Annotated in this window: 103 protein-coding genes, 2 tRNA genes and 1 pseudogene (1 of these 106 running past the window's edge); 57 read left to right on the plus strand and 49 right to left on the minus strand. The window is 62.2% G+C overall.

Annotated features, from left to right (window positions below):
• The 3 genes from glnA to ntrC form a co-directional block, all read left to right on the plus strand.
• Positions 1-1,030, plus strand: partial view of a type I glutamate--ammonia ligase gene (glnA, locus tag NCR40_RS04650; RefSeq protein ID WP_244827585.1) — the 3' portion only. Its footprint begins 386 nt before the window's first position; 1,030 of the gene's 1,416 nt are visible here — the last part of the coding sequence; the start codon falls outside the window, past its left edge; its stop codon occupies positions 1,028-1,030.
• Between the two features lie 206 nt (positions 1,031-1,236).
• Positions 1,237-2,379, plus strand: coding sequence for a nitrogen regulation protein NR(II) (gene glnL / locus NCR40_RS04655; protein ID WP_244827586.1), 1,143 nt, complete (start codon positions 1,237-1,239; stop codon positions 2,377-2,379).
• Positions 2,380-2,512: 133 nt separating this feature from the next.
• A complete protein-coding gene (gene ntrC, locus NCR40_RS04660; protein WP_250492139.1) occupies positions 2,513-3,991 on the plus strand; it encodes a nitrogen regulation protein NR(I) in 1,479 nt (492 codons plus the stop codon).
• A 16-nt stretch (positions 3,992-4,007) separates the two neighbouring features.
• Here ntrC and xth read toward each other — a convergent pair whose 3' ends face one another.
• The gene (gene xth / locus NCR40_RS04665) at positions 4,008-4,784 is read right to left on the minus strand and encodes an exodeoxyribonuclease III (RefSeq protein ID WP_244827588.1); all 777 of its coding nucleotides are present in this window, start codon (positions 4,782-4,784) and stop codon (positions 4,008-4,010) included.
• Between the two features lie 369 nt (positions 4,785-5,153).
• Between xth and NCR40_RS04670 the strand changes: the two genes are divergently transcribed.
• The 7 genes from NCR40_RS04670 (at position 5,154) to NCR40_RS04700 (ending at position 14,974) form a co-directional block, all read left to right on the plus strand.
• Positions 5,154-5,249: a potassium-transporting ATPase subunit F gene (locus NCR40_RS04670; protein ID WP_244827589.1), complete on the plus strand. Its 96-nt coding sequence runs from the start codon at positions 5,154-5,156 to the stop codon at positions 5,247-5,249.
• On the plus strand, positions 5,246-7,027 hold the full coding sequence (gene kdpA / locus NCR40_RS04675; protein ID WP_250508846.1) for a potassium-transporting ATPase subunit KdpA: 1,782 nt from the start codon (positions 5,246-5,248) through the stop codon (positions 7,025-7,027). The genes NCR40_RS04670 and kdpA overlap by 4 nt, the downstream gene beginning before the upstream one ends.
• A 14-nt stretch (positions 7,028-7,041) precedes the next feature.
• Positions 7,042-9,174 carry a potassium-transporting ATPase subunit KdpB gene (kdpB, locus tag NCR40_RS04680; RefSeq protein WP_284507704.1) on the plus strand — a complete coding sequence of 711 codons (2,133 nt, stop codon included), beginning with the start codon at positions 7,042-7,044 and terminating at the stop codon, positions 9,172-9,174.
• 11 nt (positions 9,175-9,185) lie between these two features.
• Positions 9,186-9,743 carry a potassium-transporting ATPase subunit KdpC gene (gene kdpC, locus NCR40_RS04685; RefSeq protein WP_250508847.1) on the plus strand — a complete coding sequence of 186 codons (558 nt, stop codon included), beginning with the start codon at positions 9,186-9,188 and terminating at the stop codon, positions 9,741-9,743.
• 32 nt (positions 9,744-9,775) lie between these two features.
• Entirely contained in the window at positions 9,776-12,517 is a 2,742-nt protein-coding gene (locus NCR40_RS04690; RefSeq protein WP_250508848.1) for a DUF4118 domain-containing protein, read from the plus strand.
• 280 nt (positions 12,518-12,797) lie between these two features.
• The gene (locus NCR40_RS04695) at positions 12,798-13,388 is read left to right on the plus strand and encodes a GNAT family N-acetyltransferase (protein WP_250508849.1); all 591 of its coding nucleotides are present in this window, start codon (positions 12,798-12,800) and stop codon (positions 13,386-13,388) included.
• 311 nt (positions 13,389-13,699) lie between these two features.
• Complete coding sequence (locus NCR40_RS04700; RefSeq protein ID WP_244827594.1) at positions 13,700-14,974, plus strand: amidohydrolase family protein; 1,275 nt, start codon at positions 13,700-13,702, stop codon at positions 14,972-14,974.
• A gap of 51 nt (positions 14,975-15,025) precedes the next feature.
• Here the strand turns inward: NCR40_RS04700 and NCR40_RS04705 are convergent, their stop codons facing one another.
• The 7 genes from NCR40_RS04705 to fixL form a co-directional block, all read right to left on the minus strand.
• Positions 15,026-17,131: a M3 family metallopeptidase gene (locus NCR40_RS04705; RefSeq protein ID WP_250508850.1), complete on the minus strand. Its 2,106-nt coding sequence runs from the start codon at positions 17,129-17,131 to the stop codon at positions 15,026-15,028.
• A 174-nt stretch (positions 17,132-17,305) separates the two neighbouring features.
• Positions 17,306-18,160, minus strand: coding sequence for a bifunctional methylenetetrahydrofolate dehydrogenase/methenyltetrahydrofolate cyclohydrolase FolD (folD, locus tag NCR40_RS04710; protein WP_250508851.1), 855 nt, complete (start codon positions 18,158-18,160; stop codon positions 17,306-17,308).
• A 218-nt stretch (positions 18,161-18,378) separates the two neighbouring features.
• Complete coding sequence (locus tag NCR40_RS04715; RefSeq protein ID WP_502800968.1) at positions 18,379-19,284, minus strand: DUF2950 domain-containing protein; 906 nt, start codon at positions 19,282-19,284, stop codon at positions 18,379-18,381.
• 42 nt (positions 19,285-19,326) lie between these two features.
• On the minus strand, positions 19,327-20,589 hold the full coding sequence (locus NCR40_RS04720) for a DUF3300 domain-containing protein (protein WP_250508995.1): 1,263 nt from the start codon (positions 20,587-20,589) through the stop codon (positions 19,327-19,329).
• 74 nt (positions 20,590-20,663) lie between these two features.
• Entirely contained in the window at positions 20,664-20,945 is a 282-nt protein-coding gene (locus tag NCR40_RS04725) for a hypothetical protein (protein ID WP_250508852.1), read from the minus strand.
• Positions 20,946-21,153: 208 nt separating this feature from the next.
• On the minus strand, positions 21,154-21,795 hold the full coding sequence (gene fixJ / locus NCR40_RS04730; protein WP_244827597.1) for an oxygen response regulator transcription factor FixJ: 642 nt from the start codon (positions 21,793-21,795) through the stop codon (positions 21,154-21,156).
• Positions 21,792-24,344 carry an oxygen sensor histidine kinase FixL gene (gene fixL / locus NCR40_RS04735; RefSeq protein WP_244827598.1) on the minus strand — a complete coding sequence of 851 codons (2,553 nt, stop codon included), beginning with the start codon at positions 24,342-24,344 and terminating at the stop codon, positions 21,792-21,794. Before fixL ends, fixJ begins: the two co-directional genes overlap by 4 nt.
• A 281-nt stretch (positions 24,345-24,625) precedes the next feature.
• Between fixL and aceE the strand changes: the two genes are divergently transcribed.
• The 4 genes and pseudogenes from aceE to lpdA all read left to right on the plus strand — a co-directional run bounded on the left by aceE (position 24,626) and on the right by lpdA (position 31,328).
• Positions 24,626-27,322, plus strand: coding sequence for a pyruvate dehydrogenase (acetyl-transferring), homodimeric type (gene aceE, locus NCR40_RS04740; protein WP_244827599.1), 2,697 nt, complete (start codon positions 24,626-24,628; stop codon positions 27,320-27,322).
• 79 nt (positions 27,323-27,401) lie between these two features.
• Positions 27,402-29,069: a dihydrolipoyllysine-residue acetyltransferase gene (aceF, locus tag NCR40_RS04745; protein WP_244827600.1), complete on the plus strand. Its 1,668-nt coding sequence runs from the start codon at positions 27,402-27,404 to the stop codon at positions 29,067-29,069.
• A 174-nt stretch (positions 29,070-29,243) separates the two neighbouring features.
• A pseudogene (locus NCR40_RS31445) lies at positions 29,244-29,582 on the plus strand (biotin/lipoyl-containing protein); the annotation flags it as partial.
• Positions 29,583-29,585: 3 nt separating this feature from the next.
• Positions 29,586-31,328, plus strand: a complete 1,743-nt coding sequence (gene lpdA / locus NCR40_RS04750) for a dihydrolipoyl dehydrogenase (protein WP_350029291.1) — start codon at positions 29,586-29,588, stop codon at positions 31,326-31,328.
• A gap of 186 nt (positions 31,329-31,514) precedes the next feature.
• Here the strand turns inward: lpdA and NCR40_RS04755 are convergent, their stop codons facing one another.
• Entirely contained in the window at positions 31,515-32,090 is a 576-nt protein-coding gene (locus NCR40_RS04755; protein WP_244827602.1) for a phasin family protein, read from the minus strand.
• Between the two features lie 782 nt (positions 32,091-32,872).
• On the opposite strand from NCR40_RS04755, the gene pbpG reads away from it, so the two are divergent.
• Positions 32,873-34,069: a D-alanyl-D-alanine endopeptidase gene (gene pbpG / locus NCR40_RS04760; protein WP_244827603.1), complete on the plus strand. Its 1,197-nt coding sequence runs from the start codon at positions 32,873-32,875 to the stop codon at positions 34,067-34,069.
• Between the two features lie 84 nt (positions 34,070-34,153).
• Here the strand turns inward: pbpG and NCR40_RS04765 are convergent, their stop codons facing one another.
• Positions 34,154-34,948: an IclR family transcriptional regulator gene (locus NCR40_RS04765; RefSeq protein WP_244827604.1), complete on the minus strand. Its 795-nt coding sequence runs from the start codon at positions 34,946-34,948 to the stop codon at positions 34,154-34,156.
• Positions 34,949-35,104: 156 nt separating this feature from the next.
• On the opposite strand from NCR40_RS04765, the gene NCR40_RS04770 reads away from it, so the two are divergent.
• Together NCR40_RS04770 and NCR40_RS04775 are read left to right on the plus strand one after the other, a co-directional pair.
• Complete coding sequence (locus NCR40_RS04770; protein ID WP_250508854.1) at positions 35,105-35,845, plus strand: (Fe-S)-binding protein; 741 nt, start codon at positions 35,105-35,107, stop codon at positions 35,843-35,845.
• Positions 35,846-35,859: 14 nt separating this feature from the next.
• Entirely contained in the window at positions 35,860-37,272 is a 1,413-nt protein-coding gene (locus NCR40_RS04775) for a lactate utilization protein B (protein ID WP_250508855.1), read from the plus strand.
• Between the two features lie 81 nt (positions 37,273-37,353).
• Here the strand turns inward: NCR40_RS04775 and NCR40_RS04780 are convergent, their stop codons facing one another.
• On the minus strand, positions 37,354-37,977 hold the full coding sequence (locus NCR40_RS04780; protein WP_244827607.1) for a hypothetical protein: 624 nt from the start codon (positions 37,975-37,977) through the stop codon (positions 37,354-37,356).
• 263 nt (positions 37,978-38,240) lie between these two features.
• Between NCR40_RS04780 and NCR40_RS04785 the strand changes: the two genes are divergently transcribed.
• Entirely contained in the window at positions 38,241-38,459 is a 219-nt protein-coding gene (locus NCR40_RS04785) for a hypothetical protein (protein ID WP_250508856.1), read from the plus strand.
• A 93-nt stretch (positions 38,460-38,552) separates the two neighbouring features.
• On the opposite strand, the gene NCR40_RS04790 is transcribed toward NCR40_RS04785, so the two are convergent.
• Positions 38,553-39,752, minus strand: coding sequence for an amino acid aminotransferase (locus NCR40_RS04790; protein WP_244827609.1), 1,200 nt, complete (start codon positions 39,750-39,752; stop codon positions 38,553-38,555).
• A gap of 425 nt (positions 39,753-40,177) precedes the next feature.
• Between NCR40_RS04790 and uvrB the strand changes: the two genes are divergently transcribed.
• The 6 genes from uvrB to NCR40_RS04820 all read left to right on the plus strand — a co-directional run bounded on the left by uvrB (position 40,178) and on the right by NCR40_RS04820 (position 46,355).
• Entirely contained in the window at positions 40,178-42,274 is a 2,097-nt protein-coding gene (gene uvrB / locus NCR40_RS04795) for an excinuclease ABC subunit UvrB (protein ID WP_244827610.1), read from the plus strand.
• A gap of 365 nt (positions 42,275-42,639) precedes the next feature.
• On the plus strand, positions 42,640-43,185 hold the full coding sequence (locus NCR40_RS04800; RefSeq protein WP_370652099.1) for an iron transporter: 546 nt from the start codon (positions 42,640-42,642) through the stop codon (positions 43,183-43,185).
• 81 nt (positions 43,186-43,266) lie between these two features.
• Positions 43,267-43,602, plus strand: a complete 336-nt coding sequence (locus NCR40_RS04805) for a cupredoxin domain-containing protein (protein ID WP_244827612.1) — start codon at positions 43,267-43,269, stop codon at positions 43,600-43,602.
• Positions 43,603-43,669: 67 nt separating this feature from the next.
• A complete protein-coding gene (locus NCR40_RS04810; protein WP_244827613.1) occupies positions 43,670-44,521 on the plus strand; it encodes an FTR1 family iron permease in 852 nt (283 codons plus the stop codon).
• Positions 44,518-45,921, plus strand: a complete 1,404-nt coding sequence (locus NCR40_RS04815; protein ID WP_250508857.1) for a 4Fe-4S binding protein — start codon at positions 44,518-44,520, stop codon at positions 45,919-45,921. The genes NCR40_RS04810 and NCR40_RS04815 overlap by 4 nt, the downstream gene beginning before the upstream one ends.
• Before the next feature lie 20 nt (positions 45,922-45,941).
• Entirely contained in the window at positions 45,942-46,355 is a 414-nt protein-coding gene (locus NCR40_RS04820) for a GlcG/HbpS family heme-binding protein (RefSeq protein ID WP_244827615.1), read from the plus strand.
• Between the two features lie 304 nt (positions 46,356-46,659).
• Here the strand turns inward: NCR40_RS04820 and hemP are convergent, their stop codons facing one another.
• From hemP to NCR40_RS04840, 4 genes are all read right to left on the minus strand, one after another.
• The gene (gene hemP / locus NCR40_RS04825) at positions 46,660-46,920 is read right to left on the minus strand and encodes a hemin uptake protein HemP (protein ID WP_244827616.1); all 261 of its coding nucleotides are present in this window, start codon (positions 46,918-46,920) and stop codon (positions 46,660-46,662) included.
• Positions 46,921-47,044: 124 nt separating this feature from the next.
• On the minus strand, positions 47,045-47,533 hold the full coding sequence (locus NCR40_RS04830) for an SRPBCC family protein (protein WP_244827617.1): 489 nt from the start codon (positions 47,531-47,533) through the stop codon (positions 47,045-47,047).
• Between the two features lie 53 nt (positions 47,534-47,586).
• On the minus strand, positions 47,587-47,985 hold the full coding sequence (locus NCR40_RS04835; RefSeq protein ID WP_250508858.1) for an OsmC family protein: 399 nt from the start codon (positions 47,983-47,985) through the stop codon (positions 47,587-47,589).
• Positions 47,986-48,137: 152 nt separating this feature from the next.
• Complete coding sequence (locus tag NCR40_RS04840) at positions 48,138-49,004, minus strand: pirin family protein (protein WP_250508859.1); 867 nt, start codon at positions 49,002-49,004, stop codon at positions 48,138-48,140.
• 148 nt (positions 49,005-49,152) lie between these two features.
• On the opposite strand from NCR40_RS04840, the gene NCR40_RS04845 reads away from it, so the two are divergent.
• On the plus strand, positions 49,153-50,115 hold the full coding sequence (locus NCR40_RS04845) for a LysR family transcriptional regulator (RefSeq protein WP_250464354.1): 963 nt from the start codon (positions 49,153-49,155) through the stop codon (positions 50,113-50,115).
• Between the two features lie 343 nt (positions 50,116-50,458).
• On the opposite strand, the gene NCR40_RS04850 is transcribed toward NCR40_RS04845, so the two are convergent.
• The 9 genes from NCR40_RS04850 to NCR40_RS04890 all read right to left on the minus strand — a co-directional run bounded on the left by NCR40_RS04850 (position 50,459) and on the right by NCR40_RS04890 (position 57,903).
• Positions 50,459-50,884: an ExbD/TolR family protein gene (locus tag NCR40_RS04850; protein WP_244827621.1), complete on the minus strand. Its 426-nt coding sequence runs from the start codon at positions 50,882-50,884 to the stop codon at positions 50,459-50,461.
• Between the two features lie 13 nt (positions 50,885-50,897).
• Entirely contained in the window at positions 50,898-51,644 is a 747-nt protein-coding gene (locus tag NCR40_RS04855; protein WP_244827622.1) for a MotA/TolQ/ExbB proton channel family protein, read from the minus strand.
• A gap of 29 nt (positions 51,645-51,673) precedes the next feature.
• A complete protein-coding gene (locus NCR40_RS04860; RefSeq protein ID WP_250508860.1) occupies positions 51,674-52,411 on the minus strand; it encodes an energy transducer TonB in 738 nt (245 codons plus the stop codon).
• 293 nt (positions 52,412-52,704) lie between these two features.
• Positions 52,705-52,947, minus strand: a complete 243-nt coding sequence (locus tag NCR40_RS04865) for a (2Fe-2S)-binding protein (protein ID WP_244827624.1) — start codon at positions 52,945-52,947, stop codon at positions 52,705-52,707.
• 167 nt (positions 52,948-53,114) lie between these two features.
• Positions 53,115-53,999 (minus strand): glutamate racemase, encoded by an 885-nt coding sequence (gene murI, locus NCR40_RS04870; protein WP_250508861.1) that lies wholly within the window; start codon positions 53,997-53,999, stop codon positions 53,115-53,117.
• 13 nt (positions 54,000-54,012) lie between these two features.
• Positions 54,013-54,489 (minus strand): bacterioferritin, encoded by a 477-nt coding sequence (bfr, locus tag NCR40_RS04875; RefSeq protein ID WP_244827626.1) that lies wholly within the window; start codon positions 54,487-54,489, stop codon positions 54,013-54,015.
• 195 nt (positions 54,490-54,684) lie between these two features.
• Complete coding sequence (locus NCR40_RS04880; RefSeq protein ID WP_244827627.1) at positions 54,685-56,208, minus strand: fumarate hydratase; 1,524 nt, start codon at positions 56,206-56,208, stop codon at positions 54,685-54,687.
• 54 nt (positions 56,209-56,262) lie between these two features.
• Positions 56,263-56,799 (minus strand): TIGR00645 family protein, encoded by a 537-nt coding sequence (locus NCR40_RS04885; protein ID WP_404989359.1) that lies wholly within the window; start codon positions 56,797-56,799, stop codon positions 56,263-56,265.
• Between the two features lie 204 nt (positions 56,800-57,003).
• Complete coding sequence (locus NCR40_RS04890; protein ID WP_250508862.1) at positions 57,004-57,903, minus strand: DMT family transporter; 900 nt, start codon at positions 57,901-57,903, stop codon at positions 57,004-57,006.
• A gap of 303 nt (positions 57,904-58,206) precedes the next feature.
• Here NCR40_RS04890 and acs point away from each other — a divergent pair, with 303 nt between their 5' ends.
• From acs to NCR40_RS04915, 5 genes are all read left to right on the plus strand, one after another.
• Positions 58,207-60,189 carry an acetate--CoA ligase gene (gene acs, locus NCR40_RS04895; protein ID WP_250508863.1) on the plus strand — a complete coding sequence of 661 codons (1,983 nt, stop codon included), beginning with the start codon at positions 58,207-58,209 and terminating at the stop codon, positions 60,187-60,189.
• A gap of 261 nt (positions 60,190-60,450) precedes the next feature.
• Positions 60,451-60,810, plus strand: a complete 360-nt coding sequence (locus tag NCR40_RS04900) for a DUF4212 domain-containing protein (RefSeq protein ID WP_409014931.1) — start codon at positions 60,451-60,453, stop codon at positions 60,808-60,810.
• Positions 60,807-62,831 carry a sodium:solute symporter family protein gene (locus NCR40_RS04905; RefSeq protein WP_250508864.1) on the plus strand — a complete coding sequence of 675 codons (2,025 nt, stop codon included), beginning with the start codon at positions 60,807-60,809 and terminating at the stop codon, positions 62,829-62,831. Before NCR40_RS04900 ends, NCR40_RS04905 begins: the two co-directional genes overlap by 4 nt.
• A 43-nt stretch (positions 62,832-62,874) precedes the next feature.
• Positions 62,875-62,964: transfer RNA gene (locus NCR40_RS04910), tRNA-Ser, on the plus strand.
• A gap of 325 nt (positions 62,965-63,289) precedes the next feature.
• Positions 63,290-63,685, plus strand: coding sequence for a DUF3597 domain-containing protein (locus NCR40_RS04915; protein WP_250508865.1), 396 nt, complete (start codon positions 63,290-63,292; stop codon positions 63,683-63,685).
• Positions 63,686-63,984: 299 nt separating this feature from the next.
• Here NCR40_RS04915 and NCR40_RS04920 read toward each other — a convergent pair whose 3' ends face one another.
• The 3 genes from NCR40_RS04920 to NCR40_RS04930 all read right to left on the minus strand — a co-directional run bounded on the left by NCR40_RS04920 (position 63,985) and on the right by NCR40_RS04930 (position 65,368).
• Complete coding sequence (locus NCR40_RS04920) at positions 63,985-64,362, minus strand: hypothetical protein (RefSeq protein ID WP_250508866.1); 378 nt, start codon at positions 64,360-64,362, stop codon at positions 63,985-63,987.
• Positions 64,363-64,464: 102 nt separating this feature from the next.
• Entirely contained in the window at positions 64,465-64,833 is a 369-nt protein-coding gene (locus NCR40_RS04925; RefSeq protein WP_250508867.1) for a hypothetical protein, read from the minus strand.
• 247 nt (positions 64,834-65,080) lie between these two features.
• The gene (locus tag NCR40_RS04930) at positions 65,081-65,368 is read right to left on the minus strand and encodes a hypothetical protein (protein ID WP_250508868.1); all 288 of its coding nucleotides are present in this window, start codon (positions 65,366-65,368) and stop codon (positions 65,081-65,083) included.
• A 306-nt stretch (positions 65,369-65,674) separates the two neighbouring features.
• Here NCR40_RS04930 and NCR40_RS04935 point away from each other — a divergent pair, with 306 nt between their 5' ends.
• Together NCR40_RS04935 and NCR40_RS04940 are read left to right on the plus strand one after the other, a co-directional pair.
• On the plus strand, positions 65,675-66,172 hold the full coding sequence (locus tag NCR40_RS04935) for a hypothetical protein (RefSeq protein ID WP_250508869.1): 498 nt from the start codon (positions 65,675-65,677) through the stop codon (positions 66,170-66,172).
• A 310-nt stretch (positions 66,173-66,482) separates the two neighbouring features.
• Positions 66,483-67,232, plus strand: coding sequence for a DUF2968 domain-containing protein (locus NCR40_RS04940; RefSeq protein ID WP_250508870.1), 750 nt, complete (start codon positions 66,483-66,485; stop codon positions 67,230-67,232).
• Between the two features lie 65 nt (positions 67,233-67,297).
• On the opposite strand, the gene NCR40_RS04945 is transcribed toward NCR40_RS04940, so the two are convergent.
• Positions 67,298-67,522 carry a hypothetical protein gene (locus tag NCR40_RS04945; RefSeq protein WP_244827645.1) on the minus strand — a complete coding sequence of 75 codons (225 nt, stop codon included), beginning with the start codon at positions 67,520-67,522 and terminating at the stop codon, positions 67,298-67,300.
• A 142-nt stretch (positions 67,523-67,664) separates the two neighbouring features.
• Between NCR40_RS04945 and NCR40_RS04950 the strand changes: the two genes are divergently transcribed.
• The gene (locus tag NCR40_RS04950) at positions 67,665-67,907 is read left to right on the plus strand and encodes a hypothetical protein (protein WP_250508871.1); all 243 of its coding nucleotides are present in this window, start codon (positions 67,665-67,667) and stop codon (positions 67,905-67,907) included.
• A 26-nt stretch (positions 67,908-67,933) separates the two neighbouring features.
• Here NCR40_RS04950 and NCR40_RS04955 read toward each other — a convergent pair whose 3' ends face one another.
• Positions 67,934-68,443, minus strand: coding sequence for a PRC-barrel domain-containing protein (locus NCR40_RS04955; protein WP_250508872.1), 510 nt, complete (start codon positions 68,441-68,443; stop codon positions 67,934-67,936).
• Between the two features lie 173 nt (positions 68,444-68,616).
• On the opposite strand from NCR40_RS04955, the gene NCR40_RS04960 reads away from it, so the two are divergent.
• Positions 68,617-69,351, plus strand: coding sequence for a ribonuclease HI family protein (locus NCR40_RS04960; RefSeq protein WP_250508873.1), 735 nt, complete (start codon positions 68,617-68,619; stop codon positions 69,349-69,351).
• Here the strand turns inward: NCR40_RS04960 and NCR40_RS04965 are convergent.
• Complete coding sequence (locus NCR40_RS04965; protein ID WP_250508874.1) at positions 69,291-70,046, minus strand: SDR family oxidoreductase; 756 nt, start codon at positions 70,044-70,046, stop codon at positions 69,291-69,293. The two genes, NCR40_RS04960 and NCR40_RS04965, sit on opposite strands and share 61 nt — an antisense overlap.
• A gap of 224 nt (positions 70,047-70,270) precedes the next feature.
• On the opposite strand from NCR40_RS04965, the gene NCR40_RS04970 reads away from it, so the two are divergent.
• The 4 genes from NCR40_RS04970 (at position 70,271) to NCR40_RS04985 (ending at position 73,506) form a co-directional block, all read left to right on the plus strand.
• Positions 70,271-71,440: a porin gene (locus NCR40_RS04970; RefSeq protein ID WP_250508875.1), complete on the plus strand. Its 1,170-nt coding sequence runs from the start codon at positions 70,271-70,273 to the stop codon at positions 71,438-71,440.
• A gap of 55 nt (positions 71,441-71,495) precedes the next feature.
• A complete protein-coding gene (locus tag NCR40_RS04975; RefSeq protein WP_250508876.1) occupies positions 71,496-71,729 on the plus strand; it encodes a hypothetical protein in 234 nt (77 codons plus the stop codon).
• 115 nt (positions 71,730-71,844) lie between these two features.
• Positions 71,845-73,374 carry a peptide MFS transporter gene (locus NCR40_RS04980; protein WP_250464379.1) on the plus strand — a complete coding sequence of 510 codons (1,530 nt, stop codon included), beginning with the start codon at positions 71,845-71,847 and terminating at the stop codon, positions 73,372-73,374.
• Between the two features lie 55 nt (positions 73,375-73,429).
• Positions 73,430-73,506: transfer RNA gene (locus tag NCR40_RS04985), tRNA-Met, on the plus strand.
• A 382-nt stretch (positions 73,507-73,888) separates the two neighbouring features.
• Here NCR40_RS04985 and rpsU read toward each other — a convergent pair.
• The 4 genes from rpsU to NCR40_RS05005 form a co-directional block, all read right to left on the minus strand.
• The gene (gene rpsU / locus NCR40_RS04990; protein ID WP_006999077.1) at positions 73,889-74,101 is read right to left on the minus strand and encodes a 30S ribosomal protein S21; all 213 of its coding nucleotides are present in this window, start codon (positions 74,099-74,101) and stop codon (positions 73,889-73,891) included.
• Positions 74,102-74,274: 173 nt separating this feature from the next.
• Positions 74,275-74,583: a 2Fe-2S iron-sulfur cluster-binding protein gene (locus NCR40_RS04995; protein ID WP_250464686.1), complete on the minus strand. Its 309-nt coding sequence runs from the start codon at positions 74,581-74,583 to the stop codon at positions 74,275-74,277.
• An 11-nt stretch (positions 74,584-74,594) separates the two neighbouring features.
• Complete coding sequence (locus NCR40_RS05000) at positions 74,595-75,188, minus strand: IMPACT family protein (RefSeq protein WP_250508877.1); 594 nt, start codon at positions 75,186-75,188, stop codon at positions 74,595-74,597.
• A gap of 7 nt (positions 75,189-75,195) precedes the next feature.
• Positions 75,196-75,744, minus strand: coding sequence for a GNAT family N-acetyltransferase (locus tag NCR40_RS05005; RefSeq protein ID WP_250464381.1), 549 nt, complete (start codon positions 75,742-75,744; stop codon positions 75,196-75,198).
• 285 nt (positions 75,745-76,029) lie between these two features.
• On the opposite strand from NCR40_RS05005, the gene NCR40_RS05010 reads away from it, so the two are divergent.
• The 6 genes from NCR40_RS05010 to NCR40_RS05035 all read left to right on the plus strand — a co-directional run bounded on the left by NCR40_RS05010 (position 76,030) and on the right by NCR40_RS05035 (position 81,647).
• The gene (locus NCR40_RS05010; protein ID WP_244827661.1) at positions 76,030-77,613 is read left to right on the plus strand and encodes an EAL domain-containing protein; all 1,584 of its coding nucleotides are present in this window, start codon (positions 76,030-76,032) and stop codon (positions 77,611-77,613) included.
• A 60-nt stretch (positions 77,614-77,673) separates the two neighbouring features.
• Complete coding sequence (locus tag NCR40_RS05015) at positions 77,674-78,072, plus strand: hypothetical protein (protein WP_250508878.1); 399 nt, start codon at positions 77,674-77,676, stop codon at positions 78,070-78,072.
• A gap of 244 nt (positions 78,073-78,316) precedes the next feature.
• Positions 78,317-79,006 carry an ABC transporter permease gene (locus NCR40_RS05020; protein ID WP_244827663.1) on the plus strand — a complete coding sequence of 230 codons (690 nt, stop codon included), beginning with the start codon at positions 78,317-78,319 and terminating at the stop codon, positions 79,004-79,006.
• Positions 79,007-79,021: 15 nt separating this feature from the next.
• On the plus strand, positions 79,022-79,735 hold the full coding sequence (locus NCR40_RS05025; RefSeq protein ID WP_244827664.1) for an ABC transporter permease: 714 nt from the start codon (positions 79,022-79,024) through the stop codon (positions 79,733-79,735).
• A gap of 21 nt (positions 79,736-79,756) precedes the next feature.
• The gene (locus NCR40_RS05030; protein WP_370652102.1) at positions 79,757-80,584 is read left to right on the plus strand and encodes an ABC transporter ATP-binding protein; all 828 of its coding nucleotides are present in this window, start codon (positions 79,757-79,759) and stop codon (positions 80,582-80,584) included.
• Positions 80,585-80,663: 79 nt separating this feature from the next.
• Positions 80,664-81,647 carry a GlxA family transcriptional regulator gene (locus NCR40_RS05035; RefSeq protein ID WP_250508996.1) on the plus strand — a complete coding sequence of 328 codons (984 nt, stop codon included), beginning with the start codon at positions 80,664-80,666 and terminating at the stop codon, positions 81,645-81,647.
• A gap of 99 nt (positions 81,648-81,746) precedes the next feature.
• On the opposite strand, the gene NCR40_RS05040 is transcribed toward NCR40_RS05035, so the two are convergent.
• The gene (locus NCR40_RS05040; RefSeq protein ID WP_250508879.1) at positions 81,747-83,387 is read right to left on the minus strand and encodes a cytotoxic necrotizing factor Rho-activating domain-containing protein; all 1,641 of its coding nucleotides are present in this window, start codon (positions 83,385-83,387) and stop codon (positions 81,747-81,749) included.
• A 596-nt stretch (positions 83,388-83,983) separates the two neighbouring features.
• Between NCR40_RS05040 and NCR40_RS05045 the strand changes: the two genes are divergently transcribed.
• The 7 genes from NCR40_RS05045 to NCR40_RS05075 all read left to right on the plus strand — a co-directional run bounded on the left by NCR40_RS05045 (position 83,984) and on the right by NCR40_RS05075 (position 92,429).
• Positions 83,984-85,213, plus strand: coding sequence for an aspartate aminotransferase family protein (locus tag NCR40_RS05045; protein ID WP_250508880.1), 1,230 nt, complete (start codon positions 83,984-83,986; stop codon positions 85,211-85,213).
• A gap of 12 nt (positions 85,214-85,225) precedes the next feature.
• Entirely contained in the window at positions 85,226-86,278 is a 1,053-nt protein-coding gene (aruF, locus tag NCR40_RS05050) for an arginine/ornithine succinyltransferase subunit alpha (RefSeq protein WP_250464691.1), read from the plus strand.
• Positions 86,275-87,309, plus strand: a complete 1,035-nt coding sequence (astA, locus tag NCR40_RS05055) for an arginine N-succinyltransferase (RefSeq protein ID WP_250508881.1) — start codon at positions 86,275-86,277, stop codon at positions 87,307-87,309. Before aruF ends, astA begins: the two co-directional genes overlap by 4 nt.
• A gap of 11 nt (positions 87,310-87,320) precedes the next feature.
• Positions 87,321-88,793 carry a succinylglutamate-semialdehyde dehydrogenase gene (astD, locus tag NCR40_RS05060; RefSeq protein WP_250508882.1) on the plus strand — a complete coding sequence of 491 codons (1,473 nt, stop codon included), beginning with the start codon at positions 87,321-87,323 and terminating at the stop codon, positions 88,791-88,793.
• Positions 88,794-88,813: 20 nt separating this feature from the next.
• Positions 88,814-90,154 (plus strand): N-succinylarginine dihydrolase, encoded by a 1,341-nt coding sequence (gene astB / locus NCR40_RS05065; RefSeq protein WP_250508883.1) that lies wholly within the window; start codon positions 88,814-88,816, stop codon positions 90,152-90,154.
• Positions 90,138-91,157 (plus strand): succinylglutamate desuccinylase, encoded by a 1,020-nt coding sequence (gene astE, locus NCR40_RS05070; RefSeq protein ID WP_250508884.1) that lies wholly within the window; start codon positions 90,138-90,140, stop codon positions 91,155-91,157. Before astB ends, astE begins: the two co-directional genes overlap by 17 nt.
• A 459-nt stretch (positions 91,158-91,616) precedes the next feature.
• Positions 91,617-92,429 (plus strand): ABC transporter substrate-binding protein, encoded by an 813-nt coding sequence (locus NCR40_RS05075; protein WP_250508997.1) that lies wholly within the window; start codon positions 91,617-91,619, stop codon positions 92,427-92,429.
• A gap of 58 nt (positions 92,430-92,487) precedes the next feature.
• Here NCR40_RS05075 and NCR40_RS05080 read toward each other — a convergent pair whose 3' ends face one another.
• The 4 genes from NCR40_RS05080 to NCR40_RS05095 are packed head-to-tail and all read right to left on the minus strand — an operon-like array spanning position 92,488 to position 97,279.
• Positions 92,488-93,348, minus strand: coding sequence for an efflux RND transporter periplasmic adaptor subunit (locus NCR40_RS05080; RefSeq protein ID WP_250508885.1), 861 nt, complete (start codon positions 93,346-93,348; stop codon positions 92,488-92,490).
• A 46-nt stretch (positions 93,349-93,394) separates the two neighbouring features.
• Complete coding sequence (locus tag NCR40_RS05085; protein WP_250464390.1) at positions 93,395-93,595, minus strand: DUF1656 domain-containing protein; 201 nt, start codon at positions 93,593-93,595, stop codon at positions 93,395-93,397.
• Positions 93,585-95,738: an FUSC family protein gene (locus NCR40_RS05090; RefSeq protein ID WP_250508886.1), complete on the minus strand. Its 2,154-nt coding sequence runs from the start codon at positions 95,736-95,738 to the stop codon at positions 93,585-93,587. Before NCR40_RS05090 ends, NCR40_RS05085 begins: the two co-directional genes overlap by 11 nt.
• A gap of 11 nt (positions 95,739-95,749) precedes the next feature.
• Positions 95,750-97,279 (minus strand): efflux transporter outer membrane subunit, encoded by a 1,530-nt coding sequence (locus NCR40_RS05095; RefSeq protein ID WP_250508887.1) that lies wholly within the window; start codon positions 97,277-97,279, stop codon positions 95,750-95,752.
• 166 nt (positions 97,280-97,445) lie between these two features.
• Here NCR40_RS05095 and NCR40_RS05100 point away from each other — a divergent pair, with 166 nt between their 5' ends.
• Positions 97,446-98,384: a LysR family transcriptional regulator gene (locus NCR40_RS05100; RefSeq protein WP_250508888.1), complete on the plus strand. Its 939-nt coding sequence runs from the start codon at positions 97,446-97,448 to the stop codon at positions 98,382-98,384.
• 150 nt (positions 98,385-98,534) lie between these two features.
• Positions 98,535-98,699 carry a hypothetical protein gene (locus tag NCR40_RS05105; protein WP_244827677.1) on the plus strand — a complete coding sequence of 55 codons (165 nt, stop codon included), beginning with the start codon at positions 98,535-98,537 and terminating at the stop codon, positions 98,697-98,699.
• A 2-nt stretch (positions 98,700-98,701) separates the two neighbouring features.
• Here NCR40_RS05105 and NCR40_RS05110 read toward each other — a convergent pair whose 3' ends face one another.
• From NCR40_RS05110 to wrbA, 5 genes are all read right to left on the minus strand, one after another.
• On the minus strand, positions 98,702-99,427 hold the full coding sequence (locus NCR40_RS05110; RefSeq protein ID WP_250508889.1) for an SOS response-associated peptidase: 726 nt from the start codon (positions 99,425-99,427) through the stop codon (positions 98,702-98,704).
• Positions 99,428-99,457: 30 nt separating this feature from the next.
• The gene (locus NCR40_RS05115) at positions 99,458-100,261 is read right to left on the minus strand and encodes a metallophosphoesterase (protein WP_250492212.1); all 804 of its coding nucleotides are present in this window, start codon (positions 100,259-100,261) and stop codon (positions 99,458-99,460) included.
• Positions 100,258-101,718, minus strand: coding sequence for an FAD-binding oxidoreductase (locus NCR40_RS05120; protein ID WP_250508890.1), 1,461 nt, complete (start codon positions 101,716-101,718; stop codon positions 100,258-100,260). The genes NCR40_RS05115 and NCR40_RS05120 overlap by 4 nt, the downstream gene beginning before the upstream one ends.
• 147 nt (positions 101,719-101,865) lie before the next feature.
• Positions 101,866-102,222, minus strand: coding sequence for a DUF2069 domain-containing protein (locus tag NCR40_RS05125; RefSeq protein WP_244827681.1), 357 nt, complete (start codon positions 102,220-102,222; stop codon positions 101,866-101,868).
• A gap of 57 nt (positions 102,223-102,279) precedes the next feature.
• Complete coding sequence (gene wrbA / locus NCR40_RS05130) at positions 102,280-102,894, minus strand: NAD(P)H:quinone oxidoreductase (protein WP_250492215.1); 615 nt, start codon at positions 102,892-102,894, stop codon at positions 102,280-102,282.
• A gap of 95 nt (positions 102,895-102,989) precedes the next feature.
• On the opposite strand from wrbA, the gene NCR40_RS05135 reads away from it, so the two are divergent.
• Positions 102,990-104,297, plus strand: coding sequence for a YihY family inner membrane protein (locus NCR40_RS05135; protein WP_370652103.1), 1,308 nt, complete (start codon positions 102,990-102,992; stop codon positions 104,295-104,297).
• Between the two features lie 9 nt (positions 104,298-104,306).
• On the opposite strand, the gene NCR40_RS05140 is transcribed toward NCR40_RS05135, so the two are convergent.
• The 3 genes from NCR40_RS05140 to NCR40_RS05150 form a co-directional block, all read right to left on the minus strand.
• Positions 104,307-104,627, minus strand: coding sequence for an Mpo1-like protein (locus NCR40_RS05140; RefSeq protein WP_244827684.1), 321 nt, complete (start codon positions 104,625-104,627; stop codon positions 104,307-104,309).
• 322 nt (positions 104,628-104,949) lie between these two features.
• Positions 104,950-105,780 carry an alpha/beta fold hydrolase gene (locus NCR40_RS05145; RefSeq protein WP_250508891.1) on the minus strand — a complete coding sequence of 277 codons (831 nt, stop codon included), beginning with the start codon at positions 105,778-105,780 and terminating at the stop codon, positions 104,950-104,952.
• Positions 105,777-107,129, minus strand: coding sequence for an O-acetylhomoserine aminocarboxypropyltransferase (locus NCR40_RS05150; RefSeq protein ID WP_250508892.1), 1,353 nt, complete (start codon positions 107,127-107,129; stop codon positions 105,777-105,779). The genes NCR40_RS05145 and NCR40_RS05150 overlap by 4 nt, the downstream gene beginning before the upstream one ends.
• Before the next feature lie 239 nt (positions 107,130-107,368).
• On the opposite strand from NCR40_RS05150, the gene NCR40_RS05155 reads away from it, so the two are divergent.
• From NCR40_RS05155 to aroC, 3 genes are all read left to right on the plus strand, one after another.
• Complete coding sequence (locus NCR40_RS05155) at positions 107,369-107,821, plus strand: CBS domain-containing protein (RefSeq protein ID WP_244827687.1); 453 nt, start codon at positions 107,369-107,371, stop codon at positions 107,819-107,821.
• A 196-nt stretch (positions 107,822-108,017) separates the two neighbouring features.
• Positions 108,018-109,961 carry an MFS transporter gene (locus NCR40_RS05160; RefSeq protein WP_250508893.1) on the plus strand — a complete coding sequence of 648 codons (1,944 nt, stop codon included), beginning with the start codon at positions 108,018-108,020 and terminating at the stop codon, positions 109,959-109,961.
• Between the two features lie 52 nt (positions 109,962-110,013).
• A complete protein-coding gene (gene aroC / locus NCR40_RS05165) occupies positions 110,014-111,120 on the plus strand; it encodes a chorismate synthase (RefSeq protein ID WP_250464408.1) in 1,107 nt (368 codons plus the stop codon).
• A 125-nt stretch (positions 111,121-111,245) separates the two neighbouring features.
• Here aroC and NCR40_RS05170 read toward each other — a convergent pair whose 3' ends face one another.
• Positions 111,246-112,919, minus strand: a complete 1,674-nt coding sequence (locus tag NCR40_RS05170) for an electron transfer flavoprotein-ubiquinone oxidoreductase (RefSeq protein ID WP_250492220.1) — start codon at positions 112,917-112,919, stop codon at positions 111,246-111,248.
• Positions 112,920-113,113: the final 194 nt, after the last annotated feature.

Below are 113,113 nucleotides of genomic sequence, written 5' to 3' on the forward strand. Positions count from 1 at the left end.
CGGTCCGGAGCCGGAATTCTTCATTTTCGACTCGGTGCAATGGAACACGGATCAGTCGGGCACGTTCGTCAAGATCGGCTCGGAAGAAGCGCCGTGGTCGTCGGCGAAGGAATTCGAAGGCGGCAACACCGGCCACCGTCCGGGCACGAAGGGCGGCTATTTCCCGGTCGCGCCGGTCGACACGTTCCAGGACATGCGTTCTGAAATGTGCCTGTTGCTCGAACAGATCGGCATTCCGGTCGAAGTTCACCACCACGAAGTGGCGGGCCAGGGCCAAAACGAAATCGGCACCAAGTTCTCGACGCTGGTTCAGCGCGCGGACTGGCTGCAGCAGATGAAGTACATCATCCACAACGTGGCGCATACGTACGGCAAGACGGCGACGTTCATGCCGAAGCCTATCGTCGGCGACAACGGTTCGGGCATGCACGTTCACCAGTCGATCTGGAAGGACGGTCAGAACCTGTTCGCGGGCAATGGCTACGCGGGGCTGTCGGAATTCGCGCTGTTCTACATCGGCGGCATCATCAAGCATGCACGCGCGCTGAACGCGATCACGAACCCGGGTACGAACTCGTACAAGCGTCTCGTGCCGCACTTCGAAGCGCCTGTGAAGCTGGCCTACTCGGCTCGCAACCGTTCGGCATCCATCCGCATTCCGCACGTGAGCAACCCGAAGGGCCGCCGTATCGAAACGCGCTTCCCGGATCCGCTCGCGAATCCGTACCTGTGCTTCTCCGCGCTGATGATGGCGGGTCTCGACGGCGTGCAGAACAAGATTCATCCGGGCGAAGCCGCGGACAAGAATCTGTACGACCTGCCGCCGGAAGAAGATGCAAAGATCCCGACCGTGTGTGCCGGCCTCGATCAGGCGCTCGACGCACTCGACGCGGATCGCGAGTTCCTGACGCGCGGCGGCGTGTTCACGGATTCGATGCTCGACGCGTACATCGAACTGAAGACGAACGAGCTGCAACGTTATCGTCAGTCGGTGCATCCGGTCGAGTTCGAGATGTACTACTCGCTGTAAGCGCCGCCAACGCATGACGTCGATGCGCTTCGTAGACGGCTGGTCGATGAAGCGCGCGGCGCATGCCCTAGGCGAACACGAAAAAGGGACGGCGCGCCGTCCCTTTTTTAATCGCCGCGTGGCTGACGCGTGTCACATGCAGTCACAAAGAAAGAAGAAGATCGAGTTTCACGAGCGACCTCATTGGCCACCCTTTTTAAAGCTCGATGGTGCTTAAGAATCTGATCAAGGCCCGCAAAGGGCACGCCGACGCACTCTCCGACGACACCCAACTCGCGGGAACCGGTCTTCTGCCGGGACTCGAAGCGTTGCCGACCGTCGTGCTCGTGCTCGACAAACGCACGCAGCGCATCGCGTACGCGAACCCGTCGGCGGAGTCGATGCTGGAGATGTCGCGCAAGCAACTCACGCAGACGCACTGGCCCAATCTCTTCGCCAACTCCGAGGAACTGGCGACGACCATCGCATCCATCGCGGAAAACCGCTTCAACGCGACGCGGCTCGATGCCATGCTCGAACGCCCCGGGCGCGAGGCGTTTCATGTGCATGCGATCGTCGCGTATCTGGAAGTCGCCACCGATTACGTGCTGCTCGAACTCTTCGAGAACGAACGGCATTTGCGCACCGACCGCGAAGAGCGCATTCACGATCTCACGGCGGTAAACAAGCAGCTCATCCGCAACCTCGCGCACGAGATCAAAAACCCGCTCGGCGGCATTCGCGGGGCCGCGCAGCTGCTCGAGTTCGAACTCGGCGCGCGCGAACGCGACGAGTTGCGCGAATACACGCAGGTCATCATCAAGGAATCGGATCGGCTGCAGACGCTCGTCGATCGCTTGCTGGAACCGCACCGGCATCCGCATATCGTCGGCGATGTGAACATCCACGAAGTCTGCGAGCGCGTGCGCGCGGTGATCCTCGCGGAGTTTCCGCGCGGCCTCACCATCGAACGCGATTACGACGTGAGCGTGCCCGACCTGCGCGGCGACAAGGAACAGCTGATTCAAGCGCTCCTCAACATCGTGCGCAACGCGGCCGAAGCGTTGAGAGAGCGCATCTCGCAAGGCGACGCCAAGATCGAACTGCGTACGCGCATTGCGCGCAAGGTGACCATTGGCAAAAAGCTGCACAAACTGGCATTGGACTTGCATATCACTGACAACGGTCCCGGCATTCCTAGTGAGATTCGCGACCGGATTTTCTTTCCGCTCGTGTCGGGCCGGGAAGATGGCAGCGGTCTGGGTCTTACGCTCGCGCAGTCGTTCGTGCATCAGCACGACGGGCTGATCGAAGTGGAGAGCAAGCCCGGTTGCACCGAGTTCGCCATGCTGTTGCCATTCGGAAACTGAGGATCATCGACCTGAATCCAAACGACGCACATTCCTGGCCGCCAATTTACGACGCGATTGCGCTCCAAGCCTTGAAGCCTGACCGTTTCGACGGGCTCACACCGAACCACACGAAGACTTCTCGCCGAACGATATGAAGCCGATCTGGATAGTAGACGACGACCAATCAATCCGATGGGTGCTTGAGAAAGCACTCGCACGTGAGAACTTCACGACGCGCAGTTTCTCCGGCGTGCGCGATGCGCTCGCCGCGCTCGAGCACGACAGCCCGCAAGTGCTCGTCTCCGACATCCGCATGCCAGGCGGCTCGGGCCTCGAATTGCTGCAAACGGTGCGTGACCGCTTGCCGGGCTTGCCAGTCATCATCATGACGGCGTTCTCGGATCTGGATAGCGCGGTGGCCGCATTCCAGGGCGGCGCGTTCGAATATCTCGCGAAGCCTTTCGATGTCGACAAGGCCGTCGAGCTGATCCGCCGCGCCGTCGACGAGTCCATGCGCGGCGAGTCCGCCTTCGACGAGCGCGTGACGGAAACGCCCGAGATGCTCGGCCAGGCGCCGGCCATGCAGGACATGTTTCGCGCCATCGGCCGCTTGTCGCATTCGGCGGCGACCGTGCTCATCACGGGCGAATCAGGCACCGGAAAGGAGCTTGTCGCGCGCGCCTTGCACCGACATAGCCCGCGCGCGAACGGACCGTTCATCGCGCTGAATACGGCGGCGATTCCGAAGGATCTGTTGGAATCCGAACTATTCGGTCACGAGCGCGGCGCGTTCACCGGCGCGCAGGCCATGCGGCAAGGGCGTTTCGAGCAAGCGGAAAACGGCACGCTGTTCCTCGATGAAATCGGCGACATGCCGTTCGATTTGCAGACCCGCTTGCTGCGCGTGCTCTCCGATGGACAGTTTTATCGCGTGGGCGGACACAATCCGCTCAAGGCGAACGTGCGCGTGATCGCGGCGACGCATCAGAATCTCGAATCGCGCGTGCGGCAGGGTTTGTTTCGCGAGGACTTGTATCACCGGCTCAACGTGATTCGCCTGCGCTTGCCCGCGTTGCGTGAACGCAGCGAAGACATTCCCTTGCTCACGCGGCATTTTCTGCAGAAGAGCGCGCGTGATTTGGGCGTCGAGCCCAAGCGCGTTTCGGATGAAGCGATTGCTTATCTGGCGTCGCTGCCGTTTCCGGGCAACGTGCGCCAGTTGGAGAACTTGTGCAACTGGCTGACGGTGATGGCGCCCGCGCAAGTCATCGAGCAGAAGGACTTGCCACCCGACCTCACGCCGCGACAGGACTATGCGTCGGCGGAGAGCATTGCGGTGTTGCCCGATGGCGCGATGACGGCGGGGCCCGCAGTCACCAACGGCGTCGCGGCGCCGTTGGCCGGAACGCCGGCTGGCGTTTGGGAGAACGGCTTGCGCACGGAAGTCGCGCGCCTTTTGCGTGAGAATTCGGCCGATGTCATGGACGAACTCGCGCGCCGTTTCGAGGCTGCCGTGATTCGCGAAGCACTCGACTTCACGCGCGGCCGGAAAGTAGAAGCGGCCGAGCGTCTGGGCATTGGCCGCAATACCATCACGCGCAAGATTCAGGAACTGCATCTGGACGCGTGATTTGGAGCAGATGGGGTCAGCCGAGCGTCGCGATCACCGGCGCGTGGTCGGATGGCTGGTCCCATTTGCGCGGCGCTTTATCGACTTCGCATGAAGTGCATAGCGCCGAGAGTTCCGCCGACAACAAGATATGGTCGATACGCAGACCCATATTGCGGCGGAACGCCATCATTCGATAATCCCACCACGTGTAGAGCTTTTCGGGCTGCTCGAACTTGCGGAAGGCATCGGTCAGGCCGAGTTCGACGAGTTGCACGAAGTGCGCGCGCTCCTCGGGCGATACGAGATTCTGTCCTTCCCACGCTTTCGGGTCGTGCACGTCGCGGTCGTCTGGCGCGATGTTGTAGTCGCCGAGTAACGCGAGCTTCGGATGATGCGCCATCTCACCGCGCAGCCATTCACGCAGCGCGTCGAGCCAGCGCATCTTGTAGGCGAACTTCTCGGTGCCGGGCGCCTGGCCGTTCGGAAAATACGCCGACACAATGCGCACGCCTTCCACCGTCGCCGCGATCACGCGCTGCTGCAAATCCTCGAAACCGGGGATATTGCGAATGACGTTCACCTCGTCCACTTCCATGCCGTCGCGCACCAGGATGCCGACGCCGTTATAGGTCTTCTGTCCCGCGAACCAGCTTTTGAAACCGACAGCCGCGAGTTCGGCGCGCGGAAACTTTTCGTCGGGGAGCTTGAGTTCCTGAAGACACAGGACGTCGACGTTGGAGGAAGCCAGCCAGTCGATGACGTGCTGCTGGCGGACTTTGAGCGAGTTGACGTTCCAGGTGGCGATTTTCATGGGGACGACGATTATCTTTGGTTCTGGTGAGGTCGAGTGCGCCGGACTTCGTGCGCAAGGCGATTCAAGTGCGGATAGCCATCCCGAATGATACCGCCATGTCATGGCGGATCGGCTTCGGTAGCCTGGCGCGTGCTTCGCGAAGCTGCGGTCGAAGCGCCTCTTTACACCATTTTTACACCGCCCCCTCCAACCTTATCCAACCCTTTACGCGTCCTCCCCTAATCTCCACCCTATCCGAAAACCGATAGGGGAGAACGTCTCAATGGACCTGCTTTACCTCGCCGGCATAGCCCTGTTCTGGGCCCTGTGCGTGGCCCTCACGCGTGGCTGCGCGCTACTGCGCAACCGCGTTCAGGGAGGCCGCGCATGAACGCCTGGATGATGTGGCTCGCCGCCGCCTCGACGCTGCTGCTCTTCGCGTACCTCGTTTATGCGCTTCTCGACGCGGAGAACCTAGAATGAACGCCAATTCGCTGATGCAGACAGCACTCTTCATCGTCGTGCTGATCGCGCTCGCCATCCCGCTCGGCCGATACATCGCGAACGTGCTCGATGGCTCGTCGTTGATCGTGAGAAAGACACGACCCGTCGAACGATTCATCTACCGCATGGCCGGCGTCGACCCCGAAGCGGAAATGTCGTGGAAGCACTACGCACTCGCCGTGCTGCTCTTTAACGCGCTCGGCACGCTCGCGCTGTACGGCTTGTTGCGCGTGCAGCATCTGCTGCCCGCCAACCCGCAAGGCTTCGGCGCGATGACGCCCGACGCCGCCTTCAACACCGCCGTGAGCTTCGTGACCAACACGAACTGGCAGGACTACGGCGGTGAAAGCACGCTCGGCTATCTCGCGCAAATGCTCGGCCTGACCGTGCAGAACTTCCTTTCGGCGGCGACGGGCATCGCCGTCGTCATCGCGCTGATTCGCGGTTTCAAGCGGCATTCGGTGCAGACCATCGGCAACTTCTGGGTCGATCTCACGCGCACAACGTTGTACGTGCTCGCGCCGCTTGCTGTCGTCGTGTCGGTGTTGCTCGTGAGTCAGGGCGTGATCCAAAACTTCAAGGCGTATCGGGACGTCTCGACGCTGCAAGTCACGACGTATCAGACGCAGTCGACGGACGCGCAAGGCAAGGCCGTCACGCAAACGCTCGAGAACGACAAGCAAACGCTGCCGATGGGCCCCGTCGCGTCGCAGGAAGCCATCAAGATGCTCGGCACCAACGGTGGCGGCTTCTTCAACGCGAACTCCGCGCATCCGTACGAGAACCCGACGCCGTTTGCAAACTTCGTGCAGATGCTCGCCATGCTCGTCATTCCGGCGGCGTTATGCGTCGTCTTCGGGCGCATGGTCGGCGACAAGCGGCAAGGCTATGCGGTGCTCGCGGCCATGACCATCGCGTTCGCCGCCGCCTGCTGGAGCGAGATCGCGGCGGAACAGTCGGGCAATCCGGTCTATGCGTCGCTGCATGTCGATACGACCGCGTCCGCGCTGCAATCGGGCGGCAACATGGAAGGCAAGGAAACGCGCTTCGGCATTGCGCAATCGGGCATTTTCACGGTGGCGACGACCGCGGCCTCATGCGGCGCCGTCAACAACATGCACGATTCGCTGACGCCGCTCGGCGGGCTCGTGCCGATGCTGCTCATCCAGCTTGGCGAAGTGATCTTCGGCGGCGTCGGGTCGGGGCTCTACGGCATGCTCGTGTTCGCGTTGCTCGCGGTGTTCGTCGCGGGGCTGATGATCGGCCGCACGCCCGAATACGCAGGCAAGAAGATCGAATCGTTCGAGATGAAGATGGTGTCGATCACCATTTTGCTCACGCCGTTCATCGTGCTCGCGGGCACCTCGATCGCCGTGCTGAGCGTGGCGGGAACGGCAGGTATCGCCAATCCCGGCGCGCACGGCTTCTCCGAAGTGCTCTATGCCTTCAGTTCCGCCGCCAACAACAACGGCAGCGCGTTCGGGGGGCTTTCGGTGAACACGCCGTTCTATAACGTCCTGCTCGGCATCGCGATGTGGTTCGGCCGCTTCGGTTCGATCATTCCGGTGCTCGCCATCGCGGGATCGCTCGCGGCCAAGAAGCGCCTCGCGGTGACGGCGGGCACGCTGCCCACCCACGGACCGCTCTTCGTCGTGTTGCTGCTCGGCACGCTGGTGCTGGTCGGCGCGCTCACGTACGTCCCCGCGCTTGCGCTCGGGCCGGTCGTCGAGCATCTCGGCATGATCGCCGGCCACTGAATCTCGAGGAAAGCATGAATCAAATGAATCAAGCGCCGCTGCATCGTCCGGACAATACCGGGCAGACGCGCACGGCGGCCCGTTCGATGTTCGATCCCGCGCTCGTGAAGCCCGCGATCGTCGATTCGTTCGTCAAGCTCGCGCCGCGCACGCAGTTGCGAAACCCCGTGATGTTCTGCGTGTACGTCGGCAGCATTCTCACGACCGTGCTCTGGATCGCCGCGCTCGCGGGCCAGGCCGAAGCGCCCGCGGGCTTCATCCTCGCGATCGCGTTATGGCTGTGGTTCACGGTGCTCTTCGCCAACTTCGCGGAAGCGCTCGCGGAAGGGCGCTCGAAGGCGCAGGCGGCGTCGTTGCGCAACGCCAAGCACAACGTGGTCGCCAAAAAGCTCAACGAGCCGCATCCGAAGTCGCCGATCCGCATCGTCGCATCGACGGATCTGCGGCGCGGCGATGTCGTGCTCGTCGAAGCGGGCGACGCGATTCCCGCCGATGGCGAAGTGATCGAAGGCGTGGCATCGGTCGATGAATCCGCGATCACGGGTGAATCCGCGCCCGTGATCCGCGAGTCGGGCGGCGACTTCTCGTCGGTGACGGGCGGCACGCGCGTGCTGTCGGACTGGATCGTCGTGCGAGTGAGCGTGAATCCGGGCGAGGCGTTTCTCGACCGCATGATCGCCATGGTCGAAGGCGCGAAGCGTCAGAAGACACCGAACGAAATCGCGCTCACCATCTTGCTCGTCGCGCTCACGCTCGTCTTGCTGTTCGCCACCGCGAGCCTCTTGCCGTTCTCCATGTTCGCCGTCGATGCCGCGAAGGCGGGCCACGTAGTGAGCATCACCGCGCTCGTGGCCTTGCTCGTCTGCCTGATCCCGACGACCATCGGCGGCCTGCTGTCCGCCATCGGCGTGGCGGGGATGAGCCGCATGATGCAGGCGAACGTCATCGCGACCTCGGGCCGCGCGGTCGAAGCCGCCGGCGATGTCGACGTGCTCCTGCTCGACAAGACCGGCACGATCACGCTCGGCAACCGGCAGGCGTCGTCGTTCGCGCCCGCGCCGCGGGTCGATGAACGCGAACTCGCCGATGCCGCGCAACTCGCCTCGCTCGCCGACGAAACGCCGGAAGGACGCAGCATCGTGGTGCTGGCCAAGCAACGCTTCAACATCCGCGAACGCGACATGGCCAGCTTGCACGCGACGTTTCTGGCGTTCTCCGCGCAGACGCGCATGAGCGGGGTGGATCTTCCCGACCGCGAGATTCGCAAGGGCGCGGCGCTCGCGGTGAAGAAGTACATCGAGGAACACGGCGGGCGTTTTCCGCAGGAAGTGCAGAGCGCCGTGGATGAAATCGCGCGACGCGGCAGCACGCCGCTCGTCGTCGCGGAACGCATGCTCGAAGGCGGCGCGCGCGCGCTCGGCGTGATCGAGTTGAAGGACATCGTGAAGGGCGGTATTCGCGAGCGCTTTGCCGAACTGCGCAAGATGGGCATCAAGACCGTGATGGTGACGGGCGACAACCGCCTGACCGCCGCCGCGATTGCCGCCGAAGCGGGCGTCGACGATTATCTCGCCGAAGCCACGCCGGAGACGAAGCTCGCGACCATCCGCGCGCATCAGGCCGAAGGGCGGCTCGTGGCGATGACCGGCGACGGCACCAACGACGCGCCCGCGCTCGCCCAGGCCGATGTCGCCGTCGCGATGAACACCGGCACGCAGGCCGCGAAGGAAGCGGGCAACATGGTCGATCTCGATTCGAATCCGACCAAGCTGATCGAGATCGTCGAGATCGGCAAGCAGATGCTGATGACGCGCGGTTCGCTCACCACGTTTTCCATCGCCAACGACGTGGCCAAGTATTTCGCGATCATCCCGGCCGCGTTCGCGACGACGTATCCGCAATTGCGCGTGCTCGACGTAATGCATCTCGCGTCGCCGTCGTCGGCGATTCTCTCGGCGGTGATCTTCAACGCGCTGATCATCGTGTTTTTGATTCCGCTCGCGTTGAAGGGCGTGAAGTATCGCGCGCTCGGCGCAGCTTCGCTCTTGCGGCGTAATTTGCTGATCTACGGGCTGGGCGGCATCGTGTTGCCGTTTCCGGTCATCAAGCTGATCGACATGACCATCAGCGCACTCGGCTGGCAATAATGGAGATGAACATGAAGAACCTCTTGCGTCCCGCGATCGTGCTGCTGCTCGCGCTGACTGTCGTGACCGGCTTGCTTTATCCGGCCATCGTGACGGCGCTCGGACAGGCGGCGTTCTCGCATCGGGCGAACGGCAGCATCATCGAGCAAGATGGGAAGGCGGTCGGTTCGGAACTGATCGGCCAGCAATTCGATGCCCCGCGTTACTTCTGGGGCCGTCTCTCGGCGACCACGCCGAACCCGTATAACGCGAGCGCTTCGAGCGGCTCGAACCTCGGTCCGACGAACCCCGCGCTCGCCGATGAGATCAAGTCGCGGATCACCGCGCTCGACGATCCGGCGTCCGCGCCTGTCGACCTCGTGACGTCGTCGGGCAGCGGGCTCGATCCCGAGATCAGTCCGGCAGCGGCGGCGTATCAGGTCGAACGCGTGGCGAAGGCGCGCGGCCTGCCGCGCGCACGGGTCGAAACGCTCGTCGCGCAGTCAACGTCCGGTAGACAGTTCGGTCTCTTCGGAGAGCCGCGAGTGAATGTGCTTAAATTGAATCTCGCGCTCGACGATGTTCGATGATCGATCACGCTTGAAGCAATCCGCCGCCCACGATGACCCGTCCCACTCCCGATGAACTCCTCGACAAACTGCAACGTGAGGAAGCGCAGCGTCGGCGCGGCCGGCTGAAGATTTTTTTCGGAGCATCGGCGGGTGTGGGCAAGACGTTCGCCATGTTGCAGGCCGCGCGGCGTTTGCGCGAAGAGGGCGTCGACGTGGTCGCGGGCGTCGTCGAAACGCATGGGCGGAAAGAGACGCTTGCGCTGCTCGAAGGAGTCGACGTTCTGCCGCCTGCGCGCATCGAGTATCGCGGGCGGCTTCTCGCCGAATTCGATCTCGACGCCGCGCTCGCCCGCAAGCCGCAACTGATCCTCGTCGACGAACTCGCGCACGCGAACGTGCAAGGTTCGCGGCATCTGAAGCGCTGGCAGGACGTGCAGGAACTGCTCGATGCGGGCATCGACGTATACACCACGGTCAATGTCCAGCACCTCGAAAGTCTCAACGATATCGTCGGGCGTATCACCGGCATTCGCGTATGGGAGACGGTGCCCGACCGCGTGTTCGATCGCGCCGACGAAGTCACGCTCGTCGACCTGCCGCCCGAAGAGTTGCTCGACCGTCTGCGCGACGGCAAGGTCTATCTGCCGCAACAGGCCGAGCATGCGGTGCGCAACTTCTTTCGCAAGGGCAATCTCATCGCGCTGCGCGAACTGGCGTTGCGGCGCACCGCCGATCGCGTCGATGCGCAGATGCGCGAGTATCGTGCCGATCAATCCATCGAGCGTATCTGGCGCGCGCGCGAACGGCTGATCGCGTGCATCGGTCCGGGCCCGGAAAGCGCGGCGCTGGTGCGTGCGGCGGCGCGGCTCGCGAGCGCGCTGAAGGCGGACTGGCTCGCGGTGTACGTGGAGACGCCGCGCCTGCAACGCCTTCCCGATGACAAGCGTCAACGCACCTTCGACGCCCTCAAGCTCGCCGCCGAACTCGGCGCGGAAACCGTCACGCTGGATGGCGCCGATGCGGCGGCCACGCTCATCGCTTATGCGCGCATGCGCAACGTGTCGAAGCTCGTGGCGGGTGCGTCCTTGCCCGGCGGATGGCGGCGCCTCTTCGATACGCCGATGACCGAGCGCATCGTGCGGCAGGCGGCGGATATCGACGTGACGCTCGTGTCCACCGGTCTACGCGACGAACCGCGCACGAACTACGCAATGTCGTTCACCGCGCATTCGCCGCCGCATGCGTACCTTCTTGCGCTCGTCATCGGTGCGGCCATTACGGTCGTCGCGAACTTCCTGGAAGCGCGCCATTTCGCGATCACTAATCTCGTGATGCTGTATCTGCTGGGCGTGATCTTCGCGGCGGTACGGCTCGGACGCGGGCCGGGCGTCATGCTCTCGTTTCTCTCCGTCGCCGCGTTCGATTACTTCTTCGTGCCGCCGACGCTGTCGTTCTCCGTAACGGACACGCAGTATCTGCTGACCTTCATCGTGATGCTGCTGACTTCGCTCACCATCAGCCATCTCACGTCGAGTTTGCGGCGCGAGGCGCGCATTGCATCGCAACGGGAACGGCGCACGAGCGCCATGTACGCGATGACCAAGGAGCTTGCGGCCGCCTTGATGACCGAGCAGATCATCGAGATCGGCACGCGCCATGTCGCGGAGATTTTCCAGGCGAAGGTCGCGATTCTGCTGCCCGATGCCGCCGAACAAGTGCGCCAGAAAGTGGGCGAGCCGAATCCCGACACGGCGCTGGATGCCGCGCGTCTGGATATCGATATCGCGCAATGGGTCTACGATCAGCAAAAGCCCGCGGGACATGGCGCGGAAACGCTGCCAGCCGCTGCGGCGCTCTACTTGCCGCTCAAGGCGCCGATGCGCACGCGCGGCGTGCTCGCGCTCGTCACGGGACGCGAGGCCGAATTCGCCGTGCCGGAGCAGCGGCGCATGATCGAAACCTTCGCGGCGCAAATCGCGCTGGCGCTGGAGCGCGTGCATTACGTGGAGATCGCGCAGGACGCGCTCGTCAACATGGAATCGGAGCGCATGCGCAATGCCTTGCTGGCCGCGATATCGCACGATCTGCGGACGCCGCTGACATCGATCGTCGGCTTTGCGTCGTTGCTGGAGGGCGGGGCGTCGGAAGCGTCGTCGCGCGAACTGATCCATGCGATCCACGAGGAAGCGTTGCGCATGAGCGGGCTCGTGACGAATCTGCTCGACATGGCGCGTTTGCAGGCGGGCGCGGTGCGGCTGAACCGTCAATGGTCGATGCTCGAGGAGACCGTCGGCGCGGCGCTCAACGTCATGCGCCGGACGCTCGCCGGCCGTCCGGTGCAGGTGCGCGTTCCCGCCGATCTGCCGCTTCTCATGCTCGATGCCGTGCTGATGGAGCGGCTCCTCGCGAACCTTCTGGAGAACGCGGCGAAGTACACGCCTGCGGGTTCCGCCATACGCATAAGCGCGGCGGCCGAGCAGGATGGCGATGGCCGCGTCGTGCGCGTGTGTATCGACGACGACGGTCCGGGCGTGCCTGCCGGTAGCGAAGGGCGCTTGTTCGAGAAGTTCACGCGTGGGGAGAAGGAGTCGGCGAAACCGGGCATCGGGCTTGGCCTTGCGATCTGCCGGGCGATTGTCGAGGCGCATGGCGGGCGCATCGGCGCGGAGAATCGTGCCGATGGCGGCGCGCGGTTCTGGTTCACGTTGCCGGTGGAGGAGGCGATGCCTAGGGACATGCCGCAGGACGAGGAGGCTGAAGCGCCGCAACGGGATGGCGATATGGCGGGTTGAGCGGCGTGATGGCTCGAGCCGGAATCTCGCGAGTCGGGCGCGCGGTCTTTTCGATTAACGATTACCTTGCGGCTCCGTAGACGAACCGGACGCGTTCTCACGATATCGGACGCGCAGACGACGAGCGGTGCTGCCCGGCTCAATAGGGTCGTCGCCATTCACGAATGCCAAGAATCAGCGGGCACATTTTGGCTTCCTGTAGGCCTTGGCCGTCTGGCGGCGTGCCGAAGCCCGCGCCTCCATGCGATCATGCCATTCGCCGCCACGCTCACAAAACGCCATGACCGATCCTCAACCGACGCTCGAAGGACCGCGCGTCCAGCTTCGCCCGCCGCAACGCGATGACGCCCAAGCCTTGCTCGATGCCGCCGCCGACGGCGAGCTCTGGAATCTCGCGGTCACCGTCGTGCCGAACGCCGACACCATCGCCCGCTATATCGATGCCGCGCTCGCCGGTCGCGATGCCGGCACCGTCATGCCATTCGTGATCGTGCGCCGCGATACGGGCAAGGTTGCCGGCAGCACGCGCTTCTGGAAAATCGATCGCGCGAACCGCAAGCAGGAGATCGGTCATACGTGGCTCGCGGCATCGGCGCAACGCACGGGCATCAACACCGAAGCCAAGCTGCTCCTGCTCACGCACGCGTTTGAAACCATGCAGTGCGTGCGCGTGCAGTTCACCACCGACGAACTCAATGCGAAGTCGCGCGCGGCGATACTCGGCATCGGCGCGAAACAGGAAGGAATCGTGCGGCACGAGCGCATCATGCCCGATGGCCGCAAGCGCAACTCGGTGCGCTTTTCGATCATCGACGACGAATGGCCCGGCGTCAAAGCGACGTTGCTTGCCAAGCTCGAACGTCAGGCGTAGCGGGTCTTCCTCCGCGCGTGCATGAAGGCGACGAAGCGGCGCGTGAGCGCATCGTCGCGTGCGCTTTGCCATGCGAGGCGATGCGCCTTTTCGCTAGTACGCCGCTCTGCCGCGCGAGACCAGCACGCGCTTGTAACGCGCGTCATCCGGCAAGGTCGGCACGTTGTCTTAACGTGGCATCTGTCCTCCAAATGCCGCAACATCGCAACGCACAGCCCACTAGCGCGCTTTGCGCGTCATCCAAACAAGCCCGCACGGCTTTTCTGTCCCGCTACAATCGGACGAACAGCCTTACAGCGGAGGGTTCTTACATGGATCTCATCATTCGCCGCGCGGCGCTCGTGCGCGGTCGCGAATTGGTCGACATCGGCATGGAAGCGGGGCGCATCGTCGCCATCGAGCCGCATTTGAGCGCCACCGCGCGCGAGGAAATCGACGCCGACGGTTCGCTCGTCACCGCGCCTTTCGTCGATGCCCACTTTCACATGGACGCGACGCTCTCTTACGGCTTGCCGCGCGTGAACGCGTCCGGCACCCTGCTGGAAGGCATCGCGCTGTGGGGCGAACTCAAGCCCGAACTCACGCAGGAAGCGCTCGTCGAACGCGCGATGCAATATTGCGACTGGGCGGTCGGGCGCGGCTTGCTCGCCATTCGCACGCACGTCGATGTCTGCGATCCGCGTCTGCTCGCGGTCGAAGCCTTGCTCGAAGTCAAGCGGCGTGTGAAGCCGTATCTCGATTTGCAACTCGTCGCGTTTCCGCAAGACGGCGTGCTGCGCAGCGCCGGCGCGTTCGAAAATCTCAAGCGCTCGATTGCGCTCGGCGTCGATGTGGTCGGCGGCATTCCTCACTTCGAACGCACCATGGCCGACGGTGCGGCGTCCGTGAAACTGCTGTGCGAATACGCGGCGGAGCAGGGTTTGCGCGTCGACATGCACTGCGACGAATCGGACGATCCCATGTCGCGTCACATCGAAACGCTCGCCGCCGAAACGCACCGGCTCGGTCTGCAAGGCCGCGTGACCGGCTCGCATCTTACGTCCATGCATTCGATGGACAACTACTACGTGAGCAAGCTCATCCCGCTGATTCGCGAGTCGGGCGTCGCGGCGATTGCCAATCCGCTCATCAACATCACGTTGCAAGGCAGATCGGATACGTATCCGAAGCGGCGCGGCATGACGCGCGTGCCCGAGCTGATGGCGGCAGGCGTCGATGTTGCCTTCGGACACGACTGCGTGATGGACCCGTGGTACAGCCTGGGCTCCGGTGACATGCTTGAAGTGGCGCACATGGGATTGCACGTCGCGCAGATGACGAGCCAGGATGGCATGCGCGCCGCGTTCGATGCGGTGACGACGACGCCTGCGCGCATTCTGGGCATCGAAGGTTATGGGCTGGAAGTGGGATGCAACGCGGATTGCGTCGTGCTCGACGCACGCGATCCGATCGAAGCCATTCGCCTGCGCGCGGCGCGCGTGGCCGTGGTGAGACGAGGAAAGGTCGTGAGCCGAAGTCCCGCCGTGCGCGCAACGCTTGCGCTGGAGGGACGGCCGCCAAGCGTCGACTTCAAACTCTGGCGCTAGGCGGACAATAACGCGGATAAAAACGAAGGGGGCCGAAGCCCCCTTTTCGATTTATCCCGCCATGCCGTTATGCCTCAACAGCGCGTCGATGTTCGGCTCGCGTCCGCGAAACGCCTTGAACGAATCCATCGCGGGACGGCTGCCGCCGACTTCGAGAATCTCCCGGCGATACCGCGTTCCCGTCTGCGCATCCAGCACTGAACCGTTCGCGAGCTTCGCGGCTTCCTCGAACGCGGCGTAGGCATCGGCGGAAAGCACTTCGGCCCACTTGTAGCTGTAGTAGCCGGCCGCATAACCGCCCGCGAAGATATGGCTGAACGTGTTCGGCCAGCGCGAAAACGAGGTTTGCGGAATCACGTGGAACTTCTCGTTGATCTCGCGCGCCAGGTCGTTGACGTTCTGCGTGCTGTCCGCCGGATCGTAAGACGTGTGCAGGACGAGATCGAACATGGAGAACACGATCTGCCGCAAGGTGCCGAGACCGCTCTGGAAATTCTTGGCCGCCAGCATCTTGTCGAAGAGTTCGCGCGGCAGCGGTGCGCCCGTTTCGACGTGCGACGACATGTCGGTCAGCACGTCCCACTCCCAACAAAAGTTCTCCATGAACTGCGACGGCAATTCGACCGCATCCCACTCGACGCCGTTAATGCCCGACACGCCCATTTCCTCGATACGCGTCAGCATGTGATGCAGACCGTGGCCGAATTCATGGAACAGCGTGATGACTTCGTCGTGGGTGAAGCACGCAGGCTTGTTGCCGACGGGCGCCGAGAAGTTGCAGGTGAGATAGGCGACCGGCGTCTGCACGCCGCCTTGCGCGCGCTTGTGGCGTGAGCGGGCGTCGTCCATCCATGCGCCGCCGCGCTTGCCTTCGCGCGCGTACAGGTCGAGGTAGAACTGCGCGACGAGCGTGCCGTCCTGGTTTTCCACACGGAAGAAGCGCACGTCCTTGTTCCAAACGGCGGCTTCGTCACGGCGGATCGAGACGTTGAAGAGCGTTTCGGTGACCTTGAACAACCCCTTGAGCACGGCTTCCTGCGGAAAGTACTGCTTCACTTCGTTCTCGGAGAACGAATAGCGCTTCTGACGCAGACGCTCCGCCGCAAACGCGATGTCCCACGGTTGCAGTTCGGGCATGCCGAGTTCGGTGGCGGCGAACGCGCGCAGTTCCATCCAGTCGTTTTCGGCATAGGGACGCGCGCGCTTTGCGAGGTCTTCCAGGAACGCGATCACTTGCGCGGGCGACTCGGCCATCTTCGGTGCAAGCGACACTTCCGCGAAGTTCTGGTAGCCGAGCGTGCGCGCTTCTTCGAGACGCAGCGCCAGGTTCTCCACGATGTTCTGCGTGTTGTCCCATTCGGCCCGGCCCTTGCCGTAGGTCTCGCCGAGTTCCGACGCACGCGTGACATACGCGCGATACATCGCCTCACGCATCGGCCGATGCTCCGAATACTGCAGCACCGGGAAATACGACGGGAAGTGCAGCGTGAACTTCCAGCCTTCCTTGCCTTCGCGCTGGGCGGCTTCGTGTGCCGCTTCGATCACGTCGTCGGGCAGGCCTGCAAGTTCGCTTTGCTGCGTGACGTAATAGGCATATGCGTTGGTCGAATCGAGCACGTGATCCGAAAACGCCTTCGAGAGCGCGGCCTGTTCTTCCTGCAACTGGGCGAAGCGCGGCTTGCGGTCCTCGGAAAGCTCCGCGCCGGACAGACGGAAGTCGCGCAGCGAGTTCTCGAGAATCTTCTTGCGTTCGGGGGAAAGGCTCTCGAAGTCGGGGCCGGCCGCAATCGCCTTGTACTTTTCGTAGAGGGCGAGATTCTGACCGACGCTCGCCGAGAACTCGGTCACGCGCGGCAGATTCGCGGCGTGAGCGGCACGCAGTTCGGGCGTGTCCGCCACCGCGTTCAGATGGCCGACGACACCCCACGCGCGCGACAGCTTTTCCGATTCGAGTTCAACTGCCTCCACGATATCCGTCCAGGTGGCGGGCGTCTCGGGCGCGCTCGCGCGATCGACGGCGCCTTTCGCGGCGGCGAGCAGCACGTCGAGCGCGGGCGTCACATGTTCGGGCTTGATGTCCCCAAAACGCGGCAGGTCGGAAAAATCGAGCAGCGGATTGGCTGCGGCGTTCGTGGTGGCTTGGATGGTATCGCTCATGACTCTCCCTTACTTGCTAATACATGCTGATTCGGGTGCGGGCGCGAGGCGCCCAAACCTTCGTTCGTTTGCTCTATTCGAGCATTATTTAAGGGCGGCGTGGGCAAAATCCAATGGTTTGTTTTTAACGGGCCGATTAATGGATGAAATTCTTTTCGTGCCAGCTCCGGTCGCTTAGTCCAGCGCCCCGCGTTCGGCCGCTTCGACGGTGTTGACAAGCAACATGGTGATGGTCATCGGTCCGACGCCGCCCGGCACCGGCGTGATGAAGCCGGCCACTTCCTTCACGTTCGCAAAATCCACGTCGCCGCAGAGCTTGCCGGCATCGTCGCGATTCATGCCGACGTCGATCACCGTCGCGCCCGGCTTCACCATGTCGGCGGTCAGGATATTGCGGCGGCCCGTGGCGGCCACGACGACATCGGCGTTGCGCGTGAAGCTGGCGATATCGCGCGTCTTGCTGTGGCAGATGGTGACGGTCGCGCCCGCTTCGAGGAGCAGGAGCGCCATGGGCTTGCCGACGATATTCGAGCGGCCGATCACCACCGCGTTCGCGCCCTTCAGGTCGATGCCGTGCGCTTCGAACATCTTCATCACGCCATAGGGCGTGCACGGGCGAAAGAGCGGCTTGCCCGTCAGGAGCGCGCCCGCGTTGGCGACGTGGAAGCCGTCGACGTCCTTTTGCGGCGCGATCGCTTCGATCACCTTATGGCTGTCGATATGCGCGGGCAGCGGCAATTGCACGAGAATGCCGTGGATCGCGGGATCGGCGTTCAGCTTGTCGATGTGCGCGAGCAATTCGTTCTCGGCGAGCGTCGCGGGAAAGCGGTCGAACACCGAATGCAGGCCGTTGTCGTGGCACGCCTTGACCTTGTTGCGCACGTAGACCTCGCTTGCCGGATTGTCGCCCACCAGCACGACCGCGAGGCCAGGCTTGTGGCCGCGAGCGGTGAGGGCGGCGGCGCGCCGGGCGACATCGGCGCGAAGAGTCTTGGAGAGGGCGTTGCCGTCGATGAGTTGGGCAGTCATGGCGAATCGGATTCGGATCGAGGATGGGCGAGAGAGATGTCCGGGCGTCGGACTCGCAGCGCCCGGCGCGATGATGCCGCGTTTGTTCGCGGGCATCGCCGGGTGTCTTCGCACCCTGGGGAAGGGCGAAATTATACCGCCGAGGGCTTCGTGGCGTTCTGGGCGGTGCGCGCCGCCGCTCCGATTCGGCGACGCGCGCATCGTTCAGGCCGGCCTTCTCACTGCGCGACCGGCTGCCACGACGAATCCGGATCGAACGACTTGATCGCCGCCGCCGTGCGCGGCGTCGCTGCGCCCAGATTCTTCTCGTACACCTGCCCGTCCTGATTGACGATGAACGACATCACGCCCGTCTGCCCATACTTTGCCGGCCACGCGATCATGGCGAAACCCCGGCTCAGGTTTCCGTCCTGCAGGTAGTTCATCGCGCCGCCTTTCGCATGCGGCCCCTGCGCCGTGAGAATGCGGTAGTGGTAACCGTAGTAGGCATCGGCCGTGTCGGTCTTGTCGGGCATGGTGGCGGCGAGCGGGCCGAGCGGGCTTTCGGGTTCACCGGGCGCGGCGTCCCAGTAAAGGCCGTCGTGCGTGCCGTGCGTGCTCAGAAAGCGCAGCGCGTAGTGGTTCGTGAGCTTCCGAAAGTCGTTTTGAGCATCGACGAAAGCGAGCGCGACCTGGATCACCGAACGCTCGTTGCGGCCAATGCGCCGCGTCAGCACTTCATCGCGCGCGGCGGGCATGTCGAAGCGCCAGCCCTGGGCCGCCTTCACGAGCGGGATCGGCAGCGTCCAGCCGCTGTCGCCCACTTCCACGTGCGCGCTGCGACGGCCGCCGAGCGGCTTGGCATCTTCGACGATGCGATGCCCCTTGGCCCACGAGCCAAGGTACTGATAGATATCCTGCTCGCCGATGCTGTCGGTCGGCACATACTGCGCGTGGTCCTTGCCGAGCACCTTGGAAAGCGCGATTTCGTCGTTGGAGGCGATGGCATCGGTGAGCGCCTCCGCGGCGGCTTCTGGCGACGGATAAATGGCCTGCGCGTGCGCGAGCATGGGCATCGACAACGACATGAAAGCGAGTGCGGCGCAGAAGGCGCGTGAAAGTGCGAGTGCTTGGTTAAACGTCATCTCAGGCTCCTGTAGCGGATGGGGACATGGGGCGCGACACGATCAACGGCGATGAAAACCTCCGCCACCGCCAAGTCCGCCACCGCCGTGAAAACCTCCGCCGCCGAAGCCGCCTTCGCGCTGCACGCCGCCGCCGCCCGCACCAAGGCCTGGGCGCTGCACGCCGCCGCCGTTGCCGCCCACGCGATTCTGCTGACTCGCGAACGACTGCCTGCTCGCTTGCCCGCGCTGAGCGTCCTGCCGGGCCGTATTGCCGTCGCCCGCGCCGCGCAGCGCGTTATCGCGATTCACGCTCTGCGCACGCTGCCGCACGCCGTTGTTGTCGAGCGCGTTCTGACCGCCGCCTTGCCGAATGTTCTGCACGCGCTGACTCGCATTCTGGTTGAGGTTCTGGCCGGTGCGCTGCTGCAGCGTCTGTGCGGCCTGCGCGCGGGCGTCGTTACGGCCGCGATACTGATCGCGGTTGGCCGCGCCGAGATTCTGATTGTTGAAGTTGTTTTGCCGGTTCGCGACGTTGTTCCGGTTGAACTGCGGGTCGTTGCGGTTCCAGTTCACGTTATTGCTGTTCGCGTTCAGGCGATTGTTCACGTTGATGTTGTTGTACCGATTGACGTTCACGTTCACATTGCCGTGGTTCCAGTCGCAATTGCCCCACAACGAATTCGCAACCGCGATGCCCGCGCCGAACGCGAGCCCCGTCGCGAATCCGGTGGCGATCGCATAGCCGGGCGGCGGCGGCACATACACCGGCGGATACGCGGGATACGGCCACGCGCCGTATACGACCGTCGGGTTGTAGGTCGGCACATAGACCACTTGCGGATTGGCAGGCTGAATCTGAATAGTCTGCTGCTCGACCACGATCTTCTGCTGCTCCGTGCTCTTGAGATTGCCCGCTGTCTGCGCGGCGCGGCGCAAGCGCTGCACGGAGTCCATCACGTCGCTCGGCTGCGCAATGAACGCGTTGCCAAGTTGCGTCATCCAGTCGGGCTTGGATGCCATCGTCGCGAGCGCCTGCGGGAAAGCAACGAGCGATTGCACGCTCGGGTCCCACGGCTCGGACTGCACGGCCTTGACGGCATCGTCGCCCTTGATGTTCGAGTTGGTCTTCGACCATTGCGCGGCCTCGGTGACCTCTTGCGGGTACGTCGACGCCATCAGCACTTGCGCGAGCAGCGCATCGGGATAAAGCGCGACGGGCGCGGTGAGCGCGTCGAGTTGCTGATTGCCGAGCTTGGGTGCCGTACTGGCCGCGCCTTGAGTCTGCGCAAGCACGGACGAGCAATGCAGCGCGGCGAGCGGCATGGCGGCAAGCGCCGCGCACAGCGTGAGCATGCGGACTTGCCGCGCGGGCCGGGTCAAACGGGTGCGATGAGCGGTCAATTTAAGTTCCTCCGTTGCACGGTATTCGATGCTTCGGGCGCGACCTTGGCGCCCGGCAGGCACGCACACGCCGCCGCATGACGCGACATGCGCGCGAGAGATGAGCGTGAACCAGCGGGATGGATTGGCTGTACGAAAAGTAAGAGCGAAGCCGATGAAAGGCAATGGCGCGAAGCAAGCACCGAGGCAATCACGCTGCTTTTGGCAGCACTCAATTCAAACGTTTGCCCGCGTGCCGAAGCACCGTTTGAAAAGGCGACGAATGCGTTGTCGTGCATGACCTCGTTCCCGTAAGGAGGGTGCGGTCAAGTTACGGGCCGCCCTTGTAATGTGTCAACGTGATCCACGAAATATCACGTTTTGCATGCGCGGACAACGAAGGAATGCCGAGAGAAGGGCGCGTGAATTGGAAGCGCAAATACGCATACGGCCAGCATCGAATGCCGGCCGTATGGTTGAAGGTTGCCTTTAGGCAATGAACTACGGTTATTGCTGCTGCGGCTTGTTTGAAAGCGCGAGACGCAGAAGGTCGGCAACGGTATTCACGGAAAGCTTCTCCATGATGTTCGCGCGATGCGCTTCCACCGTCTTGATGCTGATGCCGAGATCGTCGGCGATCTGCTTGTTCAGCCGCCCGGCGATGATCCGCTCCAGCACCTGATGCTCGCGCGCCGTGAGCTTGCCAAGCCGCTCGGCGGCCGCGCGTTGCTGCTGTACGCTGCTGCTTTCGTTGCGCGCTTTTTCGAGCATGCGCTCGACGAGCTTGCGCAGCTCGGCTTCGTCGAAAGGTTTCTCGATGAAATCCATCGCGCCTTTCTTCATCGTCGAGACGGCCATCGGCACATCGCCGTGACCGGTCACGAAGATGATCGGCAGAAGCGAATTCTCGGCAATCAGCTTTTCCTGCAACTCGAGGCCGGTCATGCCGGCCATGCGCACATCGAGAATCAGGCACGAAATGGCGCCCGAATGCGCGATCGGCAGATAGACGTCGAGGAACGATTCCGCGCTCGAAAAACACTGCACGCGATACCCGTTCGCCTCGAGCAGCCAGCGCAACGAATCACGCACGGCTTCGTCATCGTCCACGACAAAGACGGTTTCCTGAGTGGTGACTGGACTGCTCATAGTTCTCCCGTAACTGTTTGTTGTCTCGTATGTTCGCTTTGCGACCCGGCGTTGCCGCCCGAGTCCGTGCCCGACCCATCCACTTCGCCGATCGGCAGGCTGCAATGGAAAGTCGCGCCGGTCACGTGTCCGTCCGATTCGACATTGTTCACGACCCAAAGGCGGCCGCGATGCGATTCGATGATCGAACGGCAAATGTTCAGCCCCATGCCCATGCCATCGGACTTGGTGCTGTAAAACGGTTCGAAGAGACGCTCGGCGGTGGCTTCATCCACACCCGGGCCCTGATCGACCACGCTGATGCACACCACGCCGCCGTCGAGCCGCTGCACGATCACGCGGATTACGGGATCGACGGCATTCGGTTTTGCATCATGCATTGCTTCGGCTGCGTTTTTCAACAGATTCACGAGCACTTGTTCGATCAGCACGGGATCGACGTAGATCACGGGCATGCGCGAGCGGATTTCCGTGACGATGCGAATCTTGCGTTTACGCGCCTCGATTTCGGCGAGACCGACTGCATCCGCGACGATATCGGCCACGCGCGTCGCCTGCCGCTTCGGCTCGCTGCGCTTCACGAACTCGCGAATGCGCTTGATGATCATGCCTGCTCGCACCGCCTGCTGCGCGGTTTTTTCGAGCGCGGGCAAGAGCGATTCCTGTGTCATGCGCCCGGATTTCACCAAGGCGACGCAGCCCGAACAATAGTTGTTGATGGCCGCGAGCGGCTGATTCAGCTCATGCGCGAGCGACGACGCCATTTCACCCATCGTCATCAAACGGCTCGTGAACTGCAGCTTCTCTTCCTGCTGATGCGCGAGTTCCTGCGCCTGCTTGCGCTGCGTGATGTCGGTCGCGATCTGCATCTGCGCGAGATGGCCGTCCACCCACTGAATGTACTGGCGGCGCACTTCGAACCACTTCTGGATGCCTTCCACATAGACTTCCTGCGCGTCGGCCGAGCTTTCGGTCAGCGCGGTGGCGGGCAGTCCGGCGTAGGTATCGACCATGTCGATGGTGTCCGACGAACTCAGCTCCGACGAACCCGAAGCGCCATCGAAACCGGCGCCCGCAAGCTGCAAGTGCCCGTCCGGACGAATGCCGAAGAGATGCCGGTAATAGCGGTTCGCGAACAGCAGTTCGGCTTCGTCGGCGGCGAGAACGGAGACGGCGGCATCGAGACTTTCGAGCACCGTGGTGAAGCGTTCGTGGGCGGCGGCGAGCTCTTCGCGCGCGCGCTTGGGTTCGGTGATGTCCGTCATCGACGACATCCAGCCGGTCTGGCGGCCCGAACTGTCGATCAACGGCGACACGTAAAGACGCGCGTGGAAGAACGAACCGTCCTTACGGCGCACGCGCAACTCGAAACCGGAAGAGGGCGCCTTGCCGCGCAGCGTCATGTCGAGTTGGCGCTGCATCTCGGGATAGGCATCGCGCGGCCAGTATGGAAACGGCGCGTTCTTGCCGACGAGATCGCTTTCGTCCCAACCCGTCATGCGGCAGAACGCGGGATTCACGTGCGTGATGCGGCCGTGCATGTCGAGCACGCGCATGCCGATCAAGACGGAGTTTTCCATCGCGCGGCGGAAGAACGCTTCGGCGTAAAGCGCCTGTTGCGCCTCGAAGCGCTGACGCGTGTGCTTCCAGAGACTCCACAAGCTCCAGAGCACGAAGCACGACAGGCCGGCGACGAGCCACACCAGCGTGTTGTTCGTGAAGTTCGTGAGCTGCGGATACGAATACACGCGCACCGACAACCCCTGGCCGGGCGGATCGAGCGGCAGATCGTAGAACATGTCGCGCGGCAGGCGTGGACGGCTCGATGTCGTCGCGAGTTCGCGATTGTTCAGATCGGTGATGGAGATCTTGTACTTCGCCGACAGCTCGCTCGGAATGTCGTGCTTCAGAATGCCTTCGATGGAAAACACCGCCGCGATGGACCCGAGGAATTCGCGGTCGCGAAACACCGGCGTTTGCAAGGTGATGTAGCCGTTGCCGAGGTCGTCGTAGAGTAAGGGCGAATAAACCTGGCGACGCGTCGTGCGCGCTTCCTCGAAGGCGGCCTGCACCGCTTCGTCCATCTGCGTGTCGTTGGGTTTGGCGAGCCGAGACCCGAGTACCGGCAGCGGCGTATTAGGCCAGCGCGGTTTGTGCTGGCTCGTGTACCAGTTCATGTAGAGGATCTCGGGATGCCCCTGCATGATGTCGGTGGAAGACGTCTGGAATGTCTGAGGGTCGCCATGACCGCTTGCGATGTCTCGCGATAACGCCTGGATCTGCTCTTGCGCACCCGTCATCGAAAGACGAATCTGTTGCTGGGCCCAGGCGACGTTCCGATATAGCGTGTCTTCCTGCTGCTGCTGCTCGCGGCGGTTGAGACTCCAGAGAATCAGGCTCATGACGACCAGAAAAACGAGGATCGAGATGAGCGGCGTGAGTAAATAGGAGTTCGACCACCACGGTCCGTGGTGCCAGCGGGTGGGCGACGAGTCGGTCGGCTTGCGCGCGACCCGCGCCGAGCGTGCGAGAAGCCGATCGGTCAACATGGAAGCGATTGTAACGCAGCGTCTGATTGTTAATTAGCGTAAAAAGGTGCTAGAGACGGCTCAATTGCGGGAAAAGGAGGAGAAAAGTCTGATTAAAAAAGCCTTATCGGACGGTGCATTGCAGCAATTTTCCGCATTATGAGATCATCTCTCATGATTCGAAAAATTCCTTGCTACAAAGTCTGGACCCTATTTAGAATTGCCGGCACGCGGCCAGTGCCCGGTTTTCGGCGGGCGACTGTCGGCGGTTCTTAGAGCGATCCTCACATCAGGAGACGAGCATGTCCGCTGTACCCGACGAAGTTCTCAAATATGTCGCCAATGCCAAAGACGACGATCCTCAGGAAACCGCCGAGTGGCTCGACGCACTCGACGGCGTCATTTCGGCAGTCGGTCCTGATCGCGCGCACTACCTGATCGAAAAGCAGATCGAATTCGCCCGCGTGCATGGCGAGCATCTGCCGTTTTCGGCGAATACGCCCTATATCAATACGATTCCCGTCGCCGGCCAGGCCAAGATCCCGGGCGACCAGGACATCGAGCACCGCATTCGTTCGTACACGCGCTGGAACGCCATCGCCATGGTGTTGCGCGCGGGCAAGGACACCAATGTCGGCGGTCACATCGCTTCGTTTGCTTCGGCGGCGACGCTCTACGACGTCGGCTTCAATCACTTCTGGCACGCACCGTCGAAGGAACATGGCGGCGATCTCGTGTTCGTGCAGGGTCACTCGTCGCCGGGCGTCTACTCGCGCGCGTTCCTGCTCGGCCGTCTGACCGAGGCGCAGCTCAACAACTTCCGTCAGGAAGTGGGCGGCGAGGGAATCTCCTCGTATCCGCATCCGTGGCTGATGCCGGACTTCTGGCAATTCCCGACGGTGTCCATGGGCCTCGGCCCGATCATGGCCATCTATCAGGCGCGTTTCATGAAGTACATGGAAGCGCGCGGTATCGTGAAGACGCAGGGCCGCAAAGTCTGGGCGTTCCTCGGCGACGGCGAAACGGACGAGCCGGAATCGCTCGGCGCAATCGGCATGGCCGGGCGCGAGCGTCTGGACAACCTCGTGTTCGTCATCAACTGCAACTTGCAGCGTCTGGACGGTCCGGTGCGCGGCAACGGCAAGATCATCCAGGAACTCGAAAGCGAATTCCGTGGCGCGGGCTGGAACGTCGTCAAGGTGATCTGGGGCAGCCGCTGGGACGCGCTCTTCGCACGCGACAAGACCGGCGCGCTCATGCGCCGCATGATGGAAGTGGTCGACGGCGAGTACCAGACCTACAAGTCGGAATCGGGCGCGTTCGTGCGCGAGCACTTCTTCAACACGCCGGAACTGAAGGCGCTGGTGGCCGACTGGTCCGATGAAGACATTTGGAACCTGAACCGCGGCGGCCACGATCCGCACAAGATCTACGCGGCTTACGATCAGGCGCAGAAGTCGAAGGGCTCGCCTACCGTGATCCTCGCCAAGACCATCAAGGGTTATGGCATGGGCGAACACGGCCAGGCCATGAACATCACGCACCAGCAGAAGAAGCTGCCGATCGACACGCTGAAGAAGTTCCGCGACCAGTTCCGTCTGCCGTTGACCGACGAACAGATTGCCGACGTGCCGTATCTCACCTTCGAGGAAGGCTCGAAGGAACTGGAATACATGCGCGCCCGCCGTCAGGAACTGGGTGGCTATCTGCCGTCGCGCCGCGAGAAGGCGGAGTCGCTGCCGGTGCCGGAACTGTCGGCATTCGAGCCGCTGCTCAAGGGCACGGGCGAAGGCCGCGAAATCTCCACGACGATGGCGTTCGTGCGGGTGCTCAACATCCTCTTGAAGGACAAGGCCATCGGCAAGCGTATCGTGCCGATCGTGCCGGACGAGTCGCGTACTTTCGGCATGGAAGGCCTCTTCCGCCAGATCGGCATCTGGAATCAGGACGGCCAGAAGTACATTCCCGAAGACTCCGACCAGCTGATGTTCTACAAGGAATCGGAAACCGGGCAGATTCTGCAGGAAGGCATCAACGAAGCCGGTGGCATGTGTGACTGGATCGCGGCCGCAACGTCGTATTCGACGCACGGCGAGATCATGATCCCGTTCTACATCTTCTACTCGATGTTCGGCTTCCAGCGCATCGGCGACCTGGCCTGGGCGGCGGGCGACATGCGTTCGCGCGGCTTCCTGCTGGGCGGCACCGCAGGGCGCACGACGCTCAACGGCGAAGGCCTGCAGCACGAAGACGGCCACTCGCTGCTGTGGGCAGCATCGATCCCGAACTGTGTGAGCTACGACCCGACCTTCGGTTACGAACTCGCGGTCATCATGCAGGACGGCCTGCGCCGCATGGTCGCCGACCAGGAAGATGTGTATTACTACATCACCGTGATGAACGAGAACTACGAGCATCCGGCGATTCCGCAAGGTGAATCGGTTGCCGCGGACATCATCAAGGGCATGTACGCGTTCAGGAAGGCCGAAGGCGCGGCAAAGGGTCCGCGCGTCCAGTTGATGGGCGCGGGCACGATCTTCAACGAAGTGATCGCCGCCGCCGACTTGCTCAAGAACGACTGGGGCGTGGCCGCCGACCTGTGGAGCGTGCCGAGCTTCACGGAACTGGCTCGCGAAGGTCAGGCAATCGACCGCTGGAACCTGCTGCATCCGGCCGACGAAAAGCAAGTGCCGCATGTCACCAAGCTGCTCAAGGGCGCGCAAGGTCCGGTGATCGCGTCGACGGATTACATCCGCGCGCTCGTCGACCAGATTCGCGCCTATGTCCCGAACAAGTTCGTGGTGCTCGGCACCGACGGCTACGGCCGCTCGGACACGCGCGAAGCACTGCGACACTTCTTCGAAGTCGACCGCTACTGGGTCACGCTGGCCGCGCTCAACGCGCTCGCCGACGAAGGCACGATCGAGCGCAAGGTCGTCGCTGAGGCGATCAAGAAGTACAACCTCGACCCGGCTAAACCCAACCCGATGACCGTCTAAAGGCATCGCCCCCGTGCGTTGTGATGCGGCGCGCTCCCGAAGCGGGGGCGCGCCGCATGCAACACAGGAGACACTAATAATGAGTCAAGCGATCGAAGTCAAAGTGCCGGACATCGGCGATTTCAAGGACATTCCCGTGATCGAGGTTCTGGTCAAGGTGGGCGATGTCGTTGAACAGGAACAGTCCCTCGTCACGCTGGAATCCGACAAGGCCACCATGGATGTACCGAGCTCCTCCGCGGGCACGGTCAAGGAAGTAAAGGTCAAAGTGGGCGATAACGTGTCGGAAGGCACGTTGATCGTCGTATTGGAAAGCGGCGCTTCCGCGCCCGCCCAAGCCGACGCGCCCGCCAAGCAGGAAGCGCCGGCCGGCACGACCACGCAGTCGCAACCCGCGCAAGCCGCTCAGGCTTCGAGCGGCGGCGGATCGGTGGAAGTGAAGGTGCCGGATATCGGCGACTTCACGGATATCCCGGTCATCGAAATCGGCGTGAAGGTTGGCGACAAGGTGGAGAAGGAACAGTCGCTCGTCACGCTCGAATCCGACAAGGCGACCATGGATGTGCCTTCGCCTGCCGCTGGCACCGTCAAGGAATTGAAGGTCAAGCTCGGCGATACGGTGTCAGAAGGCACGCTGATTCTGATTCTCGAAGGCGGCGAAAGCAGCCCGGCCGCTTCCGCGCCCAAGCAGGAGGCGCCGAAGCAGGAAGCGCCGAAGCCGGTCGAAGCGCCGCCCGATGCGCCCGCCAAACCCGCGCCCGCGCCCGCCCAGCCGTCCGCGCTCGCGCAGGCGCCCGCTATTCCCGCAGGCGATGGCACACGCACGTCGAGCCACGCGTCGCCTTCGGTGCGCAAGTTCGCGCGCGAACTCGGCGTCGATGTCACGCGTGTGCGCGGTTCCGGTCCGAAAGGCCGCATCACGCAAGGCGACATCACCGCGTTCGTGAAGGGCGTCATGTCGGGTCAGGGCGCAGCGCCCGCCGCGGTTGCCGCACCGGCTGGCGGCGGTGGCGACCTCAACTTGCTGCCGTGGCCGAAGATCGACTTCACGAAGTTCGGTCCTGTCGATCCGAAGCCGCTGTCGCGCATCAAGAAGATCTCGGGTGCGAACCTGCATCGCAACTGGGTGATGATCCCGCACGTCACGAACAACGACGAAGCGGACATCACCGAGCTCGAAGCGCTGCGCGTGAAGCTGAACAAGGAAAACGAGAAGTCGGGCATCAAGATCACGATGCTGGCTTTCGTCATCAAGGCAGTGGTTTCCGCGCTGAAGAAATTCCCGACCTTCAACGCGAGTCTCGATGGCGACAACCTCGTCTTCAAGAAGTATTTCCACGTTGGCTTCGCGGCCGATACACCGAACGGCCTCGTCGTCCCGGTGATCCGCGACGCCGACAAGAAAGGCTTGATGGATATCGCGAAGGAGATGACGGATCTCTCGAAGCTCGCGCGCGAAGGCAAGCTGAAGCCGGACCAGATGCAAGGCGGCTGCTTCTCGATTTCTTCGCTGGGCGGCATCGGTGGCACGAACTTCACACCGATCATCAACGCGCCGGAAGTGGCCATCCTGGGTCTGTCGCGTGGCGCGATGAAGCCGGTGTGGGACGGTAAGCAGTTCGTGCCGCGCCTTACGTTGCCGCTGTCGCTGTCGTATGACCACCGCGTCGTCGACGGTGCGGAGGCGGCGCGCTTCAACGCCTATCTCGCGGGCATTCTGGCGGACTTCCGCCGGGTGATTCTCTAAAAAAGTGGCGCGTGTCTTCCTCGCTCGATTGTGCGGGCAAGACACGTGAGACGCTGGGACCGGCGCGTGCTTCGGTGCGCGCGCCGGCTCCAACCGCTCTTCTTCGCCATCATCTTGCATGGGACCCGGGTCAGGCGCTTCAGGCACCGGCTCTGGTCGACATAGGGGACAAATATGAGTCTCGTCGAACTAAAAGTACCCGACATCGGCGACTTCTCCGATGTCGATGTCATCGAAGTCAATATCAAGCCCGGCGACGCCATCGAAAAGGAACAGGGCGTCATCACGCTCGAAACCGATAAGGCCACCATGGAAGTGCCCGCCGACCAGGCAGGCACGATCAAGGAAGTGAAGGTCAAACAGGGCGACAAAGTCTCGCAAGGCTCGGTCATCGCGATGATCGAAACCGAAGGCGCGAGCGCCGCTGCAGAACCGAAGGCCGAAGCGCCGAAGGAAGCGTCGTCCGCAAAGCCGGCTGCACCCGCGCCCGCGGCGTCGGGCGGCGGCGCACAGGACGTGAAGGTGCCGGATATCGGCGACTTCAAGGACATTCCGGTCATCGAGATCCATGTGAAGCCGGGCGATACGGTCGAGAAGGAGCAATCGCTCGTCACACTCGAGTCCGACAAGGCGACCATGGATGTGCCTTCGCCCGCCGCGGGCACCGTGAAGGAACTGAAGGTCAAGCTGGGCGACAACGTCTCCGAAGGCAGCGTGATTCTGACGCTCGAAGGTCAGGGCGGAGGCGTGAGCGAAGTGCCGACCAAGCCGACGGCCGCGCAACCGCAGCCCGCCGAAATGGCGAGCGCCGCGCCCGCGCCGAAGGCAGGCAGTTATTCGGGCAGCGCGGATGTCGAGTGCGACATGCTCGTGCTCGGCGCAGGCCCCGGCGGCTATTCGGCGGCGTTCCGCGCAGCGGATCTCGGCATGAGCACCGTGCTTGTCGAACGCTATGCGACCCTGGGCGGCGTGTGTCTGAACGTCGGCTGCATTCCGTCGAAGGCGCTGCTGCATACGGCGCTCGTGCTCGACGAAGCCAAGCATCTCGAATCGCACGGCATCACGTTCGGCAAGCCGAGCATCGATCTGGACAAGCTGCGCGGCTTCAAGGAGGGCGTCGTCAAGAAGCTGACCGGCGGTCTCGCGGGCATGGCGAAGGCGCGCAAGGTACAGGTGGTGACGGGCGTCGGTACGTTCGTCGATCCGAACCACATGGAAGTGCAGGGCGACGGCGGCAAGAAGGTCGTCAAGTTCAAGAAGGCGATCATCGCGGCGGGTTCGCAGGCGGTGAAGTTGCCGTTCTTCCCGGACGATCCGCGCGTGGTCGACTCGACCGGCGCGCTCGAACTGCGTCAGATTCCGAAGCGCATGCTGGTGGTGGGCGGCGGAATCATCGGGCTGGAAATGGCGACGGTTTATGCGTCACTCGGCTCCGAAATCGATGTCGTCGAAATGCTCGACGGTCTGATGATGGGCGCCGACCGCGATCTCGTGAAGGTCTGGGAGAAGTACAACGCGAAGCGCTTCGCCAACGTCATGCTGAAGACCAAGACGACCAAGGCGGAAGCCAAGGACGACGGCATTTACGTGACGTTCGAGGGCGACAAGGCGCCGACCGAAGCGCAGCGTTACGACCTCGTGTTGCTGGCCGTGGGCCGCAGTCCGAACGGCGGGAAGATCGGCGCGGACAAGGCGGGCGTCGCGGTGACGGATCGCGGCTTCATCAACGTCGACAAGCAACTGCGTACGAACGTCGAGCATATTTTTGCGATCGGCGATCTCGTTGGCCAGCCGATGCTCGCGCACAAGGCCGTGCACGAAGGCCACGTCGCGGCGGAAGCGGCGCATGGCGAGAAGGCGTACTTCGATGCGCTGCAAATTCCGTCGGTGGCTTATACCGATCCGGAAGTGGCGTGGGCCGGCAAGACCGAAGACCAGTGCAAGGCCGAAGGCATCAAGTACGGCAAGGCGGTGTTCCCGTGGGCCGCTTCGGGCCGCGCGATTGCCAATGGTCGCGACGAGGGCTTCACCAAGCTGATTTTCGATGAAGCGACGCATCGCGTGATCGGCGGCGGGATCGTCGGATTGAACGCGGGCGATCTGATCAGCGAAGTGTGTCTCGCGGTCGAGATGGGCGCGGATGCCACGGACATCGGCAAGACCATCCACCCGCATCCGACCTTGGGCGAATCCATCGGCATGGCGGCGGAGTTGTACGAAGGCGTCTGTACGGACTTGCCGCCGCAGCGCAAGAAGTAAGCGGCCGCAAAAGGGTGTCGAGCGAAGCGCGCTTCTTCACGGAAGCGCGCTTTTGCTTTTGAACTGCCCGCTCGAATGCGTGAAGCGAAAGCCGTTTTTCCGAACCAACAGACCACAAAAAACCCGGCGCGAGGCCGGGTTTTTCGTGATTCTTGCTTCGTCAACCGGGCGAACCCGGCTTCGGACTTACGCAACCGTCTTCTTGGCGGTGCGCGTAGCTTGTTCGGTCGCTTGCGTAGCGGCCTTCGTGGCGGCCGTGGCGGCTGCGTTGAAGTTGCTTTCAGCGATTTCGACAGCTTGCTTCGTTGCCTTGTGAACCGTTTCGTACGTCGTGTTGGCGGCGGTGATGGCCGACTTCATGACTGCGACTGCGGTTTCCGAACCAGCCGGTGCGTTTTTCGCGACGTTGTCGACGAGCGATTGCACCTTGCGGTTTTGCTCTTCGTACTGAGCTTCAGCAACGCGAGCGAATTCAGCCTGCGTGGACGACGCGATTTCATACAGATGACGGCCGTACGACAGAACCTTCTCGGCGACCGGCTGCGTGAGGCTTGCTTGCAGCGAGAGGAGTTCTTGTGCGTCCTTGACCGACAGCGCGCGCTGGGTGTTCTCCTGGCTTTCGGCCAGGGTCGACTTCACGACTTGCAGATTCAGTTCGACCAGCTTTTCGATACCTTCGAATGCCTTGTTCGTGAGGCCGAACAGCGTGTCGAAGTTAGCTTTTTGTGCGGCGGCGATTTGCTCGGGGGTCAACAGGGTCATCTCAGGCTCCTGATAGTCGACCCATCAACGCGGGTCGTGGTTTGGTAGATCCGGCGCGCCGTTGCGGCCGGTTACTGCAAAGTGCGATTGGTGCGTCGCAACATGAAGCCATTTTAGAGATATTCCGATAGATGTCAAGCGCTTTTTGTGCATTGCACAATAGGCCGAAAGATCTTGTTAAACAATGGCTTAAGTCAGATCGCAGCCGCATGCGCTGCTGCTCGGTGAAAACCCTATGCACCGCTGCAGGGCGTGGCGTTGCGAGACACTTCCAACCGGATTGGAGCGTTATGAAAGCACGCTAAGACGACAGAATCATGTCCCGTCGATGCGCATGCTGGAGACTCGCATCGACAAGAAAGATGAGATGTTTCTGTAGTAAGTCCTATTTTTAGGATGGCGCCGTACACCAAATTGTTGAAGAGACGTTAACATTTCGACTGTCGGTTGCGTTGTTGTTGTGTTGACGCCGCATCCGTCCACCGCACGCAGCCTTCTTCGAATTTTCGCTTCGCTGTCTTCCAGACCCGAATCCGCGATTCCTGGCTCAAGTTGCAGAAAGTTTTGCCGATAGTGCGCTTGTCGTCCCGCATAAAAGCGCACTGTTGGCAGCACTGCTGCAAAGCGCGATCGTTTTTTCCGATCAAAGCGCGCGTTGTGTAACGATAAGCAATCGTGGCTTACAACTCGGTTTAACGAGTGCCGATAAGTGCTTAATATTGCTTAAATTTCGTAGCTTCACTACACTTGGCGGTACTCTCCAGCCGCCCAACAGAACACTAATGAAAACCGAAATGTTTTCGTCGTTTAAGGTGGTTCATGGCGTAGCGCTGCGCTCCGCGTTGTCGATCGCCATTTCCATCGCCGTAGCGACGTCCTTTGCAGCGGCTCCGGCTGAAGCCCTCGCAAAAACCGCCACCGCAACCAAATCCGTCAAGAAATCCGCGAAGTCCACTGCTTCCGCCGAGAAGGCCGAAAAGCCTGCTCGTGTGGCGAAGACATCGGCGAAATCGGGCCGTGCCGCCCGCGTAGCCAAGGTCGCCGCCGAAGACGACGACGTACCCCGGGCTTCCCGCAAGCGTCGAGTGAATTACCGCATGGACCCGCGCTCGCGCCGCGCCGCAGTGCACTCGGTGGCGTATCAGCCGCGTGCCACCTCGGTCGGTTCGGCGTTCGGTCTGCATGAAACGCCCGACAGCCTGGCGCTGCGTTCGAGCGTGGCCTATGTGGTGGACCAGAACACGTCCGAAACGCTTTTCGACAAGAATTCGCGCGCCGTCGTGCCTATCGCGTCCATCACCAAGTTGATGACGGCAATGGTCACGCTCGACTCGCACTTGCCGCTCACCGACGAAATGACGGTGACCGACGAAGATCGCGATTACGAGAAGTTCACGGGCTCGCGGCTCGCCGTCGGCTCGGAGCTCAATCGCGAGGACATGCTGCATATCGCGCTCATGGCATCGGAAAATCGCGCGGCGGCCGCGTTGTCGCGCTATTACCCGGGTGGCCGGCCGGCTTTCATCGCGGCAATGAACGCGAAAGCGAAGTCGCTCGGCATGACCGACACGCATTTCGAGAACTCCACGGGTCTCACGAGCCTCAACGTTTCGAGCGCACGCGATCTCGTGAAGATGGTGAACGCGGCGTATCAATATCCGCTCATCCGCAAGTTCTCGACGGATCGCAGCTACGAAGTCTTCACCGGCAAGCGCAATCTCGCCTACAACAGCACGAACGCGCTGGTGCGTAATGCGTCGTGGGATATCGGTTTGCAGAAGACCGGCTTCATCAACGAAGCGGGCGAGTGCCTGGTGATGCAGGCAACGGTCAACGGCCGCCCGGTCGTGATCGTGCTGCTCGATTCCTACGGCAAGTATTCGCGTTTCGCGGATGCCGGCCGCCTGCGTTCGTTCCTCGATACGCTCGGCGAACCACGCATCATGAGTGCGGACATGGGTAGCGGTACGAACCCCTAAGCAAGTTTGAATAAGCAGAAAGCCGGATGGGTCTCTCGACCCGTCCGGCTTTTTGTCTTTGAAGCAGCGTGTCTAACGCAAGATTCAGCGCGATGCGGCTGCAACCGGCTCGGGGTGATAACCCAGCGAGCGCGAGATCTCCAGCGCCGTATGACTGAGTTGCTTGAGCCACGCGTCCTGCAGCCGATCGGCCGGCGCCGACAACGACAAGCCCGCGACGAGCCGCCCGGTATCGTCGTAAATGCCCGCCGCGATACAGCGCACGCCCAGTTCGAGTTCTTCGTTATCGCGCGCGCAAGCCTGTTGCCGCACGAACGACAGCTCACGTTCCAGCTTCGACAGATCGGTGATGCTGTTCTGTGTGTGGCCCGAAAGACCCGTGCGCATGGCGTAGGCGCGCACGCGCGTGGTTTCGTCGGCGGCGAGGAAGAGTTTGCCGACCGAAGTCAGATGCAGCGGCGCGCGTCCACCGATCGCGCGCACGACCTGCATGCCGGAGCGTTCGGAATAAGCCCGCTCGATATAGACGATCTCATCGCCCTGACGCACCGAGAGGTTGACCGTCTGTCCCGTTTGCCGATGCAGTTCGCGCATCGGCGGCATTGCGGCCTCGCGCACCGAAAGGCGCGCCTTGACCAGATTGCCTAGTTCGAGCAGACGCATGCCGAGCCGATACGTGCCTGGATCGGAGCGGTCCACCAGCCGGCACAGCACCATGTCGTTCAAGATGCGGTGCGCCGTGGAAGGATGCAGATCGGTGCTTTGGGAGAGTTCCTTCAGGCTGACGGGATCGGTGTGGCCGGCAAGCGCGTCCAACAGACGCATCATGCGTTCGATCACCTGAATGGAGGTTTTGGATTCCGGGTTCGTATCGCTCATCGTGGAAATCGGTTGATGCGTCAAACTACGGATGCGCAATTGTATCTCATAATGTGAAAACGCGGTCGGCGGTTGGGGAGTGCCCGAACCACCGCCGCTTCGCGGATAATCGGCGTGCGTCTTAGAAAATCTCGATAAAACAGGAAACGCTCCACCATGCAAGTCGGACTATTCGTCACGTGCCTCATCGACATGATGCGGCCGGAGATCGGCTTTTCGGTCATCAAGCTGATCGAGCGCGCGGGTTTTACGGTGAGCGTGCCGCCCGCGCAAACCTGCTGCGGCCAGCCCGCGTATAACTCCGGCGATCGCAGACTTGCACGCGATCTCGCCGAAAAGACACTGCGGGAATTCGAACAATTCGACTACGTGGTGGTGCCGTCGGGTTCGTGCGGCGGAATGATCCGCGCGCATTACGGCGATCTCTTCCGCGACGATCCGCAACTCATGAATCGCTTCGCGCGCCTGCAACCGCGCGTCTTCGAACTCACCGATTTTCTCGTGAATGTTGCCAAGGCGCGCATGGAGCCCGGTGTGTTCGAAGGCGCCGTGACCTATCACGATTCCTGCTCGGGCCTGCGTGAACTCGGCGTGAAGGCGCAGCCGCGCGATTTGCTCGCACAAGCGGGCGTGCCCGTGACCGAGATGGCGGGCTGCGAACATTGCTGCGGTTTCGGCGGCACGTTCGCGGTGAAGTACGGCGACATTTCGACGGCCATCGTCGATGAAACATGCGCCAACATCAAGGCGAGCGGCGCGGCTACCGTCGTGCTGGGCGATCTCGGCTGCATGCTGAATATAGAAGGGCGCTTGAGGCGCACCGGCGACACGAGCACGCGTGTGCTGCATATCGCGCAAGTGCTTGCCGGCGACGCATCCGACTCCATCCGCAACTGAGAACGAGCGAGCCCATGCAAGTCCAGACGATGCACTTCAAGGCGCGCGCCGGCAGCAAACTCGCCGATGAGCGTCTGCAGCAGAACCTCACCAAGCTCTCGACCAAATTCGTGAGCGCGCGGGCGAGCGCGGTGCTCGATATCGACTTCGAGGCGACGCGCGCCGCGCTAAAGGAGCGCCGCAATCGCGCGCTCGACAACCTCGACGTATGGCTCGAAACCTTCGAACGCGAGGCGACGCGCCGTGGCGCGACCGTGCTCTACGCGGAATCGACGCAGGATGCCGCGCGGCTCGTCGCGGACATCGCGCGCGCGCATGGCGTGAAAAAGGTCATCAAGACCAAGTCGATGGTCTCGGAAGAGATGCAACTGAATCGCGTGCTCGGCGAAATGGGCGTGCAGTCCATCGAAACCGATCTCGGCGAATACATCCTGCAGATCAACGACAACGAGCCGCCGAGCCACATCATTGCGCCCGTGGTTCATAAGGACAAGGAGCAGATCGCCGATCTCTTCGCGAAGACGCACGGCAAGCCGCGTCTCACGGACATCCCCGACATGACCCGCGAGGCGCGCGAGGTGCTGCGCCCGCATTTCATGTCCGCCGATATGGGCGTGACGGGCGGCAACTTTTTGATCGCGGAAACCGGCTCGGTGGCAGTTGTCACGAACGAAGGCAACGAAGGCATGTGTACCGTGATGCCGCGCGTGCACGTCGCGGTGACGGGCATCGAAAAGATTCTGCCGACGCTCGAAGATCTCGCCACCGCAATGCGTCTGCTACCGCGTTCGGCGACCGGGCAGACCATTTCCAATTACTTCTCACTGCTGACCGGCCCCCGCGCGATGGGCGAGCAGGACGGGCCCGAGCATATGTATTTCGTGCTCGTCGATGGCGGGCGCACCGGGCTTATCGGCGGCGAGTTTCAGGAGATGCTGCGGTGTATTCGCTGTGGCGCGTGCATGAATCACTGCCCGGTGTATCAAAAGATCGGCGGTCATGCGTATGGCTGGGTTTATCCCGGACCGATGGGTTCGGTGTTGACGCCGGCTTATGTGGGCATCGACAAGGCGCTCGATCTGCCGCAAGCCGCAACGCTATGCGGCGAATGCAACAGCGTGTGCCCGGTGGGTATTCCGCTGTCCGACCTGCTGCGCAAACTGCGCGAAAAGCAGACCGAACGCCATCTGCACCCCTGGACCGAACGCGTGGCGCTCGCCGTGTGGGGTTACTTCGCGCTTCGGCCAATTGCTTATGCGCTTTTCACGAAACTCGCGGTGCGCGTGCTTGAAGTCATGGGCGGAAAGAGAAAGACGATATCGCGCATGCCATTCGGCGCCGGATGGACCGAAACACGCGATATGCCCGCACCGGTCGGGCGCACCTTCCGCGAACTGTACAAGGCGAAGGGCACGCATCTCGGGTGAGCGTGTTTCCACGAAAGCGATGTGAAAAGCCGCGCCGGTTCGACCCGGCACGGCTTTCTAGCGCTCTGCGCAATCGACGCGTTATCCGCCGATCGGCCCGAGCGAGCTTCGCTGGTTGCCGCCGTGTCCGCCACCGCCACCGGCGCCACCGCCTTGATCGCCACCGCGATGGTAGCCGCCATTGCCGCCACCGTTTCCGCCAGGATTCGCGGCGGGCGCCTGCGGACGTCCCGGCGGGACGCCGCCGACGGCTCGCGGCAACGGCGCGCCTCCGCCTGCCTGTTGAGGCGGCGGTCCGCCCACTGGACGGCCTCCACCGGCTTGCGGTGGCTGACCACCACCCGGCTGATGTCCGCCGCCCGCTTGTTGCGGTTGATTATTTCCTTGCGGCGGGCGCCCACGCGGATAGTCCCCGCGATTCCAGTTGCCCGATGGCGGACGACGCCAGCCTGGACCGTCATCCCAATAGCGGCCGGGGCCAGGACCGTAGTAAGCGGGGCCAGGACCGGAGTAGTAGCCGCCGCCCACCGCTACGCCGGGCTGAACGACCACCGGCGCGCCGTACGCGTCGTAGCCATAGCCGGGATCGGCGTAGCCTGCGGCGGGATATCCGCCACCGTAGGATGATCCATCGGGATAAACCGCGCAGCCGCCTAGTACCAAAGCCGATGACGCGATCAAAAGTCCAGCAACTGCGGATTTCATGTCGTTGATTAGTTCGTTGCAGTGATAACAATAAGACACCCGGCGTGCTCCGATGTCCCCAAGAACTTTGTAAGGTTTTATGACGATTGGCCCGTTCTTGTTGCAATTTCAAAGCCGTGGGTTGACTACCTTTCGTTGTCCGCCACGCAACGAAGCTTTGCTTTTCAGCGTCTTTTTAAGATGTCGGCGATTCCGTAAAATTCGATAGTCGCTTAGTGGGCATCATTCATGCGCTTGATGCGACGACGAACAGAGGTAATCCCATGAAAAAGACAATATCGACCTATTGGCCCGCCGCGATCCTGTTGCCGCTCGTACTGACGTTCTGCATGCACGCGGGCGAGCCCCGGTTAGCCGTCGAGCGTCACGAGCGTTCGGGCGTGGCAAGCGTGAGCGCGGAATTGGCGCGCGCGATTTCCTACGGCTTAGTCGATGACGACGACGCAAGACCCAACGCGCCGGCACGTCCCGAATCGATATAGACGCCGGCGAAACGCCGCGCACAGGCCACAAAAAATGGCGCCCTTCATGAGAAGGACGCCATTTTCTTTTGCAGCAAACGCGCGTGCAATGCCTTACTTCAGCACGCTTGCCACTGCGTTGGCGACGACATCGATATTGCGCAGATTCAGCGCAGCCACGCAGATGCGCCCCGTGCTGACCGCATAGATGCCGAATTCTTCCCGCAGACGGTCCACTTGCGGCGCGGTCAGGCCCGAGTACGAGAACATGCCGCGCTGACGGTCGACGAAGGAAAAGTCGCGATCCACGCCAGCGCCCTTCAGACGCTCGACGAGGCCATTACGCATGGCGCGGATACGATCGCGCATCTCGCCCAGTTCCTGTTCCCACAGCGCACGCAGTTCCGGCGATGCCAGCACGGCCGCGACCACCGAGCCACCGTGCGTCGGCGGGTTCGAATAGTTGGTGCGAATCACGCGCTTCAATTGCGACAGCACGCGCGACGACTCTTCCTTGCTCGACGTGATGATGGACAGCGCGCCAACGCGCTCGCCATACAGCGAGAACGACTTCGAGAACGACGACGACACGAACACGTTCAGATCCGACGCGGCGAAGAGGCGCACGGCGGCGGCATCGGCTTCGATGTTTTCGCCGAAGCCTTGATACGCGATGTCGAGGAACGGCACGAGGTTGCGCGCCTTCACGACTTCGACGATCTGCGCCCACTGCGCGTCCGTCAGATCCACGCCGGTCGGGTTATGGCAGCACGCGTGCAGCACGACGATGGTGCCGGCCGCGTAGCCGTTCAGCGCGTCGAGCATGGCCGCGAAGTTCACGCCATGCGTCGCCGCTTCGTAATACGGATAGTTGACGACCTCGAAGCCCGCACCTTCGAAGAGCGCGCGATGGTTTTCCCAGCTCGGGTCGCTGATCGCGACTTTCGCGCCCGGATTCACGCGCTTCAGAAAGTCCGCCCCAATCTTGAGCGCGCCCGTGCCGCCCAGCGCCTGCGCCGTGACGATACGGCCCGAAGCGATCAGCGGCGAGTCGCGGCCGACGAGCAGCGTCTGGACGGCCGAGTCGTACGCGGCGATGCCGTCGATAGGCAGATAGCCGCGCGGCAGCGCTGCATCGACGCGTGCTTTTTCAGCTTCGCGAACGGCGCGCAGAAGCGGAATCTTGCCTTCTTCGTTGGTGTAGACACCAACGCCCAGATTGACCTTGGTCGGGCGCGGGTCGGCGTTGAAGGCTTCGTTGAGGCCCAGAATCGGGTCGCGGGGAGCGAGTTCGACGGCAGAGAAAAGAGACATGATCTATCGGCAGTGGAAGGAAGACGTGCGGCGGGAAGAACGATGCTTGGGCGCTCGAAAAAGCGGCGCGTGACGTCGTTGGCGGCGCGGTCGTGCGGGGCGCCCCCTCGAAGCCCAGTCGCATATTGTATCGAATCCGGCGCTGCATTTCGGATCGAGCCTTATTCTATGTACGCGCTTTTTTCTCGCGAGCATGAATAAGCGCATGGGCTTCGGCCGGTTGAAAGCCTTGTCCGGCATGCGCGCAAGCCTCGATTGGACGGCATCGACGGAACAGCGGCGCCGCCTCGCGCGCCATTGCTTGACTTCCACCCAACGGTCCCAACCTGCTCGATTCCGCCTCCGTGAGGCCGCCCGCGCCACTTTCGCCGCAGCCGCTAGAATAGGTGTTTGCTCCGGCGCCGACTAAGAAGATTCCCCTCTCCATGTCCGATACCCTTATCGAAACGCCCGACGCACTGGACGAATCGAAGTTCGCCACGTTCGAAGGCTCGCCGTTTCAGCTCTATCAGCCGTATCCGCCCGCGGGCGATCAGCCCGAGGCCATCAAGACGCTCGTCGAGGGCGTGGACGACGGTCTCTCGTTCCAGACGCTGCTCGGCGTGACCGGCTCGGGCAAGACCTTCACGATGGCCAACGTCATCGCGCGTCTGGGCCGGCCCGCCATCGTTTTCGCGCCCAACAAGACGCTCGCCGCGCAGCTCTACGCCGAATTCCGCGAGTTTTTCCCGCGCAACGCGGTCGAGTACTTCGTCTCGTACTACGACTATTACCAGCCGGAAGCGTATGTGCCGCAGCGCGATCTCTTCATCGAGAAGGATTCGTCGATCAACGAGCATATCGAGCAGATGCGGCTCTCGGCGACCAAGAGCCTGCTCGAACGCCGCGACGTAGTGATCGTGGCGACGGTGTCGGCCATTTACGGTATCGGCAATCCGTCCGAGTATCACAAGATGATCCTCACGCTGCGCGTAGGCGACAAGCTCGGCCAGCGCGATGTCATCGCGCGGCTGATCGCCATGCAATACACGCGCAACGAGGCGGATTTTCAGCGCGGCTCGTTCCGTGTGCGAGGCGACACCATCGACATCTTTCCGGCGGAACACGCGGAAATGGCGGTGCGAGTCGAATTGTTCGACGACGAAATCGAGTCGATGCAGCTTTTCGATCCGCTCACCGGCCGCGTGCGCAACAAGATTCCGCGCTTCACGGTGTATCCGTCGTCGCATTACGTGACGCCGCGCGACACCGTCATGCGCGCGATCGAAACCATCAAGCTGGAACTGCGCGAGCGGCTGGAGTTTTTCCATAGCCAGGGCAAGCTCGTCGAGGCGCAGCGGCTCGAACAGCGCACGCGCTTCGACCTGGAAATGCTGCAGGAACTGGGTTTTTGCAAGGGCATCGAGAATTACTCGCGGCATTTCTCGGGCTCGGCGCCCGGCGAACCGCCGCCGACGCTCGTCGACTACCTGCCGCCCGACGCCATCATGTTGCTCGACGAGTCGCACGTGCTGATCGGCCAGTTGAACGGCATGTATAACGGCGACCGCGCGCGCAAGGAAAATCTCGTCGATTACGGTTTCCGCATGCCGTCCGCGCTCGACAACCGGCCGCTCAAGTTCAACGAATTCGAGCGCAAGATGCGCCAGGCCGTGTTCGTCTCGGCGACGCCCGCCGACTACGAACAGAAGAAAGCGGGGCAAGTGGCCGAGCAACTCGTGCGGCCGACGGGTCTCGTCGATCCCGAAATCGAGGTGCGGCCCGCGCGCTCGCAGGTCGACGACGTGCTCTCCGAGATCAACGCGCGCGTCGCGGTGCACGAACGCGTGCTTGTTACCGTGCTCACCAAGCGCATGGCCGAACAACTGACCGAATTTCTCGCCGATCACGGCGTGAAAGTGCGCTATTTGCACAGCGATATCGACACGGTCGAGCGCGTGGAAATCATCCGCGATCTGCGGCTCGGCACGTTCGATGTGCTCGTCGGCATCAACTTGTTGCGCGAGGGTCTGGATATTCCTGAAGTGTCGCTCGTCGCCATTCTCGACGCGGACAAGGAAGGCTTCCTGCGCGCCGAGCGCTCGCTGATCCAGACAATCGGACGGGCGGCGCGCAACGTGAACGGCAAGGCGATCCTCTACGGCGACAACATGACGGACTCGATGAAGCGCGCCATCGACGAAACCGAGCGGCGCCGCGCCAAGCAGGTGGCGCATAACCTCGAGCGGGGCATCACGCCGCGCGGAGTGGAAAAGCGCATCAAGGACATCATCGATGGCGTCTACAACGCCGACGACGCGCGCGCCGAACTGAAGGAAGCCCAGACGCGCGCGAAGTTCGAGGACATGACCGAGAAGCAGCTCGCAAAGGAAATCAAGCGGCTGGAAAAGCAAATGATGGATCACGCCAAGAATCTCGAATTCGAAAAGGCGGCGCAGACCCGCGACCAATTGGCGCTGTTACGTCAACGCGTGTTCGGCGCGAACGTGGGCGATCACATCACCGGCATCGGCGGAAAGTAAGGCGAAAGAAAGCAAGTTTTCATCGTTCTGTCTCAAGCGACGCGGCGAGCCGGAAGGCGCACCGCGTTTTTTTATCGGCCGTGAATGGACCGCGAGTTGGCTGCAAGCCCGCCGGAGCCTTGCCGCAGCAGGCTTTTGTAAGCCCGCGCTAATTTGTCCCGAGTGGTGAAGGGTGCTAAACTGACGAACATTGAGAATGGTTCGTATTAACGTTTTCCAGATTCTGGAAGCGGTTTTTTGCTTCGCGCTAACGAACCGGCACCACAGTCATTTTTTTGCGCCGGCGCGCCTTTTTAGAGCGCCGGAGTTCGGTGGAAAGGGCGCGCCAATGTCACGCGCGCCATCGATAACAACAGGAGTGTTTGATGGGTTCAACGTTGATGCGCGGCCTCGTTGCCGCCGCAGGCCTCACGGCGATGATGGCGGCTTCCGCTGCTGAGTATCCGATCGGCAAGCAGCACATCGAAGGCGGCATGGAAACGGGCGCCGTCTATCTGCAGCCAATCACGATGGCGCCGGAAGGCATCATGCGCAAGGCATCGGATTCGGACATCCACCTCGAAGCGGATATTCACGCGGTCAAGAACAACCCGACCGGTTTCGCCGAAGGCGACTGGATGCCCTATCTGAACGTGACGTATGAACTCACGAAAACCGGCTCGACGCAGTCGGTCAAGGGCGACCTGATGGCGATGGTCGCAAGCGACGGCCCGCACTACGGCGACAACGTCAAGCTCTTCGGTCCGGGCAAATATCACCTCAAGCTGCATATCTCGCCGCCTTCCGAAACCGGCCACATGGCGTTTGGCCGTCACGTCGACAAGGAAACCGGCGTGGGTCCGTGGTTCAAGCCGTTCACGATCGAATACGACTTCCCGTTCGCGGGCATCGGCAAGAAGGGCGGGTACTAAGCTCGCGCACGGCGTTCGCGCGTTCCGGCAGGGGTTTGCAGTTTGCTGCGCCGCCGGACGCGTACCAATCAGGAAGTCCGCATGAAATTGAAAAGCCAGCTGATGGCGATGTTGCTCTCGGTCGCAGCGGGTCTTGGCGCGGCGCACGCTGCCGATCTGCCGACCTTCAAGCTCGAAATGAACGACGGCAAGCTGAACCCGGCGCGCATCGAAGTACCGGCGGGGCAGCGCATCAAGATCGAAGTGCATAACGTCGGCAAGGGCGCGGCCGAGTTCGAAAGCGTGCAGTTGCGCAAGGAGAAGGTGCTCGCGCCGGGTGCCGATTCGTTCGTGGTGATCGCGCCGCTCGATCCGGGCGAATACAAGTTCTTCGACGACTTTCATCAGACCGCGCAAGGCGTGATCGTCGCCAAGTAAATGTCGGTGCCGCGCGCGTGTTTCGGTGCGTCCGCGCGGGCAAGTGACGCAACGCAAAGGGGTTCAAATGGGGCAGGTACTTTTCATCGTCTGGCGTGAGAGCGTCGAAGCTTTGCTGGTCGTCGGCATTCTGTACGCATGGCTGAAGAACGGCGACCAGCAGGCGCGTCGCGGCCTGCCTTATCTGTGGTTCGGCGTGGCCGCGGGGCTGGTTGCCGCCATCGCGCTGGGCGCCGCGCTCATCGGCTTCACGGAAGTGCTGTCCGGCAACGCGCAGGATTACTTCCAGACCGGCATGGTGCTGATCGCCTGCGTGCTCATTGTGCAGATGGTCCTGTGGATGAAGCGTCACGGCCGCACGCTCAAGCGCGACATGGAAAGCTCGCTGCAAAAGAGCACGCAGGACGGACAGTTCTGGGGCATCGCGGTGCTGGTTGCGCTGGCTATCGCGCGTGAAGGCAGCGAGACGGCCGTGTTTCTGTATGGCGTAGGCTTCGGGCAATCGGGACACGTCGATGCTTCGCAATATCTCGCGATCATCCTCGGCTTCGCGCTCGCGCTCCTGACGTTCTACGTGCTGCAACTCGGCGGCAAGATCTTCTCGTGGCGCTCGTTCTTTCGCGTGACCGAAATCATGCTGCTGTTTCTCGCCGCCGGCCTCTTCGAGACGGGCGTCGACAAACTGATCGACATGGAAGTGCTGCCGGTCATCGTCAATCAGGTGTGGAACTCGTCCGCGCTGCTCGACGACTCGAGCACCTTCGGTTCGCTCGTTGCCACCCTCACGGGTTATCGCGCGCATCCGGCGGGCATGAACCTGGTTGCCTACGCGGTCTACTGGATCGTGATCTATCTTCTCCTGCGCCGTTCCAATCATCAGATGGCGCAAAAACAAAAGGCGGCGAGCCGTCCAGCATGAGCTCTGTTCTGCAACGACCCGGCCGGCTGCAACAGGCCGGTCAATGGATGCAACGGCACGGCAACGCGATCCGCGGAATTCAGTGGGTCGTGGTTGCCGTGTACGCGTTTCTGATTCTCGTGCCGGCTGTCATGCCGCTGCCCGATGGCTCGGCGCATTTGTGGAATAACCTCACGCTTGCCGCGCAGTTCGTGTTCTGGGGCATCTGGTGGCCGTTCGTGCTGCTGTCGATGGTCATGCTCGGCCGAGTGTGGTGCGGTGTGCTGTGTCCGGAAGGCGCGCTCACCGAGTTCGCGAGCAAGTTCGGCCGCGGCTGGGCGATTCCGCGCTGGATGCGTTGGGGCGGCTGGCCGTTCGTCGCATTCGGACTCACGACCATCTACGGACAGATGGTGAGCGTCTATCAATATCCGAAAGCCGTGCTGCTCGTGCTCGGCGGCTCGACCGTGGGCGCGATGATCGTCGGCGTGCTGTATGGCCGCGAAAAGCGCGTGTGGTGCAAGTACCTCTGCCCGGTAAACGGCGTGTTCTCGCTGCTCGCACGGCTTGCGCCGTTTCACTACAAAGTCAGCGAAGACGCGTGGCGCCGTTCGTACAAGGAAGGCGAGCACGGGCATCGGGTGATTCCGATCAACTGCGCGCCGCTCGTGCCCCTGCGCAAGATGGAAGGCGCCGCCGACTGCCATATGTGCGGCCGATGCAGCGGCCATCGCGATGCCATCGCGCTCACGTGGCGCTCGCCGTCGGAGGAAGTGGTCGAGCTCGGCAACAAGGCGGCGAATCCGTGGGACACGGCGCTGATTCTGTACGGCTTGCTCGGCATCGCGATCGGTGCGTTCCACTGGACCGTGAGCACATGGTTCGTCGATCTCAAGCAGATCTTCGCGAGCTGGCTGATCGATCACAACATCCTCTGGCCGCTCGATACCAACGCGCCGTGGTTCCTCTTCACGCATTATCCCGAGCAGAACGACGTGTTCTCCTGGCTCGACGGCACGATGGTGATCGGCTATATCGTCGCGACGGGTCTCGTCTATGGCACGGCGCTGCTCGCGCTGCTGGCGCTCGGCACGCGCATGCTCGGCAAGATGAACGCGGCGCGGCTGCATCACCTGACGCTCTCGCTGATTCCGCTCGCCGGATGCGGCGTGTTTCTTGGCTTGTCGGCGACCACGGTCTCGCTCCTGCGCGCGGAGCATCTGCCGCTGTGGTGGGTGACGGACCTGCGCCTCGGGCTGCTTGGCGTCGCCAACTTGTGGAGTGCCTGGCTCGCGTGGCGCGTCTCGGCTCGTTATTCCTCGACGCTTGTTCCGCGCGCACTCACGATGGTATGGTTTGTCGCGGCGCTCGCCGTCGCGGATAGCGCCTGGTATTTGATGTTCTGGGGCTTCAGCCGATAACGCCATTAGGTGAGAATCAAGTGAGAACCAAACCCGTACTGACCGACGAAGACGTCCTGCTGATGGCCGCCGCCGCCGAGGCGCACGCAAAGGCGCACAACTGGAACGTGACCATCGCCATCGTCGATGACGGCGGGCATCTGCTGCATCTGCATCGGCTCGAAGGGACGGGCGCGAGCACGGTCGAGATGGCGACTGGCAAGGCGCGCACCGCCGTGCTCGGCCGGCGCGAAACGAAGGTGTACGAAGACACGATCAAGCAGGGCCGCACTGCGTTTCTGAGCGCGCCCATGACGGCCATGCTCGAAGGCGGCGTGCCGATCTTCGTCGGAACGGATATCGTCGGCGCGGTGGGTGTGTCGGGCGTGAAATCGGATCAGGATGCATCGATCGCGCGGGCGGGCATTGCGGCGCTTGGCATCGAAAACGTCTGAAGCGAGAACGTCCGAAGCACGCGTTCGAATTTTTGCCATAGCCCGCGCACAATAAAAACGGCACGCCTTCGCATTGAAGGCGTGCCGTTCGATCGAACAAAATGCATGGCCTCGTTCGGGCACATGACATCGGTGGGAACCAAAAAAAGCGGCTTCGCTTGCTATCGACGACTGGCTGGTGTTTGCACGAAGGGGTCTAAATTCTCGCGTGCAAGTCGTCCTCGCTGGCTAAGGCCAAACACCTCTTTGGCGAGGTGGTCCCCACAATACACGGTACTGCTGTTCTGCCTTACCTCTTTGCCGCTTACTTCGTCAGGATCAGCTTGCCCAGACGCGTCGCGCGCAATTGATAGGTCTCCCCGTTATGCACGATCGCGATATGACTGCGCCCCTGCAGTAACGTATCGCTGCGCAACGAACGATCGCCGGTTGCATCGGCTGAATCCGTCGATGTCGTCGATGCCCGCACCGACGTCACGGCAGCCGTCTTCGGGCGCGTGATGGCTGCATCGCGAACTGCCGGACGGCGAAGCCTGAGCGTGGTGGATCGCAGCGTGTCGGTCATGTCGTTTGAGTGCGTTCGTTGATTCGATGGGTCTATAGTAAATGATAACTATTCCTATTTGCAACTAGAGTTTCCTATGGGTGCGCGGCCGTCATAGCCGCGCTTCATGTAGGACTTGAACTTTCTAGTGTAGCGGCGTTTCGTCGTGGCGCCCGTGCGCATATTGGCGAATCAGCCGCACCGTGTCGATATCCGATTCCCGATAAGCCGACTTGACGATCTCTTTGGTCTGGCGCTCGTCAGGCGTTGCGTCGTCGTTCTCGGGCAGGGTGGTGCTGTACGTGAATCGCAGAAACAGTTGCAACTCGTCGGGCTGCTCGATCGCCATGGTCAACGAGCCGCCGACATGTTCGGCAGTCGGCAGGATGTCGTAACGCACGCTGCTGTCCGGTGTGAGGGTAACGCGGTCCCGCACCACGGCCTGACCGTAGTGCAGCTCGCGCTCCATGACGTCGCCCTCGCGCGAGAGGATGTCGCAGCTATCGAGGCCGAGCACGAAAAGTTGCGGCTGCTCGGCGCGCAGCACGAGTCCTTCCCACAGTTGTTCGCGCGTGAGCGACTCGACGAGCGGATTGGTCGGATCGTTGATCTGGATGAGATGTTCGAAATTCAAAACGACGTTTCCCTGGATAGTTCGATGTACCCGTGCGGGCTGTTTTCAGGAAGTCAGGAAGCGAGCCCCGAGTCGATGCGCACCGCTCCGGACAGAACCTTGTGCATCGGACACGCATTGGCGATTTGCAAGAGGCGTTCCCGCTGTTCGGCATCGAGCGCGCCCGTGAGCGCGATCTGCCTGTCGATGATCGTGCCGTCTGCCGTGCTCTTCATCGACAATTCGACGTGCACCGCTTCGAGCGGCCAACCCTTGCGCTTCGCGTACATGCGAAGCGTGATCGAGGTGCACGCACCCAGGCTCGATAGCAGCAGCGACGCGGGCTCCGGACCGGTGTCCGCGCCGCCGAGGCTCGCGGGCTCATCGGCGACCCAGCCATGCGTGCCGTCGCGCAGCTGCACCTGATAGTCGGCAGCGCTGATGCTGGCGGTCACGGAAGGTCCGGAAGACATGCGTCGCTCCTATGAATGGCGATGTACGGCAAGAATAGCGGCGCGAATAAGAGCGGCGCGGCACGAACGGTCATTGTGACGCAATGCGCCCGTTCGTGCCGCGCCGTTTCATCGTGCCGATACGGTTCAGCGATGAATACCGCTCGGTGTGCCTAGTGCGTGATCGCGCCCATGCGGCCTGTCTGATAGTCGGTCACGGCCTGGCGAATTTCATCTTCCGTGTTCATGACGAACGGACCGTAGCGCACCACAGGTTCCTTGAGCGGCACGCCGCCGATGAGCAACACTTCGACGGGTTCATCGCCGGCGGCGAGGATGATCGTGTCGCCATCGTCCTTGAACGAGATCATCTGCTGTTTGCGTACCGGTTGACCCTGCGGCCCATAGAGACCGACGCCCGACAACGGATACGCGAACACGCGAAAATCCCGCGGCACGTGATGCTCGACTCTTGCGCCAGGTTGCAGCGAAAAGTGCTGATAAAGAATCGGCGTACGTGTTTCGATGGCGGCCTTCACGCCGAGCGCTTCGCCCGCGATGACCTTCACGCGCACCTTGCCGTCGTCGCTCGTCGCGACGGGAATCTGCGCCGACGCGATCTCTTGATAATGCGGCGTCGTCATCTTGTCGCGCTTCGGCAAATTCACCCACAGTTGCAGGCCGTGCACGCGGCCGCCGCGTCGCGTGAATTCCTCGCCAGGCATTTCGCTATGAATAACGCCCGCGCCGGCGGTCATCCACTGCACGTCGCCCGGACGTAATGTGCCGGAATGGCCGGCCGAATCCTTGTGACCGAACTCGCCTTCGAGCATGTAGGTGACCGTTTCGAAGCCCCGATGCGGATGATCCGGCGCGCCCTTGGCTTCGCCCGGAGCGTAATCGGTCGGGCCCATTTCATCGAGGAGAAGGAACGGGTCGAAGTCCATCAGAAGACGCGTCGGAAACGGGCGATGCACAACGAATCCGCCGCCTTCAACCGTGCGCGTTGCGGGAATGATGCTGGAAATGGTACGGCTCATGATCGGAATGCCTCGCGTCACCAAAAGAGAAATAGCGATATTTGTAGAACGTGGGGATATTATATGTGCCGGATTTAGCGATAAAAGACCTCGTGGCGCAATGGATTGTCCCGCCACGGATAACGAACTCGAACGAACCGAACGTCCCATGAAAGTCGATTCGCACGATCTGAACGATCTGATGTACTTCTCGCACGTCGTCGAACACGGCGGTTTTTCGGCGGCCGAGCGCGTGCTGGGCATCTCCAAGTCGCGCTTGTCGCGGCGCGTGTCGGAGCTGGAGGCGTCGCTAGGCGTGCGCCTTTTGCAGCGCTCCACGCGCAAGCTTGCGCTGACCGAGGCGGGGCAGCTTTTCTATCAACACTGTCAGGCAATGCTCGTGGAGGCGCAGGCCGCCGTCAACGTGGTGCAAAGCCTGCGTGACTCACCGCGTGGCACGGTGCGCGTGAGCGTCCCGGTGACCATCGCGCAGACGTTTCTGTCGGCGGTGATGCCCGACTTCATGCATCGATTCCCTGAAGTGCGGGTCGTGCTGCGCGTGACCAATCGTGTGGTGGATCTGTTCGAAGACGCGATCGATGTCGCCTTGCGCGTGCGCTCCGAGCCGCCCGTGAGTTCGAACGTGGTCGCGCGCCCGCTGTGGCGCACCGAGCAGATGCTGGTCGCCGCGCCTTCGCTTCTCAAATCGAACGCGCCACCGATGACCGCCGCCGAACTCGCGCAATACGACACGCTCGATGTGCCATCGGCGGATGGCCGCCATGTGTATCGACTGATCGCGCCCGATGGCACGCGTCACGAGTTCGAGCACGAGCCGCGTCTCGTCACCGCCGATCTCTCGATGATCCGCGAAGCCGTCATGCGCGGCGTCGGCATCGCGGCGCTGCCCGAGATGATGTACGGCGCGCCGCTCAGAACCGGCCAGCTTTCGCCCGTGATGCCCGGCTGGACGTTTCCGTCGCCGCAACTCTATGCGGTTTTCCTGACGCGGCAGGGCATGGTCCCGGCCGTACGGGCGTTCGTCGATTTTCTGGTGGAGTCGATCGAAGGCGGCAAACGCTTCCCCGGAGAATGTCCTGTCAACGAACAGCCGGAACGCGAAACGGTTTGATCGCAATCGGCGCGCGGCATCATTTATGTCATTGAAGCGCGCGCTTGCGATGGACAGATTCAATCGCCGAAACCTTGTTTGCGGGAATGGCCGGCGTTATATTGAAATTCCTTTCGCTAAGGAGCTTCTTATGCGGAAACTGACGGCTACTCTGATAGTTAGCCTGATAGGGCTGATCGCGCTGTCCGTGTCAACGACGGCTGCCGCATGTGGCGATTCTTCCGGCTCGGGCTATTCGAGTCCCAAGTAATTGCCTTGCCCGAATGCGCCGAGTGCGCAATAAAAAAGGCCTTCATCCGACGATGAAGGCCTTTTACTTTTTGCGGCTGTGTTGCGCGCTGCTTTAATTGCCGCCGGCTTTCGGTTCGGTCACGAAACCGATCTTCGTGAGTCCGCCCGCCTGGGCCGCGGACATGAGATCGGCCACGCGTTCGTACGCCACCTTGCGATCCGCGCGCAGATGAATCTCCGGCTGCGGGTTTTGCTGCGAAGCCTGCGCAATGCGCGCCTTGAGCGTCGCGTCGTCGATCTTCTGCTCGTCCCAGACGATCGTGCCATCGGCTTGAATCGCGACATCCACATGCGACGGCTTTTCGTCTTGCGGCTGGCTGCTTGCGTGCGGCAGGTCGATCTTCACAGCGTGATGCATCGCGGGGATGGTCACGAGGAAAATGATGAGGAGCACCAGCATGACGTCGACGAGCGGCGTCATGTTGATCTCGCTCATCATGCCGTCGTCTTCATCGCCGGCGAAAGGGCTCATGGCCATCTTGAACCTCCGCTTACGATGCGCGCGTCGCGAGACGCAGGCTTTCGGACGTGGCGTCCTTGGTGCGCTTGGACGACGACAGCTTCGAGCCGGTCACGAAGAAGGCGTGCAAGCCGTGCGCGAAGCGGTTCAACTTCGTCACGACGCTCTTGTTCGCGCGCGTGAGGGCGTTGTAGCCGAGCACGGCAGGGATCGCGACGAAGAGACCGAAGGCCGTCATGATGAGCGACTCGCCCACCGGACCCGCCACTTGGTCGATCGACGTCTGGCCCGTCGCGCCAATTGTCAGGAGCGCGTGATAAATGCCCCAGACAGTACCGAACAGCCCGACGAACGGCGCCGTACTGCCGATCGATGCCAGCACGGCGAGCCCTGCCTGCATGCGGCCGACGCTTTCATCCATGACGTCTTTCAGGCATCGCGTGATCCACTCCGACACATCCATGCGGTCGTGCAGATGCGGCTGCGTCTGATGATGATGCTCGGACGCTTCCTGACCGGCCAGCGCCAGCGCGAGGTACGGGTTGTCAGCCGGATTCGACGACTGGCTGCTGATTTTCTTGATGCCGTCGTTGAAGTCGTCGGAATGCCAGAAGGCCTGATCGGCGTTCTTCGTGAGGCGCTTGAGACGCAGCACGTTCCATCCCTTGACGACGATCACGGTCCACGAAAGCACCGACATGATGACGAGCGCCAGCGCGATACCGCGTGTGACGAAGTCGCCTTGCGCCCAGACGTGCGCAATCCCGTAGTTGTTCATTTCCAGTTCCTGTTTCTATAAAAAGCCGGTCAGTCGTTCAGACTGAATACGAATGGCACCGTGGCGGTTGCCCGAATGGCTTCGCCATTCTCTTTGTAAGGACTGCACGCGCTGCTGCGCACGGCGTCGAGCGCCGCGTCGTCGAGGCGCTGCGAGCCGCTGCTCTTTTGCAGCGTCACATTCTCGATTTTGCCCGTAATACCGACCGTCAGCTTGACGAGCGAGGTGCCGGTTTCGCCGCGACGCCGTGACATCGCCGGATAATCCGGCTGCGCGATGTTGCAGCTCAGACGCGCGACGTTCTTTGGCGCGGCCAGGTCCATCGTCGGTTTTCCGATCGCGGGCGCGGCCGGCGCGACGGGCGCTGGCGCGGGCGGTGTCGGGGCCGGCGGTGTGGGATCGGGTGCGGGCGCGGCGATTTGCGAGGGCGTTTCGCGCACCGGCATCGGCGTGGGCTTCGGCTCGACCTTGGGTTTGACCTTCGGTTTGGGCTGCGGCTTTGGAACCGGTTTCGGCGGCTCGGGAGTCGGTGGCGACTGCACGGCGACAGGCTGCGGCGCGGGCGCCGGCGTTTCGCTGATCAATTGCGCGGTGATCGTCTTCGCTTCGACGGGGCGCGGCAGCGGCTCGCGATGCATGGTGAGCGCCACGCCGAAGAGCGCGGCGTGAATCGCCAGCACGGCGACGCACGCGGCCACCACGCGCGGGTTCAAATTGCTCGGCGTCGTCGTGTCGAATACAGCGGGAGAGGTTGTCGGGGACTGCATTCTTATTCGCTGCTTGCGGTGTTGCCAGTAGCGCGGCCATCGAAGTTACGTACGTTCGCTGGTTCGGCGCGGAAGAAACCAAACGACATCATTTTCTGAAAATAATGAGGGATATGAATAGAGTAGCCACGAAACCAATCAGCAATTCCATCTTTCCCTCCTTAAGGGCAAAGAGTTGCGTGGCTGGCGTAGGTGATCGGAACCTGGCTTGCGATAAGCGATCAAGAAACCAAGCGGCGCGCTTCGCCGACAGCGGGGCGCCGAGCGCTATCTCGGTCGCGCCCCGCGCAACTTCAGGCAGCCTGGCGTTCGTAGAACGTGAGCGGCGCGACTTGCGCATGTTCGCGCTGTTCCATTCCACAGCGCGACGCGCAGACACCGCTCGTCGCCATGACGTCGCGCACGCTTGCTTCGCACTTCCCGCAGCATAGCGCGACCCCAAGCTCGAACTGGAGCTCGTCGAAGGATTCCATTCCATCGGCGATGGCGGAGCGGATCTTACGGTCGGAAACTGCTTTGCAGACACAGACGATCATGGTCGTTCGCGATAGCTTGCGTTAATGCGAATTATTATCATTCAGTAAGACGCTCTTGGCAAGCCGGGTTCTGTGTTTTTTGTAACACAGCGCGTGTGTTAGCCGATTTATTGCTTAGGAGCGTTTGCTGGTGGGGCTCCGACGGCTGTGACGCCCCGGAAAAACCCTTAGACGATGTCGGGTTCGGCAAGGCGCGTGCGTCGCGAAGGGATCAGCACGTGTTCGACGCTGGCGTCGAGATGCAGAAGCGATGCCGCAAGCTGACGCTGGGATTCGCCGTCGGCGGTCGAGCAGAAGCGCGGCATGGATTCCACCGCAGCCGATGAGTTTTTCAGCGCGTTCGTTTCCAGCAGACGATCGAGCTGGCGCGCGATGGCGATGCTGGTATCGACGAGTTGCAGCCGTTCGCCGGCGATCTCGCGAATGGCGCGGTCGAGAAACGGATAGTGCGTGCAGCCGAGCACCAGAGTATCCGCGCCGGCTTCGAGCATGGGCGCGAGATAGCCTTCGAGCAGCGCCATGAGTTCCGGCGACGACGTATCGCAGCGTTCGACGGCCTGCACGAGACCGTGTCCCGGCTGGCAGATGAAGCGGCAATCGCCCGCGTAACGTTCGAGCAGCAACTGGAAGCGCGCGCTGCGCAAGGTCACCGCGGTTGCCAACACGCCGACGACGCGCGTCTTGGAAACAGCGGCGGCGGGCTTCACGCCCGGTTCGACGCCCACGAGCGGAATGGAAAGCCGCTCGCGCACGAGCGCGATGGATTGCGCGGTTGCCGTATTGCATGCGACCACGAGCGCTTTGGCGCCTTGCGCGACGAGCCATTCGCCGATAGCCATGGTGCGGTCGACGATGAAATCGTCATCGCGCTCGCCGTAGGGCGCGTACAGCGAGTCCGCGACATAGACGAGCCGCTCGTGCGGAAGCAACGCCCGCACCGCACGCAGCACCGACAAGCCGCCGAGACCGGAATCGAAAATGCCGACCGGCGCGCTCGCGTTTATCGGAGCACGCGCGTTCGGCATGATTGTGGGTACGACAACTACTGACATTGCGGACAGATCTTTACTCGCCTTCGCCCATCATAGTCTGCTGGTAGTTCTGGATGCCAACCTTGTCGATCAGATCCAGTTGCGTTTCCAGCCAGTCGATGTGTTCCTCGGTGTCGTTCAGGATCTTGTCGAAGATATCGCGCGAGACGAAATCGCGCACCGATTCGCAATAGGCAATCGCCTCCTTGCACGTGGACTGCGAAATCTGTTCGAGCTTCAGGTCGCACTCGAGGATTTCCTTGGTCTCTTCGCCGATAAGTAGCTTGTGCAGGTCTTGCAGGTTCGGCAGACCGTCGAGCATGAACACGCGCTGGATGAGCCAGTCGGCGTGTTTCATTTCGCCAATCGATTCGTCGTACTCATGCTTGCCGAGCTTTTCCAGGCCCCAGTGCTTGTACATCCGCGCGTGCAGGAAGTATTGATTGATCGCGGTCAGTTCATTCTTCAACTGCGCGTTCAGATATTCGATGACTTTAGCGTCGCCTTTCATGATTGTTCCTTTTCATAGCGTGGGGCATCCCGCAAAGATAAACGTTCTTAACGGCTCTGCCAAGGATGAGTGAATCTTTTTTAATTGCGATAAAACTGAGAATGGAAATCCTTCTCGATACCGCTTCTCCAAAACAAAAGAGCCGGACGCGCGGTCCGGCTCTTCATTGGCCGCGATCCGTGCGGCCTCGATCGATCAGACCGTCGCGACGGGAATCTTGCCGATCTTCGCCTGCCATTCGGCGGGACCCGTCTTGTGTACCGACGTGCCTTGCGAATCGACGGCGACCGTCACCGGCATGTCCCGCACGTCGAATTCGTAGATGGCTTCCATGCCGAGGTCTTCGAACGCCAGCACCTTCGCTTCGCGGATGGCTTTGGAGACGAGATATGCCGCGCCGCCCACGGCCATCAGATACGCCGCGTTGTGCTTCTTGATGGCCTCGATGGCGACAGGCCCGCGTTCGGCCTTGCCGATCATCGAGATGAGGCCGGTTTGCGCGAGCATCATCTCCGTGAACTTGTCCATGCGCGTGGCCGTGGTCGGGCCGGCGGGACCGACGGCTTCGTCGCGCACCGGGTCGACCGGGCCGACGTAATAGATCACGCGGTTGGTGAAATCGACCGGCAGCTTTTCGCCCTTGGCGAGCATGTCGGCAATGCGCTTGTGCGCCGCGTCGCGGCCCGTGAGCATCTTGCCCGACAAGAGCAACGTCTGGCCCGGTTTCCAGGAAGCCACTTCTTCCGGCGTCAGTGTGTTCAGATCGACGCGCTTGCTGGTTTCCGTATTCGGCGCCCAGGTCACGTCCGGCCACGCGTCGAGCGGCGGCGCTTCGAGCTTCGCCGCGCCCGAGCCGTCGAGCGTGAAGTGAGCGTGACGCGTGGCCGCGCAGTTCGGAATGATCGCGATGGGCTTGGACGCCGCGTGCGTCGGCGCCGCCATGATCTTCACGTCGAGCACGGTGGCAAGCCCGCCCAAACCTTGCGCGCCGATACCAAGCGCATTCACCTTCTCGTGCAGTTCCACGCGCAGTTCTTCGATCCAGTCCCGCGGTCCGCGCGCGATGACGTCCTGAATGTCGATGGGGTCCATGAGCGATTCCTTGGCCATCAGCATCGCCTTTTCCGCCGTGCCGCCGATGCCGATACCGAGCATGCCTGGCGGACACCAGCCCGCGCCCATCGTCGGCACGGTCTTGATGATCCAGTCGACGATGGAATCCGACGGGTTCAGCATCGCGAACTTAGACTTGTTTTCCGAGCCGCCGCCCTTGGCCGCGACCTGCACGTCGACCTTGTCGCCCGGCACGATCTCGTAGTGGATCACGGCGGGCGTGTTGTCCTTCGTGTTTTTGCGCGCGCCTTCGGGCGGGCTCACGATGGACGCGCGCAGCACGTTGTCCGGGTTCAGGTAACCGCGGCGCACGCCTTCGTTGATCATGTCGGTGACGCTCATCGTCGCGCCGTCCCAACGCACGTCCATGCCAACCTTGACGAACACGGTCACGATGCCCGTGTCCTGGCAAATCGGACGCTTGCCTTCCGCGCACATGCGGCTATTGGTCAGGATCTGCGCGATGGCGTCCTTCGCGGCCGGGCTTTCCTCCAGCTCGTAGGCGCGGCCGAGCGCCTGAATGTAGTCGAGCGGATGGTAATAGCTGATGTATTGCAGCGAGTCGGCAATACTCTGGATCAGGTCTTCCTGCTTGATGACGGTCATGGCTTGGGCTTTTCGGGGACGAATATATTTGTGCGTTCTGATGACGCCTGAGGCTCAGTCGAGCGCGCTTCGGGGCGCGACTTCGCTGTGAAAATGTGCGGGATGCGTATGCGTGGTCAGCTTGTCGACGTACGCCATGATGAGCGCCGAGAACAGGAAGGCCATGTGGATGATCACCTGCCACAGCACCGTATGAAACGTATGCTGGTCCGGGTTGATGAAGGTTTTGAGAAGATGGATCGACGAGATGCTGATGAGCGCCATCGAGAGCTTGACCTTCAGCACGCCCGCGTTGACGTGGTCGAGCCATTCGGGCTCGTCGGGATGGCCTTCCACGCCCAGACGCGACACGAAGGTTTCGTAGCCGCCGACGATCACCATGATCAGCAGGTTCGAGATCATCACCACGTCGATGAGGCCGAGCACGACCAGCATGATGTTGGTTTCATCGAGCGTCATTGCGTGCGTGACGAGATGCCAGACTTCCTTCAGAAACAGCACGACGTACACGCCTTGCGCGACGATCAAGCCCAGATACAGCGGCACCTGCAGCCAGCGGCTCATGAAGATGATTTTCGGCAGCGCCTTCATCGAGCCGGGTTGGACGCGCGAGTCGGGTGTGTGCTTGGAAGCGGGCATGGGCGGCTTGTCGGTCGGCTGTCGGACGAGGAAAGGGAAGAAGCAACGAACAGGAAACGCGCGCGGGTCGTGGACCCGCGCTCAGGAAGCCCGCCATTGTAGCAAGTTGTATGTGACGATCCGCCCGGCTTTCAAAATGCGCGCGTGTCGGCGCGACTACTCGGCAACCGATACCGCCGCGCGCGTCTTCATGCTCGCGAGCCCGATGCCCGCGACCACGCAGGCGAGTGCGATGCCATGCGCGAAACTCGGCCGCTCCCCGAGAAACGCGATGCCATAGATCGCGGCGGCAATCGGCAGCACGGCGCAGAACACACCGGCGAGACTGCCGTCGACATGGCGGATGCCTTTCATCCACAGCCAGAACGAGAAGATGCTCGCCGAGAGTCCATACCAGAGTACGAGCGCCCAGGTGAGCGGTTCGACGCCGCGCCAGTCGAACGCAACAAACGAAGCCGCGCCGAACGGCAGCATCAGCACGAAGCCTATGCCATGCGTATAAGCGCAGATGTCGATGGCCGGCAGCGTTTGCGTCAGACGCCGCGACAGGATCACATAGAGCGACTCGCAGCACACCGCGCCGAGCACCATCAGATTGCCCGTGAGCGAGCCCGCGCTGCCGTCGGCGTAGGCATCGCCACTTTGCGCGACGTTGATGACGAGCACGCCCGCAATCGCAAGCGCGATCGATGCGAACGCGCGTCCGCTCGGCTTTTCCTTGAGAAAGAGCCACGAGAAGAGCGCGACGACAGCCGGAATCGTGCTCGTGATGACGCCCGCCGCGACCGCGCTCGTGCGTGCGACGCCATTCAACATCAGAAGCGTGAAGCCGAATGTGCCGAAGAATGCCTGCAGAAAGAGGTTGATCCATTCGCCGCGCGCCACCTGTCTCATCTTGGCGAGCCGGAAGAGCGGCCAAAGGACCAAGAGGGCGATCACGAAGCGCAGAAGCGCGAAGAGCGGAACGGGAACGGACGTGACGATGGACTTGCCGATACCGACGTTGCTTCCGACGAGCAGCATGGCTGCGATGAGTAAAAGGGCGTAGCGATTCAAGCTGGAATCCGCACTGCGAGTTCAGTTACGATTGTGGGGACGCATTGTAATTGAAGCCGCCGCGACTCCGCGTATACCCCGTGCCTCTTGACCGGCGCGCGTAAGAAGCGGGTAAGTTGAACGGCATATCTTGGAGTACACGCGGGATGGCAGCGCTTTGCAAGCGACGCCGTTCCTGGAAAGGAGACAAGGTTCGGCCGGGAACGAAGCACGCTTTCCGGCTTTCGAACTTCATAACATGCGGCACGCGATAGCAAGGAAGCGCGCCGCCGGCTTTTGGAATCACCATCAGAGAGGTTGTCGATGTCTGCGATCGAATCGGTTCTTCAGGAAAAACGCGTGTTCCCGCCATCTGCGAAAGCATCGGCGGGCGCGGCCATCTCCGGCATGGAGGCTTACAAGGCGCTCGTCGCCGAAGCCGAACGCGATTACGAAGGTTTCTGGGCGCGGCTCGCGCGCGAAACGCTGTCATGGCACAAGCCCTTTACCCGCGTGCTCGACGAATCCAAGGCGCCGTTCTACAAGTGGTTCGAAGACGGCGAGTTGAACGCTTCGTATAACTGTCTCGATCGCCATGTCGAAGCGGGCCGCGGCGGCGACAACGCCATCATCTTCGAAGCCGACGACGGCACGGTCACCAACGTCACGTATCAGGACTTGCTCGACCGCGTATGCCGTCTGGCCAATGCACTCAAAAAGCGCGGCGTGAAGAAGGGCGATCGCGTGGTGATCTATCTGCCGATGTCGGTGGAAGGCGTGGTCGCCATGCAGGCTTGCGTGCGGATCGGCGCGACGCATTCGGTCGTGTTCGGCGGCTTCTCGTCGAAGTCGCTCAACGAACGTCTCGTCGATGTCGGCGCGGTCGCGCTCATCACCGCCGACGAGCAGATGCGCGGCGGCAAGGCGTTGCCGCTCAAGAGCATCGCCGATGAAGCGCTCGCGGCCGGCGGCTGCGAGGCGGTGAAGAACGTCATCGTGTATCGCCGCACGGGCGGCAAGGTGCAATGGACCGAAGGACGCGACTCCTGGCTGCACGACGTAGTCGAGAATGAATCGGCGACGTGCGAGCCGGAATGGGTGAGCGCGGAGCATCCGCTCTTCATTCTGTACACGTCGGGTTCCACGGGCAAGCCGAAGGGCGTGCAGCACAGCACGGCGGGCGTGTTGCTGTGGGCCGCGCAGACCATGAAGTGGACCTTCGACATGAAGCCGGGCGATGTCTTCTGGTGTACGGCGGACATCGGCTGGATCACGGGACATAGTTACATTGCGTACGGGCCGCTCGCCATTGGAGCGACGCAAGTCATGTTCGAAGGCGTGCCCACGTATCCGCACGCCGGCCGTTTCTGGGAGATGATCGCGCGCCACAAGGTCACGATCTTCTACACGGCGCCGACGGCGATCCGCTCGCTCATCAAGGTCTCGGAAGCGGATCAGAAGGTCCATCCGAAGAGTTTCGATTTGTCGAGCCTGCGCATTCTCGGCACCGTCGGCGAGCCGATCAATCCCGAAGCGTGGATGTGGTATCACGAGAACGTGGGCGGCGGGCAGTGTCCTATCGTCGACACCTGGTGGCAGACCGAAACCGGCGGCCACATGATCACGCCGCTGCCGGGCGCGACGCCGCTCGTGCCGGGGTCGTGCACGTTGCCGTTGCCGGGCATCATGGCCGCTATCGTCGATGAAACCGGCCAGGACGTGCCAAACGGACAAGGCGGCATTCTGGTGGTCAAGCGTCCGTGGCCGTCCATGCTGCGCAACGTCTGGGGCGACCCGGACCGCTACAAGTCGAGCTACTTTCCCGAGGAACTCGGCGGCAAGCTGTATCTCGCGGGCGATGGCGCCGTGCGCGACAAGGACACCGGTTATTTCACGATCATGGGCCGTATCGACGACGTGCTGAACGTCTCCGGTCATAGGCTCGGGACGATGGAGATCGAATCGGCGCTGGTTGCGAACCCGATGGTCGCGGAGGCGGCAGTCGTCGGCCGTCCGGACGACACGACCGGTGAAGCTGTCGTGGCGTTCGTCGTGCTCAAGCGCGATCGTCCTGAGGGCGATGAAGCGAAGCAGATTGCGAACGAGCTTCGCAATTGGGTTGGCAAGGAGATCGGACCGATCGCCAAGCCGAAGGACATTCGCTTCGGTGAGAATTTGCCGAAGACGCGTTCGGGCAAGATCATGCGGCGTCTGCTGCGTTCGCTCGCGAAGGGCGAGAAGATCACGCAGGATGTTTCGACGCTCGAGAATCCGGCGATTCTGGATCAGCTCGGCGAGGCGCGTTGAGGGACGGTTTGCGATGTGTCGCGCACGTCAAGGCGCGCGCCGCATCGCGTTTAGCCGCATGCCGTGATTGCGGTTTAGCTCGATCGACGAGGGCAGGTACGTGAGCCTCTCCGTCTCCGTGCCATGCCATTCGGTCGTCCCAGCAGCGGACTCGTCCAGCCAGGGCAAACGCAGTTAGATTCGAACTCGATCCGCGTCCGCCCATCTCATCCCGCTGTAGTCCCCGATTGCCGATACCATGCGGTTTTGGTAAATAACCGCATGGTCATGCCGCCGCCCGCCGATTCCGCGCCACCCACGCTTCCCGCTCCGCCGCTCGTGCCGGCGGCAATGGCGCGCGCGCATCGGGCGTATTGGCGCTTCAATATCGCGTTGATCGGCGTGCTGCTCACGATCGGTTTCGTCGTCTCGTTCGGCGTGCCGCTTTTCGCGCAGCGTCTGGCGCACGTGCGCGTCGCGGGCTTTCCGCTGCCGTTCTACTTCGGGGCGCAAGGCGCGATACTCGTCTATGTCGCGTTGATCCTCGTCTATATCGTGCTGATGCAGATTGCCGATGCGCGTCTGTTGCGCGCGGCCGCGTTATCGGCGAGACAAGACGCAATGGACGCGGCCGCGCGATGAAGCTCACGAACCGGCTGATCCTCGCCTACGCGCTCTATACGCTCGGTTTTTTGCTCTTTATCTTTCTGATGGAGCGCATCGAGCGCACGACCGGGCCGGGCATGTGGATAGGCTACGTGTTCCTGTTCGTGCCGATCGCGGTGTATGCGGTCATCGGACTGCTTTCGCGCACGTCCGATCTCGTCGAATACTATGTCGCGGGCCGGCGCGTGCCGTCGGCGTTCAATGGCATGGCGACCGCGGCGGACTGGCTGTCGGCGGCGTCGTTCATCGGACTCGCGGGATCGATCTATGCAAGCGGCTACGACGGCCTCGCCTACGTGATGGGCTGGACCGGCGGCTACTGCCTCGTCGCGTTCCTGCTCGCGCCGTACGTGCGCAAACTCGCGCGCTACACCATTCCCGACTTCCTCGGCACGCGCTTTTCCAGCAACCTCGTGCGCGCGCTCGCGGCCATCGCGGCGATACTCTGCTCGTTCGTCTATCTCGTCGCGCAGATTCAGGGCATCGGGTTGATCGCGTCGCGCTTTATCGGCATCGAGTTTTCCATCGGCATCTTCTGCGGGCTCGCGGGCATTCTCGTGTGCTCCTTTCTCGGCGGCATGCGCGCGGTGACGTGGACGCAGGTCGCGCAGTACATCATTCTGATCAGCGCGATGCTGATTCCCGTGTCGATGATCGCGCATCGCGAAGGCCTCGGCTGGCTGCCGCAACTCAACTATGGCCGCGTGATGGAGCGAGTCGAAGCCCTCGAGCGCGAAGTCGCGGCGTCACCCGACGAAGCGCGCGTGCGGATGGATTATCAGCGTCAGGCGGCGCGAATGCAGCAGCGTATCGACGCGCTGCCGAAGTCGTTCTTCGACGAACACGGCCGTCTCGTCAACGAAGTCGCGGACCTGCGCCGGCATAACGGGCCGCTGCGCGAAATCAACGAGCGCGAGCGCGAACTGGCTTCGTTCCCCCGCGATCCCGCAGATGCGAAAGTCAAGTGGGCGCGCGAACGCGATGCCCTGACCGAGCGCGTCGCGGCTCCGGTTTCGATGGTCGAAGCCTTCGCGCCGGACTCCGCGAGCGATGAGACGCCGCGCTCGCATCAACTCAATTTCTTGTCGCTGCTGCTGTGCCTGTCGATTGGCACGGCCAGTCTGCCGCACATCCTCACGCGCTATAACACGACCACATCGGTGGCATCGGCGCGGCGCTCGGTTGGCTGGACCTTGTTCTTCGTGGCGCTGTTTTATCTGACCGTGCCGGTGCTCGCGGTGCTCATCAAGCACGAGATTCTGACGGGCATTGTCGGCCACCGGTTCGCGGACCTGCCGCAGTGGGTCACGCAATGGCGGCGCGTGGAGCCGTATCTCATCCATATCAGCGATGTGAATGGCGATGGCATCGTGCGTTGGGCGGGAATCCAGATGCAGCCCGACATGGTCGTGCTTGCCGCGCCGGAAATTGCGGGCTTGCCGTACGTTATATCGGGATTGATCGCGGCGGGCGCGCTGGCGGCCGCGCTCTCGACGGCGGATGGCTTGCTGCTGACCATCGCGAATGCGCTTTCGCACGATGTCTATTACTGCATGGTCGATAAGAACGCGACCAGTCAGCGGCGCGTCACCATTTCCAAGATCTTGTTGCTGGGCGTGGCGTTGCTGGCATCGTGGGTGGCGTCGCTCAATACGGGAAATATTCTCTTTTTGGTGGGAGCCGCGTTTTCGCTGGCGGCGTCAAGTTTGTTTCCAGCGCTGGTGCTCGGTGTGTTCTGGAAGCGCACCACGCAGCGCGGCGTGGTCGCCGGGATGATTGCCGGGCTTGTCGTGTGCGTGTATTACATCGTGTCGACGTATCCGTTCTTCGTGCAACTGACCGGCTTCGCTGGGCATCGCTGGTTTGGCATCGAGCCGATCAGTTCTGGCGTCTTCGGTGTGCCGGCCGGTTTTGCGGTGGCGATCGTCGTGAGTCTTCTCGACCGGAAGCCTGATGCTTACACGCGCGCGCTCGTCGATTACATTCGACATCCGTAGGGGGTGGCGGGGCGGCGGGAAGTTGGTATAATCGCGGTCTTCTGGAGAGATGGATGAGCGGTTTAAGTCGCACGCCTGGAAAGCGTGTATAGGGTAAAACCTATCGGGGGTTCGAATCCCCCTCTCTCCGCCAGAATTTCAAGCCCTTAATTGTTTAAGGGCTTTTTTCTTTTCCAGCCGTAATTTTCGCCTTGCTCTTAGGCGATTCTCATCACGACAACGTCCGCGTTCCAGACGTTTCCCCAAGCGATGCACTTCACGCAACACAAGCGATCGCCATTTCTCACGCGCGATCCAACCGAATACTCATCCGCGGGGAAAAGCCGCACTCCTAAGCGTACGTCCTTGAAAAATTTAGTCAAATTCGCATCACTCGATGCTGGAAAGACTAACCATCGACGGTACTCCGCGCTAAGGTTCACGCGCTGCAACTCCCTATCAACTCAAGGAATTGAAACATGAGCATCTTCGGTGACATCGTCAACAAGATTTTCCACAAGGCAAAGCCCGCCGAGCAAGCGCCCGCAGTTGAAGCGCAACCGGTCCCGGCTGATGTCGCACAAGCCGACGTGGCGCCGGCTCCTGCCGCACTGTCCGACATCGACGTGGCCGCCGTCATGGACAGCTTGGCGCGCGAAAGCGGCCAGACGCTCAACTGGCGCGTATCGATCGTCGATCTGATGAAACTTCTGCAAGTAGACAGCAGCCTCGACCATCGCAAGCAGTTGGCCGCCGAGCTGAAGTACAGCGGCGACACCAACGACTCGGCGACGATGAACATCTGGTTGCACAAGCAACTGATGCAGGCATTGGCTGCCAATGGTGGCAAGCTGCCGTCGGATATGCTCGCTTAAACGCAAGCAAAAGACAGTCAGCAGAACAAGCCCGCTATTGGAGTCATTTCCGATAGCGGGCTTCTTTTTGGACAGACACGGGGAAAAGGAGGCGCCGTAAGAACGATGGCTACGACGGCAAGGCCAGGCCTCTAATAATGCTCGATTGAATCGCGCACATGGCAGGGCGGGGCCAACCGTGTATCCATCTCTTACGACATCCAAAAGAATAGTCGATCCTGCTCTGGTTTCGATATCGGATTAATCGTGTTTCTACAAACGTTGCACCGCCAAATTGCGGAAAAAACGTACGCTCCGTGCTACCGTTGCCGCGGCGCAGTCGCGAAAGCCTCGATCGGATCGCGCGAAGCGGCTGCTTTTTCCTCGCGTTTCCTGGCCGATGACTCCGGTCGCGCGAACGCGGCGATAGGATCGGACTGGTTTGCGGTATCGACGTGTTGTGACGTATCCGCCACTTTTCGTTTTGGTGACACCGTCTTCGCCGCATGTTGCGGCGTGCTTTGTCGCGCGCCCGCCGTACTGCTAACCCATTCTTCGCTGTAGGTCGCGAAGGCCGACGATGCACAGGTCAACGCCAGGAATCCGAATGAAACAATAAGAGCGCTAAGTGTTCGCATGATTTCGTGATTGTTTTCCAATTGGCGGATGCACCATGACGCTGCCTGGTACGTGGACATGGGCGCGTAACGGTTGAAATCGTTGCAGTGAGAAGCCCCGCGCGTGCGGGGCTGTGAGTCGCTCGACTCGATACCGCGTGCTTTTGCTCGCGGTTAAGTCGCTTAGTGAGCGATCATTGCTTGCGCAGCCTGCTCTGCGTCGAAATGCAATGCGGCGTTTGCCGCCTGTTCCTGCGCCATGAATTCACGCGCCGTCTGGACGCCCTTTTCAAAGGACGCGCGAGCCGTGTGCTCTTCGAGCGCGGCGATCAACGGCATCTGTTCTTCTGCGACGGAGTGGAGCAGGCTCAGGATGTCGCGACGCATGGTTTCCGGATACGAGCAAAAGTGTTCGAAGCCGCCCGGCGCTGCGACGATATTGACGAGCGATGACAGCAGGCGCGCACGATTGGCGCAATGCTCGCCGATAGCCATGGAGTGGGAAGTGGTGACGCGGCCGTTGGAGTCGACGGAAACTTGCAGGTCCTTCATTATTGTGAGCCTCTTTATGGTCTGTAGGAGGTATGCATTTAAGCGACTCACGCTGCAAAAAACCTTCGGACAATTCTTAATCGTTGTGATGGAGACGATAATTAACGTTTGGTAGGTCCGATGGCGACCACGCCAGACCGTTCGCGAGTGTCGCGCCCAAGCCGCCAACAGTTAAAGACGCGTTGTCCGGAAACGCGCGTGTAACCGCGCCGCACGAATGCGCGGCGCGGTTCTATGTCACGCACAATTACTGCTTCATCGTCCCAGTAGAATTCGCGCCCTTTGCGGGCGCTTGCGTCGCGTCGGGCGCCATGCCCTTCTCGCGCTGTTGCATGAGCGTGCCGCTTCCCGCTGTGCCCGACGGCACGCCGCCCTGAGCCGAGTCGTTCATGTTCTTGCCCGGCGAGACGCCAGGTTGCACCTGCTGCATTTGGGAAGGACGCTGATTCAACTGATCGCGCGACATCTCCTGCGCCAGCGTGGCGGTGCTGACTAAGGCGATGAGAGCGCCGGCAACCAATGCGGTGAATTTCATGTTTGTCTCCTTGAAGTCCAGCGCGAGAAGTGCGCCGTGTGCCGACTTTGTAAGCATCGCGCGTGCCGCGTCGAAACGGCGGCTTTCTTGTCTTAAATCATTCGCAAAGACTAGGATTTATGGACGGGCAAAAGCCGCTGTTGTTTCGTTACAATTCGGGGTCCAGAAGATCTGGAACGGATCGAAATCCGTTTCAATCAACAGAATGTTACGGAGTTTTCCATGTCGATTTCCCTGAACGAATTAATGGCATGGAGCGCACGCATGCCCGATCCATCGAGCGAAGAAGCGCGAATGCTTCAGACCATGATTGCGCGCCGCGATAGCGAATTGCGCTTGCGCATTGCCGATCTCATCTCGAAAATAAGTGAGCGTGAGAATTGGCGCTTGCATGTGTGCGCCGCGACTGCGCGACGTGTCGAGCAAACGCCTGCCGATGGTCTGGAAGCGGTTTATCAGTTTTTCGTCGGCCGAAATGAAGGCACCATCCGTGCCGATATACCAGCGCCCGAGCCGCTTCCGGAACCGCCGGTGAATACGCCGGTTGCCGTCGAAAACGTCAGTCGTCTGTCCGCGTCCACGCACGCTGCACCACCTTCGCTGGTACATGGCGTTGCGCCTATCGAACATTTGTATCGCCACATGTCCACGCTTGAAGCCAGCGTCGCCAAGACGCCCGGCATTACATGTGGCGTACAGGGCATTCGAATCATGCGCATGGTTGCTTTAATGTCCAAGGCACGGTCCGCGCAATTAGCTAAGTTGCGCATGAGTGGAACTCAGGCAATCTACCGCCATATGTGATTAGCGTAGCCGGAAGAGTCACGGCGTTTCACGGAATTGCATTCACGGAAACGTCGCGAGTCAATCTTACGAGATACATGAGAAGCGTCGGCCTTTTCAAGGCGTCGATTGAATCTACCGACGCCTCGGCTATACTAAGTTTTCCGCAGTTCAATCGTATTGAAGATTAAAGCGTCACTGAGCGATACATATTAGTGGCGTTTCAATCTTCAAGCTCGCAATTCATCGCGAAGCAATTTCAAGTCGCGAACTTCGAATACGGATCGCGTGACGTCTGGCGATCGGAGCGAGGGGCAGCCGGGGAGTCAATGTGAAGAGTCTGCTCAGCAGAAGAGGCACCTTACTCGATAATGCGCCATCGTTTCTCTTACGGCCAAAAGCGCCTGATTCCTTTCGAATGCACGCTCCTCAGCCGCATGACGATGACGATGACACTGGTGCCGAGCCGCCTACCGTCGCCACACCCGCCGCGCAAGCAACGCGCGTCACGCCTCTTCGGCCGATAGGCGCATCGGCGCAGCAAGTCAATTCGCAAGCGTTGCAGGCTGCTCAAATAGCTGAAGTCGAATGGCTGATTCAGCAATCATCGTTATCGACGTTTCGCGCTTTTCAAAGTTTTGCGTTTTCGACCACTCTCCTGTTTTACCCGCGTGACCTGACGTACTATTCGGTACTTTTCCACGACGACGCTGTGTGGCGAGTCCTGAAAGCAGAAGATGCCGATGCCGCTGAAGCCGCGTTCCGTCACTTCGTCGAGCAAGCCATGCGACTCGCCGAAGCCGAAATGCGGCGCGCATACCTGGAAGCACAGAACGAACAGTACACACGGTTGATTGCAGAATCCGAAGCGCAAGTCGAGCGTGTGCGGGTCGATCTGCAGCGTGGCAATAGTCAGGATCAGCAAGTCGCAGCCAGGCAGCAGGAAATACGTCGCGAGCTTACCCAACTAGAAGGCCGGCGAGTCTCGGCACAGGTGCAGCTCAGCAAACTTCAACGTCAGCTTCATCAACTCGAAACGACCTGCAACGAAGTTGTCCCGCACCTTCCGTCGCGTCGTTGAGTTGTTCCATAGTGGGGCAAAAAAAGAGTGCTGGCGGCAATAAGCTAAAATGGCGGTTTTGGCGGCTAGCTAATTTTTTCGGCATACTCGCCGCCGTATCGCGAAATGTAGGTGCTCAGCCCGCGTCCAGTGCTAGCTAGCCGTTTCATTTTCTCGACTGTCGTACGCCCCGGCGTGCAATAGTCGTATAAATAGGTCCCGCCGTTGACGAAGCGTATTTTTATGCCGTCGTGCAGGATTTCGAAAGCCGCAATGCCCGATTTGCCCGAAAGATTTGCATAAGGCTGCATGAGTAGTTTCCCGCATGCTGGATCTGGCGCGGCCGTGCGGCCGTGTAATGCGAGTCCGACAGCGCGCGTGATCCTAAAGTATTGCCGGCGTCAGCCGTTATCGATTTCATGCAACCGCCGCGGCCGGGGCCGACAGAGTGTCATGGATAAAGATCAGATACCGTTTCTGGATTCGAGCGATCCACACTTCGAACACGCTCGTGCGTTGAGCCTGTCGGTCGGAGCCATCCGGCGTGCACAAGGCAAATGCAATCCCAACGACTTCCCCGTGGGCTCGCTCGAATGGCATTTCGCCATCGAAGACTTCGCCGGCGATGTCCTGAAGGCGCTGATGGGCGAGACCGAAGGCGTCGACGTCCACGTCGGCGAGCGCCGCCGCGACTAGGAGGCTCGCCGAAATCCGTCCGCCCGTCAGAGCTTGACGCCGCCCGCCTCGGGCGCGTCAACGCCGGATGGCGGGATCGCGCCCGTCGGACTCACATCGTCCGGCCGCGTCTCTTTGGTCCAATAAGGCTCTCGTCCGTAGTGCTGATGCACCGTGGTCGCCCAGACGCGGTCGGCCATGGAAGGCCACGCATCCTTGTCGAAGCCGGGCGAGCTGCGCACTTCCTCGGCAGTCGCGGTTAGCCGAAAGCAGCGATTGTCGGTATCCAGCGTCAGCGCGCTCCACGGAATGGCCAGCAGTTTGTTGCCAATGCCAAGAAAGCCCCCGCTCGACAGCACCGCATACGCAACACGTCCGCTGCTCACATCCAGCATGATTTCCTTCAGCGAGCCGACGTCGTGACCGTCGCTCGACAACACCGAATTTCCATCGAGCGTACTCGCGGCCATCACGTCCGGGCCAGGTCCGGCGGCGGTCGCGGCGCCTTTGCCTATGATCGTCGCGCCGCCTGAGGCGGGTTCCATCGGTTGGTTCATGATTCGCTCCTTACGCGTGAAAAACGTTGCGCGGTGTCGGTTTTCAAAGGTGCATGAGCCGCTCTTTTTCTTCAACTAAGAAGCAACGTTCGTTCCCATCGATGCCTGTTTGAATGCGCACTAATGGCGTCTGCTAAGCTCGGGCTTCTTTTTCCCCGATGCCTCCTTAGTCCATGATCGATGTCGAGGAACTGCTTGCGGTTGCCTATAAGAAGGAACGTGAACGGAGCCGCCGGCTGTCCAAAGGCGCTTCGTTGTCCGAGCACGAAGCGCTCATCAGGACGATGACGAAAGTCGCCGGTTCGCAAAGCCTCGCCGATTTGATCGCGACCCGACGTGCAACGCAGCGGAAGTTTGCCGATGCCGTACGAACGCGCGAGGCCGAGCGTGCGAGCCGCGCGAACCGAAAACCCGTGGTCACCGATGCGCCCGCCTGGCGCGGCTGGTTCGACGGCTCCGCGCTGCCGAATCCGGGGCGCGTCGGCATTGGCGCGGTATTGCAGAGCCCGCAAGGCGAGGTCGTCGAAATCAGCGCGGAAGCGGGACGCGGCGACAGCAGCGTTGCCGAATATCGCGCGCTCATTGCGCTATTGGAAGCCGCCTTGCGCGAAGGCGCGACGGAGATCGCGATTCACGGCGACAGCCGCGTCGTGATCGACGATATGCACGCCAGCGAAGGCGCGGGCATTCGCTCCCTGACTCATTTTGCGCGCGAGGCGCGGGCGCTCATCGCCCGGATCGGCGCGGTCCGCCTCACGTGGATTCCGCGCGAACGGAATGCGAGCGCGGACGTGCTGTCGCGTCGGGCGCTCGACGGAGCGTCGATTCAAATGGACACGCACGACGCTCAGCCGAGCTCGCGCACGTCCGCTATGGCCGCGCTTCCGAACGCATCGCTCAACAAGTAGGCGATCAGCTTCTCGGACGATTGCCGCGGCGTCGCGAGCTGACCGTCGCGCTTGAGGGCATCGAAACGTTCCCGCAGCGGAAAGCGTTCGAGTCCGGTCGATCGGATTTCAGCCTGCATGTCCGTATCGACGACACCCGGCGCGACGCTGCAAATGCGCAGCGTGCGATCCCCGGCTTGCTCCGAATCCAGTGCGACCGCGCGCGCGTGATGATCGAGCGCGGCCTTGGTCGCGCAGTACACGCTCCAACCGGGATAGGCGTTGCGCGCCGCGCCGCTCGAAATATGCGCAATGCGTTTGTCCGTAACGCGCGCAGCCTGTGCGGCGAAGGCTGCGGCGAACATCAGCGGAGCGGCAACGTTGACGCTGACCGCGCGCGCGATGGTCGCGGCGTTCTGATCCGCGAGCGCGCCGATCGGTGCCAGCATGCCCGCATTGTTGACGAGGAGCGCCTGGTCCGCGTCGCCGATGAACGTGCGCAATGCGTCGCCTTCCAGCCAGCGGCCGAGGGCATCCAAGTCGGTCAAATCCAGTTCCACCTCTTCGAGCTTGCCGGAATAGCGCGCGGCGAGCGCGGCGTTTGTGTTGCGCGAGAGGGCGAGAAGTCGAATGTCTCGCGCGAGCAGCGTTTCGGCGAGCGCCGCGCCAAGGCCGCGCGTGTGGCCCGTCACGATTGCGATGGTGTTTTTCGACATGGGGCGTATTCCGGTTGTCCGTGAGCGCCTCGATTCTAGCGGCAAGCTACACGGGTCGCTGACTATGCTGAAGAGGGCGAAATCCGCAACCTCAATAAAGCAGAAAAAAACGCGTTCGTTGGTTCAAGGTCACAGAGGGCTTTGCTGACGCTTTTCGACCTGACAACCTCGATTGCAGAATCGACAATCGCTCTCAGAACCAAAACGAACTATCGGAGCTCTTTATGCCAATCCGTCCGCGAAACTGCCGCGATACTTCTTCGGCCGTCGATGCTGGCCTCACGCCATCGAGCGCGCTGTTCGGCGTCCAGGCGGCGGTGGCAACCATCATCGCAGTCGTCGGGACGCCGTCGGCGGCCTGGGCGCAAAGTTCGGTGCAGCTCTATGGCGAAATCGACACCGGCGTCGCTTATGTCAGCAACGTGGGCGGGAAGTCGCAGTATCGGCTGACGAGCGGCACGATCGATGGCAGCTATTGGGGGCTGCAAGGCTCGGAGGACCTCGGCGGCGGCGCGCGCGCCATCTTCCGGCTGGAGCGCGGGTTCTCGTCGGTATCGGGAGAGGGCTTGAACGATCATCCGATGTACGTCGGACTCGGCACCGACACGCTCGGCACGGTGACGTTCGGGCATCAATACGATTCCATCCACGATTACCTCGCGCCATTCACGTTGACAGGTGGCACTGGCGGCACCGCGTTCGCCCATTTGCTCGATAACGACAACGCCAACAATTCGTACCTTGCCGCGAATTCCGTGAAGTACACGAGCGCTTCCTATGGCGGCCTGAGCTTCGGCGGGTTGTACGCGTTCTCTAATGCCGCCGGCCAGTTTGCGGAGAATCGCGCGTACAGCATCGGCGCGAACTATTCGCTCGGGTCGTTCAGCGCGGGCGCTGCCTATCTGCATAACAACGGACGCGGCGACACCACGAGCGGCGCGTACGACGCATTGGCGCTTCCCGGCGCGGCCAGCACGGTCTACTCGGCGAACGTTCAGCAGCAGAATACTTTCGGCGTGGGCGCAAGCTATGAACTCGGTGCGGTCACGCTGGGCGGCGCCTTTTCACGCACCGTCAATTCTGGCGTGACCGATGCCGACACCGGCAACGTCATGCCATCGCTCGGGCTGAACAACTACGAGATCAACGGCATTTACAAGCTCACGCAGTCCATCGCGATAGCGGGCATGTATGTTTATGCCAGCGGCGGCGGCGCGCACTGGCATGAGGGCGCGCTGCAGGTGGATTATCTGCTGTCGAAACGCACCGATGTTTATCTCGAATCGATTTACCAGAGAGCATCGTCGCAGGCGCCAGCGGTGGTTTATGGCAATGATCCGTCGAGCGGCCGAAATCAGTTGATGTTCACGACGGGAATACGTCATCGTTTTTGAATGTGGTGCTGCACATTTTCACGTAATTCGAACGATTATTACGCTCGTAATTGCGATGCTGTTTATCGCATCGCAAAGTCTCGTTGCCCAAAGATTCATGGCGATATGCGCAATTCAAATTGCAGCGGTTGTCGTGCAGCGCGAGATTGGCAAGAGAATTCCGTGCGATCCGCCGTTGGTCTGCCATGCAATACCGGCGCGTCGGATTTTTGTCGACATCCGCTGCGGCGACTCGCGCAATAGCCTGTTTCTCAATTTCCCCAAGATCCACATCGCGGATTTGCGATAATCACCCATTTTCCCGCTCGAACTCGCCTTACAGTTATTTGACTTTTTCCTGATCACCCTTTGAAGCGACGTTTCTCGCGCCGCTGATTCGCCCATCGTTGTTCAAGGATTTATCGATGATTACTCGCCCGCCCGGCACGTCTGAGACGCGCTCGTTCACCACGGTTTTTTTGATCGAGATGTGGGAGCGTTTTGGTTATTACGGCATGGCTGCGTTGCTCGTACTGTTCATGATTGACAAGATCGGTTTCGCCGACGAGCACGCCAATCTCACATGGGGCGCATTTACCGCGCTGGTTTTCTCCGCGCCGTCCATAGGCGGCTGGATTGGCGATAAAGTGCTCGGCGCGCGGCGCACGATGACGCTTGGCGCAATCGTGCTTGCACTCGGTTATTTCATGCTGGCACTGCCATACGACGCGCTCGGGTTCATGTATGCGTCGCTTGGCGTGATCGTCGTCGGTAATGGGCTTTTCAAGTCGAATGCGGCGAATCTCGTGCGACGTATTTACGAAGGCGATATCGCACGTATCGACAGTGCGTTCACCATTTACTACATGGCGGTGAATATCGGCTCGACCTTTTCGATGCTCGCCACGCCGTGGATCAAAGATCACTGGGGCTGGCACGCGGCCTTTGCGGTGTGCTGCGGCGGCATGCTGCTCGGACTTCTGAATTTTGCGCTGATGCGACGCACGCTCGCGCATATCGGCTCGGCGCCCGACGAAGCGCCTTTGAACTGGAGGCGTTTGTTCGCGGTCATCGGCGGCGGCGTGATGTTGGCGCTGGCAACGGTGTTCATCCTGCAGCACAAGGCCGTGGCCGTGACGTGCGTGTATGGCGCGGGCGTCGCGATTCTCGCGATCTTCGGCTACATGCTGAGCGTGTGCGATCGTAGCGAGCGCGCGGGACTCGTCGCCGCGCTGATCCTCGTGTTTCAGGTCATCCTGTTCTTCGTGTTCTATCAGCAGATGTCGACGTCGCTCACGCTGTTCGCCCTGCGCAATGTCGATCCTTCGTTCTCCATTGCAGGCCGGCATCTCTTCAGTTGGAGCGCGGCGCAGTTTCAGGCGCTCAATCCGATCTGGATCATGCTGCTGAGTCCTATGCTCGCGCTGGCCTATACACGCCTCGGGCGTAGCGGCCGCGACATTTCCGTTGCGGCGAAGTACGCCCTTGGCTTTGTCGTCGTGGCGATTGGCTTTTTCGTCTTCGGATTGAGCGGGCGCTACGCGGTGGAAGGGCGCGTGTCGTCGTGGTTCATGGTGGCGGGGTACGGACTCTACTCGCTCGGCGAGTTGCTGGTGTCGGGCCTTGGTCTCGCGATGATCGCGCGTTACGTGCCGGCACGCATGAGCGGCTTCATGATGGGCGCGTATTTCGTGGCGACGGGCGTGTCGCAGTATCTTGGCAGCTTGGTCGCCAATCTGGCGCGCATGCCGAACGGCAGTCTCGATGCGGTGCAGTCGTTGCCGCTTTATACGCATCTATTCTTCGGACTGGGATGGCTTGCGACGGCCGGCGCGGCCATCGCATTCATCTTGCTGCCGTTGCTCAATAAGCTTTCGCGGGAGCACCATCGAGCGTTGCATTCTGGCGAAGAAACGCACGCAAGCGAAACACTTCTGCGTGTTTCATCGACTTGATGAAAACTCCGTTTGACGTAGCGAGCAAATTGCGCCTATAATTCAATTCTTCAGACGCGGGGTGGAGCAGTCTGGCAGCTCGTCGGGCTCATAACCCGAAGGTCGTAGGTTCAAATCCTACCCCCGCAACCAAGTTTCAAAGCAAAGAGCCCGGTAAAAGCCGGGCTCTTTGCTTTTGTGCGTTTGTTTGGCTTTTGCGCGCCGATATCCTGGTTGCAAGTAAAAACCAAAACACAAGGCCGCGTCGAAAAATTCATCCCCGACAAGCACGAAAAGCCTGCATGAGCATTCACTCATGCAGGCTTTGTGCATTCTTGCCAGCCGTTGTCCGAAGGACGCACGTCGAGTGCGCGTACTACCCGCGAACTTTCGCACCGATGACCAGACGGCCACTCAAGAGCGAAACCGCGACTAATCAGACTAAGGCTATGACCGGCTATCGGGCCGCTGTACCAGACAACTCAAACGACTCCGAACAGCTTTGATGCAGGCGAGGGCTCAAGACCCACGTCGATCAATAGAATTTCTTCGGCAATTGCGCGCGACGGATCTGCTTGCGCAGGCGAGCGACAGCAGCAGCTTTCTTGCGCTTGCGCTCGGTGGTCGGCTTTTCATACGCCATGCGCGACTTGAGTTCTTGAATCAGGCCCGTGCGCTCGACGGTACGGCGAAAACGGCGCATGGCGACGTCGAAAGGCTCATTCTCTTTCAGCAGTACTTTTGTCATTGAATTCTCGGTTGATCTGGCCCTGCCAGAATTTAGGGCAAAGCGCAATTGTACACTTTTTGAGAGCCGGCCTGCATCCTCTTTCCACTCGGACATGCTTGGCGGTGACTCGGGATGTTCATCGTAGGTCGTTGAATCGAGACGACAATCCCGGAATACCCGGGTTCGCGGAGTCAGAATCCGCGCGAGCGTGAAGGGCGCGGCGAAGGCACCATCTCACGCGCTTCGGGCTGCTCGATCACCACATCTGACGTCGCAAGCGCCACGCACGGCAGAACCCAGCGTTCGGCTTTTTCTTCCGCCGTCAGCCCCGGCCACTCTATTCGATACCGCACGTCGCCTTCGATCAGGCGGCACATGCACGCGCGGCACGTGCCGTTACGGCAGGAACTCGGCAGCGCCACGCGTGCCTTTTGCGCGGCTTCGAGCAGCGAGACGTTTTCATCGACCGGGACGACGAACCCGGCCGGCTCGACGCGCATTACGAACGCGCTCAAGTGCGCACCTCGACATTCGCGCGGCCATGGGTGAGGTCGCGCAATTCGGCGGCAGCGGGTTCGCGTGCAACAGCCGCCATCTTGACGACGAGCCGCACGCGCATGCCGTAGGCGCTTTCCACGAGTTCGGCGGCGTTCTGTTCGATCCAGCGTCGCACGCGCGCTTCATCGGCGTAATCGATGTCGATCTCGACGACTCCTTGCTCGATGCGCTCCACACGCTCGGCCAGTTGCATGGCGCTGGCGATGGCATCGGTGTAGGCGCGCACGAGCCCGCCCGCGCCGAGCTTGATGCCGCCGTAGTAGCGCACGACGGCGGCGAGCACGCCATCGACTTCGTGATGGCGCAGCACTTCGAGAATCGGGCGGCCTGCCGTGCCGGATGGCTCGCCGTCGTCGGACATGCCCGACTGGCCGCCCGCCAAGAGCGCCCAGCAGACATGCGTCGCCGATGGGTGCTCGGCGCGCAGCCGTTCGAGTTCGCGCATGGCCGCGTCGCGGTCGGCGACGGGAATCGCGAGCGCGATAAAGCGGCTTTTGCGGATATCGATTTCAGCGCTGACGGGGGAGGCGAGTGTGTAGGTCGGCAAGGCGTGCTCAACTCTTCCCGTCGATGACCGGCGCCGACGCATCGAGCGCACGTTGCATCAGCACGGAGTCGACCCATCGGCCATGCTTGAAGCCGACATCGCGCAGCACGCCCACATGTCCGAAGCCGAGCCGCGTATGCAGCGCAATCGACGCCGCGTTGCCGCTGTTGCCAATGACCGCGACCATCTGACGCCAGGGCCCGGCCTCGCATCGGTCGATCAGCGCGCTGAGAAGCGTGTAGCCGAGACCGCGGCCATGAAAGCCCTCGGCGATATAGATGGAGTCTTCGATCGTATGCCGATACGCCGAGCGCGCCCGATACGCCGACGCATAGGCATATCCGGCCACTTCGCCATCGATCTCGGCGACTAGATAAGGCAAGCCTGCAGCCACGATGGCCGCCTGACGCGAACGCATTTCATCGGGCGATGGCGGGACTTCCTCGAAGGTGGCGAGCGCATGGTCGACGTAATGCGCATAGATGCGCGCGATGGCGTCGAAATCGCCGGATGCGGCGTCGCGAATGATCGGCGCGGTGGCGCTCTGTGCGTTCATCGTCGTTTCTGGAGCAAAAGTGATAGGCGGATTCTCGCACGACCGGCCGAGGCAAAAAAAGGGCCTGCGGGCCGTGCGCCAACCCACCAAGCCGGCGACTTATAGGTTAAAGAAAGCGTTGAACCGGGCGGGCGCTGCCCCCTACACTTAGTCGTCTGTCCGGGACGGCGGACGGCGCCGCCCTGCGCGCGCCCCGCCGAGTCGAGCATCCGAACGAAAAACGCGCTCAAAGCGCGTGCGGCGTAAGACCAGTATCACCCAACGCGCCGCGGACCATAACATGCAATGAACAAATTCCAACGTGGGGCGCTGGCGGCGCTTCTGATCGTCATCGTGGTGACTGCGGCGCTCGCACCGGCGGGCATCGGCTTTTTATTGGCGGAGCGCAGCCGCCGGCAGGAGCGGGTCGAATTGCTGAACACCGCCGCCGCCGCCGCGCTGTTTCGGGCGGAAGACGTGACGCGCCGCCTGTCGGGCGCGCTCGGCGAAATCGGCAAGGTGAGCGCCACGCCATGCTCGACGATCTATCTCCACGAACTCAGGCGCATCGCGCTGACACATACCCAAGTGCGCGATGCGGGCGCCTACGATCACGACGGCCGCTGGCAATGCTCGTCGCTTCTGGGCGCGGTGTCGGCGGGCACGCTCGAAGGGCTCACGCTGCCGGCTCCAGACTGGCGTTCGCGCGACGGCGTGAGCGCCTGGTATGCGCTCTCGCGTTTGCCGGGCGGCAAGGAGTCGCTCGTCATGGGCCGCGACGGTTTCTACGTCGCCGCCGATCCTTCGCTCTATCTCGATGGTCGCGACAACGCGAGCGCGCCCGCGAGTCTCGCGGTCATCAACACCGAAGCGAGCCGCGTGATCGCGCGCACGCCCGCCACCGATACCGCCGCCATCCTCGCCGTTTATCGCACACCATCGCCCGGGCCTGACTGCGCGTCGTGGGTCGTGCGCCGGTCCGTGTCGCTGCCGCTCGCGGTGGTCGTGAGCGCGCCGCATCAGACCTTCAGGCAGCGTGTCTCCACCTTGCCGTGGGGATGGCTGCTCGGCGGCATGGGCGCGGGTCTCGCGTGCGCGGCCTGGGCCGCATGGTTCATCGTGAGAAGGCTCTCGCCGCGCGGTCAGTTGAGCGACGCGGTGCGGCGGCATCAGTTCATCGTCGCGTATCAGCCTATCGTCGATCTCACCACGCGGCGTTGCGTCGGCGCGGAAGCACTCGTGCGCTGGAAGCATCATGACCGGATCGTGCGGCCGGATCACTTCATTCCGCTCGCGGAGCATGGCGGGCTGATCCAGGCCATCACCGATCAGGTGCTCGACACCGTGCTCTTCGAACTCGGCGAGTTTCTCAAACGCTATCGCGATTACTACGTGTCCGTGAATCTGTCCGTGCCGGATCTCACGACGCACCGTTTTCTCGACGTGCTGCGCCCGGCGGTGGCGCGGGTCGGCGTGCGGCCGCAGCAGATTCGCATCGAAGCGACCGAGCGCAGTTTCCTCGATGCCGCCGCCGCGAAGGAAGTCATCAGCGCGTTCCGCGATGCGGGGCACGCGGTCTATCTCGACGACTTCGGCACCGGCTATTCGAGCCTGTCGCATTTGCAGAACTTTCGCGTGGATGGCCTGAAGATCGACAAATCGTTCGTCGATACCATCGGTCAGGACGCGGCATCGAGCAGCGTGGCCTCGCATATCGTCGACATGGCCGAGACGCTCGACGTGCAGGTGATCGCCGAGGGCATCGAGCGCGAGGAACAGGCGGCGTATCTGCAAGCGCGGGGCGCGAAGTTCGGTCAAGGCTGGCTCTTCTCGCCGCCGCTCTCGGCTGCCGAGTTCATCCGCTACGCAAGCAGGACGCGCGGCCACTGAGCGGGTTGGAATCGCCGGTATCGTCCTTATCTGGTGGGCTGACCTCAAGGAGCCACGACCATGAACGACCAGACAGCAAGCGCTTTTCTTCGCGATGTCCGTCATCCGCTGCTCACGCTTCATCGCAGCGTGCTCGCGCACATGCGCGCGCGCCACGAGGCCGAGTTCGGCGCGGTGTCGCCCGGCGAGTTCCTGCAGATCGTGATCAACGGTTCGGCTTATAAATGGCTCTCGCCCTTGTCGGCCGTGATCGCCGCCATCGACGACGTCCTCGACGACCGTGAAGCCACGCCCGAGGCGCGCATCGAGCACGCGAAAGCGGTGGCCGCGATGTTCCGCTCCGAAACTCGCGACGCCGCCTTCGCCGAACGTTTCCTGCCGCTGCTGCAGGAAAGCGCCGATATCGCGGTGGCCAACGGCCAGGTCGCGCAACTCGTGCGCGCGCTGCCAGCGGATTGAACGCGACGCGGCCACGATAGGTCATCGTCCGGACGCCGACGCGTGTATCGAAAATGCGACCTGAAAGCGCGATTTTTCAACGTCGTGCGTGCGCGGGTTCCGATCCGCGCTCGCGTACGCAGCGGCGTCTCGACTGCCTCCACACACGGATGCTGCATCGCAATACAAGCCAGCTTGCGCTTTGAGCGATTATTTTTAGCTTGCGAGGATCGCCGCCAATCGAAGAACGAATTGGAGGCGCTCCTTGTCTTTACACGGTTTCGGTCCGCTCCTCTGGGCGGGCGCCAGGGAAACGCTCGCGCTCGCGGTGCTGTCGCTTCTCGTGGCGGTGCTGCTCGGACTTGCGGGCGCGACGGCCAAGTTGTCGCGGCATGGGGCGCTGCGCGCTATCGCCACCGCCTACACGACACTCATCCGCTCCGTTCCCGATCTCGTCCTCATGCTGCTCTTGTTCTACAGCATTCAGATCGCGATCAATCGCGTCACCGATGCCTTCGGCTGGGACCAGTTCGACATGGACCCCTTCACGGCCGGCGTGCTGACGCTCGGGTTCATCTACGGCGCGTACTTCACCGAGACCTTTCGCGGCGCGTTCCTCGCCGTGCCGCGCGGCCAGCTCGAAGCGGGTAGCGCCTACGGCATGAGCGGCATGCGCGTGTTCGGCCGCATTCTTTTTCCGCAGATGATGCGCTTTGCGTTACCGGGCATCGGCAACAACTGGCAGGTGCTGGTGAAGGCGACGGCGCTCGTGTCGATCATCGGGCTCGCGGATGTCGTCAAGGCGGCGCAGGATGCGGGCAAGAGCACCTTCGACATGTTCTTCTTCATCCTCGTCGCGGCGCTCATCTATCTCGCGATCACGAGCGCTTCGAATCTGGTGCTGATGGCGCTGGAACGCCGCTATTCCATTGGCGTGCGGCACGCCGAACTTTGACCACTCACGCTCGCCATGATCCAGATCCTTGCCGAATACTGGCGCCCGTTCCTGTACTCCGACGGCATGCGCGCGTCGGGTCTCGTCGTCACGTTGTGGCTGCTGGCGGCATCGATCGCGACGGGCTTTTGCGCCGCCGTGCCGCTCGCCTGCGCGCGCGTGTCGAAGCGCCGCTGGCTCTCGACGCCCGTGCGTCTCTACACCTACGTGTTTCGCGGCACGCCGCTCTACGTGCAGTTGCTGCTGCTCTACACGGGCATGTACAGCCTCGAATTCGTGCGCTCGCAGTCGCTTCTCGAAGCGTTCTTCAAAAGCGGCTTCAATTGCGCGATCCTCGCCTTCGCGCTCAATACCTGCGCCTACACGACCGAGATCTTCGCGGGCGCGATTCGCGCGATTCCGCACGGCGAAGTGGAAGCGGCGCGCGCCTACGGCATGAGCGGCTTCACGATGTATCGCCGCGTAATCTTGCCATCCGCGCTGCGCCGCGCCTTGCCTTTGTACAGCAACGAGGTGATCCTGATGCTGCATGCCACGACGGTCGCGTTCACCGCCACCGTGCCCGACATCCTGAAGGTCGCGCGAGACGCCAACTCCGCCACGTATCAGTCGTTCGAATCGTTCGGCATTGCGGCGCTGTTGTATCTCGCGATTTCGTTCGCGCTCGTGGCCGCGTTCCGGCGCGCGGAGCGGCGCTGGCTCGGCTATTTGAGACCGGCGAGCCGTTGACGAGCGGTAAAATCCGAAGCCATGCATCACGACAAGCCATCATCCGAGGAGAAAGCGTTGGAGCCTACCGCCAAAGACGTCGCGACCAAGCTCGTCGCCAGTGACATTCACAAGCGCTACGGCGACAACGAAGTGCTGAAGGGCGTGTCGCTCTCGGCGCGCGCGGGCGATGTCATCAGCATCATCGGCGCGAGCGGTTCGGGCAAGAGCACGTTCCTGCGCTGCATCAACTTTCTGGAGAAGCCCAACGCGGGGCAGATCGTCGTCGACGGCGAACCCGTGCGCACGAAGGCGGACAAGGCCGGCAATCTCGATGTCGCCGATCACAAGCAGTTGCAGCGCGTGCGCACCAAACTCGCGATGGTGTTTCAGCACTTCAATTTGTGGTCGCACATGACCGCCATCGAAAACGTGATGGAAGCGCCCATCCACGTACTCGGATTGTCGAAGAAGGAAGCCGAGGACCGCGCGCGTACGTATCTGGAGAAAGTGGGTTTGCCGCCGCGCGTGGAGAAGCAGTATCCGTCGCATTTGTCGGGCGGCATGCAGCAGCGCGTGGCGATTGCGCGCGCGCTTGCCATGCATCCCGATGTCATGCTCTTCGACGAACCTACGTCCGCGCTCGATCCCGAACTCGTCGGCGAAGTGCTGAAGGTCATGCAGAAGCTCGCGGAGGAAGGCCGCACGATGATCGTCGTCACGCACGAGATGGGCTTCGCGCGCAACGTGTCGAATCACGTGATGTTTCTGCATCAGGGACGCACCGAGGAAGAGGGCGCACCCGCCGATGTGCTGAGCGCGCCGAAAAGCGACCGCCTGCGTCAATTCCTGTCCGGCAGTCTCAAGTAAGGTGGGGCTGTCGCCGCCGGGTTCCGCGGTCTCGTCCGGGCCGTTGCAGGTCGTGATCGTGGCGCTGCCGCCGGTATCCATGAGCGGCATCGCGCCGATCATCGACAGTCTTCTGCTCGCCAACGAGATCGACGGGCACAGGCTTTACGAATGGCGTATCTGTTCGTGGGACGGCCGGCCGGTGTCGCTCTCGGGCGGCGCGCACATGCCTGCCGATTGCGCCTTCAACGACGCGGTGCAGTGCGACTGGCTCATCGTGATCTCGGAGCGCTACCAGCAGTTCGCCGACTACCGCCTCTTTCTGGCAAGCCTCGCGCGCGTGGCGCCCCGCACGCCGCTCGTTTCCGGCATCCATCACGGTGTCTGGTGGCTCGCCATGGCGGGACAACTCGCGCAGTATCGCGTCGCGGTGAACTGGGAAACGTATCAGCAATTCACCGAGCAGTTCGAGCGCGCCATCGTCTCGCAGCAGATCTTCGAGATCGACCGGAATCGCGCGACCTGCGCGGGCGGGCAAGCGAGCATCGACTTCATGCTGGCGATGATCGCGCGCGATCACGGCCAGGATCTTGCCGAACGCATCGCCGATTCGCTTGGCGTCGGCGTGTTGCGCGCGGGCACGGAGCGGCAGCGCATTCCGTTCGTGACCGCGCCGGGCGAGCGTCATCCGCGTCTGAACGACGCCTTGCAGCTCATGGAAGCGAATATCGAAGACCCGCTCGCCACCGATGAAATCGCGAACCTCATCGGCATTTCGCGGCGGCAGCTCGAACGGCTGTTCCGCCAATACCTGGGCGCGATGCCATCGAAGTACTACCTCAATCTGCGGCTCACCAAGGCGCGCACGCAATTGCAGCGCACGAGCAAGTCGGTCGTGCAGATCAGTCTCGCATGCGGCTTTTCATCGGCGGCGCATTTTTCGAATGCTTATCGCGACCGTTTCGGCGTGACGCCGCGCGAGGAGCGCCGCAACTGGATCGAGAAGCAGCGCGGCGGCGTGGTCGACGAACCGCGCGGCGGCGCGCTCATCGAACCGCCCGATGACAGCGGCCAGCGCAATTGACGAGGTGCCTCGCGGCGCACGCCATCGACCGACACGGAGCCTGTCCGCCGGTCAATTGACGCATCGAGCGAATCACGAAGTTTTGCACCGCCGCTTTTTTTACAAAGTCGCCGCCGGCAAGGTATAGACGCTCGTTTTTCTCATTTGCATCGTGTACTTGGTCGTCATTCCGTCCGGCCCCGACTTGGGATCGCTCAACGTTCCTTTTTCCGCCAGGACGCGGACCGAGACGGTGCCGTTCATGTCCTTGGAGATGACCGCTTCTCCAGTGCCTACCACGCTCTTCGAGTTGTCGGGTTCGAAGTAGTCGAACATCGACATTCGTTCAGCGGAGTTGCCAGTACTCGGATTCGTCAGGCTTCCCGATTTGCCGTTATAAACGATCACCGAGAATGGATACTTATTGCCGACGTTCATCAGGTCTTGACCGCCGGGCGAGGCAGAAGCAACGACCGGGCTATCTGGGCGCATTGCGTTGTGCGCTCGGACGATTTCAGCGGCGCCGTCCGCAGAGGTCGTCCATCCTGGTCCTGCGCGATTGGTGCCGGCGTGGTATGCATAAAAGTTCCGTCCGTCCGATGCTATCACCACGGAACATCCGGACAGGGTGCCTGCAGTCACGAGGACGGTTCCCCCGCGCGGAATCTTCGAGTACGGCACCGCGATCGCACCGACTCCCTCCCGGCCATTGTCGATACTGATGATCTGATCGGTGTTCTTGAGCGAAACGCCTTTCTTGTCCCAATAAGTGCCGGTGAACATCTTCATTTTGCTGTCGTACGAGGTCGCATCCTTTGTCTCGCCTACGTTCAGCACGTCGCGACGTTGATCGTATCGCGCTTCGGTGGCGTCCATCGGCGCGGCCATGTCGGAGACGTCTCTGTCGTGCCGATAGTATTCGAACCGGACGCGTAACGAATTCATTCGTTGCTGTTCGGCCGCCTGATCGGTGGGTGCACGTAATTTGAGCGGGCCTTTTCCGGCCAATTTCTCGACATCGCGCTGGCCGAGCTGGCGGGCAGGCGGCCGTGTCGTGCTGCCGCCCCCGGCTGTCGAAACGCCGGAGGTACCGGGTTGTTCCGGGCGCATGCGCGGTGGTTTGGTCGGCCCCAACAGGTACCCGATGCGCCCGTCCTGGAGATGTACAGGCCGCTTGACGAACGGCGTCGAAGGTGTTGCAGGCGGCGTCTCGTTTCGTGCGCTTTGCACGGCTCCCAAGTCCGGCCGCACGTTCAACTCGTCGAGCAACTCGTGCGCTAATGCTCTCGTAAGTGGCTTTCCTTCTAAGACTTGATTCAAGCCGCCAGTCAACATACCGGCAACTTTCATGGCCCAGCCAGCAGGCGTCAATGCCATGAACTGGTCCGCCACGCCGGTATACCGTTCTATGGTCGATGCCTCTTCGGGAGTAAGCGCTTCTCCTCTTGCCAGCTTCTTACCGAGATCCTGCGAGCTTTTTACGAAGGACGTGAGGGGATTTTTGAGAGCCTCGGACGTCATTTCGAGAACTTCGGCTTGCGTATAGTCCGTCCGGATAATCGGCCCGCCTACATAGCTGATCTGCACTTCGTCTTGAGTATGGGTGGACGGTGTGTCCAGCATGCTCTTGAGCGCGGGATCGATACGCGCGAGATATTCCGTCGCGACAGCGAACCGCCTTAGAGCGACGATTTCGTCCGCCGTTAGCTCCTGATGAGCCTGCAATTTGCCTTCAATCGCGAGAACGTTATTTCCCAGCATGCCGAATCGATTGGTGATTGTCTGCGCGACCAAGTCGGGGCGAAGCGTGATCCAGCTTCCTCCCTTCGCGGAGACAGAATATCCGTTTGGCGTATAGCGCGTGAATACGTTCTGCCCCTGAAAGGTGGGTGGCGTTGCTGGCGGCGTTTGCGGGCCTCCCGTCGTGCCTGCGCTCCCAGGCGGAGTATTTTCGCTTCCCACGGGGGGCGGCGGGGCCGCCAGCGCTCTCGTACCGGCCGGTATTAGCGATTCCGGCGGCAAGCCGCTCGTATCTCGCGTCAGCTCATCATTCGATACGCCGTACATATACCCAGTTTGCGAATTTACCTGCATACGGACCTCCTCAACGAGTTGTGGTCAATCCTTTTGTTACAGATCGAGCGTACGAGATGAGGTACGGCGGGGGTAATACGCGATCAATGCGCCGGATAAATCGCGCAATCCTGCGATAGGGAAGCATGCTCCAAGGCATTGCGCTGCGGTCTTGCACGCGCCGTTCCGCGAAAAGCCCTCGAAGCATGTCGCGAACGCGCAAGACGGATGGCGCGCGATTGCCTAATATCGGAGGCATTGCAATGGCAGACGAGGAGCACAGCATGAGCGAGATCAAGGTAAGCCGCGATACGTTCGACGAAGTCATGGTGCCGGTGTTTTCGCCGGCGAGTTTCGTGCCGGAAAAAGGCCGCGGCTCTCGCGTGTGGGATACCGAAGGAAAAGACTACATCGACTTCGCGGGCGGCATAGCGGTCACGGCGCTCGGTCATGCGCATCCCGAACTGCTCAAGGTCTTGCACGAGCAGGGCGAGAAGCTCTGGCATATCGGCAACGGCTACACCAACGCGCCGGTGTTGCGCCTCGCGAAACGCCTCACGGACCTCACTTTCGCGGATCGCGCGTTCTTCGCCAACTCGGGCGCCGAAGCCAACGAAGCCGCGCTCAAGCTCGCGCGCCGTTATGCCATCGACACATTCGGTCCGGAGAAGATCGGCATCGTCTCGTTCACGCAATCGTTTCATGGCCGCACTTTCTTCACGGTGAGCGTGGGCGGCCAGCCGAAATACGCGGAAGGCTTCGGGCCGCAGCCGCAAGGCATTCGGCATCTGCCGTATAACGATCTCGCGAAGGCCGTCGAAGCCATCGGTCCGGACACGTGCGCGGTGATCGTCGAGCCGGTGCAAGGCGAAGGCGGCGTGCTGCCCGCCGATCCCGCGTTCCTCGAGGGTCTGCGCCGAGCCTGCGACAAGCACGGCGCACTCCTGATTTTCGATGAAGTGCAGACGGGCGTCGGCCGCACGGGCACGTTCTACGCATACATGCAGTATGGCGTGACGCCCGACATTCTCACGAGCGCGAAGGCGCTGGGCAACGGTTTTCCCATCGGCGTGATGCTGACCACCGAAGCGATCGCAAGCCATTTCTCGGTCGGCGTGCACGGCACGACGTATGGCGGCAATCCGCTTGGCGCATCGATTGCGGAAAAGGTCGTCGAACTGATCAGCGATCCAACGGTGCTCGCAGGCGTGGAAGCGCGCAGCCGCGCGATCAAGGCGCATCTGCAGCGGATTGGCGAGCGCTTTAACATGTTCAGGGAGATTCGCGGTCGCGGTCTTCTGATCGGCGCGGAACTCAACGACGCTTACAAGGACCGCGCGAAGGACGTGCTCAATGCGGCAGCGGCGAATGGCGTGATCATGCTGATCGCCGGCCCCAACGTGCTGCGTTTCGCGCCGTCGCTCATCATGCCGATGGCCGATCTCGACGAAGGCTTCGCGCGTATCGAGCAGGCAATCGGCCAGCTCGTGAACGCGTCCGCCGTCACTCGCTAACAGGACCCGATGATGCTATTCGTTCGTCCCGCAAGACTCTCCGATCTCGACGAGCTCGAACGGATGGCGCGTGCGGCGCAACCCGTGCTGCATTCGCTGCCGCGCGACCGCCGCGCGCTCGAAACGCGCGTTGCGCTCTCGGAAGATTCGTTTCGCGCCGAGGTGGATTTGCCCGGCGAGGAGTTCTATCTCTTCGTGATGCAGGATTCAGCGACGGGCAAGCTGCTCGGGACGTCGAGCATCGTCGCGTCGGCAGGGTACTCGGAGCCGTTCTACGCGTTTCGTAACGACGCGCTGATCCACGCATCGCGCGAACTCAAGGTGAATCGCAAGATTCACGCGCTCACGATGTCGCACGAACTCACGGGCAAGAGCCGTCTCACGGGCTTTTATATCGATCCGTCGCTGCGCACGCCCGAAGGCGAAGCGGCGGCGCATTTGCTGTCGCGTTCGCGCATGTTGTATATCGCCGCGAACCGCAAGCGCTTTTCGAGCGAAGTCTTCTCGCTGATGCTCGGCGTCAGCGACGACACCGGCGCGTCGCCGTTCTGGGAAGCAGTGGGACGCAAGTTCTTCAGCCGCGACTTCGAGCAGGTGGAACTCGAATCGGGTGGACGCAGCCGCACGTTCATTGCCGAAGTCATGCCGAGTTATCCCATCTATGTACCGCTCTTGCCAGGCGAAGCGCAGCGCGTCCTCGGCGAGCCGAACGAAAGCACGCTCCTTGCATACGACATCCATCTGGAAGAGGGCTTCGAGCCCGACCGTTTCGTCGATATCTTCGACGCTGGCCCGGTGTTGACGATAGCCGTGGACAAGAGCGCATCGGCGAGTTCGGGCGAATTGCGCACGGTGCGCGATGGCGCGCTTGCCGGTTCACGCGCCGCGCCGTATCTCGTGGCCGCGGGCGGCGCGCACGAATTTCGCGCGATCGTCGCACCATTGGCGGGCACGCGGTCCGACGGCGCGGCCTTGAGCGCCGACGCGCGCGCGGCGCTCGGCGTGCAGGAGAAAGAGACGGTGCGTGCCGTGCCCTTGCATCAGGCTTCGGGAGAATTGCAATGATCGTCGTGCGCTCTGTGCGGCCGCGAGATGTCGACGCACTCGTCGCGCTTGCCCTCGAAACGGGGCCGGGCCTGACCACCTTCAAGCCGGATCGCGAGGCGCTCGCCGCGCGCGTCGAACGCGCGCGCCGCACGCTTGCGGATGCCGCCGAGGCTTTCGAGGCAGGCTATCTCTTCGTGATGGAAGACACCGCGACGGGCGATATCGCGGGCGTTTGCGGCATCGAAACGGAAGTCGGACTGGAGCAGCCGTTCTACAACTATCGCGTGGCAACGGTCGTGCATGCGAGCAAGGATCTGGGCGTATGGACGCGTATGTCGCTGCTCAACATCTCGCACGACCTCACCGGTTACGCGGAAGTGTGCTCGCTGTTTTTGAGCCCGCGTTATCGCACGGCGGGTGTCGGCGGTTTGCTGTCGCGCTCGCGCTTCATGTTCATCGCGCAATTCACTTCGCGGTTTCCGCAGCGTCTGTGCGCCGAGTTGCGCGGTCATTTCGATGACAACGGCGAGTCGCCATTCTGGAACGCGGTCGGCTCGCATTTTTATCAGATCGATTTCAACGAAGCGGACTATCTCAGCTCGCATGGCAAGAAGTCGTTCGTGGCGGAACTGATGCCGCGTTATCCCGTGTACCTCGACTTGTTGCCCGATGCCGCGCGCGATGCGGTCGGCATCACGCATCGCGATACCGCGCCCGCGCGCAAGATGCTCGAAGCCGAAGGGCTGCGCTACGAGAATCACGTCGATATCTTCGATGCCGGTCCCGTGCTCGAATGTCACGTCGCGGATTTGCGCACGGTGCGTGAAAGCGTGCTGGCCGAAGTGAGGATCGGCGTGCGCGATGCCGCCATCGAAAGCGATGCGCGCAGTCTCGTGTCGAACACGCTGCTCGAAGGGTTTCGCTGCGGCGCGACCGTTGGCGCGGTCGATGACGGCGAGTTCCTGCTGACTCAGGAAGAAGCCGATGCCCTGCGCGTAACCGCAGGCGATGCCGTGCGCGTGCTCACGTCTTATCCGCGCGCCAAGTAAAGAGAAACGACATGACTATCCAGAATCAGTTGTATATAGGCGGCGAGTGGCTCGAAGGCAAGGGTGCGGCGTTCGCCTCGCGCAACCCGGCGACGGACTCGGTCGTCTGGCAAGGCAACAGTGCTTCGGCCGACGATGTCGAGCGCGCGGTTTCATCGGCGCGGCGCGCGTTTGCGTCCTGGTCGGCGGTGAGTTTCGATGAACGCGTCGCCATTGCGCGCCGCTTCGCCGCGTCGTTGAACGAGAACAAGGAAGCGCTCGCCGACGCCATCGGCCGCGAGACCGGCAAGCCGTTGTGGGAAGCGCGCACCGAGGTGGCTGCGATGGCCGCCAAGGTCGATATCTCCGTGCAGGCCTATCACGAGCGCACCGGCGAGAAGCGCGCACCCATGGCCGATGGCGTCGCCGTGTTGCGGCATCGGCCGCATGGCGTCGTCGCCGTGTTCGGGCCGTACAACTTTCCGGGGCATCTGCCCAATGGTCATATCGTGCCGGCGCTCATCGCGGGCAACGCGGTCGTGTTCAAGCCTTCGGAACTCGCGCCGGGCGTGGCTGCAGCGACGGTCGCTTTGTGGAGCGAAGCAGGCTTGCCCGCCGGCGTGTTGAATCTCGTGCAGGGCGAGAAGGACACAGGCGTGGCGCTGGCGAATCATCGGCAAATCGACGGGCTTTTCTTCACCGGCAGTTCGGATACGGGCACGCTGTTGCATCGCCAGTTCGGTGGGCGGCCGGAGATCGTGCTCGCGCTGGAAATGGGCGGCAACAATCCGCTCGTCGTCGCGCATACGGACGACGTGGACGCCGCCGTGCATCACACCATTCAATCGGCGTTCTTGTCGGCGGGACAGCGTTGCACGTGCGCGCGCCGTCTCTTCGTTCCCGACGATGCCTTTGGCGAGCGCTTCATGCAGCGCTTCGCCGAAGTGAGTGCGAACATTCGCGTTGGCGCTTACAACGAAGATCCGCAGCCGTTCATGGGCGCGGTGATCTCGGCGCGCGCGGCGACGCGGCTCCTCAAGGCGCAGGCGCATCTGATCGAAGCGGGCGCGGCGCCCGTGCTCGAGATGAAGCAGCGCGCGGCGCATCTGGGCTTTGTCACGCCGGCTATCCTGGATGTGACCCACGCGGCCGACGTTCCCGACGAAGAGCATTTCGGGCCGCTCGTGCAGGTCACGCGCTACCGGACTTTCGACGAGGCCATCGAACGCGCGAACGATACGGCCTACGGTCTCTCGGCGGGCTTGCTCGCCGACGACGAAGCCGCGTGGACGCACTTTCAGCGCACCATTCGCGCGGGCATCGTCAACTGGAACCGGCCGACCAACGGCGCTTCGTCGGCGGCGCCGTTCGGCGGCATCGGGCGCTCGGGCAATCAGCGGCCGAGCGCGTACTATGCGGCGGATTACTGTTCGTACCCGATGGCATCGGTGGAAAGCGCGCAACTGCAGATGCCCGCGAGCGTGTCGCCGGGACTCACGTTCTAAAGAACCGCGAAGGATCAAGGATGTCTTCATTCGAAGCAAACTTCGACGGGCTGGTCGGCCCGACGCACAACTACGCGGGGCTGTCGTTCGGCAACGTCGCGTCGCGCAGCAACGAGAAGTCGGTGGCGAACCCGAAGGCCGCCGCGAAGCAGGGCTTGCGCAAGATGAAGCGGCTGGCGGATCTCGGCTTTAAGCAAGGCGTCTTGCCGCCGCTCGAACGGCCTTCCGTGCGTCTTCTGCGCGATGTCGGCTTTTCCGGCGACGATGCCACGGTCATCGCGCGCACCGCTCGCGAAGCGCCCGAACTGCTGGCGGCGGCCAGTTCCGCATCGGCGATGTGGACCGCCAACGCCGCGACCGTCAGTCCTTCCGCCGACACCGCCGATGGCCGCGTCCACTTCACGCCCGCGAATCTCGCCGCGAAGCTACATCGCGCGATCGAGCATGGCGAAACGCGCCGTTCGCTCGCCTCGATCTTCGTCGACGAAGCGCGCTTTCGCATTCATCACGCGCTGCCCGGCACGCCCGCGCTCGGCGACGAAGGCGCGGCGAATCACACGCGTTTTGCGCGCGAGTATGGGGAGAAGGGCGTCGAGTTCTTTGTCTACGGACGCAGCGAATATGCGCAGGGACCGCAGCCGCAACGCTATCCCGCGCGGCAGACGCTGGAGGCGAGCCGGGCCGTCGCGCGTCTGCATGAACTCGATGAGTCGGCGACCGTTTTCGCGCAGCAATCGCCCGATGTGATCGATGCCGGCGTGTTCCACAACGATGTCATCGCGGTCGGCAATCGCACGACGCTGTTTTGCCATCAGCGCGCGTTCGTCGATCAACACAGCGTGTACGACGAACTGAGCGCGAAGCTCGCGGCGCGTGGCGCGGTCTTCACGGCGCTCGAAGTGCCGGAGAGCGAAGTGAGCGTCGCGGATGCGGTCTCGTCGTATCTTTTCAACAGTCAGTTGCTGTCGAACGTTCAGGGCAAGCAAGTGCTCGTCGTGCCGCAGGAATGCCGCGAGAACGAGCGCGTGGCCGCGTATCTGGATTCGCTGGGCGAGCGATCCACGCCGATCGACGAAGTGCTCGTCTTCGATCTGCGCGAGAGCATGAAAAACGGCGGCGGCCCGGCGTGTCTGCGCTTGCGCGTCGAGCTGAACGACGTGGAGCACGCGGCCGTCAATCGCGATGTCTGGATGAACGACGCGCTCTTCACCCGCCTCGATGCGTGGATCGACACACATTATCGCGATCGCCTCGCGCCCGCCGATCTCGCCGATCCGCAATTGCTCGATCAGTCGCGCACCGCGCTCGATGAATTGACGGCCATTCTCTCGCTCGGATCGATCTATGACTTCCAGCGCTGATGCCTTGCTGCTGAACGATTTTTTGCGCTTCACGCTGTCGGGCGCGCAGCCGTCGCAAACCTTCGGCGTCGCGCCTTCGGGCGTGCGCTGGACCTGGCAGGACGATGGCGTGCTGCTGCTCGAACCCGCGGCGAACGAGGCATCGCAAAGCGTGATTGCATCGGCGGGCATTCATGGCGATGAAACCGCGCCCATCGAAATGCTGTCGCGGCTCGTTGCCGATATCGCGAGCGGCGCGGCGCCACTTGCCGCGCGCATGCTGGTGATTCTCGGCAACATCGAGGCGATGCGCGCGGGTGAGCGGTATATCGACGACGATCTGAACCGGCTTTTTAGCGGCCGCCATGCGAAGTTCACGCAGAGCCGGGAAGCGCCGCGCGCGGCGTCGCTCGAAGCGAGTGCGTTGGCGTTCTTCGAGGGCGTCACGCATGCGCGATGGCATATCGACATGCACACGGCGATACGCGCCTCGGTATTCGAGCAGTTCGCCTTGCTGCCGCACACCGGCGCACCGCTCGCACGCGCGATGTTCGACTGGCTGCGCGATGCGCGCTTGCAGGCGGTGCTTTTGCATCGCGAGAAGAACAATACGTTTTCATACTTCACGGCGCAGGCTTGCAACGCGCTTGCCTGCACGCTGGAGCTCGGCAAGGTGCGTCCTTTCGGCGCGAACGATCTCACGCGTTTCGCGGCATCGGATGCGGCGTTGCGTCGTCTGATAGGCGGTGAGCGGCCGGACGCGGATGCGCCGTTGCGCGTATTTTCCGTGGTCGCGCAGATCGACAAGCAAAGCGATGCGTTCGTGCTGAACGTAGCTGGCGACGTGCCGAATTTCACGGCGTTTCCAGCGGGCACCGAGCTCGCGCATGATGGGGATTACCGGTATCGCGTATCGCACGATGAAGAGCGGATCGTGTTTCCCAATGCTCGGGTCAAGGCGGGATTGCGCGCGGGGCTGATGGTCGTCGATACGACCGAGGCTACGCTGGCTGCGCTCGATTGAGCGCTGGCGTTTGCGGTGGCGCTTGCACGTTTGTTCGAGCGTCGAGTCGTGCTTGTGGCCGGCACATCAGTCGCGATTATTGGGCGGCACATTGCCGACATTTCTATCGAGGTGGGTGGCACGCCTTCGCGATCTGTCGCGTGTTTGCACTTGTGCGTGGGCTTGCCCGTGCATTTGCGTTTGGGCTCTAGCTTGAACTTGCCGCATGCACTTGACCGCGCACCCGACCGTCCATTTGTACTTGCATGAACGCGACCACCACTTGCAACTTCCCCGTCCACGTTATCTCCACAGTCTGTTGCCGCGACCGCGCTACAATCGCGGCCCTGTGTTTGATGCGGCGCAGCGATCATCGCCGAGACGTTTGAGCATGGCTTTCCGTGCAGCGATGCTTCGGACGCTGGCGGCATGCGGCATCTAACAGAGACGAACGAATCGAACTGGAAGGAGATGGACTTGATTAAACTGCAATGGCTCAATCGCAGGTTTGCCGCGCTCGCGCTCGTGAGCGTTTCCGCGGCGGCAGGCATGGCAACGCTCGACGCGCATGCCGCCGACAGCATGAAGGAACTGCGCTTCGGCGTGGAGGCGTCTTACGCGCCGTTCGAATCCAAGACGCCGTCGGGTGAACTGACGGGCTTCGATATCGACATCGGCAACGCGGTGTGCGCGAAGCTGAAGACGAAATGCGTGTGGGTCGAAAATTCGTTCGACGGCCTGATTCCGGCCTTGCAGGCGCGCAAGTTCGACGCCATCAACTCCGACATGACGATCACGGACAAGCGGCGCGTCGCGATCGACTTCACCGATCCCATTTATACGATTCCCAACCAGCTCGTCGCGAAGAAGGGCAGCACGATCCTGCCGAGCGTCGATGGTCTGAAGGGCAAGCGCGTGGGCGTGCTGCAAGGCTCGATTCAGGAGACATACGCGAAGGCGAAGTGGGCGCCGGCGGGGATAGATGTCGAGTCGTATCAGGCGCAGGATCAGATCTACGCGGATCTCGCGACGGGCCGTCTGGATGCCGCGTTCCAAGATGCCGAGGCGGCATCGAAGGGCTTTTTGAAGCAGCCGCAAGGCGCGGGTTTCGCGTTCGCGGGACCGGCTGTGTCGGATGACAAGCTGCTCGGATCAGGCGTCGGCTTCGGCGTGCGCAAGAACGATAAGGCGCTGAAGGATGCGCTCAATCGCGCGCTGAAGGAGTTGAAGGACGATGGGAGCATCGACCGGTTCGCGGCCAAGTATTTCGATGTGAAAGTGGTTTTGAAGTAAGGCTTGGTCTTGCTTGAGAAAGCCCGTTTCTGGCGAAAGCGGAACGGGCTTTCGTACCTCACATCGCCCCAATCACCACCGTACAAGTCGTCCCCGCCGCGAGCAGCACGCCTTCCGGCACATCATCGATCTTCACGCGCACCGGCACGCGTTGCGCAAGCCGCACCCAGTTGAACGTCGGGTTCACATCCGCGAGCAACTCACGGCTTTGCGGATTGTCGCGATCGTAAATGCCGCGCGAAATGCTCTCGACGTGACCCGTGAGCTCGCCGCCGCTCATCAAACGAATGTGCGCCTTGTCGCCGATCTTCACATGCGGCAGCTTGGTCTCTTCGAAATAGCCATAGACCCAGAACGAATGACTATCGACGATGGCGAGCTTCGCCGTGCCCGCCGTCGCGTAGTCGCCGCGATACACGTTCAGATTCGTCACGTAGCCATCCACCGGGGAAAACACCTTGGTGCGTTCCAGATTGAGCTTCGCGGCATCCAGCGCGGCGTTCGCCTGCTGCAACTGCGCCTCGGCAGTCGATGCCGTCTGCATGGAGTTCTCGCGTGCTTCCTTCGAGACGACCAGCGCGTCCATGTCCGCGCGACGCGCCGCATCGGCACGGCGCATGCGCAACTCGGCCGCGCGCGCCGCGACGTTCGCCTGCGCCTGCTCGACGGCGATCTGGTAATGCGACGGGTCGATCTCCAGCAGCAAGTCGCCTTTCATCACGAACTGATTGTCGTGCAACGGCATCTGCACGACCGCGCCCGACACGTCCGGCGCCACGTTGACCACATCGGCGCGCACCCGTCCATCGCGCGTCCACGGATCGTTCATGTAATGCACCCACAGCATGCGGCCGATGACGAGCGCCGCGGCGAAGATGGCTATCGTCATGACGAAGCCGACGAGTTTTCTGATCAGCATGATGCAACTCTCTTGAATATGTTGTTGGCGACGAAGCGGTCGAGAATCATCGATACACCGCGAGACCCAGCACGCCGCACACGCAGACGAGCAGGCTCGCGCGAAACAGCGCCGGATGCCAGACCACGCGATACAGTCCGGTCAGCGCCAGCACGCGGTCGATGATCCAGGTGACGAGCCCGCCCGCGAGGCACAGCAAAAGCAGCGTTGGCACGTAAGCTTCGAGAATCGCGGTATCACGCGGCATGGGACGCTCCTTCAGGCGAAATCGGTTGGAACGCTGCGAACGGCGATTCCGGGTCGAGCAGCGCGGTACGAATGAAATGCAGATGACTCACGATGCGTTGCAGCCGATGCCGCTCTTCTCGCGGCGTATCCGAATCCGAAGCGTGCGAAGCAAGCCTGGCCTGCATCTCGTCGATGGCGTGTTCCGTCGCGACGAGCGCGCCATCGAAACGCGCTTGCCGTGGCCGATCGAAGAGCCGCGCCACCGCATCGAGCGTCGGGTTCACGACGCGTTCGAAGCCCGCCATTTCGCGTCGCAAATCGATCACCGCATTGCCGAATTCGAGCACCGCGAAGAGCCACTGCAAGGCCTCGCGTTGCAGCGCGGGCTTGTCGGAGGCGAGCGCGTTGATCTGCGAAAGCAGGTCGCGCGTGCGGCTTTCGAAATGCGTCGTCAGTTGCGCGAGACGTCCGCGCCGCGCGCTCACTACTTCGCGGCGCAGGTCCGCGAGCAGCAGACGGCGCAGCCACGGCGCATCGGTCGGCAGGAGCACGGCGAAGGCGATCGCGGAGACGATCATCGACAAGACGAGCGCGATGGCGTCGTTCATGAAGCCGGTCGGATCGTAATGCACGAGGTTGTCCGGCCCCGCGAGAAAGCAGAAGAAGATGCAGTAGCCGATGCCCACGCCCGCGAGCGAGCGACGCGTCGTCAAGAACGCGCCGAGCATGAGCGCGGGCACGAGCGCCGCGCACATCAGCACGAAGCCGTCGATATGCGGAAACACGCCGAACACGACGATCATGCCCGTGATGCTCGCGAGCGTCGTGCCGATAGCCATTTGCGCGGCCATCTGCGTCGGCCGTGGCGAGGACGACGCCAGCGCGCATACGGCAGCGGCGTTGAGCACCATCGTGCCGCCGCTCGGCCACGCGCTCGCGATCCAGAACGCGCTCAGGACGAACATCACGACCGCGCCGCGCAGGCCGGAAACCGCGGCCGCGAGCAGATCGGTCTTGGGCACGTAACGCGCGACCCAGCGCTCGCGTTCATGCGACGGCGCCGCGAGCGACGCGTAGGTGTCGGCATACGCGAGCATGTCGTCGACGAAACGATAAAGCAGCTCGGTCGCGGTATCGAATTCGAGTGCGGTGAAGCCGGGCGCGGCTTCGAGCGAGATACGCGTCGCGCGCACGCGCTTGGGCAACGCGGCCTTGTAGTCGCGCAATTGCGCGGCGGCGTGCGCGGCGTCGGCAGCGTTGCGCACCGGCTCGCCCGCAATCAGCAACAGCGGCGGCACTTCGTGAATGAACGGTTCGAGCGCATCGATGGTCGTGCCCGACGCGTTTGCGCGCAGCCGGTTCATCAACTGATGCAGCGCGTGAAAACGCGTGGATGCGCTCATGAATTCGCTATTCAGCCGCGCGAGCCGCCCGCCGCGCCGCCGCGATTCGGGATGCTCGAAAATCGCGACACTGCGCGCCGCCTCGAAGCCGACGATATCCGCGACGAAGCTCAGATTGGTGCGTTCGATTTGCGCGCGCTCGAGCTTGCCGGACATCGCGTGACAGACGTAATCGACGAATTGCGTGAAGCGCCGTCGCACCGTGGTGCGGATCTGCTCGCCCGCGAGTTGCGGAAACACGAGCGCGCTCACGGCGCCCGCGCACACGATGCCGAGCGACACTTCGCCCACCCGCGTCAGGGCCGACAGATACGCGCCATCCGGATGCTGCGCCGCCGGTATGCCGATCAGCGCCGCCGTGTATCCCGCGAGCACGAAGCCATACGAGCGGAAGTTGCGATTGCGCGCCGCGCCCGCCGTGCAGATGCCGACCCAGAGCGCCGTCGCCGAGAGAAACAGCACCGGCTGCTGCGAGAACAGGCTGATGAATGCGAGCATGACGACGAGACCGACCATCGTGCCGCAGAAACGGTAGAAGCTCTTCGCGAGCACCATGCCGCTTTGCGGCTGCATCACGACGAAGACGGTGGTCATCGCGGTGCGCGGCTGCTGCATGTCGAGCCGCATGGCGATCCATAGCGCGATCAGCGCCGCCAGCACCGCCTTGAAGATGTAGATCCACGCAAGGCCGTCGGTGCGCGCCCAATCCGCGAAGGCGTTCACGAGCGATGCGCGCTTGTCGATGAGAACAGTGGCCATGAACGTTCTCCTCACTTCACCGAGGACGACGCGCCGAGCGACGAACCGAACGGGCCGATATGCTTCGCGGGCGCAAGCGCCGTTTCTTGCGGACCATTCGAGGGATCGTCGATACCGCCGCCGAGCGCGGAGGTGAGCGTTGCATAGGCTGCGAGCCGTTGCGCCCGCACGCGTGCTTCGCCGTCCTGCGCGCGCAGCAATTGCGCTTGCGCGATCAGCACGTTGACGTAATCGGTCAGGCCGCGCTTATAACCGGCGTTGGCGAGGTCGTAGTTCTTGCGTGCGGCGGCGACCGAGCGCCCCGACGCTTCCAGCTGCGTGTCGAGCGAACGCACGCGCACGACCTGATCGGCGATGTCCTTGAGCGCGGCGACGAGCGTCGCGTTGTAGTGATCGACGGCTACGTCGTATTGCGCCGACACCGCGCCGAGTTGCGAGCGCAGCCGTCCGCCTTCGAAGATAGGCAACGACAGCGCCGGGCCGAACGTATAACCCGTCGCCTTGCTCGTGAGGAAGCTGAGCAGCGCGCCGCCCGCGAAAGTCTGCGTGAGCGACGCCGCGAGATTGATGTTCGGATAGAACTCGGCCTTCGCGACATCGATACCGCGCGCTTGCGCCGCCACCATCCAGCGCGCCGCGACGATATCGGGCCGATGACCCAGGAGTTCGGCGGGCAGCGACGAGGGCAAGGGCAGCGGCGTCGCGAGCGCGAGCGTGGGACGCGTGAGCGCATCGCTCGCGCCGGGACCTTCGCCTGCAAGCGCGGCGAGCTGATGGCGCGCGAGCTCAATCTCTTCCTGATAGATATCGACCTGACGCTCGTACTCGGGCAACGGCGTTTCGGCCTGACTCACTTCGAGCTGTGTGCCGATGCCGCCTTTTAAACGCCGCTCTGCGAGATCCGCGATGCGCTGCTGCTGCGCGAGCGTCTGTTGCGCGATATCGCGCAGTGCGAACGCCTGCGAAAAGCCGATGTAGGCGCGCACCACGTTGGTTTCGAGTTCGAGCTGGGCGGCGCGGGCATCGGCGGCGCGCACGTGGGCGACATCGAGCGCGCGTTCGGCGGCGTTATCGTCGCGGCCCCAGAGATCGAGGTCATAGGAGAGCGAAAGGCCGGCGGTGTCGTCCCACGTAGTCGTGCCGCCGTAGTAGCCGGGGCCGTAGAAGTCGTTCTCCGGCCAGTGCTTGCGTTGCAGGCTCATCGCGCCATCGACGTGCGGCAAAAGCGCCGAGCGCGCCACGCCGGCTTCCTCGCGCGCCTCGCGAACGCGTGCGGCGGCCATCGCCAGTGTCGGGTTGCCGCCGGTTGCGCGTGTAATCCAGGCATCGAGCTGCGGATCGCGATACGCGCGCCACCATTCCTGGTCGGGCCACGCGGCGTCCGCATTGGCGGCGCGAATGGCGTTGCCGACATCGAGCGTTGCCACGTCTTTCAGCGGATCCTGCGGCGCGACCTTGCCCGTACTTGCGCATCCGGCGATTGTTAAAAATGCCGTAAGAACCGCGGCATAAGCGGCGTAACTGAATGACCGGCTCCGCACGATTCCCTCCCAAAATTGAATAGAATTTGAGAGTGAATTATATTTTTGCAGGGATTGTCGAATAACCAGTAACGATGTAAAGCATTCTTACTGAGATTGCGATAATCGCTGTTACTGGTCATGTAACAATTCGATCTACACAAACGCCGAAAAACGGGAAAGCGTCATGGATACGCTCCAAAACATGCGCGTGTTCGCGCGCGTCGTCGAGGCGGGCAGTTTCACCGCCGCCGCGCAGCATCTCAATACGACCACCGCCTACGCGTCGCGCGCCGTGTCCGACCTCGAAGCGCATCTGCGCACGCGGCTGCTCAATCGCACGACGCGCCGAATCGCGCTAACCGAGGCGGGCGAGCGCTATTTGCAACGCTGCGAGCAAATTCTCGCTTACGTCGATCAGGCCGAAGCCGAAGCCAGCGACGCCCACGCGCGTCCGGCCGGCAAACTCAAGGTGCATTCGATGACGAGCTTCGGCGTGCACTATGTCGTGCCGATGATCTCGCGCTATCAGCAGCGTCATCCGTCCGTGCAGGTCGAGCTGACTTTGGCGCAACGCGTGCCGGATCTACTGGACGAGGGTTACGACGTGTCGGTGGTGCTGGCTTCTGAGTTGCCGGATTCCGCATTGGTGTCGGCGCGGCTCGGCACGGTGTTCAGCATTGCATGTGCGTCACCGACGTATATCGAGAAGCACGGCACGCCGCATGTGTTGTCCGACCTGGTGCGCCACACCTGTCTGCAATTGATGACGCCCGTGTTTCCGCCCGACCGCTGGGTCTTCGACGGTCCGAACGGGCAGGAAACGGTCAGTCTCGGCGCTTCGCCCTTCACGGTGAACGTGGCCGACGCCATGGTGACGGCGATCCGGGAAAACATGGGCATCGGCGTATTGCCGACGTCCTCCGCGCTGCCCGCCTTGCGCGCAGGCACTTTGGTGCGTGTGCTGCCGCAATACACGATGCAGGAACTGACGGTCTACGCGCTGTACCCGTCGCGCCAGTATTTGGACGCCAAGATCCGCACGTGGGTGGAGTTTCTGCGCGAGGCGCTGCCCGACACGCTCGCCGCCGATTCCGAGTCGCTCAAGGAGTTCGTAGTAGGCTGAATATGCTTGCCGTCAGTGCTGTCGGCTCCGGCGCGCTGACCGAAGTCCGGTTACGAAATAAGCTGCGGCGCAACACTTGCTTACTCCTGATTCACCCGCATTTGCTACTGTCTGTCCACGTTCACTGCATTTATCTTGGGGACTCGTCTGATGAGCACGCCACTTATGTTCGCTCTTGCCGCGCTTGTGTCGTTGATCGCCGTTCCGGCGTCGCGCGAGCTTTTCAATGCCATGCGTGCCCAGTCGGAAGAAGAGGCAAGAAAGCGCCTGATCCCGATTCGCGTCGAAAGCAACCGCGACCGGCGCACCCGCTAAATCTATAAAAGCGCCTCCAGTGGCTCGATGAGCCGCGCTTCGTCCGTGGTGGCGCGGTTCACATCGGTTGAAACGCGGTGCCAGACGAAGTGCGAAGCCGGCACGCCGTCGGATTTCACGAGCCGCGCCAAATCTTCCGCTGATGCGTCCGGGTCCAGCCAGCGCCGCGCCGTGGCTGCGGAGAAAACCAGCGGGCGGCGGTCGTGGACGTCGACGAGGCCTTCGTCGGCTGCTGCCGTGACGATCACGAAGCCTGCGCCGGGCTGCGCGGCGTCCTCCTCGCGCGTGATGCTCGTGAGCGCGGCGAGGAACATGGGCTCACCGTCGGCGCGTCGAATGTAATACGGTTGCTTGAAGGGCTTCGCGGCGGCGGGTTTGGTCGCCAATTCGCCCGGACGCGGCTCGATTCGCCATTCGAACCAGCCATCTGCTGGCACCAGAATGCGCGCTTTTTTCCACAGATTGCGAAAATAGGCACTGGTCGACGCCGTCTCGACGCGCGCATTGATGGTCTGCGGCAGCTTCTTTTGTATCGCCCACGGCGGGCAATATCCCCAATGCACGGCGCGAATCGATTCGTCGGGATAGACGGCGAGCGGATGCGTGCCCGGCGACAGGTTATAGCCGGGCCGCCGGTCGGCGGCATCGACGAGTACGAACGGGTTCTTCAGATGCAGACGTTGCGCGTAATGCATCGGCAGTCGGTACTGGCTGATTCGGCCGCACATGGCTTGGCTCCTGTTATTCGCGTTGCTCCGTCAGATTTCGACGACCTTGTCCCAGGCGAACTGTTCGTTTTCCCAGCGCCCGGAGCGACGGTCGAAGTAGCCGCGCGGATTGCAGACCACGCGCGTCCCATTCGCCGTGTAGTCGAACGACGTATGCGTGTGGCCGTGAATCCAAAGCGCGGCGGGCGTGCGGGCGAGCGTCGGCAGATGATTGACGAAGCCCGCCGACACGATATCCGTCGCGTACCGCTCGGACAGACTTTCGCGCAACGGCGCGTGATGCGTGACGACGATCGTCTGGCCCGCGAACGGTCTGGCCAATTCGTTTTCGAGCCACGCGCGCGCTTGCTCGTGCAGCGCGAGGGAATCTTCCGGTGCGAACGCGCGGGGTTCGCCGTCTTGCTCCGGCCACGCGAGCTGGATCAGCCCTCGATAATCCAGCATGACCTTGATGCACGCTTCCTGCGCCCGGCCGATTTCTTCGTCGCTCGACCCGAACAGCGCGAAGTCGGTCCAGAGCGTCGTGCCGAGAACGCGCCACGCGCCGCGCCGGTCGACGAGCGCCGCGTTGTTCAGGTAATGCACGTTGTCCACGCTTTGCGCCGCGTCGAGCATGGCGGCTTCCATCGCGCCGAATTCGGCGTCGTAGTACTCGTGATTGCCCGGCACATAGACGATAGGCACATCCGAACCGAAATTCTCCACCGCCCAACGCACGCCTTCCGCGTGATTGTGGATATCGCCCGCCAGCACGACGAGATCGGCTTCGGCATAAGGAATCGCGAGCGGCTCGTCGTTTTCCAGATGCAGGTCCGACAGCACGCGTATCTTCATGCGATGTTCTCCTTCCTTGTCCCGGCTTGCGCCCAGCGCACGACCTTGCCCGGATTCATGCGATTCTCGGGATCGAGCGCGGCCTTGATGCTTTGCATGAGGCGCACCTCGACGGCCGATTTATAGTGCATCGCTTCGTCCACCTTCAGTTGCCCGAGACCGTGCTCCGCGCTGATACTGCCGCGATGCGCATGCACCTGGTCGTAGACGAGCGCGTTGATCGGCGTCTGGAACGCTTCGAGAAATTGCTTCTGATCGACGCCTTCGGGCGCCTGCACGTTGTAATGCAGATTGCCGTCGCCTAGATGTCCGAAGGTCACCATGCGCGCGCCGGGCGTGGCTCGAGCGATGATCGCGTCGGTTTCCTCGATAAAGCGGCCGATGCTCGAGATCGGCACCGCAATGTCATGTTTGATGTTCAGCCCTTCCTCCGCCTGCGCGAGCGGGATATGCTCGCGCAAATCCCAGAATGCCTGCGACTGCGCGAGGCTTTCCGCGACCACGGCATCTTTGACGATACCTTCTTCCATAGCCTGTTCCATCAGCCTTTCGAAGAGCGCGCGGGCGTGTTCGTCGCTTTCGCTGTCGGAGAGTTCGAGCAGCACGGTTTGCGCGTGCGGTTCGCCGAACGGATACCGCAGCTGCGGAAAATGCCGGCCGACGAGGCGCATCGAGAAGTCGGACATGAGCTCGAAGCCGGTCAGGAGCGCACCTGCGTGATGTTGCGCCATTGCCAGGAAATCGAGTGCGGCGTGCGGCGAGGCAAGACCCGCGAGCGCCGTCACGCGCGCGACCGGCGCGGGATGCAGTTTCATCACCGCCGCCGTGATGATCCCAAGCGTGCCTTCCGCGCCGATGTACAGATCGCGCAGATCGTAGCCGGTGTTGTCCTTGCGCAAGCCGCGCAGGCCGTCCCAGATATCGCCTTGCGGCGTCACGACTTCGAGGCCCAGGCACAACTCGCGCGTGTTGCCGTAACGCAGAACGCCCGTGCCGCCCGCGTTGGTCGAGAGGTTGCCGCCGATCGTGCAACTGCCTTCGGCCGCGAGACTCAGCGCGAAGAGACGTTGTGCGCTTTCGGCGCGCGCCTGGACTTCGGCGAGCACGACGCCTGCTTCGACGGTAATGGTGTTGTTATGCGGATCGATACCGCGAATGCGGTTCAGGCGGCGCAGGCTCAACACCGCTTGCGCGCCGCTCTCGTCGGGGGTTGCGCCGCCCGCGAGTCCCGTGTTGCCGCCTTGCGGCACGATGGCCACGCCGTGTTCATGCGCGAGTCCGACAACGGCGGCGACTTCCGCGGTGTCGGCGGGAAGCAGCACGGCGCACGCATTGCCGCGATAGCGCTTGCGCCAGTCGACGAGAAACGGCTCGGTGTCGTGATCGTGCGTGAGAACGTGGGACGCGCCGAGCAGTTCGGTGCAGGCGGCGATGAACGGGGAGTGAGAGGCAGTCATGGATGAGGGCAGATTGGACCGTGTAGCGTAGTCGACAGTATCGCGCAGCGGGGCGCGGCTTGCGCCTCGGCCGAATGGCATAGGCCGCGCGCAGCGTTTCGATCCGTGCTAAAAAGCATCACGTCCGTATGGAAAAAAGCGAACGATTCAGCGTTTTCTTGCACGCGCCGCACGTTTGAAGGGGGCGACGAAGCCGAGCGCGCAGACGAAGAATGCGAACGCAAGCAAAGTTTCGAGCCAGGCGAGGCGCGCGGAGAGGCCGGTATCGGTCATGCCGCGCACGATGCCTTCGGCGAAGTAGAGCAAAACGAGCATCGAAGCCCATTGCAAGGTATAGACGTTGCGCTTGATGACACCGGGCAGCGCGCATGCAAGTGGCAGTGCTTTCAACGCGAGTACCCATGCGCCGGGACGCAGCGGCGCGAGCCACAGCTCCCAGAGAAGCGAGAGCACGATGAGCGCGGCAAGACTCGTCAGCGCACCGATGGCAAGCGGCGCGTTCATTCGCGGCTCGGTCAATGAAGGTGCGGTCATGGCGGGCTTAAGCGGCCTCAAGCAGACTTAAGCGGCCTTCGCGCCACGCACGAGGTCGAGCGCGGTGCGCGCGAGCCTTGTGCCGAGCGCGACGGCGAGCGCTTTCTCATCGGCGGTGATGCCGTGCTGGCTGGCGTCGCCCGTGCGCGCATGATGCGATGCGCCGTAAGGCGTGCCGCCGCTTTGCGTGGTAGTCAGGCGCGACTCGGTGTAAGGAATGCCGACGATCAGCATGCCGTGATGCAGGAGCGGCAGCATCATCGAGAGCAGCGTGGTTTCCTGGCCGCCGTGCAGGCTGCCGGTGGAGGTGAAGACACTTGCTGGCTTGCCCGCGAGCGCGCCGGACAGCCACTGCGGCGTGGTTCCGTCGAGGAAATATTTGAGCGGCGCGGCCATGTTGCCGAAGCGCGTGGGCGAACCGAGCGCAAGACCCGCACATTCCTCCAGATCGCGCAGCTCGGCGTAAGGCGGGCCGTCGGCGGGAATGTCGGGCTGCGTGGCTTCGCAGACGGTGGAAACCGGCGGCACCGTGCGCACCCGCGCGGCCATGCCAGGAACGCTGTCGACGCCCTGGGCGATGGCGAGCGCAAGCTCGCGGGTCGCGCCGTGGCGGCTGTAGTAGAGCACGAGGATGTCGTTCATAAGGCTTTTTTAGTGAACGGCTATTATAGGGATTAGCCTGTTTTTAGGGGCGCGCAGGGCAATAGCCTCACGCGGCCTCGCTTGGGAGAATGCGTTTGCGGCACGTTTTCATCGATCTCGCGGCAGTCAAGCGTCTCGCCGGTTTCGTCGCGCGGCGTCTTGGCGAGGATCGCGTCGCGCAGGTGGCGGGCAGTCTCACGTTCACGAGCGTACTCTCCGTCGTGCCGCTCGCAACCGTCGCGTTCGCGCTCTTCACCGCGTTTCCCATTTTCGGTTCGTTCCAGTCGTCGTTGCAGGACTTCCTCGCGGCGCATTTAATGCCGACGCAGATCAACACGCAGATCTTCAACTATCTGAACCAGTTTGCCGCGAAAGCGAAGGGCCTGACCACGGTCGGCCTCATTATCCTGTTCGTCACCTCGGTGATGACCATGATGACAATCGAATCGGCGCTCAACGTCATCTGGCGCGTGAAGAAGGCTCGCCCGTTCGCGCAACGCGTCATGGTCTATTGGGCCATCATCACACTCGGGCCTATTCTCTTCGGCTGCAGTCTGTCCATCTCGTCCTACGTGTTCGCGCATTCGATCGCGTTCGCGGGGTCGCACAATCTTATGCCGCCTATCGTCGAATGGGCGCTCACGGGCGTTTCGTTGCCGCTCACGGTGTTCGCCTTCACCATCATTTACGTGTTCATGCCGAACTGCAAGGTCGAATGGCGCGATGCCGTCATTGGCGGGCTGATTGCAGCGGTGGCGTTCGAACTGGGCAAGCGCGGCTTCGGCTACTACGTGCGGCGCATTCCCACTTACACCGCCGTGTATGGCGCGTTCGCCGCGCTGCCGGTGTTTCTGCTGTGGGTTTATCTCTGCTGGATGATCGCGCTCGTCGGAGCAATGGTGACGTCCGCGTTGCCGGCCATTCGCATCGGGCAATATCATCGGCGCGAGTTTCCGGGCAGCGACTTGCTTTACGCGCTCGAAATACTCGCGCGACTCGTCGAATTGCGCGACGAAGGCAAGCCTGGCTACACGGCGATGGAACTCGCCAAGATGGCGCGTTGCGATCTGGATACCTCCACGCGCTTGATCACGCGGCTCGATGCGCTCGGCTGGATCGGCCGGCTCGAAGACTCGAAGATGCCGCGTTTCGTGTTGATCGCCAACCCGGCGCACATCACCATGACCATGCTGTTCGACCAGTTCGTGATCGACCGGGAGGAACTGGATTATCAATTGCGTCTCGATGCCACGCATCTCGATCGCACGGCGCTGATGGAAGCGCTCGAAAACGACAGGCTCGAAGCCACGCTCAATTCACTCGTCGCGGCGCGCGCGGCGGCGCTCACAAACCCGCGCCTGCTCGAAACACCGCGTTCTTCCATGCCGCAGCAACCGGCCTGAGTGCGCGGTTCAAAGCGAGATCCTGCCGATGCAGATGTCCTTGAACATTACCCAGTCGCCCATCAGGCTATAGACCGGATGGCGAAAGGTGGCAGGGCGGTTCTTTTCGAAAAAGAAGTGGCCGATCCACGCAAAGCCGTAGCCGCAGATCACGGCGGCCGGCAGCCAGAGCCAGTCGCCGGTGGCGATGGCCATGGCAATGCAGCCAATCACGCCGAGTGAGCCTAAAAAGTGCAGCCTACGCGATGTCAGATTGCGATGCTCGTCCAGATAGTACGGATAGAACTCGGCGAAGTTCGCGAAGTGTTCTCCGTGTGTCGTCTGCGCCATGATCGCCTCCCGGTCGATGCGGTGCCTTCCACCTGACGAATGCGCCAGCAAGATTCATTCTGCGACGGCGCGCGTGGTGGTGCAAGCGATGCAAGGCTTTGATGCGCGTGAGGCGTTCAACTATTGCAAACCACGCGCTAACCGGATTTCCATGCACTTCGGCGCCGAGACGAACGACGCGTCCGGTTACTCGGCTATCCGCGCAAAATCGTCACTCGGACCTAAAGCGCTTACTGCTTCCCCACACATTTCGGCGCCAAGACAAACGACGCGTCCGGTTCCTCGGCCAACAGCGCAGAATCGTCAATCGGTTCGAAAGCGCTTACCGTTCCCCCGCACACTTCAGCGCGAACGCAAACAACGTGTCCAGCACGGCATCCGGTTGCTCGGCCATCAGCGCATGACCGCCGTCCAATTCGACCGCGCTCACCGTTGCGCTCGCACGCTTCATCGCGTCAACGAGCGGGCGGGAGGCGCGCGGCGGCGTCATTACATCGCGCTTGCCGCTCAGTATGAGTACCGGACACTGCACCGTTGCAGCGCGTTCGAGCGCATCCGCGTAACCGTTGCACGCGCTGAAATCGGTGTGAAAAAGCTGCGCCTCGCCTTGAGCGCTGATGCGTTCCATCAGGCGCTGGTTGACGCCTCGCAACCAGAATCCGGGCGCCGGAGCCGACGGTTTCGCGGCGATGGTCGAATGCGACCATTGGTTGACCATATCGATCGCTTCCGGCTCGTGTTCGCGCGCGGCATCGAGAAGCATGTCGGAGACGGCCATCGGTGCGGCCGTGCTGACGAGCGCCAGTCCGAGCGCGCGGGCCGGATGGCGCGCGGCGGCATCGAGCGCGATCAGCGAACCCATGCTGTGCCCGACGAAAATGGCCTTGTCCGTATGGGCTGCATCGAGAAGGTGAATCGTCCAGTCGGCGAGCGCGGCGATGGTGCTTAACGCGGGCCCGGCGCTACGGCCATGCGCGGGCAGGTCGGGCGCGAGCACGCCGAAACCGTGATGCGCGAAGTAACGCGTCTGCAAGCCCCAAACGCTGTGATCGTGCTGCGCGCCGTGCAGGAAGACGATCGTTGGCTTGGCGGCATCGAACGGTTTGCCGCCGGTGTAGGCATAGGCCGGGCGCCCGGCGATATCGAACATCATGCGCGGCTCCCAAGCGGCGCGGCGCGTGAGCCTTCGCTGCTTTTGCCGCTCTCTGCGCTTTCGGCCGCCTTTTGCGCTGCTTTGAGCCCGCGTTTGAGATCGTCGATGAGATCGTCCGCATCTTCCAGTCCGATAGACAAACGAATACGTCCCGGACCGATGCCCGCCGCGGCGAGCGCCGCCGCGTCCATGCGAAAGTGCGTGGTCGAGGCGGGATGGATGACGAGCGAGCGCGCATCGCCGACATTGGCGAGATGCGAAAACAGCGTCAGCGACTCGATGAACTTGCGCGCCGCCGGCACGCCGCCGCGCAGATCGAAGCTGAACACCGCGCCCGCACCGCGCGGCAGAAGCCTCTTGGCGAGCGCATGGTCGCGATGCGTCGGCAGTTCGGGATAAGCCACGCCTTCGACTGCCGGCGAACTCAGCAGGAATTCGATCACCTTGCGCGTATTAGCAACGTGCCTATCCATGCGTAACGGCAAGGTTTCGATGCCTTGAAGCAACTGCCACGCAGCCTGCGGATGCAGACACGCGCCGAAGTCGCGCAGCCCTTCGCGCCGCGCGCGCAACAGGAACGGCGCAACCGTGCTTTCCTCGGCGAAGACCATGCCGTGAAAGCCGTCGTAAGGCTGGGTGAATTCGGGAAAGCGTCCGCTCGCCGCGAAGTCGAACGTGCCGCCATCCACCAGCACGCCGCCGATGGTCGTGCCATGACCGCCCAGAAACTTGGTCGCGGAGTGGTAGACCAGGTCGGCGCCGTGTTCGAGCGGTCGCAGCAGGTAAGGCGTGGTGAAGGTCGAATCCACGAGCAGCGGCGCGCCATGTTCATGCGCGATCTCCGCGACGCCCGCGATATCGAGCACGTCGAGCCCCGGGTTGCCGAGCGTTTCGCCGAAGAAGAGGCGCGTTTCCGGACGCGCCGCTCGACGCCACGCATCGAGATCATGCGGCGCGACGAAGGTGGTCTCTATCCCGAAGCGCCGCAGCGTGTAGTGCAGCAGATTGTGCGAGCCACCATACAGCGCGCTCGATGCCACGACGTGCGAGCCCGCGCCCATCAGTGTGGCGATGGCCAGATGCAACGCCGCCTGGCCGCTCGCCGTGCCGATTGCACCGGCGCCGCCTTCCAGCGCCGCCACGCGTTCCTCGAAAACCGCCACCGTCGGGTTCGAGATGCGGGAATAGACATGCCCCGAGCGCTCCATGTTGAAGAGCGCGGCGGCGTGATCGGTATCGCGGAAAGTGAACGACGTGGTCTGGTAGATCGGCGTGGCGCGCGCCCCGGTCACGGGGTCGGGCGCGGCGCCCGCGTGCAGCGCGAGCGTGTCGAAGCGGTTGGCGGGCATGGTTGGCGGCCTGTGTGGAGCAGGTCAGGAAAATAGCGGTCGATCATCGTAACATCCGCCTCGCGCGGGAAAACCTAGGGCGAACACGCGCACATCGAATGGGGAATCGGCCCGCAAAGCCTTATCCGAATGGCTAGACAAGGCTGCTTTGCTTTCTTTTTGCGGGCCTTTCCGATAGCATCGAAACATGGTTTCAAGAACGTTCGGCAATTGAACAGGCATTTCGCGAGGAGACAGTCATGCGAGTCAGCGACATTCTGAAAGTAAAGGGCAACGCGCTATTCACGGTCACGCCCGACACGCCGCTCGCCGAAGCAATCGACGCCATGGCGGCGCATGACATCGGCTCGCTCGTCGTCATGGAATACGGCGATCTGGCCGGCATGCTTACCTTCCGCGAAATCATCGTCACCTTGCGCGACAACGGCGGCAGCGTCGGCACAACGAGCATCCGCAAGATCATGGACGACCATCCGCTCACCTGCACGCCGGAAACGGACGTCAACGAAGTGCGGCGCATGATGCTCGAGCATCACGTGCGTTACTTGCCGGTCATGGAGAATCGCGCGCTGATGGGCGTGATCTCGTTTTATGATGTCGCGCGCGCGGTCGTCGAGGAACAAGGCTTCGAGAATCGCATGCTGAAAGCGTATATACGCGACTGGCCTGAGCAACAGGAAGAAGCGCGCTGAGCACCTGCCCGATCCAACGCTTCGACGCTTCGCGTGACACCCCATGGAAGCGCGCCCCGGTGGCGCGCTTTTTTTCGTCCGGCTCGAACGCCTTTGCAGGCTTCGAGCTTCTTTTCCCGTGACATCCGCATTCGATCGCGCGGCGCCATCCAAGCCCGGTTCGCGATCAACTCCGGATCAATTTTTGTAGATAGCCATGAGTAGTGAAAATCCGTCGCGTGCCTCGTCGCGCGCATCCCGCGCCGCACGCCACGACGAGAAAGGCCAGTTCGGTCTTTTGCGCGAACGCCGTTTCGCGCCGTTCTTCTGGACGCAGTTTCTAGGCGCGATGAACGACAACGTCTTCAAGGTCGGCTTCACGTCGCTCGTCACGTTTCAGGCGGCGCGCTTTTCCGGCGTCGATCCGGGCACGGCCGCGTTCCTCATTTCGGCCATCTTCATCGTGCCGTTCGTGCTGTTCTCCGCGACCTCCGGCCAGATCGCCGACAAATACGACAAGGCCACGCTCGCGCGCCTGGTCAAGAGCTTCGAGATTCTCGTCATGTTGATTGGCGGCGCCGGCTTCGTGCTGCATAGCGCGCCGCTTTTATACGTCTGCACATTTCTGATGGGCGTGCACTCCACGGTGTTCGGGCCGGTGAAGTATGCGTATCTGCCGCAGCATCTGGAGGCTTCCGAACTCGTCGGCGGCAACGGGCTCGTGGAAATGGGCACATTCGTCGCGATTCTCATCGGCACGATCGTCGGCGGGGCAGCGGCGGGTGCGGTCGAACACGGGGCGATGGTGCTCGCGGCTGCGTGTCTCGCGTTCGCGATCATCGGGCGCGTCGTATCGAGCTTCATTCCGAAGTCCAACGCGTCGCAGCCGGACTTGCGCATCAACTGGAATCCGGTCTCGGAGACGTGGCGCAATCTCAAGCTCGCGAAAGCCGACCGTACCGTGTTCCTGAGCCTGCTCGGCATTTCATGGCTGTGGTTCGTCGGCGCGACTTTTCTCACGTCGTTCTTCAACTTCGCGAAGGACGTGCTCTCCGCGAACCCCGATGTCGTCACCATTCTCCTCGCGACGTTTTCGCTCGGCATCGGCACGGGTTCGCTCTTGTGCGAGAAGCTGTCGAAGCGGCGCGTCGAGATCGGACTGGTGCCGCTCGGGTCCATCGGCATCAGCGTGTTCGCCATCGATCTGTTCTTTGCCAGTCATCGGATTGCGTCGGCGGGGCATCTGCTCGGCGTTGCGGAGTTTCTGCTCGCGTTGCCGCACTGGCGCATTCTCGCGGACCTCTTTCTCCTTGCCATGTTCGGCGGCTTCTACAGCGTGCCGCTCTACGCGCTGATCCAGGCGCGCAGCCAGCCGACGCATCGGGCGCGCATCATCGCCGCGAACAATATCCTGAACTCGTTCTTCATGATCGTCTCGGCGTTGATGGCGCTCGGGCTCACGGCGCTCGGCGTCGGCATTCCCGGGCTCTTTCTCGCGACCGCGCTGCTCAACGTGGTTGTCGCCGTGTACATCTATTCGCTCGTGCCGGAGTTTTTGCTGCGCTTCATGGCCTGGGTGCTGGTGCATACGTTCTACCGCATTCGTCTCGTGGATGCCGAGCGCATTCCATCGCGCGGCGCGGCGGTGCTGGTGTGCAATCACGTCAGTTTCGTCGATGCCATCGTCATCATGGCCGAAAGTCCGCGCCCGATCCGCTTCGTGATGGATCACCGCATCTTTCGCTCGCCGGTAATCGGCTGGCTGTTCCGCCATGTGAAGGCGATTCCGATCGCGCCCGCGCACGAAGACGCGGAATTGCTCGAACGCGCGTACCAGAAATGCGCCGAAGCGCTCGAAGAGGGCGAGCTCGTGTGCATCTTTCCCGAAGGCAAACTCACGCGTACGGGCGAGATCAATCCGTTCAGGCACGGCATTTCGCAGATCCTGCGGCGGCATCCGGCGCCGGTCGTGCCGGTCGCGCTGCGAGGCTTGTGGGGCAGCGTGTTTTCGCGTCATGAAGATGCGCGCTGGCCGCGGCCTATCCAACGCGGCGTCATGACCCGCCTGACGCTGGCGGTAGGCAAACCGATCGCGCCGGAAGAGGCGACGACGGAACGTTTGCAGCAGATCGTGACGGCGTTGCGCGGGGCGCGGCGCTAGATGCCACTGGCATAATGTCGGTTTCCCCGGCACTTTTCTAAGGTCGACGCTCATGTCCGGCAATACCCTTGGCACGCTTTTCACCGTCACCAACTTCGGCGAGTCGCACGGACCGGCGATCGGCTGCGTGATCGACGGCTGCCCGCCCGGCATGGCCCTGACCGAGGCCGATATCCAGGTCGAACTGGACCGCCGCCGTCCCGGCACGTCGCGCCACGTGACGCAGCGCCAGGAAGCGGATCAGGTCGAGATTCTCTCGGGCGTGTTCGAAGGCGTGACCACCGGCACGCCCATCGCGCTGCTTATCCGCAATACGGATCAGCGCAGCAAGGACTACGGCAATATCGTCGAAACCTTCCGCCCCGGTCACGCCGATTACACCTACTGGCAGAAATACGGCGTGCGCGACTATCGCGGCGGCGGTCGTTCGTCGGCGCGTCTGACGGCGCCGACAGTCGCGGCAGGCGCGGTCGCGAAGAAATGGTTGCGCGAAAAGTTCGGCGTGGAAACGCGCGGCTACATGAGCGCGCTCGGCGAGATTCCCATTCCGTTTGTCGGCTGGGAACATGTGCGCGAGAACCCGTTCTTCGCGCCGAATGCCGACGTGGTGCCGCAACTCGAGGCGTACATGGACAACTTGCGGCGCGACGGCGACTCGGTCGGCGCGCGCATCGAAGTGGTCGCGAGCGGCGTGCCGGTCGGCTTGGGCGAGCCGCTTTACGATCGACTCGATGCGGACATCGCCAAGGCGATGATGGGCCTGAATGCAGCGAAGGGCGTCGAGATCGGCGCGGGCTTCGCGAGCGTGGCGCAACGCGGTTCGCAGCATGGCGACGAAATGACGCCCGAAGGTTTCGCGACCAACAATGCGGGCGGCATCCTCGGCGGCATTTCGAGCGGGCAGGACATCACCGTGTCGATTGCGATCAAGCCGACATCGAGCATTCGCACGGCGCGTCAGTCGATCGACAAATCGGGCGCGCCCGCGACTGTCGAGACCTTCGGCCGTCACGATCCGTGCGTGGGTATCCGCGCGACGCCTATCGCCGAGGCGCTGCTTGCGCTCGTGCTAATGGACCACGCGCTGAGGCATCGTGCGCAGAACGGCGATGTCGTCGTCGGCACACCGAAGATCGCGGCGCATACGCCGGCTAGTTGATCGCGCTTTTCTGAACGGCAGGCTTGACCGCGACGGCATTATCCTCGCCGATAAAAGCACGGCGCCGGTTCAAGACCGGCGCCGTACGACAGCCGCGCCCACGCGCGGCCCACCATCTCACCCGATTACATATTCGGGTAATTCGGCCCGCCGCCGCCTTCAGGCGTCACCCACACGATGTTCTGCGTCGGGTCCTTGATATCGCATGTCTTGCAATGCACGCAGTTTTGCGCGTTGATCTGCAGACGTTCGCCGCCATCGTCCGTCTTCACGAACTCGTACACCGCTGCCGGGCAATAACGTCCTTCCGGACCTGCATAGGTCCGCAAGTTCACGTTCACCGGCACGCTCGGGTCTTTCAGCGTCAGATGCGCCGGCTGATTCTCTTCGTGATTCGTGTTCGAAATGAACACCGACGAAAGTCTGTCGAACGTCAGCTTGCCATCCGGCTTCGGATAAACGATCGGCTTGCTCTGCGACGCGGGCTTCAGCATCTCGTGATCCCAATGCTGATGATGCAGCGTCCACGGCACGTTGCCGCCCATGACCTTCTGTTCCAGCCCGACCATGAACGTGCCGAGGTACAGGCCCTTGCTCATCCACTGCTTGAAATTGCGCGCGCGATGCAGTTCGGTCTTGAGCCAGGAAGTATCGAAGGCTTCTGGATACGCGCTCAACTCGTCGCTCTGACGGCCCGCCTGCACCGCGTCGAAGGCGGCTTCGGCGGCCATCTTGCCGGACTTGATCGCCGCGTGGCTGCCCTTGATGCGCGATGCGTTCAAAAAGCCCGCGTCGTCGCCGGCCAGCGCGCCGCCCGGAAACACGAGCTTTGGCAACGACATCAGGCCGCCCGCGGTAATGGCGCGCGCGCCGTAGGAAATGCGCTTGCCGCCTTCGAGGAACGGGCGAATGGCCGGATGCGTCTTGTAGCGCTGAAACTCTTCGAACGGCGAAAGATACGGGTTTGAATAGCCGAGTCCGACCACGAAGCCCACCATCACCTGATTGTTGTCCATGTGATAAAGGAACGAGCCGCCGTACGTGTCGGGATCGAGCGGCCAGCCCGCCGTGTGGATAACGAGCCCCGGCTTGTGCTTGACGGGATCGATCTCCCACAATTCCTTGATGCCGATGCCATATACCTGCGGATCGGCATTCTGATTGAGCTTGAACTTGTCCATCAACTGACGGCCGAGATGCCCGCGCGCGCCTTCGCAGAATAGCGTGTACTTCGCGTGCAATTCCATGCCGAGCTGGAAGTTCTCGGTCGGCTCGCCATCCTTGCCGATGCCCAGATTGCCGGTGACGACGCCTTTCACCGCGCCACTGTCGCTGTACAGCACTTCGGCGGCCGGAAAGCCCGGGAAGATCTCGACGCCCAGTTCCTCCGCCTGCGCGCCCAGCCAGCGCGTGACGTTGGCGAGACTCACGACGTAGTTGCCGTGATTCTTGAAGTTGTCGGGAAGCAGCCAGTTCGGCACCTGCTTCGCGCTGTCCTGCGTGAGAAAAAGGAAGCGGTCTTCGGTCACTTCGACGTCGAGCGGTGCGTTTCTTTCCTTCCAGTCGGGGATGAGTTCGGACAGACCGCGCGGGTCCATGACCGCGCCCGACAAAATGTGCGCGCCGATCTCCGAGCCTTTTTCCAGCACGCACACGCCGATTTCGACGCCTTTTTCCTGCGCAAGCTGCTTTAACCGGATAGCCGCCGACAAACCGGCTGGCCCGCCGCCGACGATGACGACGTCGTATTCCATCGATTCGCGGGGACCGTACTGCTCGATAAGGCTCGCCGGGGTCATCAATGCTCCTCTGTACCGTTAGAATGGCCTTTTAAGATCGCGTATTGTCAGCGAACGTCAGGCAGGCTGCAACCGACCTTGTCTGATCGAGTACGATCGTACTATTCTAGACGGCGCCGCGAAATCGGTGTCGATGCCACTAGCGGACTGGCGCATGCCGCGTGCCGCGTAAGGCCGAATCAACCGTAAAAGAA

It is taken from the genome of Caballeronia sp. GACF4, from assembly GCF_023631025.1.
Classification (GTDB): Bacteria; Pseudomonadota; Gammaproteobacteria; order Burkholderiales; family Burkholderiaceae; genus Caballeronia.

Excerpts from the sequence above, each read along its gene's own strand:
- glnL (WP_244827586.1), top strand. The coding sequence starts at position 1,237 with ATGGTGCTTAAGAATCTGATCAAGGCCCGCAAAGGGCACGCCGACGCA.
- ntrC (WP_250492139.1), top strand. The coding sequence starts at position 2,513 with ATGAAGCCGATCTGGATAGTAGACGACGACCAATCAATCCGATGGGTG.
- xth (WP_244827588.1), bottom strand. The coding sequence starts at position 4,784 with ATGAAAATCGCCACCTGGAACGTCAACTCGCTCAAAGTCCGCCAGCAG.
- NCR40_RS04670 (WP_244827589.1), top strand. The coding sequence starts at position 5,154 with ATGAACGCCTGGATGATGTGGCTCGCCGCCGCCTCGACGCTGCTGCTC.
- kdpA (WP_250508846.1), top strand. The coding sequence starts at position 5,246 with ATGAACGCCAATTCGCTGATGCAGACAGCACTCTTCATCGTCGTGCTG.
- kdpB (WP_284507704.1), top strand. The coding sequence starts at position 7,042 with ATGAATCAAATGAATCAAGCGCCGCTGCATCGTCCGGACAATACCGGG.
- kdpC (WP_250508847.1), top strand. The coding sequence starts at position 9,186 with ATGAAGAACCTCTTGCGTCCCGCGATCGTGCTGCTGCTCGCGCTGACT.
- NCR40_RS04690 (WP_250508848.1), top strand. The coding sequence starts at position 9,776 with ATGACCCGTCCCACTCCCGATGAACTCCTCGACAAACTGCAACGTGAG.
- NCR40_RS04695 (WP_250508849.1), top strand. The coding sequence starts at position 12,798 with ATGACCGATCCTCAACCGACGCTCGAAGGACCGCGCGTCCAGCTTCGC.
- NCR40_RS04700 (WP_244827594.1), top strand. The coding sequence starts at position 13,700 with ATGGATCTCATCATTCGCCGCGCGGCGCTCGTGCGCGGTCGCGAATTG.
- NCR40_RS04705 (WP_250508850.1), bottom strand. The coding sequence starts at position 17,131 with ATGAGCGATACCATCCAAGCCACCACGAACGCCGCAGCCAATCCGCTG.
- folD (WP_250508851.1), bottom strand. The coding sequence starts at position 18,160 with ATGACTGCCCAACTCATCGACGGCAACGCCCTCTCCAAGACTCTTCGC.
- NCR40_RS04715 (WP_502800968.1), bottom strand. The coding sequence starts at position 19,284 with ATGACGTTTAACCAAGCACTCGCACTTTCACGCGCCTTCTGCGCCGCA.
- NCR40_RS04720 (WP_250508995.1), bottom strand. The coding sequence starts at position 20,589 with ATGCCGCTCGCCGCGCTGCATTGCTCGTCCGTGCTTGCGCAGACTCAA.
- NCR40_RS04725 (WP_250508852.1), bottom strand. The coding sequence starts at position 20,945 with ATGCACGACAACGCATTCGTCGCCTTTTCAAACGGTGCTTCGGCACGC.
- fixJ (WP_244827597.1), bottom strand. The coding sequence starts at position 21,795 with ATGAGCAGTCCAGTCACCACTCAGGAAACCGTCTTTGTCGTGGACGAT.
- fixL (WP_244827598.1), bottom strand. The coding sequence starts at position 24,344 with ATGTTGACCGATCGGCTTCTCGCACGCTCGGCGCGGGTCGCGCGCAAG.
- aceE (WP_244827599.1), top strand. The coding sequence starts at position 24,626 with ATGTCCGCTGTACCCGACGAAGTTCTCAAATATGTCGCCAATGCCAAA.
- aceF (WP_244827600.1), top strand. The coding sequence starts at position 27,402 with ATGAGTCAAGCGATCGAAGTCAAAGTGCCGGACATCGGCGATTTCAAG.
- NCR40_RS04755 (WP_244827602.1), bottom strand. The coding sequence starts at position 32,090 with ATGACCCTGTTGACCCCCGAGCAAATCGCCGCCGCACAAAAAGCTAAC.
- pbpG (WP_244827603.1), top strand. The coding sequence starts at position 32,873 with ATGAAAACCGAAATGTTTTCGTCGTTTAAGGTGGTTCATGGCGTAGCG.
- NCR40_RS04765 (WP_244827604.1), bottom strand. The coding sequence starts at position 34,948 with ATGAGCGATACGAACCCGGAATCCAAAACCTCCATTCAGGTGATCGAA.
- NCR40_RS04770 (WP_250508854.1), top strand. The coding sequence starts at position 35,105 with ATGCAAGTCGGACTATTCGTCACGTGCCTCATCGACATGATGCGGCCG.
- NCR40_RS04775 (WP_250508855.1), top strand. The coding sequence starts at position 35,860 with ATGCAAGTCCAGACGATGCACTTCAAGGCGCGCGCCGGCAGCAAACTC.
- NCR40_RS04780 (WP_244827607.1), bottom strand. The coding sequence starts at position 37,977 with ATGAAATCCGCAGTTGCTGGACTTTTGATCGCGTCATCGGCTTTGGTA.
- NCR40_RS04785 (WP_250508856.1), top strand. The coding sequence starts at position 38,241 with ATGAAAAAGACAATATCGACCTATTGGCCCGCCGCGATCCTGTTGCCG.
- NCR40_RS04790 (WP_244827609.1), bottom strand. The coding sequence starts at position 39,752 with ATGTCTCTTTTCTCTGCCGTCGAACTCGCTCCCCGCGACCCGATTCTG.
- uvrB (WP_244827610.1), top strand. The coding sequence starts at position 40,178 with ATGTCCGATACCCTTATCGAAACGCCCGACGCACTGGACGAATCGAAG.
- NCR40_RS04800 (WP_370652099.1), top strand. The coding sequence starts at position 42,640 with ATGGGTTCAACGTTGATGCGCGGCCTCGTTGCCGCCGCAGGCCTCACG.
- NCR40_RS04805 (WP_244827612.1), top strand. The coding sequence starts at position 43,267 with ATGAAATTGAAAAGCCAGCTGATGGCGATGTTGCTCTCGGTCGCAGCG.
- NCR40_RS04810 (WP_244827613.1), top strand. The coding sequence starts at position 43,670 with ATGGGGCAGGTACTTTTCATCGTCTGGCGTGAGAGCGTCGAAGCTTTG.
- NCR40_RS04815 (WP_250508857.1), top strand. The coding sequence starts at position 44,518 with ATGAGCTCTGTTCTGCAACGACCCGGCCGGCTGCAACAGGCCGGTCAA.
- hemP (WP_244827616.1), bottom strand. The coding sequence starts at position 46,920 with ATGACCGACACGCTGCGATCCACCACGCTCAGGCTTCGCCGTCCGGCA.
- NCR40_RS04835 (WP_250508858.1), bottom strand. The coding sequence starts at position 47,985 with ATGTCTTCCGGACCTTCCGTGACCGCCAGCATCAGCGCTGCCGACTAT.
- NCR40_RS04840 (WP_250508859.1), bottom strand. The coding sequence starts at position 49,004 with ATGAGCCGTACCATTTCCAGCATCATTCCCGCAACGCGCACGGTTGAA.
- NCR40_RS04845 (WP_250464354.1), top strand. The coding sequence starts at position 49,153 with ATGAAAGTCGATTCGCACGATCTGAACGATCTGATGTACTTCTCGCAC.
- NCR40_RS04850 (WP_244827621.1), bottom strand. The coding sequence starts at position 50,884 with ATGGCCATGAGCCCTTTCGCCGGCGATGAAGACGACGGCATGATGAGC.
- NCR40_RS04855 (WP_244827622.1), bottom strand. The coding sequence starts at position 51,644 with ATGAACAACTACGGGATTGCGCACGTCTGGGCGCAAGGCGACTTCGTC.
- NCR40_RS04860 (WP_250508860.1), bottom strand. The coding sequence starts at position 52,411 with ATGCAGTCCCCGACAACCTCTCCCGCTGTATTCGACACGACGACGCCG.
- NCR40_RS04865 (WP_244827624.1), bottom strand. The coding sequence starts at position 52,947 with ATGATCGTCTGTGTCTGCAAAGCAGTTTCCGACCGTAAGATCCGCTCC.
- murI (WP_250508861.1), bottom strand. The coding sequence starts at position 53,999 with ATGTCAGTAGTTGTCGTACCCACAATCATGCCGAACGCGCGTGCTCCG.
- bfr (WP_244827626.1), bottom strand. The coding sequence starts at position 54,489 with ATGAAAGGCGACGCTAAAGTCATCGAATATCTGAACGCGCAGTTGAAG.
- NCR40_RS04880 (WP_244827627.1), bottom strand. The coding sequence starts at position 56,208 with ATGACCGTCATCAAGCAGGAAGACCTGATCCAGAGTATTGCCGACTCG.
- NCR40_RS04885 (WP_404989359.1), bottom strand. The coding sequence starts at position 56,799 with ATGAAGGCGCTGCCGAAAATCATCTTCATGAGCCGCTGGCTGCAGGTG.
- acs (WP_250508863.1), top strand. The coding sequence starts at position 58,207 with ATGTCTGCGATCGAATCGGTTCTTCAGGAAAAACGCGTGTTCCCGCCA.
- NCR40_RS04900 (WP_409014931.1), top strand. The coding sequence starts at position 60,451 with ATGGTCATGCCGCCGCCCGCCGATTCCGCGCCACCCACGCTTCCCGCT.
- NCR40_RS04905 (WP_250508864.1), top strand. The coding sequence starts at position 60,807 with ATGAAGCTCACGAACCGGCTGATCCTCGCCTACGCGCTCTATACGCTC.
- NCR40_RS04915 (WP_250508865.1), top strand. The coding sequence starts at position 63,290 with ATGAGCATCTTCGGTGACATCGTCAACAAGATTTTCCACAAGGCAAAG.
- NCR40_RS04920 (WP_250508866.1), bottom strand. The coding sequence starts at position 64,362 with ATGTCCACGTACCAGGCAGCGTCATGGTGCATCCGCCAATTGGAAAAC.
- NCR40_RS04925 (WP_250508867.1), bottom strand. The coding sequence starts at position 64,833 with ATGAAGGACCTGCAAGTTTCCGTCGACTCCAACGGCCGCGTCACCACT.
- NCR40_RS04930 (WP_250508868.1), bottom strand. The coding sequence starts at position 65,368 with ATGAAATTCACCGCATTGGTTGCCGGCGCTCTCATCGCCTTAGTCAGC.
- NCR40_RS04935 (WP_250508869.1), top strand. The coding sequence starts at position 65,675 with ATGATTGCGCGCCGCGATAGCGAATTGCGCTTGCGCATTGCCGATCTC.
- NCR40_RS04945 (WP_244827645.1), bottom strand. The coding sequence starts at position 67,522 with ATGCAGCCTTATGCAAATCTTTCGGGCAAATCGGGCATTGCGGCTTTC.
- NCR40_RS04950 (WP_250508871.1), top strand. The coding sequence starts at position 67,665 with ATGGATAAAGATCAGATACCGTTTCTGGATTCGAGCGATCCACACTTC.
- NCR40_RS04955 (WP_250508872.1), bottom strand. The coding sequence starts at position 68,443 with ATGAACCAACCGATGGAACCCGCCTCAGGCGGCGCGACGATCATAGGC.
- NCR40_RS04960 (WP_250508873.1), top strand. The coding sequence starts at position 68,617 with ATGATCGATGTCGAGGAACTGCTTGCGGTTGCCTATAAGAAGGAACGT.
- NCR40_RS04965 (WP_250508874.1), bottom strand. The coding sequence starts at position 70,046 with ATGTCGAAAAACACCATCGCAATCGTGACGGGCCACACGCGCGGCCTT.
- NCR40_RS04970 (WP_250508875.1), top strand. The coding sequence starts at position 70,271 with ATGCCAATCCGTCCGCGAAACTGCCGCGATACTTCTTCGGCCGTCGAT.
- NCR40_RS04975 (WP_250508876.1), top strand. The coding sequence starts at position 71,496 with ATGCTGTTTATCGCATCGCAAAGTCTCGTTGCCCAAAGATTCATGGCG.
- NCR40_RS04980 (WP_250464379.1), top strand. The coding sequence starts at position 71,845 with ATGATTACTCGCCCGCCCGGCACGTCTGAGACGCGCTCGTTCACCACG.
- rpsU (WP_006999077.1), bottom strand. The coding sequence starts at position 74,101 with ATGACAAAAGTACTGCTGAAAGAGAATGAGCCTTTCGACGTCGCCATG.
- NCR40_RS04995 (WP_250464686.1), bottom strand. The coding sequence starts at position 74,583 with ATGCGCGTCGAGCCGGCCGGGTTCGTCGTCCCGGTCGATGAAAACGTC.
- NCR40_RS05005 (WP_250464381.1), bottom strand. The coding sequence starts at position 75,744 with ATGAACGCACAGAGCGCCACCGCGCCGATCATTCGCGACGCCGCATCC.
- NCR40_RS05010 (WP_244827661.1), top strand. The coding sequence starts at position 76,030 with ATGAACAAATTCCAACGTGGGGCGCTGGCGGCGCTTCTGATCGTCATC.
- NCR40_RS05015 (WP_250508878.1), top strand. The coding sequence starts at position 77,674 with ATGAACGACCAGACAGCAAGCGCTTTTCTTCGCGATGTCCGTCATCCG.
- NCR40_RS05025 (WP_244827664.1), top strand. The coding sequence starts at position 79,022 with ATGATCCAGATCCTTGCCGAATACTGGCGCCCGTTCCTGTACTCCGAC.
- NCR40_RS05030 (WP_370652102.1), top strand. The coding sequence starts at position 79,757 with ATGCATCACGACAAGCCATCATCCGAGGAGAAAGCGTTGGAGCCTACC.
- NCR40_RS05035 (WP_250508996.1), top strand. The coding sequence starts at position 80,664 with ATGAGCGGCATCGCGCCGATCATCGACAGTCTTCTGCTCGCCAACGAG.
- NCR40_RS05040 (WP_250508879.1), bottom strand. The coding sequence starts at position 83,387 with ATGCTGGGAAATAACGTTCTCGCGATTGAAGGCAAATTGCAGGCTCAT.
- NCR40_RS05045 (WP_250508880.1), top strand. The coding sequence starts at position 83,984 with ATGAGCGAGATCAAGGTAAGCCGCGATACGTTCGACGAAGTCATGGTG.
- aruF (WP_250464691.1), top strand. The coding sequence starts at position 85,226 with ATGCTATTCGTTCGTCCCGCAAGACTCTCCGATCTCGACGAGCTCGAA.
- astA (WP_250508881.1), top strand. The coding sequence starts at position 86,275 with ATGATCGTCGTGCGCTCTGTGCGGCCGCGAGATGTCGACGCACTCGTC.
- astD (WP_250508882.1), top strand. The coding sequence starts at position 87,321 with ATGACTATCCAGAATCAGTTGTATATAGGCGGCGAGTGGCTCGAAGGC.
- astB (WP_250508883.1), top strand. The coding sequence starts at position 88,814 with ATGTCTTCATTCGAAGCAAACTTCGACGGGCTGGTCGGCCCGACGCAC.
- astE (WP_250508884.1), top strand. The coding sequence starts at position 90,138 with ATGACTTCCAGCGCTGATGCCTTGCTGCTGAACGATTTTTTGCGCTTC.
- NCR40_RS05080 (WP_250508885.1), bottom strand. The coding sequence starts at position 93,348 with ATGCTGATCAGAAAACTCGTCGGCTTCGTCATGACGATAGCCATCTTC.
- NCR40_RS05085 (WP_250464390.1), bottom strand. The coding sequence starts at position 93,595 with ATGCCGCGTGATACCGCGATTCTCGAAGCTTACGTGCCAACGCTGCTT.
- NCR40_RS05090 (WP_250508886.1), bottom strand. The coding sequence starts at position 95,738 with ATGGCCACTGTTCTCATCGACAAGCGCGCATCGCTCGTGAACGCCTTC.
- NCR40_RS05100 (WP_250508888.1), top strand. The coding sequence starts at position 97,446 with ATGGATACGCTCCAAAACATGCGCGTGTTCGCGCGCGTCGTCGAGGCG.
- NCR40_RS05105 (WP_244827677.1), top strand. The coding sequence starts at position 98,535 with ATGAGCACGCCACTTATGTTCGCTCTTGCCGCGCTTGTGTCGTTGATC.
- NCR40_RS05110 (WP_250508889.1), bottom strand. The coding sequence starts at position 99,427 with ATGTGCGGCCGAATCAGCCAGTACCGACTGCCGATGCATTACGCGCAA.
- NCR40_RS05115 (WP_250492212.1), bottom strand. The coding sequence starts at position 100,261 with ATGAAGATACGCGTGCTGTCGGACCTGCATCTGGAAAACGACGAGCCG.
- NCR40_RS05120 (WP_250508890.1), bottom strand. The coding sequence starts at position 101,718 with ATGACTGCCTCTCACTCCCCGTTCATCGCCGCCTGCACCGAACTGCTC.
- NCR40_RS05125 (WP_244827681.1), bottom strand. The coding sequence starts at position 102,222 with ATGAACGCGCCGCTTGCCATCGGTGCGCTGACGAGTCTTGCCGCGCTC.
- wrbA (WP_250492215.1), bottom strand. The coding sequence starts at position 102,894 with ATGAACGACATCCTCGTGCTCTACTACAGCCGCCACGGCGCGACCCGC.
- NCR40_RS05140 (WP_244827684.1), bottom strand. The coding sequence starts at position 104,627 with ATGGCGCAGACGACACACGGAGAACACTTCGCGAACTTCGCCGAGTTC.
- NCR40_RS05145 (WP_250508891.1), bottom strand. The coding sequence starts at position 105,780 with ATGATGTTCGATATCGCCGGGCGCCCGGCCTATGCCTACACCGGCGGC.
- NCR40_RS05150 (WP_250508892.1), bottom strand. The coding sequence starts at position 107,129 with ATGCCCGCCAACCGCTTCGACACGCTCGCGCTGCACGCGGGCGCCGCG.
- NCR40_RS05155 (WP_244827687.1), top strand. The coding sequence starts at position 107,369 with ATGCGAGTCAGCGACATTCTGAAAGTAAAGGGCAACGCGCTATTCACG.
- NCR40_RS05160 (WP_250508893.1), top strand. The coding sequence starts at position 108,018 with ATGAGTAGTGAAAATCCGTCGCGTGCCTCGTCGCGCGCATCCCGCGCC.
- aroC (WP_250464408.1), top strand. The coding sequence starts at position 110,014 with ATGTCCGGCAATACCCTTGGCACGCTTTTCACCGTCACCAACTTCGGC.
- NCR40_RS05170 (WP_250492220.1), bottom strand. The coding sequence starts at position 112,919 with ATGACCCCGGCGAGCCTTATCGAGCAGTACGGTCCCCGCGAATCGATG.